106 protein-coding genes and 4 pseudogenes (2 of these 110 running past the window's edge) are annotated in these 115,343 nt (G+C 34.6%); 12 read left to right on the top strand and 98 right to left on the bottom strand.

What is annotated here, in order from left to right; genetic code table 11:
• A protein-coding gene (locus B5P40_RS03705; protein WP_002184639.1) for a DUF3910 family protein crosses the window boundary here: on the top strand, positions 1-248 show its 3' portion. It extends 55 nt beyond the left edge of the window; 248 of the gene's 303 nt are visible here — the last part of the coding sequence; the start codon falls outside the window, past its left edge; its stop codon occupies positions 246-248.
• A 235-nt stretch (positions 249-483) separates the two neighbouring features.
• Here the strand turns inward: B5P40_RS03705 and B5P40_RS03700 are convergent, their stop codons facing one another.
• The 3 genes and pseudogenes from B5P40_RS03700 to B5P40_RS33300 form a co-directional block, all read right to left on the bottom strand.
• Complete coding sequence (locus tag B5P40_RS03700; RefSeq protein WP_113708860.1) at positions 484-1,863, bottom strand: zinc ribbon domain-containing protein; 1,380 nt, start codon at positions 1,861-1,863, stop codon at positions 484-486.
• 12 nt (positions 1,864-1,875) lie between these two features.
• Positions 1,876-2,262: pseudogene (locus B5P40_RS33305) on the bottom strand (zinc ribbon domain-containing protein); the annotation flags it as partial.
• Positions 2,220-2,318, bottom strand: a pseudogene (locus B5P40_RS33300) (zinc ribbon domain-containing protein); the annotation flags it as partial. The pseudogenes B5P40_RS33305 and B5P40_RS33300, both read right to left, overlap by 43 nt.
• 191 nt (positions 2,319-2,509) lie before the next feature.
• Here B5P40_RS33300 and B5P40_RS03695 point away from each other — a divergent pair.
• Positions 2,510-4,129: an SWIM zinc finger family protein gene (locus B5P40_RS03695; protein WP_002068435.1), complete on the top strand. Its 1,620-nt coding sequence runs from the start codon at positions 2,510-2,512 to the stop codon at positions 4,127-4,129.
• The gene (locus B5P40_RS03690; RefSeq protein ID WP_113708859.1) at positions 4,113-6,869 is read left to right on the top strand and encodes a DEAD/DEAH box helicase; all 2,757 of its coding nucleotides are present in this window, start codon (positions 4,113-4,115) and stop codon (positions 6,867-6,869) included. The genes B5P40_RS03695 and B5P40_RS03690 overlap by 17 nt, the downstream gene beginning before the upstream one ends.
• Before the next feature lie 155 nt (positions 6,870-7,024).
• On the opposite strand, the gene B5P40_RS03685 is transcribed toward B5P40_RS03690, so the two are convergent.
• Positions 7,025-7,510, bottom strand: a complete 486-nt coding sequence (locus tag B5P40_RS03685; RefSeq protein ID WP_002184633.1) for a VanZ family protein — start codon at positions 7,508-7,510, stop codon at positions 7,025-7,027.
• Positions 7,511-7,621: 111 nt separating this feature from the next.
• Between B5P40_RS03685 and B5P40_RS03680 the strand changes: the two genes are divergently transcribed.
• The 7 genes and pseudogenes from B5P40_RS03680 (at position 7,622) to B5P40_RS03650 (ending at position 10,534) form a co-directional block, all read left to right on the top strand.
• Complete coding sequence (locus tag B5P40_RS03680; protein ID WP_002016256.1) at positions 7,622-7,846, top strand: DUF1659 domain-containing protein; 225 nt, start codon at positions 7,622-7,624, stop codon at positions 7,844-7,846.
• A 21-nt stretch (positions 7,847-7,867) separates the two neighbouring features.
• Positions 7,868-7,957: pseudogene (locus B5P40_RS33075) on the top strand (DUF2922 family protein); the annotation flags it as partial.
• 137 nt (positions 7,958-8,094) lie between these two features.
• A complete protein-coding gene (locus B5P40_RS03675; protein ID WP_016127662.1) occupies positions 8,095-8,478 on the top strand; it encodes a rep family protein in 384 nt (127 codons plus the stop codon).
• A 34-nt stretch (positions 8,479-8,512) separates the two neighbouring features.
• Entirely contained in the window at positions 8,513-8,746 is a 234-nt protein-coding gene (locus B5P40_RS03670; RefSeq protein ID WP_139211975.1) for a hypothetical protein, read from the top strand.
• On the top strand, positions 8,725-8,997 hold the full coding sequence (locus B5P40_RS03665) for a hypothetical protein (RefSeq protein WP_025148143.1): 273 nt from the start codon (positions 8,725-8,727) through the stop codon (positions 8,995-8,997). The genes B5P40_RS03670 and B5P40_RS03665 overlap by 22 nt, the downstream gene beginning before the upstream one ends.
• Positions 8,998-9,444: 447 nt before the next feature.
• Positions 9,445-10,287, top strand: a complete 843-nt coding sequence (locus B5P40_RS03655) for a hypothetical protein (protein WP_113708858.1) — start codon at positions 9,445-9,447, stop codon at positions 10,285-10,287.
• Entirely contained in the window at positions 10,277-10,534 is a 258-nt protein-coding gene (locus B5P40_RS03650) for a hypothetical protein (RefSeq protein WP_025148140.1), read from the top strand. The genes B5P40_RS03655 and B5P40_RS03650 overlap by 11 nt, the downstream gene beginning before the upstream one ends.
• On the opposite strand, the gene B5P40_RS03645 is transcribed toward B5P40_RS03650, so the two are convergent.
• From B5P40_RS03645 to B5P40_RS03635, 3 genes and pseudogenes are all read right to left on the bottom strand, one after another.
• Positions 10,531-10,716: a hypothetical protein gene (locus tag B5P40_RS03645; RefSeq protein WP_113708857.1), complete on the bottom strand. Its 186-nt coding sequence runs from the start codon at positions 10,714-10,716 to the stop codon at positions 10,531-10,533. The two genes, B5P40_RS03650 and B5P40_RS03645, sit on opposite strands and share 4 nt — an antisense overlap.
• A gap of 481 nt (positions 10,717-11,197) precedes the next feature.
• Positions 11,198-11,332: pseudogene (locus B5P40_RS03640) on the bottom strand (IS6 family transposase); the annotation flags it as partial.
• 147 nt (positions 11,333-11,479) lie between these two features.
• Positions 11,480-11,878: a DUF4359 domain-containing protein gene (locus tag B5P40_RS03635; RefSeq protein WP_003192852.1), complete on the bottom strand. Its 399-nt coding sequence runs from the start codon at positions 11,876-11,878 to the stop codon at positions 11,480-11,482.
• Between the two features lie 193 nt (positions 11,879-12,071).
• Between B5P40_RS03635 and B5P40_RS03630 the strand changes: the two genes are divergently transcribed.
• On the top strand, positions 12,072-12,548 hold the full coding sequence (locus B5P40_RS03630; protein WP_044439437.1) for a competence protein ComK: 477 nt from the start codon (positions 12,072-12,074) through the stop codon (positions 12,546-12,548).
• Between the two features lie 83 nt (positions 12,549-12,631).
• On the opposite strand, the gene B5P40_RS03625 is transcribed toward B5P40_RS03630, so the two are convergent.
• From B5P40_RS03625 to nuoA, 89 genes are all read right to left on the bottom strand, one after another.
• Positions 12,632-13,102, bottom strand: a complete 471-nt coding sequence (locus tag B5P40_RS03625; protein WP_002089676.1) for a sigma-70 family RNA polymerase sigma factor — start codon at positions 13,100-13,102, stop codon at positions 12,632-12,634.
• 217 nt (positions 13,103-13,319) lie between these two features.
• Positions 13,320-14,000, bottom strand: a complete 681-nt coding sequence (gene yknW, locus B5P40_RS03620) for a YknW family membrane protein (RefSeq protein WP_003192860.1) — start codon at positions 13,998-14,000, stop codon at positions 13,320-13,322.
• 124 nt (positions 14,001-14,124) lie between these two features.
• Positions 14,125-15,327: an ABC transporter permease gene (locus B5P40_RS03615; protein ID WP_002089681.1), complete on the bottom strand. Its 1,203-nt coding sequence runs from the start codon at positions 15,325-15,327 to the stop codon at positions 14,125-14,127.
• Positions 15,324-16,004, bottom strand: a complete 681-nt coding sequence (locus B5P40_RS03610) for an ABC transporter ATP-binding protein (protein ID WP_002089682.1) — start codon at positions 16,002-16,004, stop codon at positions 15,324-15,326. Before B5P40_RS03610 ends, B5P40_RS03615 begins: the two co-directional genes overlap by 4 nt.
• Positions 16,001-17,185, bottom strand: coding sequence for an efflux RND transporter periplasmic adaptor subunit (locus B5P40_RS03605; protein ID WP_003192865.1), 1,185 nt, complete (start codon positions 17,183-17,185; stop codon positions 16,001-16,003). Before B5P40_RS03605 ends, B5P40_RS03610 begins: the two co-directional genes overlap by 4 nt.
• Positions 17,186-17,433: 248 nt before the next feature.
• Complete coding sequence (gene pgtP / locus B5P40_RS03600) at positions 17,434-18,768, bottom strand: MFS transporter (protein WP_078176114.1); 1,335 nt, start codon at positions 18,766-18,768, stop codon at positions 17,434-17,436.
• A gap of 19 nt (positions 18,769-18,787) precedes the next feature.
• Positions 18,788-19,822 carry an ABC transporter substrate-binding protein gene (locus B5P40_RS03595; RefSeq protein WP_078176115.1) on the bottom strand — a complete coding sequence of 345 codons (1,035 nt, stop codon included), beginning with the start codon at positions 19,820-19,822 and terminating at the stop codon, positions 18,788-18,790.
• Positions 19,819-20,601, bottom strand: coding sequence for a DUF3919 family protein (locus tag B5P40_RS03590; RefSeq protein ID WP_078176116.1), 783 nt, complete (start codon positions 20,599-20,601; stop codon positions 19,819-19,821). The genes B5P40_RS03595 and B5P40_RS03590 overlap by 4 nt, the downstream gene beginning before the upstream one ends.
• 66 nt (positions 20,602-20,667) lie before the next feature.
• Positions 20,668-22,098 carry a HAMP domain-containing sensor histidine kinase gene (locus B5P40_RS03585; protein ID WP_078176164.1) on the bottom strand — a complete coding sequence of 477 codons (1,431 nt, stop codon included), beginning with the start codon at positions 22,096-22,098 and terminating at the stop codon, positions 20,668-20,670.
• 11 nt (positions 22,099-22,109) lie between these two features.
• Positions 22,110-22,781 carry a response regulator transcription factor gene (locus B5P40_RS03580; RefSeq protein WP_002184613.1) on the bottom strand — a complete coding sequence of 224 codons (672 nt, stop codon included), beginning with the start codon at positions 22,779-22,781 and terminating at the stop codon, positions 22,110-22,112.
• Positions 22,782-22,901: 120 nt separating this feature from the next.
• Entirely contained in the window at positions 22,902-23,894 is a 993-nt protein-coding gene (galE, locus tag B5P40_RS03575) for a UDP-glucose 4-epimerase GalE (protein ID WP_002184612.1), read from the bottom strand.
• 143 nt (positions 23,895-24,037) lie between these two features.
• A complete protein-coding gene (gene tagU, locus B5P40_RS03570; RefSeq protein ID WP_002184611.1) occupies positions 24,038-24,943 on the bottom strand; it encodes a polyisoprenyl-teichoic acid--peptidoglycan teichoic acid transferase TagU in 906 nt (301 codons plus the stop codon).
• 120 nt (positions 24,944-25,063) lie between these two features.
• Positions 25,064-26,089 carry a GDP-mannose 4,6-dehydratase gene (locus B5P40_RS03565; RefSeq protein WP_002184610.1) on the bottom strand — a complete coding sequence of 342 codons (1,026 nt, stop codon included), beginning with the start codon at positions 26,087-26,089 and terminating at the stop codon, positions 25,064-25,066.
• Complete coding sequence (locus B5P40_RS03560) at positions 26,067-27,440, bottom strand: UDP-glucose dehydrogenase family protein (protein WP_002184609.1); 1,374 nt, start codon at positions 27,438-27,440, stop codon at positions 26,067-26,069. The genes B5P40_RS03565 and B5P40_RS03560 overlap by 23 nt, the downstream gene beginning before the upstream one ends.
• A gap of 169 nt (positions 27,441-27,609) precedes the next feature.
• Entirely contained in the window at positions 27,610-28,173 is a 564-nt protein-coding gene (locus tag B5P40_RS03555; RefSeq protein WP_258402106.1) for an acyltransferase, read from the bottom strand.
• A 5-nt stretch (positions 28,174-28,178) separates the two neighbouring features.
• Complete coding sequence (locus B5P40_RS03550; RefSeq protein ID WP_113708855.1) at positions 28,179-29,075, bottom strand: glycosyltransferase family 2 protein; 897 nt, start codon at positions 29,073-29,075, stop codon at positions 28,179-28,181.
• Positions 29,075-30,250 (bottom strand): glycosyltransferase family 4 protein, encoded by a 1,176-nt coding sequence (locus B5P40_RS03545; protein WP_002184606.1) that lies wholly within the window; start codon positions 30,248-30,250, stop codon positions 29,075-29,077. Before B5P40_RS03545 ends, B5P40_RS03550 begins: the two co-directional genes overlap by 1 nt.
• A complete protein-coding gene (locus tag B5P40_RS03540) occupies positions 30,247-31,695 on the bottom strand; it encodes an O-antigen polysaccharide polymerase Wzy (protein WP_113708854.1) in 1,449 nt (482 codons plus the stop codon). Before B5P40_RS03540 ends, B5P40_RS03545 begins: the two co-directional genes overlap by 4 nt.
• The gene (locus B5P40_RS03535) at positions 31,682-32,941 is read right to left on the bottom strand and encodes an oligosaccharide flippase family protein (protein ID WP_002184603.1); all 1,260 of its coding nucleotides are present in this window, start codon (positions 32,939-32,941) and stop codon (positions 31,682-31,684) included. Before B5P40_RS03535 ends, B5P40_RS03540 begins: the two co-directional genes overlap by 14 nt.
• Positions 32,942-32,968: 27 nt before the next feature.
• Positions 32,969-34,060, bottom strand: coding sequence for a glycosyltransferase family 4 protein (locus B5P40_RS03530; RefSeq protein WP_002184602.1), 1,092 nt, complete (start codon positions 34,058-34,060; stop codon positions 32,969-32,971).
• Position 34,061: 1 nt separating this feature from the next.
• Positions 34,062-34,679, bottom strand: a complete 618-nt coding sequence (locus tag B5P40_RS03525) for an acetyltransferase (RefSeq protein ID WP_002184601.1) — start codon at positions 34,677-34,679, stop codon at positions 34,062-34,064.
• Positions 34,676-35,320, bottom strand: coding sequence for a sugar transferase (locus tag B5P40_RS03520; RefSeq protein WP_078176120.1), 645 nt, complete (start codon positions 35,318-35,320; stop codon positions 34,676-34,678). Before B5P40_RS03520 ends, B5P40_RS03525 begins: the two co-directional genes overlap by 4 nt.
• Positions 35,320-36,435 (bottom strand): DegT/DnrJ/EryC1/StrS family aminotransferase, encoded by a 1,116-nt coding sequence (locus B5P40_RS03515; RefSeq protein ID WP_113708853.1) that lies wholly within the window; start codon positions 36,433-36,435, stop codon positions 35,320-35,322. The genes B5P40_RS03520 and B5P40_RS03515 overlap by 1 nt, the downstream gene beginning before the upstream one ends.
• A 23-nt stretch (positions 36,436-36,458) precedes the next feature.
• On the bottom strand, positions 36,459-38,270 hold the full coding sequence (locus B5P40_RS03510; RefSeq protein WP_113708852.1) for a polysaccharide biosynthesis protein: 1,812 nt from the start codon (positions 38,268-38,270) through the stop codon (positions 36,459-36,461).
• A gap of 60 nt (positions 38,271-38,330) precedes the next feature.
• Positions 38,331-39,212 carry a UTP--glucose-1-phosphate uridylyltransferase GalU gene (galU, locus tag B5P40_RS03505; RefSeq protein WP_113708851.1) on the bottom strand — a complete coding sequence of 294 codons (882 nt, stop codon included), beginning with the start codon at positions 39,210-39,212 and terminating at the stop codon, positions 38,331-38,333.
• A 249-nt stretch (positions 39,213-39,461) separates the two neighbouring features.
• Positions 39,462-40,229: a tyrosine-protein phosphatase gene (locus B5P40_RS03500; RefSeq protein ID WP_002184595.1), complete on the bottom strand. Its 768-nt coding sequence runs from the start codon at positions 40,227-40,229 to the stop codon at positions 39,462-39,464.
• Positions 40,230-40,312: 83 nt separating this feature from the next.
• Positions 40,313-41,002: a CpsD/CapB family tyrosine-protein kinase gene (locus B5P40_RS03495; protein WP_002184594.1), complete on the bottom strand. Its 690-nt coding sequence runs from the start codon at positions 41,000-41,002 to the stop codon at positions 40,313-40,315.
• On the bottom strand, positions 40,992-41,729 hold the full coding sequence (locus B5P40_RS03490; protein WP_002184593.1) for a YveK family protein: 738 nt from the start codon (positions 41,727-41,729) through the stop codon (positions 40,992-40,994). The genes B5P40_RS03495 and B5P40_RS03490 overlap by 11 nt, the downstream gene beginning before the upstream one ends.
• Positions 41,730-42,328: 599 nt before the next feature.
• The gene (gene fabZ / locus B5P40_RS03485; RefSeq protein ID WP_002184592.1) at positions 42,329-42,763 is read right to left on the bottom strand and encodes a 3-hydroxyacyl-ACP dehydratase FabZ; all 435 of its coding nucleotides are present in this window, start codon (positions 42,761-42,763) and stop codon (positions 42,329-42,331) included.
• Positions 42,764-43,957: 1,194 nt separating this feature from the next.
• On the bottom strand, positions 43,958-45,760 hold the full coding sequence (locus B5P40_RS03480) for an ABC transporter ATP-binding protein (RefSeq protein WP_078176122.1): 1,803 nt from the start codon (positions 45,758-45,760) through the stop codon (positions 43,958-43,960).
• A gap of 2 nt (positions 45,761-45,762) precedes the next feature.
• The gene (locus B5P40_RS03475; protein WP_078176123.1) at positions 45,763-46,950 is read right to left on the bottom strand and encodes a nucleotidyltransferase domain-containing protein; all 1,188 of its coding nucleotides are present in this window, start codon (positions 46,948-46,950) and stop codon (positions 45,763-45,765) included.
• A 22-nt stretch (positions 46,951-46,972) separates the two neighbouring features.
• Positions 46,973-47,425: a lasso peptide biosynthesis B2 protein gene (locus tag B5P40_RS03470; protein WP_078176124.1), complete on the bottom strand. Its 453-nt coding sequence runs from the start codon at positions 47,423-47,425 to the stop codon at positions 46,973-46,975.
• A 45-nt stretch (positions 47,426-47,470) separates the two neighbouring features.
• The gene (locus B5P40_RS03465) at positions 47,471-47,770 is read right to left on the bottom strand and encodes a lasso peptide biosynthesis PqqD family chaperone (protein WP_000095761.1); all 300 of its coding nucleotides are present in this window, start codon (positions 47,768-47,770) and stop codon (positions 47,471-47,473) included.
• The gene (locus B5P40_RS03460; protein ID WP_002184589.1) at positions 47,770-48,699 is read right to left on the bottom strand and encodes an aldolase; all 930 of its coding nucleotides are present in this window, start codon (positions 48,697-48,699) and stop codon (positions 47,770-47,772) included. Before B5P40_RS03460 ends, B5P40_RS03465 begins: the two co-directional genes overlap by 1 nt.
• A 107-nt stretch (positions 48,700-48,806) precedes the next feature.
• A complete protein-coding gene (locus B5P40_RS03455) occupies positions 48,807-48,938 on the bottom strand; it encodes a paeninodin family lasso peptide (protein WP_000808480.1) in 132 nt (43 codons plus the stop codon).
• A 14-nt stretch (positions 48,939-48,952) separates the two neighbouring features.
• A complete protein-coding gene (locus B5P40_RS03450) occupies positions 48,953-50,890 on the bottom strand; it encodes a lasso peptide isopeptide bond-forming cyclase (RefSeq protein ID WP_113708850.1) in 1,938 nt (645 codons plus the stop codon).
• A gap of 1,031 nt (positions 50,891-51,921) precedes the next feature.
• Positions 51,922-53,091 carry a DegT/DnrJ/EryC1/StrS family aminotransferase gene (locus tag B5P40_RS03445; protein WP_078176126.1) on the bottom strand — a complete coding sequence of 390 codons (1,170 nt, stop codon included), beginning with the start codon at positions 53,089-53,091 and terminating at the stop codon, positions 51,922-51,924.
• 13 nt (positions 53,092-53,104) lie between these two features.
• Positions 53,105-53,737: an acetyltransferase gene (locus B5P40_RS03440; protein WP_078176127.1), complete on the bottom strand. Its 633-nt coding sequence runs from the start codon at positions 53,735-53,737 to the stop codon at positions 53,105-53,107.
• 13 nt (positions 53,738-53,750) lie between these two features.
• Positions 53,751-54,347 (bottom strand): sugar transferase, encoded by a 597-nt coding sequence (locus B5P40_RS03435; RefSeq protein WP_002191254.1) that lies wholly within the window; start codon positions 54,345-54,347, stop codon positions 53,751-53,753.
• A gap of 440 nt (positions 54,348-54,787) precedes the next feature.
• Positions 54,788-56,335, bottom strand: a complete 1,548-nt coding sequence (locus B5P40_RS03430; protein WP_113708849.1) for a lipopolysaccharide biosynthesis protein — start codon at positions 56,333-56,335, stop codon at positions 54,788-54,790.
• A gap of 48 nt (positions 56,336-56,383) precedes the next feature.
• Positions 56,384-57,391 carry a glycosyltransferase gene (locus B5P40_RS03425; protein ID WP_113708848.1) on the bottom strand — a complete coding sequence of 336 codons (1,008 nt, stop codon included), beginning with the start codon at positions 57,389-57,391 and terminating at the stop codon, positions 56,384-56,386.
• A gap of 43 nt (positions 57,392-57,434) precedes the next feature.
• Positions 57,435-58,361 carry an SP_1767 family glycosyltransferase gene (locus B5P40_RS03420; RefSeq protein WP_070146102.1) on the bottom strand — a complete coding sequence of 309 codons (927 nt, stop codon included), beginning with the start codon at positions 58,359-58,361 and terminating at the stop codon, positions 57,435-57,437.
• A gap of 128 nt (positions 58,362-58,489) precedes the next feature.
• Positions 58,490-59,656 carry an acyltransferase family protein gene (locus B5P40_RS03415; protein ID WP_078176130.1) on the bottom strand — a complete coding sequence of 389 codons (1,167 nt, stop codon included), beginning with the start codon at positions 59,654-59,656 and terminating at the stop codon, positions 58,490-58,492.
• 75 nt (positions 59,657-59,731) lie between these two features.
• Positions 59,732-60,913 (bottom strand): glycoside hydrolase family 88 protein, encoded by a 1,182-nt coding sequence (locus tag B5P40_RS03410; protein WP_078176131.1) that lies wholly within the window; start codon positions 60,911-60,913, stop codon positions 59,732-59,734.
• Positions 60,914-60,933: 20 nt separating this feature from the next.
• Positions 60,934-62,115, bottom strand: coding sequence for a glycosyltransferase (locus B5P40_RS03405; protein WP_078176132.1), 1,182 nt, complete (start codon positions 62,113-62,115; stop codon positions 60,934-60,936).
• 12 nt (positions 62,116-62,127) lie between these two features.
• Complete coding sequence (locus B5P40_RS03400) at positions 62,128-63,318, bottom strand: glycosyltransferase (protein ID WP_078176133.1); 1,191 nt, start codon at positions 63,316-63,318, stop codon at positions 62,128-62,130.
• A gap of 13 nt (positions 63,319-63,331) precedes the next feature.
• Positions 63,332-64,492 carry a polysaccharide pyruvyl transferase family protein gene (locus tag B5P40_RS03395; protein ID WP_078176134.1) on the bottom strand — a complete coding sequence of 387 codons (1,161 nt, stop codon included), beginning with the start codon at positions 64,490-64,492 and terminating at the stop codon, positions 63,332-63,334.
• A gap of 17 nt (positions 64,493-64,509) precedes the next feature.
• Entirely contained in the window at positions 64,510-65,541 is a 1,032-nt protein-coding gene (locus B5P40_RS03390; RefSeq protein WP_113708847.1) for a glycosyltransferase, read from the bottom strand.
• Positions 65,542-65,625: 84 nt separating this feature from the next.
• Positions 65,626-66,822 carry a glycosyltransferase gene (locus B5P40_RS03385; protein WP_113708846.1) on the bottom strand — a complete coding sequence of 399 codons (1,197 nt, stop codon included), beginning with the start codon at positions 66,820-66,822 and terminating at the stop codon, positions 65,626-65,628.
• A gap of 9 nt (positions 66,823-66,831) precedes the next feature.
• Entirely contained in the window at positions 66,832-67,572 is a 741-nt protein-coding gene (locus tag B5P40_RS03380) for a glycosyltransferase family 32 protein (RefSeq protein WP_078176137.1), read from the bottom strand.
• 95 nt (positions 67,573-67,667) lie between these two features.
• Positions 67,668-68,741, bottom strand: coding sequence for an EpsG family protein (locus B5P40_RS03375; RefSeq protein WP_016127635.1), 1,074 nt, complete (start codon positions 68,739-68,741; stop codon positions 67,668-67,670).
• A gap of 150 nt (positions 68,742-68,891) precedes the next feature.
• Complete coding sequence (locus tag B5P40_RS03370) at positions 68,892-69,794, bottom strand: glycosyltransferase family A protein (RefSeq protein ID WP_113708845.1); 903 nt, start codon at positions 69,792-69,794, stop codon at positions 68,892-68,894.
• Positions 69,795-69,824: 30 nt separating this feature from the next.
• Positions 69,825-70,916 carry a hypothetical protein gene (locus B5P40_RS03365; RefSeq protein ID WP_070145563.1) on the bottom strand — a complete coding sequence of 364 codons (1,092 nt, stop codon included), beginning with the start codon at positions 70,914-70,916 and terminating at the stop codon, positions 69,825-69,827.
• A gap of 57 nt (positions 70,917-70,973) precedes the next feature.
• The gene (locus tag B5P40_RS03360; protein WP_078176141.1) at positions 70,974-72,074 is read right to left on the bottom strand and encodes a glycosyltransferase family 1 protein; all 1,101 of its coding nucleotides are present in this window, start codon (positions 72,072-72,074) and stop codon (positions 70,974-70,976) included.
• Entirely contained in the window at positions 72,059-73,213 is a 1,155-nt protein-coding gene (locus B5P40_RS03355; RefSeq protein ID WP_113708844.1) for a glycosyltransferase family 4 protein, read from the bottom strand. Before B5P40_RS03355 ends, B5P40_RS03360 begins: the two co-directional genes overlap by 16 nt.
• Before the next feature lie 117 nt (positions 73,214-73,330).
• Complete coding sequence (locus B5P40_RS03350; protein WP_113708843.1) at positions 73,331-75,145, bottom strand: polysaccharide biosynthesis protein; 1,815 nt, start codon at positions 75,143-75,145, stop codon at positions 73,331-73,333.
• 441 nt (positions 75,146-75,586) lie between these two features.
• Positions 75,587-76,246 (bottom strand): CpsD/CapB family tyrosine-protein kinase, encoded by a 660-nt coding sequence (locus tag B5P40_RS03345; protein ID WP_002184562.1) that lies wholly within the window; start codon positions 76,244-76,246, stop codon positions 75,587-75,589.
• Positions 76,236-76,934 carry a YveK family protein gene (locus B5P40_RS03340; protein WP_044439499.1) on the bottom strand — a complete coding sequence of 233 codons (699 nt, stop codon included), beginning with the start codon at positions 76,932-76,934 and terminating at the stop codon, positions 76,236-76,238. The genes B5P40_RS03345 and B5P40_RS03340 overlap by 11 nt, the downstream gene beginning before the upstream one ends.
• A gap of 559 nt (positions 76,935-77,493) precedes the next feature.
• Complete coding sequence (gene galU, locus B5P40_RS03335) at positions 77,494-78,375, bottom strand: UTP--glucose-1-phosphate uridylyltransferase GalU (RefSeq protein ID WP_044439500.1); 882 nt, start codon at positions 78,373-78,375, stop codon at positions 77,494-77,496.
• A gap of 310 nt (positions 78,376-78,685) precedes the next feature.
• A complete protein-coding gene (locus B5P40_RS03330; protein WP_231348244.1) occupies positions 78,686-79,756 on the bottom strand; it encodes a glycosyltransferase in 1,071 nt (356 codons plus the stop codon).
• 152 nt (positions 79,757-79,908) lie between these two features.
• Complete coding sequence (locus B5P40_RS03325; protein ID WP_113708842.1) at positions 79,909-83,157, bottom strand: CDP-glycerol glycerophosphotransferase family protein; 3,249 nt, start codon at positions 83,155-83,157, stop codon at positions 79,909-79,911.
• A 221-nt stretch (positions 83,158-83,378) separates the two neighbouring features.
• On the bottom strand, positions 83,379-84,971 hold the full coding sequence (locus B5P40_RS03320; RefSeq protein ID WP_113708841.1) for a CDP-glycerol glycerophosphotransferase family protein: 1,593 nt from the start codon (positions 84,969-84,971) through the stop codon (positions 83,379-83,381).
• 146 nt (positions 84,972-85,117) lie between these two features.
• A complete protein-coding gene (tagH, locus tag B5P40_RS03315; RefSeq protein WP_113708840.1) occupies positions 85,118-86,746 on the bottom strand; it encodes a teichoic acids export ABC transporter ATP-binding subunit TagH in 1,629 nt (542 codons plus the stop codon).
• Positions 86,747-86,761: 15 nt separating this feature from the next.
• Complete coding sequence (locus B5P40_RS03310) at positions 86,762-87,565, bottom strand: ABC transporter permease (RefSeq protein ID WP_044438318.1); 804 nt, start codon at positions 87,563-87,565, stop codon at positions 86,762-86,764.
• A 1-nt stretch (position 87,566) separates the two neighbouring features.
• Complete coding sequence (locus B5P40_RS03305) at positions 87,567-88,766, bottom strand: CDP-glycerol glycerophosphotransferase family protein (protein WP_113708839.1); 1,200 nt, start codon at positions 88,764-88,766, stop codon at positions 87,567-87,569.
• 176 nt (positions 88,767-88,942) lie between these two features.
• Complete coding sequence (locus tag B5P40_RS03300; RefSeq protein WP_113708838.1) at positions 88,943-90,121, bottom strand: CDP-glycerol glycerophosphotransferase family protein; 1,179 nt, start codon at positions 90,119-90,121, stop codon at positions 88,943-88,945.
• A 6-nt stretch (positions 90,122-90,127) separates the two neighbouring features.
• The gene (gene tagD / locus B5P40_RS03295) at positions 90,128-90,523 is read right to left on the bottom strand and encodes a glycerol-3-phosphate cytidylyltransferase (RefSeq protein ID WP_113708837.1); all 396 of its coding nucleotides are present in this window, start codon (positions 90,521-90,523) and stop codon (positions 90,128-90,130) included.
• A gap of 348 nt (positions 90,524-90,871) precedes the next feature.
• Positions 90,872-91,873, bottom strand: coding sequence for a rod shape-determining protein (gene mreB, locus B5P40_RS03290; RefSeq protein WP_113708836.1), 1,002 nt, complete (start codon positions 91,871-91,873; stop codon positions 90,872-90,874).
• Positions 91,874-92,034: 161 nt separating this feature from the next.
• Positions 92,035-92,307 carry a sporulation transcriptional regulator SpoIIID gene (spoIIID, locus tag B5P40_RS03285; protein WP_002089714.1) on the bottom strand — a complete coding sequence of 91 codons (273 nt, stop codon included), beginning with the start codon at positions 92,305-92,307 and terminating at the stop codon, positions 92,035-92,037.
• A gap of 309 nt (positions 92,308-92,616) precedes the next feature.
• On the bottom strand, positions 92,617-92,751 hold the full coding sequence (locus B5P40_RS03280; protein WP_113708835.1) for an ABC transporter ATP-binding protein: 135 nt from the start codon (positions 92,749-92,751) through the stop codon (positions 92,617-92,619).
• A 141-nt stretch (positions 92,752-92,892) separates the two neighbouring features.
• A complete protein-coding gene (spoIIQ, locus tag B5P40_RS03275; protein WP_113708834.1) occupies positions 92,893-93,831 on the bottom strand; it encodes a stage II sporulation protein SpoIIQ in 939 nt (312 codons plus the stop codon).
• Between the two features lie 160 nt (positions 93,832-93,991).
• The gene (locus B5P40_RS03270; RefSeq protein ID WP_113708833.1) at positions 93,992-94,696 is read right to left on the bottom strand and encodes an ABC transporter permease; all 705 of its coding nucleotides are present in this window, start codon (positions 94,694-94,696) and stop codon (positions 93,992-93,994) included.
• Positions 94,696-95,538, bottom strand: coding sequence for an ABC transporter ATP-binding protein (locus B5P40_RS03265; RefSeq protein WP_113708832.1), 843 nt, complete (start codon positions 95,536-95,538; stop codon positions 94,696-94,698). The genes B5P40_RS03270 and B5P40_RS03265 overlap by 1 nt, the downstream gene beginning before the upstream one ends.
• 179 nt (positions 95,539-95,717) lie before the next feature.
• Positions 95,718-96,716 carry a LytTR family transcriptional regulator DNA-binding domain-containing protein gene (locus tag B5P40_RS03260; RefSeq protein ID WP_113708831.1) on the bottom strand — a complete coding sequence of 333 codons (999 nt, stop codon included), beginning with the start codon at positions 96,714-96,716 and terminating at the stop codon, positions 95,718-95,720.
• 145 nt (positions 96,717-96,861) lie between these two features.
• On the bottom strand, positions 96,862-97,881 hold the full coding sequence (gene spoIID / locus B5P40_RS03255; RefSeq protein WP_113708830.1) for a stage II sporulation protein D: 1,020 nt from the start codon (positions 97,879-97,881) through the stop codon (positions 96,862-96,864).
• Between the two features lie 562 nt (positions 97,882-98,443).
• Positions 98,444-99,748: a UDP-N-acetylglucosamine 1-carboxyvinyltransferase gene (gene murA, locus B5P40_RS03250; protein WP_002068497.1), complete on the bottom strand. Its 1,305-nt coding sequence runs from the start codon at positions 99,746-99,748 to the stop codon at positions 98,444-98,446.
• Positions 99,749-99,787: 39 nt separating this feature from the next.
• Entirely contained in the window at positions 99,788-100,492 is a 705-nt protein-coding gene (locus B5P40_RS03245) for a YwmB family TATA-box binding protein (RefSeq protein ID WP_429683583.1), read from the bottom strand.
• Between the two features lie 51 nt (positions 100,493-100,543).
• Positions 100,544-100,780 (bottom strand): DUF1146 family protein, encoded by a 237-nt coding sequence (locus B5P40_RS03240; protein ID WP_002174331.1) that lies wholly within the window; start codon positions 100,778-100,780, stop codon positions 100,544-100,546.
• A 214-nt stretch (positions 100,781-100,994) separates the two neighbouring features.
• Positions 100,995-102,509, bottom strand: a complete 1,515-nt coding sequence (gene nuoN, locus B5P40_RS03235; protein ID WP_113708903.1) for an NADH-quinone oxidoreductase subunit NuoN — start codon at positions 102,507-102,509, stop codon at positions 100,995-100,997.
• Positions 102,510-102,516: 7 nt separating this feature from the next.
• Complete coding sequence (locus B5P40_RS03230) at positions 102,517-104,019, bottom strand: NADH-quinone oxidoreductase subunit M (RefSeq protein ID WP_113708828.1); 1,503 nt, start codon at positions 104,017-104,019, stop codon at positions 102,517-102,519.
• Positions 104,016-105,878: an NADH-quinone oxidoreductase subunit L gene (gene nuoL, locus B5P40_RS03225; RefSeq protein ID WP_105589842.1), complete on the bottom strand. Its 1,863-nt coding sequence runs from the start codon at positions 105,876-105,878 to the stop codon at positions 104,016-104,018. Before nuoL ends, B5P40_RS03230 begins: the two co-directional genes overlap by 4 nt.
• A gap of 29 nt (positions 105,879-105,907) precedes the next feature.
• Complete coding sequence (gene nuoK, locus B5P40_RS03220; RefSeq protein ID WP_000100081.1) at positions 105,908-106,222, bottom strand: NADH-quinone oxidoreductase subunit NuoK; 315 nt, start codon at positions 106,220-106,222, stop codon at positions 105,908-105,910.
• Positions 106,215-106,739 carry an NADH-quinone oxidoreductase subunit J gene (locus B5P40_RS03215; RefSeq protein WP_001012819.1) on the bottom strand — a complete coding sequence of 175 codons (525 nt, stop codon included), beginning with the start codon at positions 106,737-106,739 and terminating at the stop codon, positions 106,215-106,217. Before B5P40_RS03215 ends, nuoK begins: the two co-directional genes overlap by 8 nt.
• Complete coding sequence (gene nuoI, locus B5P40_RS03210) at positions 106,736-107,155, bottom strand: NADH-quinone oxidoreductase subunit NuoI (RefSeq protein WP_002016193.1); 420 nt, start codon at positions 107,153-107,155, stop codon at positions 106,736-106,738. Before nuoI ends, B5P40_RS03215 begins: the two co-directional genes overlap by 4 nt.
• Positions 107,156-107,180: 25 nt before the next feature.
• The gene (gene nuoH / locus B5P40_RS03205; RefSeq protein ID WP_002068471.1) at positions 107,181-108,182 is read right to left on the bottom strand and encodes an NADH-quinone oxidoreductase subunit NuoH; all 1,002 of its coding nucleotides are present in this window, start codon (positions 108,180-108,182) and stop codon (positions 107,181-107,183) included.
• Positions 108,182-109,282 (bottom strand): NADH-quinone oxidoreductase subunit NuoD, encoded by a 1,101-nt coding sequence (gene nuoD, locus B5P40_RS03200; RefSeq protein WP_113708827.1) that lies wholly within the window; start codon positions 109,280-109,282, stop codon positions 108,182-108,184. The genes nuoH and nuoD overlap by 1 nt, the downstream gene beginning before the upstream one ends.
• Before the next feature lie 3 nt (positions 109,283-109,285).
• On the bottom strand, positions 109,286-110,527 hold the full coding sequence (locus B5P40_RS03195) for an NADH-quinone oxidoreductase subunit C (RefSeq protein WP_113708826.1): 1,242 nt from the start codon (positions 110,525-110,527) through the stop codon (positions 109,286-109,288).
• The gene (nuoB, locus tag B5P40_RS03190; RefSeq protein WP_002089729.1) at positions 110,524-111,042 is read right to left on the bottom strand and encodes an NADH-quinone oxidoreductase subunit NuoB; all 519 of its coding nucleotides are present in this window, start codon (positions 111,040-111,042) and stop codon (positions 110,524-110,526) included. The genes B5P40_RS03195 and nuoB overlap by 4 nt, the downstream gene beginning before the upstream one ends.
• Positions 111,033-111,401: an NADH-quinone oxidoreductase subunit NuoA gene (gene nuoA / locus B5P40_RS03185; RefSeq protein WP_000179270.1), complete on the bottom strand. Its 369-nt coding sequence runs from the start codon at positions 111,399-111,401 to the stop codon at positions 111,033-111,035. The genes nuoB and nuoA overlap by 10 nt, the downstream gene beginning before the upstream one ends.
• 306 nt (positions 111,402-111,707) lie before the next feature.
• Here nuoA and B5P40_RS03180 point away from each other — a divergent pair, with 306 nt between their 5' ends.
• A complete protein-coding gene (locus B5P40_RS03180) occupies positions 111,708-114,437 on the top strand; it encodes a putative bifunctional diguanylate cyclase/phosphodiesterase (protein WP_113708825.1) in 2,730 nt (909 codons plus the stop codon).
• 17 nt (positions 114,438-114,454) lie between these two features.
• Here the strand turns inward: B5P40_RS03180 and B5P40_RS03175 are convergent, their stop codons facing one another.
• Together B5P40_RS03175 and B5P40_RS03165 are read right to left on the bottom strand one after the other, a co-directional pair.
• Positions 114,455-115,108, bottom strand: coding sequence for a DUF975 family protein (locus tag B5P40_RS03175; RefSeq protein WP_002191289.1), 654 nt, complete (start codon positions 115,106-115,108; stop codon positions 114,455-114,457).
• A 156-nt stretch (positions 115,109-115,264) separates the two neighbouring features.
• A protein-coding gene (locus tag B5P40_RS03165) for an RNA-guided endonuclease InsQ/TnpB family protein (RefSeq protein WP_113708824.1) crosses the window boundary here: on the bottom strand, positions 115,265-115,343 show its 3' portion. It continues 1,079 nt past the right edge of the window; the window shows 79 of its 1,158 coding nt (coding positions 1,080-1,158); the start codon falls outside the window, past its right edge; the stop codon is at positions 115,265-115,267.

The following is a 115,343-nucleotide window of genomic DNA, read 5'->3' as shown; positions in this document are numbered from 1 at the left end:
AAGATGATATAACATATGATGCTATCGCAATTGACTTCTCACTCGCAAATGATGACAATCGCTATAAATTAATTGTGCTCAAGTCTGAAGAAAATACACATTACAAAATCGTACAATATGGAATAAAGCCAGGCTCTCAAAAGCCATTTCCTATTGATATTCCATTCGAGCAAGGAATGCTACCATTTATAGAACAAATATTACAGGATCCATATGTACAAGCGATATTAAAGCAAACACGCTCCTAATTGCCAAAAAGGGTATCACCTAGTAGAATTTTCCGACTAAGTGATATCCTTTTTTATTTTCCCTTCATGAATACGAGTAGAGAAAATTATATCAATGATTTTCCGAATACATCTATCATAAATTACAATATATCAACGGTTCGACATGAAATATCGATTTACCGACAAAGATTGAAAATAGCGGTGCTACATAAAAAAAGAAACTGTTCAAAATTGAACAGTCTCTCTCTTAATATTAACGAGTCGGACCAGATACTTCCTCTGACTTCAGCGTATTATTCGCTCCAAGAGAATGGTACAATATCTTTCCATTTCCATTAACAGTAACGATATGGTCATTATTAAAGCTTTTGAATTTTACAGAGCCATCACCATAACGAATATGATATTCTTCATATGTCGTTACTTTATACTTCGTTTCACTTTGACGCTCTACATTACGAATTCCCATTGTTAATAAATCTTCTGTAATTCCTTTTTTGTGTAGATATTGCAAGTAATCACGGTCTTCCTTATACGATTTCCCGCTCTTATCATAATCACTTTCAATTAAGCTAAAATCATTTAATGCAATTGCACGCACGTTATTATAAATATGATTTTGTACAAAGTCACCAACTGCTGAGCTTGAAGCTTCTTTCGGGAACTTTAAATAATATGTGCTTTGGTCTCCAACTTTGATGCTTTCGGATTTAATGACACCAAAGTCAGTGTTTTTCTCTAAATGTACTTCTACCGTTTCATCTGTCGGTACAGGACCAAGTTTATAGCTACCGTAACTTAATTTTCCGCATTTCTTACCATTAACAAAAACAGTTGCGTCGCTTTCATCGGAAGAAATGGTTACATAATTTCCTTCAAGTGACAAATTCACTTCTACTGTCCCATTCTTTTCGTCTGCTAGATCTACTTCTTTTTCTGTCTCTAATTCAGTAACTTCTGTCTTCGCCTTCGCCTTTACAACATAAGCACCTGGGAAGTATGGACCTAATTCTTTTGAGGTTTTATCACTAGAAAGCTCTGTTTCTTTTTTATCATTTACATATATTTCAGCATTCTTTGCAGTTGTGCTAACACTCATGTAATAAGATTTCATGCTGAACTTATACTTCGGATATAAGAACCACTCTTTCCCGTCTTCTATAATTTGCCCATCTTTAAAAGATGCATTATCACTTGCTAACTTTTGATTTACTGTTTCTTTTTGTAAATAAGACAGTAATGCTTTATTGTACGAAGGATTATCCTTTAAATAACGTATGTAAGCTTTAATATCTTCTGTCTTCACTTTTAAGCTTGGATCGTCTACTTTCAAAAACTCATCGATTGCATTCACATCTTTCTTTTGGAATGCTTCGATCATTGCATTTACTTGCTTTTCCTTCGAAAACTTGCTTGCACCGAATTTATATGCGCCAAACAAAATAGCCACAACAATGACAAAACCTATAAGTAAAAACATGTTTTTCTTACTTTTCACTCGCCTTGTTGCTCTACGCATTTCTGAATGAGAAGAAGCTGTTTGATCAGCAATTTCTTCTACTTTACTTCCACACTCAGGACAAAAGTTCAAATGGTCTGCAAGCTGATTTTTACAAGTTCCACAAAACTTCAATATGCTCTCCCCCTATTTCTTAGCTAATTTCATTCCAGCGAAAGCCGCTACATATGTCACAATGAAACTAAACAAAGTTAAATATATAAATGAATTCTGCATAGATAGCACCGTGCCAATTGCCTCGAATAAATTCATTACATTTCCAGATACATCAATTCAAAACTTAGAAATTATGTTCATTACAATCATCATAATTGTGTAAGAGCCACTGCATACCGCTAGTGTAATATACATATTAGTAGTCGGTAATTCTACTAACTTTCTACCTGCGCTAAACATAAGGAATAACGGAATCACAAGTAATAATAAACCATAATGGAAGCCATCATTTACTTCATCAACCTCTGCGATATCTGCATTTGCACTTGCATTCCCTTTTTCAATTGAGCAATTTCTTGTGCAATTTGCAACTTCTGCTTTCCTTGTTCTATTCCCTCTTGTATCTTATTCATTCCACTACCTAATTTCGTCTATAAATCTGACAAGCTAACTCTCTCCCTATAAACATATGGTAATATACAAAATTAACTTCATATATATTACCATGATTTTCTAATTGTGTAATTAGAATTTCATTTTTTCTGTTTTGAGCATTTTTTGTTTATAATGGTAAAGGAAAGAAATCTGTGTACGGAGGAATATTATGCTGCAAGACTCAATTACGAAAGATGAAATTATGATGATTGCGAATGAGTTCGTTCAAGGGCTTGATCCACAGCAAGTTGCTGATCAAGAGCATGTCGCTACAGCTCGGCAACTATATCGTAGTGGTGTTGTCTATAACGTTGACTTTGATGGCTATACGCTATCCGGAACTGTAAATGCTGAAGGCAGTGTATATAGCGTTCACATCCCGATTCGTAATGTCACTGAAAGCTATTGCGATTGCTTCGCGCCAACGCAATGTCAGCATATGCTTGCTGTGTTACTATCTGCAGCTTCTAGTTTTGGGCAAGTAGGAGATGTATTAACTTTATTCAAAAATAATACAAAACCTTCTCTTCCTCCTATTCGAACTGCACGACAAGTATTGCAATCATCAGCTTTTGAAGAAATGGATTATAAAAGTTGGCAAACATACTTTGAAAATGAATATGAATCATTTAAAAAAGAACAAGCGCGGCTCACTTATAAACAAATGTATTTTCTTATGAGTCTTTTTACAGACTTCTATACAAAATTAGAACGGAAAGCTCCGCGCATCGTTGCTATTCATGAATTATTTAAGTTGCACGCGGCACTTTATTGCTTTCAAAAATTATTAGAAGAAATTCAAGAATTTGAAGCAAACAAACTATATTCTTATCACCAACCAGTTAACGTCGTTCGCCTATTCGTTGATAAAGTTGAATCTACCGTTAGGGACCTAAAAACAGAGGCGATTCCAGAAGAATCCAAACCGATTTTAGAAGAAACAGCGCGGCTCATACATGAAGCATTCTTCTCTACCGATGCCTATACACAAGAGCGATTCTTCATTTATCGTCACGTATGGGGTGAACTGTTAAGAACAGAAGAGCAGCTACAAGAAGAAAAAAAACGAATCGATACTAAAATCAATCCACTTTCCAAAGCATTAGCATCTTCTCACCTGCTCTTTTTAAACGGTGAAGATGTATCGGCAATGGAATTACTGGAAAAACAGCCTTCTTCTGTTGTGAGCCTTTACTTCTATTGGTTAGAAGAGTTATTAAGTGCGATGGAGTGGGACCGCGCTAAAGATTGGCTTTCCTTTACTTATAAACAAGTAAAAGAAACGATAACGGAACAAGAAAATACCGTCTTCATACAAGATATCGTTCGATTATTTGTGATGATGTATGAGACATATGCAACGCATACGAATGAACAAGCGGGATTAGAAATGATTTTACAAGAACTATTACCGTATAGTTTCACAAATTATGAACAATATGTACTTGCGAAGAAACAATACCATGCATGGACGGAACTTCAGCTCTTATATGGATTCGAAGTAATCGAACTTTTGAAAGAACCATTGAAAGATATTGAAAAAGAAGCGCCCGAAGCAGCACTTCCTCTTTATCACCATGCCGCAATGGAAGCAATTGAAGAGCGAAATCGCAAATCATATAAACGTGCCGTTCGTTACTTAAAGAAATTACGTATGCTTTATAAACGACTGAAGCGAACTGATGAATGGGATGCTTTCATTATTCATATCGCTAACTTACATTCACGTCTGCGTGCACTACAAGAGGAATTACGGAGAGGAAAATTAATCGATGATCATACAAACTGAAGTAACAATTAGGCTCCAGCACGTTAGTCAAGGTTGGTTCCTTTGGGGAGAAGATGATAGCGGTACGCTCTTATCCGTAGCAACTTGGAAAAAAAATGCATTCGCATGGCACTCTACTTCTTTCTACGGAACGTTTTTAAAAGAAGCAACGTATGAGGGAAAACAAGGCGTTATGTTAACGAATGCACAGGCATTTGAATACATCGCAAATAAACCGATGAATTCATTTGCAAATATGCAAATGAACGGTCCTATTACGGCACTTACAAAGGACGCAAGTGAATTATGGGACGCTTTCGTCAGCGGCAGCTTCGCACCTGACATGAAGCATTGGTCTCAGCAGCCATCTTGGAAAGTTCAGAATACCTCAATTGAAGATGACATGTTAGCATCTCTTTTCTCTGCCGCTGTGAACGAAAGTATTTTGCAAGATGCTCGCTCAAATGACGGATGGGAAGATGCAAAGAGACTATATGAACATTACGACTTTACGAAAAGGCAATTGGAAGCAGCAATACATGAAGAAGATTGGCTTCGAAAAATTGGTTACATTGAAGATGATCTTCCATTTACAGTCGGCTTAAGACTACAAGAACCGCAAGAAGAACTTGAAATGTGGAAGCTTGAAACAATCGTTACACCAAAACGTGGTGCACATCGCATATATGTATATGAAAGTATCGATTCCTTACCAAAACGATGGCACGATTACGAAGAACGTATCCTTGAAACACAAGAAGGATTCAGTAAGCTCGTACCGTGGCTAAAAGAGGACGACAAGTTCCGAGAAGAACTCTTTGAAACGGAAGCTTGGAACTTCTTAACCGAAGCAAGTAATGAATTACTGGCAGCAGGTATTACAATTTTACTACCATCATGGTGGCAAAATTTAAAAGCAACAAAACCGAGGTTGCGTGTACAGCTGAAGCAAAGTACAGCACAAACACAGTCTTTCTTCGGCATGAATACGCTCGTTAATTTCGACTGGCGCATTTCAACGGACGGAATTGATTTATCAGAAAGTGAATTTTTCGAACTCGTTGAACAAAACAAACGTCTTTTCAATTTAAATGGTCAATGGATGAGACTTGATCCTGCCTTTATTGAAGAAGTAAAAAAACTAATGCACCGTGCCGATAAATATGGACTTGAAATGAAGGATGTGTTGCAGCAACATTTATCTAATACGGCAGAAACAGAAATTGTAGAAGACGATAGTCCGTTTACCGATATTGAAATCGAGCTAGATGGATATTACGAAGAGCTTTTCCAAAAACTTCTACACATTGGAGATATTCCAAAAGTAGATGTACCATCTTCGCTACAAGCAACACTCCGCCCATATCAACAACACGGTGTTGAGTGGTTACTATACTTACGAAAGCTTGGATTTGGAGCGTTATTAGCCGATGATATGGGACTCGGAAAAAGTATTCAAACGATAACTTACTTACTATACGCTAAAGAAAACAATCTCCAAACAGGTCCTGCATTAATTGTGGCACCAACATCAGTCCTTGGAAATTGGCAAAAAGAATTTGAGCGTTTCGCACCAAGTTTACGTGTTCAGTTACACTATGGAAGTAACCGATCTAAGGATGAGTCATTTAAAGATTTTCTTCAATCGGCAGATGTTATATTAACTTCTTATGCATTAGCTCAGCTTGATGAAGAAGAACTTAGTACGTTATGCTGGGACGCTGTTATTTTAGACGAAGCACAAAATATAAAAAACCCACATACGAAACAGTCGAAAGCAGTAAGAAACCTACAAGCAAATCACAAAATTGCTTTAACCGGTACACCGATGGAAAACCGACTTGCTGAGCTTTGGTCTATTTTCGACTTTATCAATCATGGGTATCTCGGAAGCTTAGGACAATTCCAGCGCCGCTTCGTCACACCGATTGAAAAGGACCGCGATGAAGGAAAAATCCAGCAAGTTCAGCGGTTTATCTCGCCGTTTTTACTGCGTCGTACGAAGAAAGATCAAACGGTCGCATTAAACTTACCAGATAAACAAGAACAGAAAGCTTATTGTCCACTAACTGGCGAACAAGCTTCCTTATATGAACAACTTGTTCAAGATACATTACAAAATGTAGAAGGATTAAGCGGAATTGAAAGACGCGGATTTATATTACTTATGCTGAACAAGCTAAAACAAATTTGTAATCACCCAGCCCTTTATTTGAAAGAAGAAGAACCACAAAATATCGTCGAGCGCTCTATGAAAACAAAAACGGTAATGGAGCTCATCGAAAATATAAAAGACCAAAATGAAAGTTGCTTAATCTTCACTCAATACATTGGCATGGGGAACATGCTAAAAAGTATGTTAGAAGAAACATTTGGTCAGCGCGTCCTCTTCTTAAACGGGAGCGTACCGAAGAAAGAGCGTGACAAGATGATTGAGCAGTTCCAAAACGGAACGTATGACATCTTCATCTTATCGTTAAAGGCTGGCGGAACAGGATTAAACTTAACTGCCGCCAACCATGTTATTCACTATGACCGTTGGTGGAATCCAGCTGTAGAAAACCAAGCAACAGACCGTGCTTATCGCATCGGTCAAAAACGCTTCGTTCACGTTCATAAGCTTATTACAACGGGAACACTTGAAGAGAAGATTGATGAAATGTTAGAACGAAAACAATCATTAAACAACGCCGTCATTACAAGCGATAGTTGGATGACCGAACTATCAACCGACGAACTAAAAGAATTACTTGGCGTATAAAGTGAAACTTTAATCAATGGGGTTTTGTTCATCCCCCACTGATTATTAGCCTTCACCAATCGGGCTTTTACGGACAGTTAATGCTGGATAAGGTGGATGTTTCTATTCCCACAAATAGCGGGATAAATGAAAAAGGAGCAAATCTCTAACTGAGATTAGCTCCTTTTTCTATGCCAAAACCAATTGCTTATTATAATTCCTGTTAACCCGCCGCACGTATCAAGCAATGAATCTTGCCACATCGGTGTACGGTCTCCTGTAAACCATTGATGAATTTCATCAAATGTTGCATACCCCGCAACGAAAAGGAGGGCGTATGCAAAGCACCTTTTTCTCGAATAACCCGATCGATGAAAAGCATAATACGTCAATGAGCCGAGCATAAAGAACACCATAAAATGAGCACCTTTACGTAGGAAAAACTCAACAAATCCAGCTACACCTTTATTTGCGATACTAACAGGTGTACCTCCGCCATAATCGATAGATACCCATGAAAAATGCTCTTTCACAAACTCAACATTTACATATTGCTCAATATCCGAGCGCATATCCTGTTTTTTATATGGCTGAGCTGAAGAATAGAAAATAATCCCCATCCATAGTAATACAGGAATCCAAAATAACCATTTACGATTCATTCTTCCGAAAACCCCTCTCTTAGTCTTTTAAGAGTACCAAAAAAAAGAAAAAATTTCACGCCAAAACATGACATTTACACCCTATTTATAAAGTGAAAGGGGGTGATAAACATGGCAGTTGAAACAATCGTAATGGATTTAACTTTACGCCTTGTATTAAACGGAGGATTAGACAAAAACGGTAAAACAGTTTTTAAGAACAAGCAATTCAAACGTGTAAAAACAAATGCAGATTTAGGAAAAGTACATGAAGTAGCACGTGCTCTTGCTTCACTACAACAATCATCACTTCACGCTGTACAACTTGTAAGCACGTCAGATCTTTCTAATCTATAATTAAAAAGGAGGGAATAAAGCATGCAAGTACTAGAGTTAATTTTCGTGAAAGAAGATGGAAAAACAGTTGCCTTTTCTATCGAAAATCCCATTACACCAGTAAAAAGGGTGCACGCCTCATAGAAAAAACGCTTCTGTTGCAAGAAAAGCATTACCAAATGAACGGGTTTCTAAGTGTCTTAGATTAGTGAATAATAAAACCAACGTTCAGGTTTGGGAACATAAAAAAACTAAAAGGGCATTTTATAATGGCCTATTGGTTTGTGGAAGTGTTTGAAATTGTCCGGTTTGCGCAGCGAAAATTAGTGAGAGACGACGTAAGGATTTACAGCATGCTTTTAAGTGAAGGTGGTTATATCGCTTTATTAACCCTTACGTTTGGTCATAATAAAGCTGATAGATTAAAAGAAACGTTAGAAAAATTCGGAAATGCTACTCGTAAATTTATGAGTGGACGAGCTTATAACAATATTAGAGATGAGTTAGATTTGATTGGTAGAATTCAAGTTTTTGAGGTTACATATAGTAAGAATGGATTCCACCCACATGTACATATTGCGTTGTTCTATATGAATGATGTTGAATTGAAAATTATAGAGAAAAAATACTTTTTTGTGGGAAAAGGCTTGTGAAAAATTCGGATTAAGTACGAGTTATAAATATGGTTTGGATTTGCAAGATGGAGATGAAGCTCAAAATTATTTAAGTAAACATGGTACTTGGGGTTTGGATCAGGAACTGAGTAAAGCGCATATTAAAAAAGCTAAAAATGATTCGATGACGCCTTTTGATTTTTTACGGAGATATCTTGAGGAAGATGATGAAAAGTATTTAAAATTATTCCTAGAATATGCTGAGTGTTTCAAAGGTAAGCGCAATTGCAATGGTCACAAGGTTTGAAAAAGAGATTCATATTAGAAGATAAGACAGATGAACAAGTTGCTAAAGAGAAGCTAGAAGACGCTGATTTGTTAGGTTTATTAGATTATGATATTTGGAAAAAGATTTTAAAATACGAAAATCGTTCCTACTTCTTGGATTTATGCGAGAAATATGATTTCAAGAAAGCGGTGAATATCGTGTCTAACTATAAGTTTGACAAAAATAAAAAGCCAAGTCCCCAAGAATTAGAACTTGACTTCAAACAATAGCACATTGTTATATTTTAATTCTTTTGGTGTTAGCGCACTAAAAGGATTTTTTATTGTTTTAATGGAATTATTATAACATAAAATCTGAGTCTTGTTCACGGATTTAATTGCTATTTATTAGTTTTGAGTGAATGTATTCTTTCGTAAAATGCCAATTTTTTGCTTAATTCCTCGCACTTTTCCTTTAATACCTCGCACTCCCTATTTTTGTTGTCGAACCGTTTTGATAAACGTTGGATTTCCTTTTGTAATTCTGTTGAATCGTTAAGTATTCGTGATATCCGCCCTGTTAAAGTAGTCTGTTTTACAAGTTCTTTTATCGCCATAAACTCCAACTCCTTTATGTTTTTTAAATAAAATTCTCTATGAGTTATAAGTTTCCCTTCTTTTATATTTTAAAAAAATGATATAATTGTTTTAAATTAAAAATCAAAAGAGGTGCGACTTATGAGTTATAACGGTTCGGATGAAAATTTAAAAGTAAGCCCTAATTTTAATTTTATTGATGATGTAGGGAGTGTAAAACCTTTAGAGCATAACATAGATGGACAAAAAGTAATTGTTCCAGTACGACAATATAGCAAGGAAGGCTTTGTTGAAATGAAAACTAATTCCTTTAGATCCTTGCTCGACTCTTTAAATGACAAAATAAAAAAGAACTGGGATTCATATGAGAAAGAAAAAAGACAAACGCAATTATTAAATACTAAATTACTAAACAAACAAGCGGAAATTGAAATGCTAAAAACAAGATTAAAAGCTTATGAAAAATTTGAAAACCAACAAGGAAAAGGAAGGCCAAAAGTATTAAGCGGTGAAGAATTAGCTATTGCCTATAAACATCTTAAATCTTACAAAGAAAAGACAGGTCGCTATAACTATTCGAGGACTTTTCGTTACATGCAAGAAAATTATGCATATGAAGGCTCTCACGTAACGCTGATAAATAGTTTAAGAGAAAAACATCCAGAAATACTGGATAAGCCTTCACAAATTAATACAGGGCAAAACAAACGGTCTAAACCACTATTAACTGATGAAATGTTAGAAATTGCTTATAAATATCGTATGAAAAATTCAAGAATAGCTGAAGATGGAAAGCGTAAATATCCCAATACTATGAAAATAAACGAATACTTGAAAATAAATCATGGTTACTATGGGGGAGTTGAGCAATTGAAAGAGAGATTATCAGTTAAAATTAGAGAACAAAAAGGTGTTCAGAAAATGGACCCGGCATCGCTAGCTGTTCAAAAGTTGTTTCAAGAAAAATTGAAAGGTGACAAATGATTGGAAAATGGGTAGAAGTCGAGATAAATGGTCAAATATGCTACGAAAAGTTAAAAACAAAGAAGCCTTACCGCCAGTTATCATAAGAGCAATATGGACTCGTTATTCTTGTGGACAAACACCAGAAAAAATATATGAAAAACTAAAAGAAGAACGACAAATAAGTGCTAGTTTGGAAACTATAGAAACTTATATAGAGAAAGTAGTAAAGCCTTATTTCGATAAAAAAGAGAGTGGAGAAGCTTAATTTCTCCACTCTTTTTTACAATCAGGACATTGCCAGTTCAAGATTGTATCGCGTGTGATACTTGAAATCCCGATTTTTCGAGTAAAATGAGTGCAGCCATACCATTTTTGTGATTCTTTAGGAATCGGATCATCTTGCAAATTAGCGTTGCAATGAGGACAAAATTCTTTGCTATCGTTCATGTAATTCACCTCCTTGTTTTTCGGTGTGAGTGTTGTGTCTGAGTATAAATTTGATAAAAATAAAAAAGACAAGTTCCTCCCAAGAACTTGACTTTAAATAATAACTTGTGATTTAAGTATCTAAATTATATGTAGATTAGATTTATTCAATCCTTTTGATGCAACCAACACCGAGAGGAGTTTTTGATTTTTTTGACGGAATTATTGTACCATAAGTTTAGTTTTTTGTTCAATTCAATGTAGTTATAGTTTTGTTTTATCATAAGGTTTTAATTTTTGTCCACAGTTTAACGAAAATCAGCTCAGTTTAGCGAAGTATCAGTTCATTCTCATAAAGTATTAGCTTAGTCTCATTAAGCATCAGCTTAGTCTCATTAAGTATCAGCTTAGTCTCATTAAGTATCAGCTTAGTCTCATTAAGTATCAGCTTAGTCTAGCAAAAGCGTAGTTTCTTTTGACGATAGGTCAAATTGTTTTAAGGAAGGGATAGCCCACGTTCTTCCATCATTTCAACTAAATCACGAAAACTGATGCTATACCGTCGGTACCATCTCACGGTTAATAAAATAATATCCGGTTGAGAATGTTTCCACTTGAATAGATTGTTCTCTTCCATACCAATCACATCCTTTTTTAGAGTACTAATATCAGTATGTCCAAGTTTAGGAGGTCATTTACAAGCGTTTTGGAGTGTTTGCACCAGAACCAAAAAAACTTTATCTGAAGTTCAGATTACTCCGTATATCAAAAAGACGAATCTGCATTATTTTGCAGATTCGTCTTTTTTCTTCGGCATTTCAATCGGGATAAAGATGTTTGAAAAACCAACGCAAACATACTTATAATTCTCTCCGCCTACATCAAACTCTGTCTTATATGTCGAGAAGAAAATATAATCATTTCGCTTTGTATAATGATCGATTAATAATCCAACTTGTGGCTCAACATACTTATTTGCCAATTTCTTTCCCGCCGATGCTAGATCGCCAAGTATACCCTCTTTGTTTTCTTTCTCAACCTCGTCTAGCTTCTTACTCACATCATTACGCTTCATAAATTGTTTTGCTGCCCAATCCGTATATTCTCCCTTACCCGGATTACTGTTTGCTAAATAAACTAAGAGAACAACAGCTAGAGCCATAATAATATACTTTTTCTTCATGCTATATCACCGCCTACTCTTTTCTATTTTCATATATATGTACAAGCGATGCAAATTAGAAAGACTATCATCTATTGATTGTAAACGAACCGTAAAAATTTACAATACGAAACAAAAGATTAATATTGTTTTGCATAATTCGTATATAATTATATTCAGAATAACAATTTTTATAAGGGAGGATTTTAGAATCATGGATAATGAAAATGATATTTTTATTTCTAGTTCTACAATGATGCTCGAACCTTGCAAACACCCTTATTACCGGACAAAAATTATCGACAGTAGCGGAAACCCTCTGTACTCTTGCCAAACAGCTATCCAACTCATAAAGAAATCTTGTCTAACACATGTTCATTCTACTTATCAAGGTAGACGTCATGCAGTCCAAATAAACTTTAAGCTCAAACAAAATGTTCCAATTCCGATTAATCACAAAGAATATATTTGCGTTTTCCCAACAGAATCTCCTTCTTCTCCAAGCTGCATTTGGTTGTTCTATAACCATATAGATGAGATAGAGTTTTCCAAAAAAACTAACAAAGCTAACATTCATTTTTTTAACGGAACTACCATAACAATACAAATAGGTTCTCATAAGTTACAGCAACAATTTTTCAAATCTGGACATGTATTATCCCGAATGAACATGAAAGATTCATTACCTTAAAAAACCTCTTGCCACATTTACTGCCTTAAAGTAAATAGAATGGAACGCAATATTTCCTTTGCCTTCCATTCTACTTATTATTCTTATCCCCTTACACTATCTCTCATTTTCTCAAGTGCTTGTCGATATACCCATCTCACTTGATAGTACGTCATCCCCATTTCAGAAGCTATCTCTCCCATATTTTTCCCTGTAAAAAATCGCTCTGAAATGATATGCTTCTCCCTCTCATCTAACACACTCATAAAATCCTTCGCCCTCGTTCCAGCATCTTCACACTCAAATCGTTCCTCATACTCGTCCGTGCATACATAGCGCTCTTGCACTACGCATTCTTTCTTCAACCTTTCCAATATATAACCACGTACCGTTACAACCGCATAAGCAGGAAAACTCCCTTTCTCCTCCTCATACCTTTCATAAGCATGCCAAAGACCAATTAAACCACATTGATAATACTCTTCATAATCTTGGTAAATATTTAACCTCTTTATTTGATTTACAATCATACCTTCATACAAAACAACCGTATCTGCAAAAGTCGCTGGCTTCACACAGTGCCCGTTTCTAAAAGGTATACCTCTTCAGTATTCCGCGGTACCTCTACAATATAAAATGAGAAAGGAAATTTCATTGTGGGTAATTTCAAATACTGCTGCCGTAATTTGAAATTACACTAGGCAGAATTTGAAATTCTGCTGGGGGTATTTGAAATAGGGGTAAAAATAAAAAAGGTGACTCTAGGAAGAGCCACCTTTTCAAAATAACATATTACTTACCAAAGCCAGAGAACATACCGCCTAACATACTAAATCCAATTGTAAGGATAAAGAATATAGAAATTAAAATTATTGCCTGTTTTTTACTTAAACCGGCAACGATATGCAAGCCTAAACCAGTTAAGATCAAGCTCCAAATGTTAAACACTTCAAACGCAGAACCAATACCATAAGCAATCGTTCCCTGATCAAATAAAGGCGCTAAACTTGTATATTTATCAGTACCAGTTCCACCAAGAATAAAACCTAGCACTGCATTTAGAATACCACCAAGATAATAAACAATATTTGCATATAAGTAAATAGATAATATCTTCATATACGGTGTATCATTACTCATGAACATCATAATAACCTTATAAAATCCAGCTACAATAAACAAACCAACAATTGTTCCAAGGAAACCAAAAATCGCTCCCCCTCCAAGAGTAAACCCTTTAACCATACCTGCTGAATCGCCCTTAAGCTCTTTTGCCAACTCCGGAGTATTAACTAACGCTAAATAAGCCACTACCGCTGCCGTGATTGTCCCAAGTATAGCAAACAGGAAAAATGCCCCCCAAACCGGACTTTTCGTTTTCATTCTCTCAAACTGCACACCTGGAGATGTAATCATTCCAAATAATGATGGCTTTTTCGAACCTACATCTTGCGTATTAATATTCGCTTCCATTATAACGCCTCCCTCTATTTATATAACCCGTTCTAACGGGCGGTTCACATCCTCATGTAGAGGCTACGAACCGCCCACTAGAACGGTAACTTGTAGTAGAGAACTTCTCTACTACACTAATAATCTACTCATAACGAAGTGCTTCGATTGGATCTAATTTCGCAGCTTTGTTTGCTGGAATTAATCCGAAAATAATACCGAGTGTCATAGAGAACAATACGCCTCCAACGACAACTTCCCATGAAACGAGCGGTGGCCATTTCGCAAATGTGGAAACAATATATGCCCCGCCATATCCAAGACCAATTCCGATCAAACCACCTAGAAGCGTTAACATAACCGCTTCAATTAAAAATTGTAATAAAATTTTACTACGCGTTGCCCCAAGCGCTTTGCGTACTCCAATTTCGCGCGTACGCTCTGTTACAGATACGAGCATGATGTTCATTACACCGATACCACCAACGACTAATGAAATACCAGCTATACCACCGATGATCATCGTCATGATATTAGTAACTTTAGAAACATTTTCTTGGAACTCTTTTAAATTCACCAGTTCATATTTACCTGGAATTTCACTTGGCTTACGACTATTTAATACATCAACAGCTTGTTTCCCTGCTGATTCTAAATTGTCTACATTTTTAGATTGAATTGCTATACTTTGAATCTCATCTGTTCCGTATAAAACAGGCCATAAAGTAAGGGGAATTAACGCTTCTTCCATTTCAAATCCCATAAACTCATTGTCAGATGTATACACACCAATAATTTGCATTGGCTGCCCCTTCATCTCAATAATTTGTCCAACTGGGTTTACGTCCTTAAATAACGTCTCTTCTGTTTTTGTACTAATCATCACAACGTTATTTGCATGAGAAATATCGGATTCATTTAAAGTACGTCCCTTTACGACCTTTACTTTATTAACCGCAAAATATTCATTATCAAGACCAATAACATTTAGATTTGCTTTTTTATCATTTACATCAAGTACCTCTGAATTCTGGTTTGTCGTAATAACGTGTGAAACATCTTTCACTTGTTTTACTTCCAAAATATCCTCTTCAGTTAACTTCGGTATTTGAAATCCACCTATAGCAAACTCATCATTAATATCTGGTTTAAATTGAATTGGCATAAGGTTATTACCACCAGAACCTGCGAATTTCGACTTCAGCATCGCTTCCCCGCCTTGCCCAATCGCAACGACAGTAATAATAGAACCAACACCAATAATAATACCGAGCATCGTAAGAGCTGAACGCAGTTTATGAGCTAAAATAGAAGATAGGGCAATTTTTATACTATCTAGTAAACTCATACTGCACACCTTCTATCTTCTGTAATTTTCCCATCTCGCAGTACAATGCGGCGGGAAGAATACGCTGCTACCTCTTCTTCATGCGTAACCATAACAATCGTCGTACCTTCTGCATTTAGCTTCGTGAAAATATCCATAACTTGTGCACCAGACTTCGTATCAAGCGCACCTGTCGGCTCATCGGCCATAATGAACGTTGGATTATTTGCAATCGATCTTGCGATAGCTACACGTTGCTTCTGTCCACCTGATAATTCACTAGGTAAATGGTCTACTCTATCTGATAATCCAACTTTTCCAAGCGCTTCAAGAGCTCTTTGACGACGCTCTGCTTTCTTCACTCCACCGTAGATGAGCGGAAGTTCAACGTTTTCCACTGCGGAAAGACGCGGCAGCAAATTAAAGTGCTGGAACACAAAGCCGATATATTCATTACGAATTAAAGCTAGTTTTGACTCGTCTGCTGTTAAGATATTCACATCATTCAACATATATTCACCTTCTGTTGGACGATCTAAACAACCGATAATATTCATAAGCGTTGATTTACCAGAACCAGACGGTCCCATAATAGAAACGAACTCACCGCTTTGAATTGTTAAACTAATACCATGTAAAATCGGCACCGCAAGTTTCCCTTGATAATACGTCTTAGCAATATTATTTAACGTAATCATTTCTCTTTCACTTCCATTCCGTCATACACGTCGTCGGAAGGATTTTTAACCACCTTTTGCCCCACTGTTGCGCCTTCAACAATCTCTGTCCAGTCTCCATCAGTAGAACCTTTTTTCACATTTTGTTTACGAAGCTTTCCTTTCTCTTCAATATAAACAAATGCATCTTCGCCTTTTTCTACAATGCTCTTACTTGGAACAGCAATCATTGTCTTATTCTCTAAATTTACTTGCAGAGAAACGTGATAACCTGGAGATAAACCATCTTGGCTATCAAGACTTGCTTTATATGTATATTGAGACATATTTTGAGTTCCCTCACCAGCAGCTTGAGCCATCTCTGCACTCGTTGGGAATTCACTTACTTCCGTAATTTTACCTGTCCACTTTTTCTTATTATTTGCTTTCGCAGTTACAGTGAACGTTTGATTTTTTTGAATTTGTGACTTTTGAAGCTCTGTTAAAGTCCCTTGAACTTGGAACGGGTCTTTAGAAGCAACTTGTAAAAATGCTTTCCCTTGACCACCTAACGCTTGAGATGAACTTTGTGCCGCATCTTTGTCTAACTTTTGTACAACACCAGTGAAATTACTATAAATCGTAAGTTCTTTCTGTTTTTTACTTAACTCTTCTTTTTGTAACTTCCCTTTTTCTTTCTCAAGGTCAGTTGTTTTTTGAGCCATTTCTAACTCACTTACTTGCTCTTCCATTGGGTCTGTTACTTCTTTCCCAGCCCCACTATCTTTTACCTTCTTAATTTCTTTCTTCAATGAATCAATCTTCTTTTTCCCTTGATCGTAACGCATATCAGCCATCTTCTGATCAAGATCAGCTTGCTTCATTTGAAGATTAATTTCTTCATTATCATAAGAGAATAGTTTCGTTCCTTTTTCTACCTCTTGTCCTTCTTTCACTGCAATATCTTTCACTTTTCCTTTAGTCGGATCCGCATAGAAACTTTCAATATTTCCTGGCTTCACTTGACCAGAAATTAACTTCGTATTATTAAGCTTTCGCTCTGTCACTTTCTCAAAACTTACAGCATCTGTCTTCGCCGTACCTTTCTTCTTACCTTGCATAACAAAAATATTAACTGCTGCTACAATAACAATTAGTGCAATAACTCCGATGATAATCCATTTCTTCTTCTTGTTTGGAGTACGAACCGTATTTGGTAACATATTCTCTCTCCTTTTATATCTTAATAGTTTAATAGATATTTAATTGTATAAAACTTTCGGAAAATTGCATCCCCACTTACATTGTTACACTCATTTTACAAAGTTTTACACAATCATTTATATTGTAACAAAAATACCAATGATTAGAAATATGACATTCTATCTTTTAAGATAGTTTTAAGGAAAGGTTTCCTTATATAAAAAAAGCGATCCAAAATAATGATTGGATCGCTTTTCTGAATAAACTATTACGCCACTTTAGGACCTTTTCTTTCATGCCCACGTTGCACGATAAATAAGAATACTGTTGATAAAATACCGCCTGCTAATAGTAAGATGAAGCAGCCATCCCAGCCAGAACGATCAACAATAACACCAATTGCTGCGTTTGCTACAAGACTTCCGCCTACATAACCGAACAGACCACACATACCAACTGTTGTACCTACTGCAAATTTCGGTACTAATTCCATCGCACTTAAACCGATTAAAAACTGTGGTACGTAAATTAAACAACCGATAATAGAAACTGCAATACTTACAACAAGTACGCTAGATGCTTGCCAATATACAACCGTACCAACAACAACTCCGGCCATACTCATAATACATAATGGCATACGTTTTCCTTTAAATAACTTATCACTTAAAAGACCAACGATTAATGAACTTGGAATTGCCATACCTTCAAAAATCGCGTATGCAGCATGCGCTTCTGTTTTTGAAAAACCTTTAACTGTTGTTAAATACAGTGGAACCCAGTTAATAACACCGAAACGAATTAAGTAAACGAATGCATTCGCAATACATAAATACCAAACGAACTTATTTTTCACTACATATTTCATTAAAATGTCTTTTGGTGACATCTTGTTAGCATTATCTGCTTTTTCAAGATTTTCATAGTCATTGCGATACTCATCAATTGGAGGAAGACCTTCAGATTCTGGTGTATCCTTCGCATTAATCCAAACAAGAACTGCAATTACCATTGCGATAATCGCTGGGAAAATAAACACGCCGCCTTGCCAATGACTTTCACCGAAAATACCTACACCGATTCCGACAAGTGGTGGCACAAGCATTCCGCCAACGTTATGTGAAATATTCCAAATGCCTGTTTTCGTACCACGTTCTTTCTTCGAGAACCATTTCGTCATAACGATACTACAAGGTGGTGCTCCCATGCCTTGTACAATACCGTTTAGGACAAGTAATGTAACGATCATTCCAAATGAAGATGCAAACCCGAAACAAATATTTACAAGCCCTGATAAGAATAATCCAACTGCGATAAAGCGCTGTGCAAAAGCTTTATCGGATAAATTCCCCATAAAGAACTTACTAAATCCATAAACAATCGCCATTACTGAACCTAGTAGTCCAATTTCAGCTGTACTAAAACCATATTCTTGTACTAAATACGTACTTGATAACGTAAAGTTACTACGAACTAAATAATAAGCAGCATACCCAACTGAAATTCCCATTAGCACACGAATACGCAGTAATGTATATACTTTAGCGATCATATCCGCTGGTAATCTCTCAATTGCAGGTGCTGGCTTAAGCCATTTAAACATATACTCTCGTCTCCTTTTCTCACTTTTGAGAGAGACGCTGTCTATTCCATATCTCGATTATTCCACTATTTGATATATTTTTGTTCGTCCTTCTAACCGGCTGACCTTCTATCTCTTTTTGGTTCTTCGCAAACATCGTTGGTACGCCAAACGAAACTTTTTCTAAAATGTGCCCCGCTTCTTCTGATAAACAATAATCAATAAATAAGTCCGCAATAAAACCACTCGGTGCACGCTTCAGTTTCGAAATCGCATTAACAGATAACCCTGTTTGCTCAGGTTCCTTACTTAAAATAGGAAAGCCTTGTTTCTGAAGCATTCTCTGATCTCCCGCAAAATTGATGCCTATCATATATTCACCACTTGCCACAAGTTCTGCTGGTATGTAACCATTCACTGTTACTTCTCCAACCTGTCCTGCAAGATGCTTCACATACGCCTTCGCTTCCTCTTCACCTAAAGTATCAATAAGTGATTGAAAAAACGTATATGCAGTACCCGAAACATTTGGATCTGGCATAACAATCTTTCCAGTGTACGCAGAGTTTAATAAATCTTGCCACCTGGATGGATACGGTAGACCGAGCGGTGCTATTTCTTCGTTCCACCGCTCTTTATTAATTGCGATTGCCAATTTCTCTACTTCGTAACCGTACCAATAACCATCTTTATCTTTAACAGTTTTTGAAATACGATTCGCATGCTGGCTCGTCACAGGAATAGACAGATCTTTTTGCTTCATCATTTGATGTGCATCTACTGTACCGCCAATAATAATATCCGCTTTCGGATTTCCAGATTCTTCTTCCACTCTTCGAAGAAGTTCTTCTGTCGAAAGACGAATAAATTCATATGTACATCCCCGCGGTTTACAAAATGATGAAAGCAATGCCTCACCAACTTCCTCGCGGGCCGCTACATATGCAACAAGATGACGATCATCCAAAATAGGGAGACCACTTTTATTATATTTAATAGAGGTTGTATCTCGAGAGCAACTAGACATCGCTCCTCCGATTACTAGCAAAAAGAAGAAAAAGGCTATCTTTCTCATGACACATTCTCCTTTACAAGGAATTCTGCTAGGGAGCCCTTCATATACATGACATTCCCGTTATTATCACCGAGATATTGCACAACAAAATACGATGGATACACAGAAATAGTTAGAATATCCTCTCGCTCATTCTTTACACTCTTGCCTGTTTTATAGGCAGTAATATAAGCAATCGGCTCATTCTGTGATTGTAATAATTTCTGAATTTCTCCGTAATCTGTAATTTGCTTTGCGTATCGAATAGAGTCAAATATTTGCGTAAGATCTATAGTACGTATTACATCCCCTTGCCTCACTACAACTTCCTTTGCCTCCGCAAAGAAATTACTAATGCGCTCTGGTGTATAATACAGACTTAACAAATACGTTTGCAATGCTGAGATCATCGGATCCGTACCATTCTTTCCGTATACATTAGCCTCATACTGGAACAAGTCACCTACTGCAAAAGTACGTTTATGTCCATTCAAGTACGTTACTTCTCCAGTAAATACTTGTTCTTGATTCCTCGCTTCTCTCGGTTCTACTCGAATTCGGTCAAAGAATGAAACAATCGTATGCAAACGAACTTCATCCGTTACAACAATTTCTCCCCACTTCTCATGCCTTACTTTCACTTCAGTAGGAAGGGATTCATTCACTCTTTGTAAAACGGCTTGTTTGTCATCCACAATCGTGATTCGATTATATATTTGCTTCTCAATAACATAAAACAAAATAAGAGAAACGATCATACAAAAGACAAACACAAGAATTTGAAATGATAGCCTTTTCATTTCTGCCTACCTCCAAGATAAAAAAACGTTGTTTCGAAAATACCGCATAATTGTTTCATAAATGTATCATTTAACCGCTTTCAAGTTTTTTATGTCTTCCATCCGTCTTGGGAGTAAAAATGTCATACATATTGTAGTTCCCATTTCTTCACTACTCTCAATTCGCATACTCCCGCCTTGCTTCTTCATAATCTCCTGACAAATGTATAAACCATAGCCATTCCCGTAACTAGAAGGAAGCACCTTACCTTCCGGAGACTCATTCCACTCTGCAAGCACACCTTCATCCATACCAATACCATCATCATGAACAAAAACCTTTGCTTCCTGCTCATTTATAATTACATTCATACGAACTCGCGTAGCATCACTATATTTAATCGCATTATCAAGTACATTCAAGAAAATTTGCTTCGTCTTATCAAAATCCGCAACGACGTGTACTTCCATTAACTCATTCATAACTTCAATTTCAAACTGCTGCAACCTGAGTTTCACAATCGAAACTGCCTCTTCTGCCAATTCTTTTATATTCACGACTGTAGGTGACACTTCAAACGTACTCTTCCCGTACTTTGAAGACTTAAGTAATTCCTCTACAAGTGATAATAGACGTTCACTTTCTACAGCCACATAACGGAGACTCTCCTGCACATCCTCCTTCGATTGTAACTTCGGAATTAAATCAACATAACCAATAATTGCCGTAAGCGGTGTTTTCAGCTCATGTGTAATGCGGTCTAAGAAATCTTTCTGTTTCTCTTTCTCTTCCTTCAGCTGCTTAATATGCAGTTCAATTCCATCAGCCATCGCATTAAAGGATGCTGAAAGCTGTGCAATCTCCACATACTCATTCAGCTCAATCTTACTTTCATAATCCCCATTCGCGAGCCGATGCGCCATTTGCCTTAACTGATCAATTGGTTTATGAAGAGACTTCGCCAAACGAATCGCAAAGAAAATACCAGCAGCTACTAAACAAAGCGACGTCATCAAAAACGTCCAACTCACATTTGTTAAAACTTCCTTCTCATCCGTTAACTCATTTATAAAACGAATACTCCCAATGACATCGTTTCCATAATAAACTGGACTTGAAAACAAAAGAATTGGAGCTGGGTCTCCCTCCTCGAAAACATAAGATTTCTTTCCCTTCAAAGAACTCTCAATATCAATATTCCGATGAAGTAATGCCCCTTTTTGTGTATCTGCAACAACATCTCCATTCTTCCCAATCATCTGCACCCGGACATCCATTCGCTTCGCTAAATACGAAGCAATTAAAAGCGAATTAGGACCTAACGTCTCTACTTCTGCTTCCTTCTCTAAATAATTCATCGTATAAATTTGCGCTTCCACACTTAACTTTTCTAAGGAATCCGCCGCATTATGATACACATTCTTCTCCAGTGCAATATAAACAACCGCGTATAAAAGAACAAGAATTGGAATCAACAATCCAACTATTCCAAACACCATATTTCGTTTTAAAGACATATCATCACCTTTTAGCAATCAAGCTTATATCCAACACCATAAATCGTCTTAATATGCTCCCCACTATTCCCGAGTTTCTTTCGAAGTCTTTGCACCATAATATCAACCGCTCTCGTATTTCCGATATACTCAAATCCCCATACTTTCTCAAGCAACTCATCTCTCATGAACACACGCTGAGGATTCGAAACAAACAACTGACATAAATTAAACTCTCGATACGTTAACTGAATTTCTTGCCCACTCACATGTACCTTTCTTTCCTTTGGACAAATTACCAATTCCCCTGCTCGGATCACCTCATGAGTAGAAGACACTTCCTCCTTCCTCACACGCCGACTCATATTTTTCACACGAAGAATAAGCTCCGCATAATTAAAAGGCTTCGTCACATAATCATCCGCACCAAGCTGCAAGCCAAGCAATTTATCATTCATCTGACTCTTTGCTGTCAGCATAAGCACTGGGATATCACGATCCTTCTCTCGGAATAAACGTAATAACTCATACCCATCCGTATCAGGAAGCATCACATCTAAAATGAGTACATCCGGCTGCTCATTCCATCTCTCTAAAGCTTCTCTCCCATCAGCTGCCGTCAATACTTCATATCCTTCCATCTCTAACTGCATCCGAATTAAATTGCGGATACTCGATTCATCATCAACTACAAGTATTTTCATCATCATCCTCCTTCCATCCCGTATTATAGTACAGTTTAGTATAGCAAAAATCATACAAAAAAAGAGAGGGTATTGTCGAACATATGTTGAACGACGATACCCTCTCTTTTCCATTTCTACTTACTTCTCATAGCCATGAGGTTTCTTCTGATGCCAATTCCAAGCATGTTCAATAATTATTTTAACCTCTACATACTGTGGATTCCATCCTAATTTCTCTTTCGCCTTTTGTGAAGAAGCAACTAGACGTGCTGGATCTCCCGCTCTCCTTGGTGCTACTTCTGCTGGGATTTCATGATTCGTAACTTCACGAACAGCTTCAACGATTTCTTTAACGCTAAACCCATTTCCATTTCCTAAGTTGTAGAAATCACTTTCCCCGCCGTTTTGTAAGTCTTTAAGACCAAGAAAATGAGCTGCTACTAAATCTTCGACATGAATATAATCGCGAATACAAGTACCATCTGGTGTATTATAGTCTTCGCCAAACATCATAATCTTCTCACGTTGTCCTAAAGCTACTTGTAAAACTAAAGGAATAAGATGCGTCTCGGGACGGTGATCTTCACCAATAATACCGTTTGGCGTTGCACCAGCTACATTAAAGTATCTGAAAATCTTATACTTTAAATTAGAAGCTTGGCTATACCAATGAAGCATCTTTTCAATCGCTAACTTCGTCTCTCCATACGTATTCGTTGGATTTGTTACCGTCTCTTCATTAATAAGATCAACATCTACCTCACCGTAAGTTGCTGCAGTAGAAGAGAAGATAAACTTATCTACTTTGAACTCATCCATTACTTCTAGCAAGCAAAGTGCACCATACACATTATTATTATAATATTGAAGAGGTTTCTCCATACTAACGCCAACTAAAGAATCAGCTGCAAAATGCATAACCGCCTCAATATTTTCTTGTTTAAAAACATCTCTTAGAAAACCTTTATCACGAAGGTCTCCTTTATAAAACTTTGCACCCTCTGTAATCGCATCTTCATGCCCAGTTTGTAAATTATCAACTACTACTACAGATAGGCCTTCATCTATTAATTTTTTTACAGCGTGAGAACCGATGTAACCAGCTCCACCGCATACTAAAATTGAACTCATGTTCTTCCTCCTGCTCATATGTTAGAATCTTATAGTTACTTCCCTTCACCTCTTCTAATAGTCTTACATTATATAATACTAATATAAAAACAAAAAATAAACCCAACTCTTTCCAAAAGAGTTGGGTTTATCCGTATTATTACTTATTTTAGCTCAAGATTTGCTTTTAATTTATTTGTTAAATCTTGCTTCGCTGCGTCCGGAACATAGTAATACCAAATACCGTCAGCTGCTTTATGTCCGTCACCTGGGATTTGAATATCTTCACTATTTTGCAAGCAATTCTTATAATTCTTTTGCATATCAAACATTTGATCTTGTGTTAAGTTTGTTTTCACGTTCTTTTGGATTGCTGTAAGTACATCTCCATAATTTGCTAAAGAAGATAAGTTTGCACCTTTTTTAATAACTGCTTGCATCACTTGGCGTTGACGCATTTGACGACCGAAGTCACCACGTGGATCTTCTTTACGCATACGAGTATACGCTAAAGCTTGATCACCTGTTAAATGAATATTCCCTTTTTGGAAGTGCTTTCCTTCAAGAGAGAATTCTAAATCATTATTTACATCAACACCGCCCACAGCATCAACAATATCCTTAAATCCTTCCATATTAACTTCTATGTAGTAATTAATAGGCACACCTAAGAATTTTTCGACTGTTGCGACAGACATATCCACGCCACCAAATGCGTAAGCATGATTAATTTTATCACTTTTTCCTTTACCTACAATTTCCGTATACGTATCACGAGGGATACTTAACGTCTTCATAGAATTGTTTTTCGGATTTAAAGTAATGACCATTAAAGAATCAGAACGCCCTTTATCTTCACCGCGTTCATCTGCACCTAGCAACAGGATTGAAACAGGTTCAGATTTATTAATTTTTTCTTCTTGTTTGTTACCTTGATCACGCTTTAAAGGTTTATGAACTTCATTTAATGTACTTGAGACTTTAGAATATACATTATAAGCGTATACTCCTCCACCTATAATTAGTACTCCTATGATTCCTAATATCCAAAATAGAATTTTCTTTTTCATTATTATAGACCTCATCTTTCAATCATTCTGAATAAATCTCCAGATAATACAAACATTAATTTAGTATATTATATCTTAAGTATTCTAAGCCGCTAGTGGCCTTTTCAAAAAGAATCACGATTATTTTACTGTATAGTATTTTACATACCAATTAGCAAACTCCTGTAAGCCTTTTTCTATAGAAGTTTCAGGTTTAAAATCTACAGCCTTCTGTAATAAATCAGTTGATGCATAAGTAGCCGGTACATCTCCTGGTTTGATAGGCTCAAATACCTTTTCAAATGTCACTTCTCTTCCTAAAGCTTTACCTAGTACTTTCTCTAATGTTTCGATAAATACCATTAGTTTTTCAGGATTATTATTTCCAATATTGAATACTTTATGTTCAACATCGCCTTTAGGTGGATTACTTAAAAGACGTTGGATCCCCTCAACAATATCATCTATATAAGTAAAATCACGATATAGATCATTTTCAAAATCACCATTATTAAATATTTTGATTGAATCACCAGCAAAATACTTATCAGTAAAACCAAAGTAAGCCATATCTGGACGTCCCATTGGACCATACACCGTAAAGAAGCGAAGCCCAGTAGCAGGAATTTTATACAAGTGACTATACGTATGAGCCATTAGTTCATTTGATTTCTTAGTAGATGCATAAAGTGATACTGGATTATCTACAAAATCTGTTTCCTCGAAAGGAACCTTTTTATTTGCTCCATAAACAGAACTCGATGATGCATATACAAGATGATCAACCGGGAAATGTCTACATGCTTCAAGAATATTATAGAAACCAATAACATTACTTTGAATGTATACATCCGGATTTTCAATTGAATATCTCACACCAGCTTGCGCAGCCAAATTCACTACAATATTTGGTTTGTACTCTTCAAAAAGCTTAGTAATCATATCCTTATCAGAAATATCACCTTTAATAAAAGTAAATTTCTCATACGGTTTCAGTTGCTCTAAACGAGCATATTTAAGATTTACATCATAATAATCATTTATATTATCGATACCTATTACTTGGCAACCTTGTTCTAATAATTTCTTAGATAAGAAATATCCAACAAAACCTGCCGCTCCAGTAACAAGGTATACTTTACTATTATCTAGAGGCTTGTAATTCAATATAATCCGACTCCCTCATACATTCTCTACTTGTAGCTTTTCTTCCGATAGAATGATACTCTATCCCAGCTTCTTGCATCGCTGAAACATCATAAATATTTCTTCCATCATATACTAGGGGCGTTCTCATTAACTTCTTATAATTTTCTGGAGCTAATTCTTTCACTTCTCCCCATTCTGTAAAAATAAAGCAGACGTTTGCACCTTCTAAAGCTTGTTCAACATTAGCAACATATGTAATATTACCATTTTTATTTTTACCTTCTGGATATACCTTAGCAAAGTTGCTTGCACCTACTGGATCAAACGCATAAATATCTGCACCTTGTTCTAATAGTAAAGGGATATTTTCAAGAGACGCAGCTTCTCTTAAATCATCTGTTCCAGGTTTAAACGTCAGTCCTAGTACCGCTACTTTTAAACCACTAAAAGTAATTAACCTTTGGCTAGCTTTTTTATATAATAAAGTCTTTTGATCTTTATTCACATCAATTGTAGCCTTTACTATTCTTAATTCGTAACCATGTTGTCTCGCTAAATATTCTAATGCTTTTGTATCTTTAGGGAAACATGATCCCCCAAAACCGATGCCCGCATTTAAAAACTTACTTCCAATACGCTCATCAAAACTCATACCTTTTGCAACATCTTGGATATCCGCACCAACTAATTCACAAAGATTTGCAATATCATTCATATAAGAAATTTTGAGGGCAAGAAAATCATTAGAAGCGTATTTAATCATTTCAGCTGATCGTCTATTTACTGAAACGATAGGTAAATGAAACGGTTTATAAAGATTCATTAATACTCCTTCAGCCCATTTACTTTCTGTACCAATGACAATTCTTTCTGCATATAACGTATCATGAACAGCAGAACCTTGAGCTAAAAATTCTGGATTCGATGCAACTTCTACTTTCACATCATTAACTAAAAAGTCCTGAATAAACTGCTCTACTTTATCGTTCGTTCCAATCGGAACAGTTGACTTTACAACAACAAGGCAATCTTTTTCTATACTTTCAGCAATTTGCTTTGCAACAGTTGCAATATATAAAAGATTTGCAGAACCGTCAGCTTGTTCTGGAGTTCCTACACCAATAAAAATCGCATCTGCATCTTTATATACTGATTTATAATTAGTTGTATAATTAATTCTGCCAGCAGCATAATTTTTTTGCATTAATTCCTCTAAACCAGCTTCATAGATTGGTGAAACACCTGATTTCATTAAATCTACTTTCTTTTCATCAATATCAACACAAGTTACTTGATGCCCAACTTCAGCAAAACATACACCTGCCACTAGACCAACATAACCTGTTCCTGCTACCGCTATCTTGTACATATTTACCTTCCTCTTCATATGTTAATTAACAATTCTATATTCCTCAATAATATAGAAGCGACAAGCATTATACTATTTTATATTATTGCCCCAATATTCATTTCATAAAAAATAAATAGGGGTACTTCATAAATAAAATCTCATAATTTAGTATCCCACTAAAATAAAACTAAATCTCTTTTATCTTTTTAGCTGGTACCCCAACATATAATGAATCTTTATTGATCTTTCCCTTAACAATCGAACCAGCACCAATAACAACATTATTTTCAATAATCGTTCCTGATAAAACCCTTACCCCTGCCCCTAACCAAACATTAGAGCCTATACTAATGGGATTAGAGATTACTGGATTATCTCTGTATATAGTTCCAGATGTATAATCATGTTCAAAGGAAACAATCGTACAATTATGTGCAATCGAAACATCTTTTTGTATTTCTACTCCACCAGTAGCGTCAATATAACATAAAGGGTGAAAACTAACATTATCTCCTACTACTAAATTTTCTAGCTTAAAGAAATATACTCCAGGTCCAATTAAAACATTCTCCCCACAAGATTTACATAAAACCTTAAATATAGTATATCTTATGCCTAATCCTAAATATCCTGGCAAGTTTCGATTTAAAACTAATAAAGAATACAATACTTTCCTTGGAAACAAATTCCAAATTCCTATCACTATTCTTAAAAAAAATTGGAATTTCTTTGCTTTTTCTCTTCCTCTCAACTTTTTCAAGCCCTTCCCGTTAAATAATTAATAATATCCCGTTTTACTTTATTTTTGTTTGCACCATACCTAAATCTCCAAATAAACAAAGCAAGCATTCTACAAGGGACTGGATAAACCCTATATTTATTAATAATTTTTGGTATTGGATGATTATTTTCTTTTAAAATATTGAACAATATAATTCTTGTCAAATCCTTATTTAAAATTTTCCCCATCCTTTTTTTCATAGATACCTTTTGTATAGACGAACTTGTATTATTCTGATGTCTCCTATAACACATTAAAGGTTCCTTAAAAGCATAACCTTTATTATAAGCCAATAATAATTGTATTAAGGCAAAATCTTCTCCCTGAATTAAGGTAGGAAATCCACCCACCTTAATAAAATCATCTTTCCTTACAATAAGGCTACTAGTAGGCACTGAATGAATACGAAAATTCCAATCAAAATCTATTATTTTTGGCGGTAAAGTGTATAAATCAAATACTTTTTCATGATTCTCCAAAATTATACTATCTACTTCAATATCATCATGTATTATTAAGCCGTTTGAAAATACAAAAGAAATATCCTGTTCCTCTTTAAAAATTCCCATTTGTTTTTCAAGTTTATTAGGAAACCAAATATCATCAGCATCAAGAAAAGCAATAAAATCTCCGGTAGCAATATTTACACCTTTATTTCTTGCACTAGAAGCTCCACTATTTTTTTGAGTAACATATTTAAATCTTTCCTTATTATTTTCTAACCACTCTAGCGTCCCATCCGTTGAACCATCATCTATAATGATAATTTCTTTGTTTGTATATGTTTGGTTTTCTACACTTTTCACCGCAAATTCTATTAATCGTCCTGGATTATAACTTGGTATTATAATACTAACCAATGGCTCTTTCATCAATCTCCATCCACCTTAAAAGCTTCTTTAAATTCATTAAAGTAGTTTATTTTTTTCTCTTTTAAAATGTCCTCTCTATAATTCTTAATCTCATTAATTCCTAAATTAGAAAGTTCACTTAGTAAAGAAGGAGATTCCATTAATCTTCTAATTGCTTGAGCTAATGTCTTATAGTCACCAACAGGAGCTATACACTCTTTAGGCAAAATTTCAATTGATCCAGAAACCTCTGTTGATACTACCGGTAATCCCCTTGCTAACGATTCAAGTACTACCCTTGGCATACCTTCTGTAAGAGAAGATAGAACAAATAAATCATTTTGATCATATAAACTAAAAAGTTCCTCCCCCCATGGTACAAAACCATGGAATTTTACATATTGTTCTAGTTCCAACTCTTTTACAAACTGTTTTAATTCTGATTCAAGGGGACCCTTCCCCACCATATTTAATTGAATATTATAATTAAAGTTTTTTATAATAAAATGAAGCGCCTTTATTAAAGTTCTTTGATCCTTATAAGGACTTAAATTACCTACATTAATTATTTTAAAAGGTTCTGAAGTTTGCTCCCAAACCCTTGGTGTTTTAATAAAGGAATCTGGTAATCTTAAATCACTTATTACTGCTGCTTTAATTATATTTTTTGGCGCATATCTTTCTTTTAAAGTATCAGAAACATAAATACATCCGTATGCCCCTTCAAGATGTCTCATATGCATTTTTAGAAAAATTTGCTTTACAAACTTGGCAAAAGGAATACCTCTAGCTTTTAAAAAGCCTTCGTGCATTGATTGCTCGCCTCTACTTTCAACAACATAAGGCTTTTTATATTTTTTTAAAGCACTAAACGCTAACTCCGCTTCAAATGATGGGCTATGCAATATCCCACCATCTAATGATTTAACTAATAAATTAATCTTATTTCTCACCTTTATTATACCAATTGCATCCTTTTTCTTAATAGCAGATGAGTCAATAAACTTGACATTCTTATTATCAGCTCTTTTACATCCAGTTGGAAGCTCATTTACTTTTTTTAATGGAGCTAAGACAAAAATTTCATCAAAACTTTTAAGATATTCATCCCACATCGTATTATTATATGATGTCGTTGTCCAAACCCCATCTTCACTTTCATAGTATTGTGAACTTATAGCAAAAATTATTTTCATGTATTAAACCTCTTTTTCTTAAATTTCACATATATTATTAATGGAAAGATTAAAAACAAATCCTTTGCAACATGCCATAATATTAACCTTGAATCGTGCAGTAAAAATTCCGCACCAAATGTAACTAACAAACCTGCTACAACCGGTGTAATACTCCCAAATTTATTTCTATTTATTACTTCATTTATAACTTCTAGGAAATAGCCAAATATAATTGCTAAAGTCCATATCCCTAAAAATCCAAAGTTCACATAACTTTCTGCCCAGAATCCTCCTATTTTTGCTGTAGTAGGCCTATATTGTTCATAAAATCCTCTACCAGATTCTGCATCATGAGACAAAGCAATCATACCCGGGGGCTTATTAGGTACAATCCAACTAGGTAACATAGTTAAAGCAGCATCAACATAAGTCTTTCCATGCTGGTAATCAATATTACCATTGGGTTGCAATTCCTTATAATATAACATCCAAATGTAATAGCGCCCTAAATCTGTAGCAATTGTGTAACCAGGTGTCAATTGTTCATATTGGTTTTGAATAGACTTTCGGTAATTACTATCTACCAAATAATCGGTATTATATTCCGCATACTTGAATAACTTATATTGTGTAAGTAATGGTATTAATATAATTGTAATTATTATTAACTTTGTAATATTAAATTTTTTATTTAAATAATTTACATAGATATATAATCCCCAAAATGCATAAACTAGAATGAAGAACCTGCTACCTCTATCTAAGTTAAATAAAGAAATTAAGACCAAAATAACTAGTAAATATATTAGCCCCAGAAACTTTACGTTTTTATCTTTCTTAGCAACTTTACTAGCCCAGTTAAAATATAAAAATATTAACCCTACACTAAAAAAATCATTTAAAACATAAAGGGTACCCGTTAATACACCTAAGCCTATCCCTGACTCTATAATCATATTTGCACTAAAACCAACCAGTATATAAACAAAAGCGATGAAAGAAATATTAGGTACTTTTATTTCTTCATTCTTAAAAGCTTCTTTTTTTATTCTCCATTTAATATTTTTTCTAATATAGCTCCCAAAATAAAACAATGGTATCACCGGTAATGAAGTCCAAGCAATAATAGCTATTAGGTTTGTAAAATCAGATGGTAAATTATTCGCAATCGGCTGATGCGTTATTAGATGGTACAATGGAGAATAGATAAAAATTAGTATCGAAGTATACGTAAAAATAGCCCAAATATCCAAAGTGGGTACCTTATGAAAAATTATTAATATTATTCTTCGAATGATAAATAAAGCTGTAATTGCAATCGGGATTAAAGTAACTACTTCATTGGTGCTAAAAAACAAAAGTGATATTGAACTAAGTATTACAAGTAGAGCTACGAGTAATACATTAATTAATAGTGGAAATGAAATTACATTCCCACTATTTCTCATTTTACTGTGTTTCATAACTTACTTTCCTTTCACTTTCTTTATTCACTCTTAAAATTATTACAAATCTTCCAATCGCAGTAATACAAGAGCCTACAAGTAATGTAACAGCAGCACCGTATAATCCCCATATCGGGATTAACAAAAATGCACAAATACATGTTGCAATTAACATGAAAATAAGTTGAGGTAACTCATTCTTATAAGTTTTAGTAGCAATAGTTGCGTATCCCATAAACTCAGCAGGATATCTAAAAATAGTCGCTGCCATTAAAAGAGTTAAAAGCGAAGAATATTCGATATAATCTGATCCAAAAAGAATATACAATAAGAACTCTCCAAGATAAAAGGTCAATAATGTACTTACCAGGCCTAACATCAAGCCAAAGACAACTAGTTTATTAAATAATTTATTAAAATCACTTTTTGACTCCCGATCACTATAACGAGATAATTTATTGCAAAACGACTGCCCTATCGCCCCAACGAGGGTATTTCCCGCTATCATTAGATACGAGAGGGCTGTAAAATAACCTAATTGTTCTGTATCAGTATAATAAGTAATAAAATATCTAGTTATATTTGTATTTAATGAATATAGAAGTGAGATAATCCCCAAAGGTAACAGAGCCCTATATAAATAACTAACCTTTTTCATATCATCAGGTAGTTTCAAGTAATCTTTAATATTTCTCTTCTTATTCATATTAATTTTAGAAATATCATATATTAAAAGCGTTACTAACCATGATAATCCTATACTAAGAGTGGCCAATAAAATATCTCTTGTGAAATAATAAAAAATAAAAAACAAAAAAGTTGATGAAATACCTTTTATAAAATTTGAAAATCCTACTTCATGAAGTTTTTCTTGTTGTTGCAAAATACCATAAACTAATTCGGAAACTAATTGAACATTTTTTGCTAACAAGTAGATAAATACTAATTGTGTTACGTCAGAACTAGCTTTTGTAATAAAACAAATACCTAAGGATATTATAGTTGCTAATATTACATTTAAAATTACAATTTCAATATACGCAGATGAGTTACTTTCTTCACTAGTAACTTTATTTCTAATTTGCATCGTAAAAAACATGTATACAGGACCTGTAATCGCTAGCATTAACCCAAACTCTCCTACAACTTCAGCATTACCTAGTCTCGCCAATATTATTATTATTAAAAATTGTGATGCCATAAAAAATGCTGATCCCATAAAAACCGATATAACCTTAAGTAACATAGACTTAGAATTAATCATAATATCATATAACCCTCTTACTTATAATTATTTCTGTACACTGTTTATTACGTCTAGATAAGCATTCAGAACAATATTTCTATCAAATTCCTTTTCAACTTTCTTTCTACCCGCTAAGCCCATGTTCTTTTTATCCTGCCAATCCATACTTAAAAAGCGCTCTATTTTTTCTATTAAGTCCTGACTATTCTTTTGTTTGACAATTAAACCATTTTCTCCATGTTCCACAATTTCCCGACAGCCACTTCTATCAGTGGTAATAATAGGCCTTCCACAAGCAGCACTTTCGAGTAATACATTAGACATACCTTCTGGATAATATGTAGGATGAATAGTACAATGAGAAATTTTATGGAACTCTCTTATATCACTTTGCATTCCATGATACTGAATTATCCCTTTTTCCTGCATTATCTTTAATTTTTCTTCATATTCACCTTCACAAAATCCTAAAATATGAAATATAGTATTTGGGTATTTCTCTCTTATGTATTTAGCAGCATCTAAATATTGATCAATACCTTTTTCCCTCATTACACGAGCAATAAATAAAAAATTAACCTCTTTATCCAATGGATATTCCAGTATGGGATAATAATTAAGATTAACACCAGATCCTGGTATTAATCTTGATTTCCCCTTAACAACCTTTTTTGTACTAAAAAAGGTTTTATTTGATTCATTTTGAAAGAATACACATGTCGCGTCTTTTAGGGCATTTTTATATAGAAATAAAGTGACTTTCTGTAATATCCCATCATTTTCTACCGCTGTTCCAAGACCAGTAATATTACATACATAAGGAATACCTGCCATCCTACAAGCTAGACCGCCATATACGTTAGGCTTTATTGTGTAGGTTAACACCACATCAGGTTTTACCTCTTTAATAATCTTTTTATAGTTCATAAATAATTTTACGTCGGTTATTGGATTAGTACCCCTTCTACTGATTGGTGTATTAATGAACTCACATCCTATTTCCTTTAATTGATGTATAAATTCACCATCTGGGAGTGAAATATAAACTTTATATTCTTTCACTAATTCTTGCATAAGCTCTTTTCTAAATTTATATAAACCGACATCGTTATTTGCTAATATTAAAACCTTTTTCATTCTATAATCTCCTAGATGGAACCCCAACATAAGTTCCTAATTCAGTTATATCCTTAACAACAATAGTTCCTGCACCAATTCTACAACCACCAGTAACATTAATATTATTACTTATAATACTACCAATTCCCAACCAAGTACCTCGCCCAATATTGACCGTACCCGCCAAATGTGCCCCCGGTGATATATGAACATAATCCTCAATTATATTGTCATGATCCACCGTAGAAGTAGTATTAATAATGCATCCTTTCCCGATCTTAGTACAGCAATTAATCACAGCTCCTGCCATAACCACAGTTCCTGCTTCCAAATAGACTTGTTCTCCGATAATTGCACTCGGATGGATCAATACCGGAATGCTCGCCCCTTCGGTCTCAAGTTGCCTCTGAATCTTCTCTCGTATGACATTATTACCAATTCCAACAAAAAAATCGTAATCATCTATATACTTTGAGATACTTGCTGATTTATCAATAATTTCTATTCCCATTGAAGATTTTAGAGTTTCGTTATCATCTAAAAAGGAAATACTCTGCCATTTATTCATTTTCAGTGCGATATCAGCTATGACTTTTCCGTGGCCACTAGCTCCTATTATAAGAAGTTTTTCTTTCATAACTTTATACTTCCTTTTCCATTCCCTTTAAATGGCTCCATTGTAGCAGCAGTTTCTGAATTAATTCCTTCTCTAATAAAAACTTTCTTAATCGTTAAAAGAATGATTTTCCAATCTGTAATGAAACTTACACTCTCAACATACTCTACATCATAATTAAACTTTTCTTCCCATCTAATAGCGTTCCTACCATTAACTTGCGCTAATCCCGATAATCCTGGTCTAACTTCATGACGTCGTTTTTGATGTTCGTTATATAACGGTAAATATTGAACTAATAAAGGCCTAGGTCCTATAATTGACATATTACCTTTAAAAATATTAAACAAGCCTGGCAACTCATCAAGTGATGTTGAGCGTAAAAATTTACCGAACTTAGTAAGTCTTACACTATCAGGTAACAATTCACCATCTTCGTTTTTTTCATCAGTCATTGTTCTAAATTTATACATTTTAAAAATGTTCCCATGTAATCCCGGTCGCTCTTGCTTAAACAACACTGGGCTACCTAATTTTATTTTTACAAGAAAAGCAACTATAAGAAATACTGGACTAAGCACTATAATAGCACTTACAGACAGTATAAAATCCATCGGTCTTTTTATAAGTCTTCTATAGATGCCACCTCTAGAATTCCTCATTACGCTAACCACAATCCTTTAATAATTTTCACAACTCTTTCTAAATCTGCGTCTATCATCTTCGTATCGCTTGGTAAACAAACACCATTCTCAAAAAGTTTCTCTGATACATCTGTACCAACAAAATCATATTTCCCAAAGAACGGCTGCATGTGCATTGGCTTCCAAACTGGTCTAGATTCAATATTTTCTTTTTCAAGAGCTACCATAACATCAATTGGTCGAATTTCACCATTTAAAGTCATGCAACTTAGCCAATAGTTTGGTTCATTCCATTCATTACTAGGCATAAATTCAATACCTTCAAGATTTTCTAATTCTCTCTTATAAAAATCGAATATGTATCTTTTCTTTTGAACCCTTTGATCTAATACCTTAAGTTGTCCTCTACCAATGCCAGCAACTACATTACTCATACGATAGTTAAAACCTAATTCACTATGTTGATAATGTCTTGCTTGATCTCTACTTTGAGTGGCCCAAAATCTTGCTTTTGAAATTCGTTCTTCATTATCAGAAACAAGCATTCCGCCACCAGAGGTAGTGATGATTTTGTTACCGTTAAAAGAGAAAATACCATAATCTCCAAAAATACCAGTATGCTTACCTTTATAGTAAGTCCCTAAAGACTCTGCTGCATCTTCAATTAAAGGAACATCATATTTCTTACAAAGTTCAACAATCTTATCCATATCTGCAGAAAGCCCATAAAGGTGAACTACTATAACTGCCTTTACATCTGGATATTTTTTAAAAGCCTCTTCTAATGCTTTAGGGCACATATTCCAAGTTTCATAATCGCTATCTATAAAAACAGGCGTACCATTTTGATAGATAATAGGGTTTGCAGTAGCTGAGAATGTAAGCGTTTGGCAAAAAACAACATCTTCCTCCCCTACTCCAGCTGCTTTTAGAGCCAGATGAATTGCAGCTGTCCCAGAAGATAGCGCTGCGGCTGCTTTAGAGCCAACTTTCGTTGCTAGTTCTCTTTCAAATCCATTCACATTTTCCCCAAGTGGTGCAATCCAATTTGTATCAAATGCTTCCTTAACATACTGCATTTCATAACCTTCATCACTCATATGTGGTGATGAAAGAAATATTCTATCTCCCATTTAAAAAACTCCCTTCCCCTAAATTAATTTTTAAGATTAATTTTATTATTTGCAATATCTAATAATCGTTCTCTTATTTCCTCGTTACTAATTTCCTCAAAATCATTCATAAACTGTCTTAAAATCTCTTGATCCATTAGAACAGCTTTTCCTATATGAATTTTAGGGAATATTTGCTCCGGATGAATTTCACCTTCATTTAATAACTCTTCATACATTTTTTCGCCTGGTCTTAATCCAGTAAATTCAATTCCAATTTCTTCAATAGAATACCCCGAAAAAGTAATTAAATTTTTAGCTAAATCAACAATCCTTACTGGATCCCCCATATCTAGTACGAACAATTCTCCACCCCTAGCTAGCGTTCCAGCCTGAATAACTAATCTTGAAGCTTCTGGTATTGTCATAAAGTAACGAATCATATCAGGGTGAGTAACTGTTACAGGTCCACCTTTTTGAATTTGTTTCTTGAATAATGGGATTACACTTCCTCTACTTCCAAGAACATTACCGAATCTAACTGCAACAAAACGTGTACCAGTACTAATGGATGCCATATGTTGGACAATCATTTCCGCAAATCGTTTTGTAGCTCCCATTACATTCGTCGGATTTACCGCTTTATCTGTAGAAACCATTACGAACGTATTTACTTTAAATGTATCAGCCGCTTCTGCTACATTTTTCGTACCAAAAATATTATTTTTTACAGCCTCTTCAGGATTACGTTCCATTAAAGGTACATGCTTATGTGCAGCTGCATGATATACGATATATGGTTGATGCTTGTTCATTATTTCAAAGATTTTATGTCGATCTTGAATATCAGCAATTTCTGTCGTAATTTCCACTGCATCTTTATAAGTAACTCGCATTTCCATTTCAATAGTATAAATGCTATTTTCACCATGTCCTAAAAGAACAATTTTTGCAGGATTATACTTCATCACCTGACGACAAATTTCTGATCCAATTGATCCGCCCGCACCCGTTACTAAAATCGTTTTACCTGCAATCTTTTCCCCGATGCCCGCGTCATCTAATTGAATTGGCTCCCTACCTAATAAATCTTCCACTTGTACATCTCGAAATTCATTAACAGAAACTTTGCCATCTAAAAGATCTTCAAGCATTGGTACAATTTGCGTTTTTGCTTTCGTTTTTGTACACTTCTCAAAAATTTCGTTTATTTGATTTCTATTTAAAGATGGAATAGCAATAATGATATGCTCTATATCATTATCTTCCACAATCTCTTGAATATGATTTGTTGTACCAACAACCGGCACATTATAAATCTCCAATTTTTGTTTATTTCTATCATCATCAACAAACGCAATTGGATATAGATCCGCTTCTTTATTATGTTGCAATTGTCTTACTACCATAGTTCCCGCTGAACCAGCACCGATAATCAATGTTCGTTTTTTATCTGTAGCTTTCGTAATATATGTATCGCGAAACATACGCCATACAAAGCGAGAACCACCAATTAATAATAAATGTAACATCCATGCGATTGCTAAAATTCGAACATAAATATCATGATTTATAATTTGTTGAACAATTGCTGTTACAATAATAGAAAGTGTAATTGCTTTAAATATTTGTATTAATTCTCCAACACTTGCATATTCCCACGCCTTGTTATAAAGCTTATAAATAGCCGCAAAAATATGATGACTACACAATAATGTAATAGAGCTAATAATTACTGTCGCAGGGATTTTGTTTAATACATTCGGATGTATGAACCAATAACTTAAATATACGGCGGTTAATACAATAAATGAATCTAATAAAATTAATAATGAGAGCCGTTTTCGATAACTCAATATACCTGTTCCCTTCTTTATATAATTCGCATCTTATTGATAATAAAAAAGGACATTCTCTTATGAATGTACCTCTTCTTTTTTTACAAGTTCTTTTATATACTTCATCAAGTCTAATTTCAATTCTTCGTTTTGAAGTGCCATCTCAATCGTTGTTTTAATAAATCCGAATTTTTCCCCAACATCATATCGAGTACCTTCAAAATCATATGCAAACACATGTTGAATTTCATTTAAACGTTGAATCGCATCTGTTAATTGAATTTCTCCACCTGCACCTGTTTGTTGGTCTTCAAGGAACATGAAGATTTCTGGTGTTAATACGTAACGCCCCATAATTGCTAAATTAGATGGTGCTGTTCCCTGTGCTGGTTTTTCAACAAATCGGTGCACCTGATATTGACGACCATTTTGCGTGATTGGATCAATAATTCCATAACGATGCGTTTCATTTTCCGGTACTGTTTGCACACCAATTACAGACGAATGTGTTGCCTCGTACTCATTCATCAACTGACGTAAACATGGCGTATCAGCTTGTACGATATCATCACCAAGTAATACTGCAAATGGCTCATTCCCAATAAATTTACGAGCACACCATACTGCGTGACCTAATCCTTTTGGTTCTTTTTGTCTTATGTAATGAATATTAATCTTTGAAGATGCTTGTACTTTTTCAAGCATTTCATATTTACCTTTTTCTAAAAGGTTTTGTTCCAGTTCAAAAGAATGATCAAAATGATCTTCAATTGCACGTTTTCCTTTTCCAGTTACAATAATAATATCTTCAATGCCAGATTCAATTGCTTCTTCTACAATGTACTGAATCGTCGGTTTATCAACGATAGGTAACATTTCTTTCAGCATCGCTTTCGTCGCTGGTAAAAATCTTGTTCCCAGTCCAGCAACTGGAATAATTGCCTTCCTTACTTTTTTCAAATCAATACCCCCAAAAATTTATATATACATATGTATATAACAATAATAAAAAAACCTACCTATAGAGTCATATTTATAACTCCATAGGTAGAGTTTCTATCATAAATAAACTATGGGCATCTAACCCTACCTCACATCATGCTCCCGACGACAAGCGTCTAAGGTAGGTTGAAATATAATTTCTACCCACAGCACGACCGAGTGCCCCCATTGATAACGGTTAGGAGGCATCACCAAGTGGTTTTCTCTTTAAAAGAGACCGAATATTTTTCTTTGTCTTATTTTCTCGGGCTCTTCTCGATAAATCATTTTTCCACTTATTAGTTCATATGTATTTTCCTTGAAGTCGTACAATGTAGAACTCCCAAATGTTTTCTCTACTGTTTCATACGCAGCTTGCAAGTGAAAGGAGCGCGTTGTTGTGTTATGAGCATCTGATGATATGACATGTGTTAAATGATGCTCAATAAGTTGCAATGAAAACTTCTTGATTTTCTTTCCGAACTTTCCTGTGACGCTTCCTGCGGTAATTTGTGTTAGTGCCCCTTGATTGACGAGCTTATACAACACATCGGGGCGTTCAATAATTTCCATATTCCGTTCTGGATGAACAATAACCGGCGTGATCCCTTTCACACGTAATTCATATAACATTTTTTCTGCATAGCGCGGGACATGGTTTGTTGGAAATTCAATTAATATATATTTATCCGTACGATTCAATGTAACAATACGCCTCGAATCATAGTCTTCTAATAACTCTCCGTACAACCTGATTTCTTGACCAGGTAAAATGGTTAAATTGATATCCTCTTCTTTTAATCTTTCATTTAACTGCTTTACCTGATGAAGAATGCTTTCTGCTAGATTCATATAAACCCCATTTTGGTGATGAGGAGTAGCAACGATTGTATGAATTCCTTCTTCGCATGCTGCCTTTGCCATTGCAATGCTGTCTTCGATTGATTGTGCTCCATCATCGACATTAGGCAAGATATGACAATGTAAATCAATCATTCTATTTCATCCTCTCTCCACATATTCTTCACATACTGAATATAAGAAGAAAAGATGAATGTTCACCTTTCCTTCTTTTGCATTTAGTTAGAACCGTAATAGTAATATTCGGATCCATTTTGTTCTTTATCGTTTAAGACAACGCCAAGTAATGTACCTTTTGCGCTATCTAATGATTGTTTTGCTTTAAGTGCCGCCTCTTTTTCTGTTACACCACTTCGAATAACAAGTACAGAAGCATCACATTGATTTGCCATAATTTGTGCATCTGTAACTGGTAAGATTGGTGATGTGTCAAAAATGACAAGGTCATACGTGCCAAAAGCTTCTGAAAGTAAATCTTTCATCGAGCTTGCACCCAGTAATTCCGCTGGATTTGGTGGGATTGGACCACATGGTAAAAATGTTAAATTACCGATTTTCGTTTGTGTCACACATGTTTCTAGTGTATTACTACGTGTTAATACACTTGTTAAGCCAAATATATTATCCACTTGCATCATTTGATGTAATGCTGGTTTACGTAAGTCTGCATCGATAAGTAATACTTTCTTACCTTGTTGTGCGAAAACAACTGCAATATTAGCAGCCGTTGTTGTCTTTCCTTCACTTTGATTCGCAGATGTTACGATAAGAGAACGAATCTTCTTATCAACAGATGCAAATTCAATATTTGTTCGTATATTTCGGTATTGCTCTGACACAGATGATTTTGGTTGTTCATATGCAATCAGCTGACGGCGAGCACGTAATATTTTTTTCTTAAGAACCAATTGTATGCCCCCCTACTCTCTTCGTTGCTGATAAACTACCGCTCTTTGTGCCATCTTCCTCCATATGAGAAACGACGCCAAGAACTGGTACACCAAGTTGTTTTTCAATATCTTCTTCTTTTTTCATCGTGTTATCTAAGTACTCTAGTAAGAATGCAATTCCAACAGAAGCCATTAATCCAACAACAAATGCAATTGCTACGTTCAGCATCTTATTTGGTTTAATTGGTGACTGTCCTTCTGTTACTTCTGCTTTTGATAAGATTGTTACGTTATCAACACTCATGATTTTTGCAATTTCACTCTTGAATACTTCCGCTGTTGTGTTTGCGATATCACGAGCTAGCTTTGCATCTTTATCTTGTACAGTAACAGCGATCACTTGTGAATCTTTCTCGTTTGCGACGTTAATTTTGCTATTTAAAGCCCCAGTTGACATGTTAAGCTTTAACTTTTCTTTCACTTGATCTAAAATAACTGGGCTTTTCACAATAACTTTATATGTATTTGTTAATTGAAGACTTGTTTGTACTTCACCAGGTTGAAAAACACCTTCTTGCTTCTTTTGATTAACAAGAATTTGCGTCGAAGTCTGATAAATCGGCGTTATAAAGTAGAAACTTACGATCGCACTTACAAGTGCTGCACCAATCGTAATTACAAGGATCATAACTAATCGTTTCCTTAAAATAGCAAATAACTCTTTCAAACTTATTGTTTCTTCCATGCCTTCCTCCAGCTTTCAATAATTTGTCATAAAAACTTCTAAAAAAAAATAAATTGTTGGATTTTAATCTGACAACAAAAATCTGTTATCTAGTCCTAAAGTTGTTTAGTAATAGATAACTATTTAATATATTACAGAACTTATATTAGTATAGCAAGAATGGTTGAGAAAATTGTTGGAGGAATTGACAAATACTATACTACCGAATCTGACGAATTTCGACACAGTTTTTAATGTATAGATTTTCATTTGCTATATACTGTCGATATATGGGTATTATTAGTATTACTAGTGAATATATCATTGATTGATCTGTGCATTTATACTATCCTGTTTATAACAAATATTACCATTGTTGATTTTTATTTTGTTTTTTCTTAATCTTTCGATATCTTTTTCAGACTTTAGTTGATAAACTTTTTTCGAAAGTCCCCTATTTTTTTAATCAAACGTTTGTTTAAAAGTAAGAGAACTTACCTATCGACAAATCCTCTTACCTTTCGTCCATTTCTTCATAATTCGCTTCAATAACAATAAAAAAGATGAATGACCATACTCTCTTCATTCATCTTCCAACGTAAAGTTATGTTAACAAATCTTTATTCTTTCTTATCACCAATTGCAAATGTGATTTCAGCTTCACAAGCGATTTCACCATTTACAGTTGCTACTGCTTTTCCTTTTCCAATCGGTCCACGGACACGTGTCATTTCGACTTCTAGGCGAAGTTGATCACCTGGGCGAACTTGACGTTTGAAGCGGCAGTTATCAATGCCAGCAAAGAATGCAAGGCGACCGCGATTTTCTTCCTTCTTCAGTACCGCAACAGCACCCACCTGCGCTAATGCTTCTACAATTAGAACACCTGGCATCACAGGATAATCTGGAAAGTGTCCATTAAAGTATTCCTCATTTGCCGTTACATTTTTAATCCCAACCGCACGCTTTCCTTCTTCTACTTCTAAAATTTGATCGACTAGTAGAAATGGATAACGATGTGGAATAATTTCTTTAATCTGTTGAATATCTAGCATATCATTCTCTCCTTATATACCAAATTGGTCATACCACCAACGCACTGTCCTTATTATCCCATTCTCCATTGTTTTTGTCACGAAAAACAAGAAATGCTTTCTACCCAAAATATCTATTAGGACTATTCATACAAAAAAGATACACCCTTTTCCCTTCGCTAATCGGTATAACAAAATAATAGCAATTAACACGGAGGTTGGAAAAAGGTGTATATCAAAGTTAGGGAGAGGAAATATACATCATTTTCCTCATATGTCGTATTCATAGCTCATTATAAAGGACAAAAATAAGAAAGAAAAATTTAATATTTACTCCTTTTTACCATCATACCCTTAATTTTCTACAAATTTCTACAAATTTCTTCATTTTTCTTATATTATCTTAAATAGCATATCTAGAAATTAAGATTCGTAATCCAGAACACTATGCTTTATAAAAAAATAAATCTTCGTGGATTAGCCTTTAATAAAAATCCTATAAAATATCATCACAAAAGATACATTTATATTTTACAGAAATATCCAACATTACATATAAAATCTTTTAAATCTATTTAACAATACATAAAAATAAAGTATAACTAATAAGAAATTGTTGCTTTTCCTTGTTTATCTGTTAAATAAGGCATTCGGAGTATTTGAGAGAAAAACTCAAATGAAATAAAAAGAAATACTTATATAATATTCTTCACTATCTCTCTTTCATCTCCTCAAATCATTTCCCTTCTTAATTACTTATATAAAATTAGTAGCAATTCAAAATACCAACAATTCATTAGGCACTACCTCTCATTAATCACTGACCATAAAAATGTCTACAAGGTGCTTCAAAATATATTATCACAACTACACTAATAAACCTTTATATACAAAAAGCAGCGAGACCTCTAGTCCTAAAGACGAGGGGTCTCGCTGCTTTTTGTTATATGGTATAAATAAAATCAGGTTCCGTGTTAAATTATAACACGGATATTTATACATGTATATAGATGGTATATTAATAAGTCACAAAAAGTATTTCTAGTTTTTTTACTGGTCACACATTTAAATTAAGCTCATATTTCCATAAAAAGACCAGTACACAAATACCAATTATCCCCCAAACCATAAATAATCAAATTGTGTTACCGGCCCGAAAGAAATAAAGGCAGTGTATTCCTTAAATTTATAAAAAATAATTGTGACTAGTCATATTTAAATGTTTACCTTAGCCTGTTGTCCAAGTAGACTACTAAATAAACCACTTTCATCTTTTGCCAGTTGTGCGAAACTACCGTGTTGAATAATTTGTCCTTGATCCATTACAATTACTTGGTCAGCTTTACGTATAGTAGATAGTCTATGTGCAATGACAATAATTGTCATGCTTCCTTTCAATCTTTCCAATGCTTCTTGTATTTTCGCTTCATTTTCAGCATCTAATGCACTTGTTGCCTCATCTAATACTAAAATAGAAGGCTTTCGAAGTATCGCTCTAGCCAGAACAAGACGTTGTCGTTCTCCTCCTGAAAGCTTGACTCCCCTATCGCCAATCATTGTATCCAATCCTTGCGAGAGCCTGCTAACAAACTCAGCAGAAGCAGAAAATTCCAAAGCTTCCCAAAGCTGCTCCTCACTTGCATTTGGTTCAACCATTCTCAAATTGTCTCTTATACTGGCATTGAATAGAAATGGATCTTGAGGAACATAGCTAATAGATTTCCTCAATGATAATAGGTCCTTACTTGTCAACGGTTTGTTATCTATTAATAACTGACCGCTCTCCGGCTGCATAAGTCCCATTATGATATCAATTAATGTACTCTTTCCAGCACCGGAACGCCCTGAGATAGCTGTCATACAATTTGCAGGAATACGCAAATTAATATCTTTAAGTGAGTACACAGCATTTTCTTTATTGTAGCGGAAAGAGATATTTTGACACTCAATAGATTGTTCTATCTGCATAGGATTTATACAATCATAATCCTGCTCTATATCTTGCAATTCTATACTTTTCTTACACTCTTCCTGTAATTGCAGCAAATCTTTAAAAGCGGGAAGATTCGCTGCAATTTGTTCCATGTTTGATTGTATACCTGCAAATCGTGGCCACAAACGAGAAAATATAAGAATAATTAATAATAATTGCTCCGTTTTCGTCTGAAACAGCTTAACAGATAGAAAGATAAGAATAGCAATGAAAACAGCTGATGCAATTTTATAAAAGAGTTGAGAATTATTTCTCACCTTAATATATGCAAACTGTTCACGTTCCACATCTTCTACCCAATTACGTAACCACATATAACGAGATCGTTCTAGTGTATTACTCTTAATATCCTTAATTCCATTAAAATGATCAGTTATACCTGCAAGATACGCTTTTGAATTCTCTGAGGTTCGACCACCTAATCTTTTTGATTTTTTAATAAATCTTCGTGAAAGAAAGGCAAGTACCACAGCGCAACATAGTACAAAAATTGTTATATCTGCCGCTAACCAAAAAGCGAAACCAATCTGTATAAATGTAAACATTAAAGAAGTGAGCAACTGTAAAAATAAATTAGTGCCTGCGCTAACACGCCCTAATTCCGTTGTCAAAGAATTGATAAGATCTGATTTTCTCTTTTTCACAAAAAAACTCCAGTTGGCCTGCAACAATCCACGATAAGTTTCCAATCTCAAATGATTAATAAAACGTATCTGGATTTTCGCATTACGAACTGTTATATTCCTTTGTAAAAGCGCTTGTCCCACGACCAATATAATATATATTCCTAATACAAGTGGTAATCCTAAAGTAGTTGGAAACTCACCTAGGAATCCAAGAACCCCTGAAAGAGGACTTGTCTGTTCATTCATCTTCGCAATACCGCTAATACTTATCATAGGAATTAATAATAAAATGCCGATTCCTTCTACAAGACTGACCAATACCATTCCCATGAGATTAACAATGAGAATGTTTCCAGTAAAAGAGTATAACCGCTTTGTAAAATATAAAATATTTCTCATTTTCACTTCTCCTTACGGTACCTCATTTCCCTCCAAATCCATAAAACCGGCCGCAAAGGGAAATATAAAACATGCAGCTGTTTTGGCAGTGGTAAAGTTTCCACATCCTGAGGATAAGGATACAACCAACTAAGATGAAACAGTAGCTTTTGAGAGCTTGTCTTTAACAAATATAAATATCGCTCATGATATTTTGAAACTTCTTCTGGGACAGGATCTGTATGCAAGTTAATCATATTTTCCAAGTAATATATAGCAAGCTGCGCTAATTGCGTTACCCTTCTCCCTGACATTAATACTTTTGTCTCTTCTTCTATTATAAGAGTATCTAAAAGCTTAGAAGATAAAATAAGGGCCTGACCTACCAGTTGTTTACACCCATATTTTTCCAACATAACAATGAGTTCTTTCCAATCTATTTCTTGCCTTACCATACGGTCAATGTCTGTTAACCATCGAAGCCTGGACCAACCATGCCTAGTCCCATGAGTCACAAGAAACATAAATAAATCCTCTCTACCTAAAAAATAGACAGGATAATTTGTGACAGGACTCGTCCTCTTTCGCTCCCATAACTCATCAAAGCGTGGTTCCTTTCCCGGCCCTGGGTGTAGTCGCCAATGAATCTCCAATTTCACCTTACTTATCGGATGCATGTAAGTTGTATGGTGGCGTCTCCACTTCCATTCATTCATAACCGTCGGAAAATCATCCTCTTTGACATAACCATTCTTTACAAGTAATTCGTTCACTTTTCCAAGATCATCTATAGGAACAAGGGCATCCAAATCCCCTGATGTTCGAAGGGAAATATCTCCATATAGATCCGCACCAAGAATAGGGCCCTTCAAAAATAGAAGTCGAAGTTGGTTTTCAGCAAATAATTTACTTACCTTTCCCATTTCTCCACTTAAATGAAGCATATGGAATGTATTCCTTTTAAAATATGTACTTAATACTTGCATAACATTTGATGGAACTAACTGTTTATCAATAGATTTCATTTTTGGATAAATGAACGCATACATACGATGATGCAGCGCCAGTTTCAAAAATTTGTTCCAATCAATATTTATGAACCAGTCTCCCGGGATTTCTTGTATCTCTTTATCTTCCTTCTTTATAATTTCAAGTAACAATTTTAGTTCTTTAGGTAAATGACTCAAATCAAGATTACAACCGGTATACATCTCATTCTCCTTCAAGATTTTTTTACCCTATCCTTTTTGAAAATTTACCAACAACGGTAAATCTCTTCATTTCTTCTACGCCAGTAATATAAAAGGGCCCGCTACGTAACCACGCATGGGCAATCATATTTCCTGTCTCATCTTTCGTGGTCCCTAAGTAAAGGGTACTTTCAATTTGACGCTTCTCCAACATTTTCATTGCAGCGATAGCTTTAACGAGACACTGGCTTTCCCAAAATGTATAACGGCTCATCATATGCACTGCTTGAGAAATTTCCCTTAACGTAATCTTTTCCGATTCATCATAGCTTAAAGACGTTTCTGCCATATGAATTCCTAATATAGGAGCAGCTTTAGAAAACGGTATACTTTTAAGAATACGAGCCCAGCCTAAATAAAAGAAAGCTTCTATAAGTAATAATTTTGTTCCCATATCGAACGACAAGAAAGCTTTGGCTTTATTTATGATATTCATCGATCCTACTCCTAATCTATTAAATCTGGAACGTTCAATTAAAAATCAAAGTTTTTCATCAACCGAGATTAACCCTTCTGCATACAAATGATTTAAGAAAGAGAGTACTTGTTCCTTACATTCTGCCTCTTCAATCATATATCGAGACAATAATATATCAATCACTTGATTGACAGATATTAATTCATTAATTAAACTCCAAATTTCACCACCTATACCTCCTAAGTTATAGTATTTCCCATTATGGATGCTCATCATCACTTTCTCCCCATCCATATCGCTCACTACATTTTCCTGACCTTGTACAACAAAACTGTGTAATGAAATTGTTTGTTTACTACTCATTATTTTTCCTCCTCTTTTAAAGACTCTAGAATTTTGGATACTAAATCATGTGCCGTAAACTTTGAAATAGGACGTCTCAATTGAAACATATCTATTTTGTTTACAATATTTGTAGAATGCATAAAATGCCATTCCATCATCCCCAATCGTGGGATTAATGAATTCCTATATGTATGACGCAGCAATGTGCGTAGTCTCTCCAGTCCTTCAATCTGCTGAAGTTCAACATCCCCATTTTCTACTTTCACTAATTCGAATACACCTGCCAATGGTAATGGTTCCTCGAAAAAGTTAGCTGTAACGGGGACAGCATATTTAGTTTCCCTTTCAAATAATGGCTGATAATGCGCTGTCTCCATTCCAAACTGATCAAGACTCTCTTTCCATAACTTTTGTTGCGGGTAAGATGGTGTAACAAAAGGAGTATTATCCTCAGAAAGAGACACAGCAATTACATCATCGCTTAAAAGCTTATAGCCTTTGCTTAAAAGGGCTGATGCAAGAGTTGATTTTCCAGCTCCTGATCTTCCTACAAAAGCATACGCCTTTCCATTGATGGCTATTACACTTCCATGCAGAGGGAGTATTTTTCTCTGCATCAACAATGCCCCCATACAAGTCCCAAGAATATAAAGCCGAATCTTATCTTGATCAGACCCTTTCATAGGTGAAACAATGATTTTTTCTCCATTTTGAATACAAAACGTAGCAGTTTCGGGGATTTGAAACATAATTAATTCTTCTTCAACTACAAACACTGACTTTGGAGAAGATAACTCTCCCCATAATTGGGACAAATCTGCAGTTTCTATTTTTACGTCTACTTCATTTTCGTAATTACTTACTTGAGGCAATTCCGGCAGGGGAATCTCACTTAATAGGGCTAATCCGAAGGCTTTGTAAATCTCTTTCTTTACAGTATGTATCATCTTTCTCACTCCAAATAGTTGAAAAATTGATTAAAAAAAACCCTTATACCGTAATTAAACTATATAAGGGCTGTAAAGCATATAAATCTCATTTAAATATTAGTGCATTAGCTGTGGTGAAGAGCGCCTTGCTCATCCTCATCTTCGAAAACTTGGTCAACAAGTCTCTTTCCAGGTCCAGCCATTGTCATGTTGATATCAAGTACTTCTAATACTGGTGATTGCCATTCTTGTTTCATAATTTCACCCCCTTTCAAATATATTTTTTGATAAATCGATAGACAATAAGACTACGCATTAAAATTCTAAAATCTGGATCAAACACGTATTCTACTCGTGGTTCTCCTTGAATTTTCAAAATCGCGCACTTAATAATCTCCATATTAAAAAAGTTAGAGGCCACTGGGTCTTTACTAAGCTGCTGAAGTTCCTCGATAAACATTTTCCATGAAGGAATCATGCGATGAACCACATCAGCTGCCTGTATTCCCCGCACACGCTGATTTAATCTTACTTTGTCAGGAAGAAATCCTTTTGTGGACCTCCGGACAAGTGCACGATTTAAGCCATTTTGAACAAATTGTTCGAGTGGTAACGATAAACAGAATCGAATTACCCGTAAGTCATTCGTTGGATCATGCCCTTGTAAACCATAACGCAAGGAGAGCTTTGTTCCACTTGTACCCGTTGTATTCCACAAGTTTAGCTGTTCAAAATGTTTCTGCCTTATTTCATATATATTTGGGATAGAGGCCCCTGTTACTTTCACACCATATTCTTCAAGCTTTCTAAATACATCAGTACGTTTTGCAAGTTCTGGACTAACTAACGTTGGCAGTTCGTATTGCTGTTCTGAGGAAAACATGTTTTTTATCGATGGAAATGCTTTCTCCCCTACAACTTTCAGTATTCTCGATTTTTTGACCCCAACGTTCTTACCATACAAATCAATTTCACGATAAAGCTGCAACCAGTTGAACTTTTTAAGTAAAATCGCATAATAATCTAAAGCTGGCCCCCAAGAGATTGTGAAATTTCCTCTCGCTCCATTTAAGAGCACCCCAATCCCTTGTTGTTGGGCTTTTTCATAAATTCCTTTCACCCAGACGGAATTTTCGAAAAATTTATATGGCATCTCCATAATCTCAAGCCAATCATCAATTTCTGAGAAAGAATTTTCTCCCGGAAAATTCAAATAATTCCCTTTAATATTCCCTACATGTTTTACTGTAGTTTGAATAAATGGCTTTTCATCAGCAATCGTATGACCACGAGTCCAATCAGTAAACCCTTCCGCAGGTACTGAGCTGAATGTATATAATTTTTTGTTCTCTTTTTGCAGGGCTCTCGCAGCAAAGCTAGCAACAGCTCCTGAATCTAATCCCCCACTTAAATGAGAACCAACATTACGATGAGTACGTAACCTTGATGTTACTGCGCTTTCAAATACGTCCCTGAACGCCTCTTCATAATCTTCATTTGATTTGAGTTGCAACTGCTCCTCTACAAATAACGTGTCGTATTTCGCAATACTAACTCTTCCCTTAACTACGGAGATAGTATGAGAAGGCGGGACTTGCTCTATATTTTTATGCACTGTTGAAAATGCATCTATTGTATCAAGCATATTAGGTATCGCTAAATATTCAGCTAACCATTGCTCATTCAATTCCTTCCCTACGTACGGTAAAGAAAACAGCGGTTGTATGCTAGTACAAAAAGCAAATTGATTTTGATTGCGGTAAAAGTAAAAAGTCCGACTTCCTGAAAAATCACGTGCACCAAAGAGCAATTGCTTTCTCTCATCCCAAATCATAAAAGCAAAATCACCAATTAGATACTTTGGTACATGCTCTCCCCACTTTTGATAAGCGAGTAAAATCAACTTACTATCAGGCATCTCTCTTCTATGTACCTTTTCTACTTGCAATCTATCGAATAATTCATTGCGATTATCAATAATAGCATCAGCAGTTATAACCAACTGTGTTTCATAATCATAGTAAGGTAATTGTTCATTAATAGATTCAGATGTTATCCATTTTGCATGGGAGCCCAAAAAAATATTTTCCTTGTGCCATATATCGGTATTGTCACCTGGATAACGAGATAAATCCTTCATGATTCCAATCCTATGTTCAGGCGGTATCGGTTCTCCATTTAAATGATAAATTCCGGTTATTGCACTCATTTTTTTCCTCCCACTACGAGACAATTAAGGGAAAACCCGATGGATAAGCAAATTACCAGATATATCAAAAAAATATTATTAATATACCAGAAAACTCTTTCCTCAAACTACCTCGTTTACGCATAACAAATTTTAAAACCTGATTTTATAGCCTTAAATCTTTTTTCAGTTGAAGTATTCAAACCTTCAGGCTACCTATCCTATTGTAAACCCTTGCATTTTGATTTTCTCAAAAAATGAACAAAGGTGTGATTCTCTTAATTCGAATCAAGATATTACCATCTGAATTTTATATGAATAAAAATCCTTGAATTTAATATATCAATAAAACGTTTATATTCTTTATAAAGAATATAAACTCAGATTACCATTTCACTATTGCATTGTCAAGCATCTATATACTTAAAAAAATGAATATTTATATATCTTTTTTAGTAACTGTAAAAACAAATAATACAGTAAAACTTTAATCGGTAGGAGGCTTTACATCCCTACCGACTATTAATCTCACCAATCGAGCTTTTACGAACATTCCATCTATTTTCTTAGTTTCCCTAAAATCTTAAGGTAGTGCTCTTAATGCTCATAAATAGCAGGATAAACGTTATATCTTACAAATACACAGGAGAATTTTCATCTTTTTATATTTTAAAAATTTCTGTGCTATGATATTTTATATAATTTATTATTAACCCACTAATTAAAGTTGATTTTTCACGTGTTATGTTCTCTATTACTTTATTCTCCTGCTTCTTTAATCGAAACAGGAGAATAATCTTTTTATATTTATACCATTTTCACAAAGGGGATGATATAATATGCGTTTACCACTAATAAAAAATACCATTCGAATTTACCACAAGATTATGTACGCTTACTATTTCACTCTTTATAGGGATTGCCGTGACTTTCATTCAAAGAAAATTTTTTTCCGTAAAATGAGATTTCACAAAAACAGCACTGAATGAGATATTAAATCCTCCTAGTTCATTAACACCTTTCTTAATTAAAGCTGTTTCTATTTTTTATCTTTACATGCCAGCACTTACCATCAATATATTCTTAATACATGTAATAACTCTTGTCTGATCTTTTTCTGTCATACCTGATCCAGACGGAAGGCATACGCCTGTTTCAAATAATTTTCTAGAAACATCCTCACTCTCACTATGCGGATAATACATTACATCTTCAAATAAAGGTTGCATATGAAGAGGCTTCCAAACAGGACGCGCCTCAATGTTTTCATTTTCCAGTTGTTTCAGTAATGCCTGAATCGGTACTCCTGTTTTTTCTTCATCTACAGTAAGAACTGTAAGCCACCGGTTTGAATAAGTATCCTCTAACTCAGGCATAAACTGTATCCCTGGAATATGAGATAATTCTTGATAATATCTATCAAATATTCGTCTTCTTGCATGTACTCTCTCTTGTAAGACCTGCAGCTGTGCTCTACCTACACCTGCTAAAATATTACTCATACGATAATTATATCCAACCTCACTATGTTGGTAGTGTGGAGCCGGATCTCTTGCTTGAGTAGCTAAAAATCTTGCTTTTCTCAATGCTTCGACATCATTCGAAACAAGCATCCCTCCACCTGAAGTTGTAATGATTTTATTGCCGTTGAACGAATAAATACCAAATTTTCCGAATGCCCCGCTTGCTTTACCTTTATAGGAAGAACCGAGCGATTCTGCTGCATCTTCTATCACTGGGATATCATATTCATTACATAACGAAAGAATTTCATCCATTTTAGCGCTTTGTCCATATAAATTTACAACAATGACAGCTTTCGGAAGTATTCCTTTCTCATTTGCATCACGTAATGCACGTTCTAAAGCTTGTGGCGACATATTCCACGTTTCAAGCTCAGAATCAATAAATACTGGTTTAGCCCCTAAATATAAAATTGGATTTGCGCTCGCTATAAAAGTAAGACTTGAACAAAACACCTTATCTCCATCTTTTACATCCAGTAAGCGAAGTGCCAAATGGATAGCAGAGGTTCCTGAACTAACTGCAGCCGCATCAAGAACTCCAACATGGGATGAAAGTTCACCTTCAAACGCATCTACATTTGGACCAAGTGGAGCAATCCAATTCATATCAAATGCTTCCCCTATATATTTTTGTTCATTACCGCTCATATGTGGAGCGGAGAGATAGATTCTTGTTTTTTCCTGTGAGTATACCACTTTAAACACTCTCCTATAATTCTTTTTTTATTACTCTAGCTGGAATACCAACTGCCTTACAATTCGCTACAATGTCACGGATCACTGTTGCTCCGGCACCGATAACGGACCAATCGCCAATTGTAATATTTGGAATCACATTAACTCCTGCTCCTATATGTACTCCTGTTCCTACAGTAACGGATCCTGTAAGCACTGCATTTGGGGAAATATGTGCAAAATCATTTATCTTATTATCATGTTCAATAATAGCGCCTGAATTGACAATAACGTGATTCCCAATTTCAACATCTGCATTAACAATTGCACCTGGCATAATAACCGTACCAGCTCCAATCTTTGCACTTAAACTAACAATAGATTGTTTATGTATAAGCGTCGCATAGCGATGACTGGGAATCTCTAACTGCTCCATAATTATCTTTCTTGTTCTGTTATTCCCTATAGCTATCACGAACTTTGTATCTACATGCTCATCCATTAACTTTACAGCTGCAGAAATAGGTCCAAAATAGACACCATCCTCAATTTTCAACTCTTTATACACATCATCTAATTGCGCAATGATTTCATAATTTCCATACGATAGGATAATATCTCGGATTACTTTACTATGACCACCTGCCCCAATCATAATTATTTGCATCCATCTCACCTCCTCAAGAATTCTTTGTACCATTAAATTTTTCCACAGTTACATGCCCAATCTGATTGATTCCTTCTGACTTAAATACTTTCTTTACCGTTAACAACAAAATTTTCATATCAAGCCAAAAAGTCCGTTTTTTTGCATACCATACATCAAAATCAAATTTTTCCTCCCAAGAAATCGCGTTTCTGCCATTTACTTGGGCCCATCCCGTAATCCCTGGTCTGACATTATGTCGCTTGGCCTGCTCTTCTGTGTATAGTTCCAAATACTCCATCAATAATGGTCTTGGACCTACCAAACTTAGGTCCCCTTTTATAACATTAAACAACTGTGGCAATTCATCTAAACTATATTTTCTCAGAAACCCTCCGAAACGGGTAAACCTTACATCATCAGGCAACGCATTCCCCTCACTATCCTTCTCGTCAGTCATAGTTCTAAACTTATAAAGAAAAAAAGGGACACCATGCAATCCCGGGCGTTGCTGCTTAAATATGATAGGGGAACCCAACTTAATTCTAACTAAAACAGCCACTATTATAATAAGAGGTAAAAGAAACACCAATAATGACAAAGAAACGAACAAATCGAAAAGTCTTTTCATATATAATCATACTCCTAATTTGGTTTATGTATTAACCTCTACTCCATAACTGCCTAAAACTTCTATCTTCATAAAAAGCAGCCCCATTCATAGTTAAAAAATAACGAATTGATTTACTTTTTTATTTAAGGACATGTCATGCAAAATATTTAATTAAAATACTCAGTAATAAGAACACCACCATATTCAACAGAACATAGTGGTGTTTCATTTCTAAAAGATTCTTAATACTTTCCTTTTATTTACTTGCTCTTACTTTAAATCATTATAATTTTGAGTCAATTCATTAGGCGCTGGCGCTCGATTATAATAAGCAAGTTTCTTAAATACTATTTTTTTTGCGCTTGTTCCTAATGAATTGGTAAAGTTGTTTCGTTAATGGCTTTATCGCGCCCGATGGATTGGGTTAGCAACGAGATTATAGAAATGTACATTTCAAATTAAAAAGTGCCCTTTTTATTTGACTGAATTTTCACCCTCAGGTTTCCCATTATACTTTTAACAATTCCAAATAAATACTTAAATTCATCTGTCTTATAAAAAACAAATACATAAATAACATTTGGAATTATTAAACAAATCATCCCTCTTAATATTAATTCTAGTAATCCATTATACGGAATAAGACCACATATCAAACTTGTGATAACACAAGCTCCTAGCCCTATCATCACATAGTAAGTATATTTTAAAAAATAATCCCTAACCGGTTTACGAAATACTTTCTTATATACTAAATAAGGAGCAATCCAAAATGGAACCACTAGTGTACTTATAAGTGTTCCAATAAAAACACCTGTTATACCCATATATTGCACCAAGACAATAGAAGCCACCAGATTCACGGCAGCCTCTAAAAAGGGAGCATACCTATCTTCATGAAAAATCCCTGATGTTGTTTTGACCATAGATATAGAACGTCTCATTCCTGATACATAAAAATTTATCATTAATATAATTAATACACTTATATCCATAATAAATTTCGAACCAATCCATAAAGTAATAAAGGGTTGCATTATAATATATAAAAATATGGAAAAAAATGAGTATATCCAAAAATTACAAAGCATAGTAATCTTAAATATGCTATAAATTTTTTCATCGCTTTCTTTTGCAACCAAATTCCCTACACTATGATTAATATTATCAAAGATTTGATTTATAAAGGTTCTACAAATGTTAATTAACATATAATAATTTGAATACAATCCAACAGCTGTAACGCTGACAAAAGACGCAATTAACATGTTATCAGTACCAAAGACAATATATCCACCTATATTATGTAGCACTAAAGCCTTTACATTTTTAACAATATTACTTTTGGTTTCACTATCTAATTTGCTTGCTGCTTTATTTTTTAAAAATGGGTACATCTTATCTACCAATATAGCCAAGAACGCAGAGGTGCTAATTGTTATAATAATATCGATTATTAGATATAAAATATAACTATGCGTAAAGTATAAAATTCCTATTTTAACGCAAGTAGATATAATAGATGAGATAGAATAAATCCCTGTAACAATATATCCCTTTTGACATACATTTAAAAATGAAGTTTTATAAGAAAACAGATAAGATGAAGCTGTATTAATTAAAAATATAATATAAATAAAATGAATATTGTCTATCTTTGCATCTTTAGCGATATATCCAAGAAAAGGTAATAAAAGTAATCCTAGTAACAATACTATTAAAGCTATTGCCATATATGCCTTTCTATAAAAATTCATAAGCATATTGATTCTATCCTGATTATTTTCTGCCACTGGTTTATATAGATTATATATGATAGCGGATCCTATTCCTGCTTCAGCTAAGGATAACATTCCTAATATATTAGTAAATAATCCATTTACCCCCAGGTACTCAACACCTAAATAAGTAATAAATATAGTTCTGGAAGCAAAACTTAGTAATGTAATAATAACTTGACTACCTATACCGGCTGATATATTAATTATTGAATTTTTAACTCTCATTTTTCCTCCCACTTCAGAAAGTATGAAAACACTTTCAATCCAAGAGTATTACCTGATTTCTCTTTTATATGCTGCAACTATTAAAGGGTACACTTTAAACTTTATTGCTAAATAATATATATACTCCTTAAAGTTATTGCATCGATATGAAAAACCAATTCCTTTTACACTATCTGAGAACATTTCATAATTCACTATTCTACGAAAAGCATTATTAACATCCACATTAGGATCGCTTTTAAAATTATTAACCAACAGTCTATATATGTGATTTATATAATAATTAGCCATATCTTTTTTAAATTGCTTATCGTGCAGTAAACCAAATTCTTGTGAAAGTTGTCTTCTCATTTGATATTGTAAAACTAAACTGTTCTCTAAATTTGGTTTATACGGAACCCTCATTAAGCTATTTGGATTATTAATAGTATAAAAATAAAGAACTTCTGAGATTGCACATACCCTTTGTGAGTGCAATAAAAACTCTAAATTAAAAATAACATCTTCTCCAATAAACACTTGTTCATTAAATCTGATGTTTTTTTCTTTTATAATGCTTAAATTGTATATATACCTCCATGCAAAGCATAGATCATTCTTGGAATGAACATTCGGAGAGCTCAGTACAAAATCTCTCCCGTTCATAACAGTATCTAATTTGAAGTTAGGAATAATACTATTATTATTTGGAACAGTTTTGTATCCGCATATTACAGCATCACACTTTTTATCTTCCGCAATACCATATAACCTAGTAAAATAGTTTTCGCTTACCTCATCATCGGGATCTATAAACACTATATACTTCCCTGTAGCAGCTTCGATCCCTGCATTCCTTGCGCTACTCACTCCTCCATTTTCTTTATAGATTACTTTAATTCTATTATCCTTTTCTAAATATCCTTCACATATTTCACCACATTTATCTGTTGAACCATCATTGACTAGAACTAATTCAATATTGACGAAAGGCTGTTTTAAAACACTTTCAATACATCTAGCTAACCATTTTTCCACATTATATATGGGAACAATAACACTTATTAATTCATGCAATCCTTTCACCTCTACATTACTTACATAAGTTAAACCCTCATGCCTATCTTATTACAGCTTTAATTTCGCTTAAATATTTTTCATCTTGAATATCGCCCACATTTTGTCCAGCACCTGCTTCACATACGTACTTATTTTCAATTTTGATTTTAGTTTTTGCTTGTCTTAAAAACCATTCGTATTCAATATCCACATGCCCTATATCAATTGCTTGATATCCCTCTTTATACAAATCATATGCTAATATAGTAGCAGTAGGCCCTATTGCTAATAGAATCAATTTAGATTTATTATTTTTTTTTGCTGCTGTTAAGATTTTATTGTAATGTAAGAATGCGTGCTCCTCTGGTACTAAAATCCTTTCAATTGATTTAGCATTGTCAAACAGATCATTTCCAATACCTAATCTACTCTTACTGCCCTCTATTAAAACTATATCCCTATCTTTCCATATTAATTTTAATAATATAAACCATTCTTTACATTTTGACTTATCTCGAAAGGGATAATAGAATCTCGATATAAAGGAATTATAATATACTTTCCCCTTCTTCAAGTCTTTATACCACTTTAATCTATATTTTGCAGTATGAAGACTCCAATAACCCTTTGGTTCATCTGCATATTTTGATAAATCTTGAAAAACATCCGGTAAACAAACTAAGAACTTCTCATCTTCACTTAGCAATATTTCTTTTAATCTTTTTGATAACAAATGATCCGCCCGTTGAAATGTTATATCTAGATTATGAATTAATTTAAATTCACCATCACCATACCTGGCTACGGAAGCTTTATCATGAATAATTTTTTTTAAAGTTTCATCTATAGATTGAATTCTAGGAGGCTTGAAAAAGCACTTCGTGAATCGATCTTTTATGATAGTTAATCGATTCAAACTCTGAATTTTCACATCAACTAATTTATTCCAAATAAAAACTAACATACTTTTTATTTTTATTTGTACCATACCAAGCTCCTTTCTAATACTTTTCTCGATAGAGCATTAGATTATCTTTCCTCTTTTTCTTAAGAAAATTACTCTTATCCCTCTATTCACATCTTACATAATATTTATTCTTATTATTTCCCAATTTTTCAACTAGCCTTTTTTCTCAATGAAATATCGCCTCTAGAATTTTCAGCGGCAAGTTTCCGGCCTATTTTTATTGATGGAATTTCAATAAATTTATAACATAAGACCGACACAACCATAGTAAATATGAAAGAAATTAATAAAATTAAAGGCACTGATATCTTTCCATAGAAAATATGAACTGTTGTTAATAGAACAATTGGATGTACTAAATAAAGACTATATGATATTTCCCCTATAAATTGTACTGGTTTAATCAGTAATAATTTAGAAAATAGTTTTGAACTTAGGGCGGATAGAATAATTAAAACTGCGCCAAAACATATATACCAATCGATGATGATAAGATACAACTCATAATCAATTTCACCAATTAGTTTGGAAAGTAACATAAATGGGATACGTGGATAGCTAAAAAATAAAAGACCTAAAGGCAATAATAGATATTTTACTTTTAAATTAATAATTTTACTCACTAAATATTCTCTGTTTTTAGCTAGTAGTGCACCAATAATAAACATTGAGCTATAATGTAATGTGATAAAGTAATTGGTGGATACTGGAATATTAAATTCGCTTGGAATGTTTTTCATTAATAAATAACCAATAACTGATAAAAACATCGCTATCCCAATACTTACTTTCCAGTTTACTCTAAGTAAAAGAAAAATAATTAAAGGAAACACTATGGAAATTCGCATCTCGTGAACTAATGACCAAATCACCATAATAAACGCATCAGAATTAAATTCTCTCAAGAATAAAATATGATCCATTACTCTATTAAAAGAAATTTCTATGTTCCATGAACCCCATTGTACCAAACCGGGAATGGTACCAATTTTAGAATGAATCCCCAATTTAATTCCTATTGCAATAAAAAGAATCACAATATAAGGAATATAAATCCTACAAACTCTTTTAATAAGATACTTTAAATAATTAAATTTCGTCCCTTTATAAAAAGGCAAGGATAGAACAAATCCACTTAACACAAAAAATATAATAACAGCCGAATGACCTTGCCATAATATAGAAAAACAGGCCCCAAATGTTGAATACATTACCTTTTTACCTAATATCGGAAATAATGCTAAGAAGTGTCCTAATAGAACAATGATTGCAGCAATACCCCGAAGGGAATCCAATTCTTTATAACGTCTCGTCATAATTCTTCCCTCTGTTCTAAAATAAAATTTATTAATCTAACTATTAAAATTTAGTCATCCTCCTTATAAGGATGACTAAATTTTATAATTATTACGTGAATTAATTAATCTAATACAAAACCCTTGTGTGAATGGCAATATATCGAATAACGTAGAATATACACCTATATCCTTCGTATCACCTTGAGAGAAGTCAACCGCTCCGTTTCTTCTTGTCACTCCCATCAAATAACCGATAGCTTTATCTGCACTTTCCAAACATTCCTTTGAAATATCCTCTATCTTTGCTGCATTCAACATAAACCACCCCAGTGTGGATGTAGCGGAGGAATCTGGTCCGCATTCGTTCCTGGTTACAGTCCAATTCCAATTGCCTTGTTGTTGAAATTTCATCGTAGCTTTTGCAAATTTACGTACACTTTCTTCTAATACAGGTTTATAGCTGTTGTTTTCCGGTAATTCATTCCACGTATCTATAAGACCTATAGCAAACCATCCAAGACCTCTTCCCCAGCCATATAAACCTAGAGGAACTTTATCTTCTAATCTATAAGCATGGCATGGTATATGACTTAAGTTTAACATTCCATATGTTTCATATTCTTTAATCTGCTTTACAGCCAAATCTATACACTCACTTTTGTTATACCTAATGCCGTAAGTCACTAAGAATGGACATATGAAACCAATGGTATCTACGTATCGATACCCCTTCATAAACTTTCTATATTCTATCGTACCATCCTCACCTATATGCTCTTGTATCATTTCCCAAGTAGCATCCAAGGCTTTTTTATATTTATCTATATCCTCAAAATCCAGCTTCATGATCGCATAAGCAAGTATTGCTCCATCTACATACTGAGGTTTGTGCACCCACTGACCATTATGATCAAATTTAGAGTTCAAAAACTTCGTAATTTCATGTTTCACTGCTTTGTCATCGTTATATTTCAGGTATTCAGATAACCCTAATAGTAAAGATGCTTCTTGCCAATGCTGTATAGCACTTTTCGTATAATTTCCTTTCAACATATCAATTGCTATTAATCTTGTGTTATCAGTTACCTTAATCTTTGGTGTTTTATTTAGCCACTTAACACCTATATGAGTGATTGACTGATTCCATAAGCTTTTATCCGTATATCTCCCTATTTTTATTCTTCCCAACCAATTCTTTCCTATAGGAATGAAATCAATCACTACAATAATTGCGATTACAGCAAGTAACACAAGGCACGCTGCCTGTATAACCATATAATTATGTCCTTTCTATACTACTTAAATAATGTATATAATTTTTTTATCTCCGACTCGGTTCCTAGCTCTTCATCTGATAAGTTCTTTATTAACTTATTTCTTAATTCTTCATTATGTATTAATTTCTTAATTCCCTCCGAAAGTGAGTGAGCATCCATGTCTATAATCAGCCCATTTTCTTCATTTTTAATTTGATCTTTAGCTGTACTGAAATTTGTTACCATTATTGGTTTATGCAGTATTTTTGCTTCGTCTATTGCGATAGATTTTCCTTCGAACCTGGATGGTTGTACATATATATCTGCTTCTCTTATATACGGATAGGGATTTTCTTTCAGTCCTAACAGTAAAAAATAATCTTGAAGGTGATTTTCTTCTATCATTTTTTCTAACTTACCTCGCCCTTCCCCTTCTCCAATGATATACCACTTTATTTCATATCCATCTCCAACCAGATTCTTACATGCTTCTATAGCCAAATCAAATCCCTTTTCATGACTTAGCCTTCCTACAGAAACAAGCTTTACCCCTTTACGCTCTAGATCTACCTTTTCCTGTGACATTTTATTTATCGTACTTGGAGATACGATGTTATGAATAACACCTATTTTGTCGTTATATATAGAAAATCTTTGTTTTAAAACATTGGCACATTCCTCAGACACCGTCACTATATGATCCAATGAACGAAAATAACCCATATCAATGTTAGGATCCATTCCTAATTTGTCATAATCAGTGTGTATAAAACCAATTTTCTTATTCGCATTTACTTTGTCTATACAAAAGTAAACTGGGTTCTTTTCTAAGTACCCAATCGCTACATCATACTTTTTACTTATATTCTGTAAAGATTTTGATAGATATCGCCATACTCTCTGTTCACAACGGGCTTTGTTTTTTTCACTTTTAAATATGTAACCTGCACAAACCCTTGATAAGGCTATATCTAGTCTTCCTTGTCGCAAGCATTTCATGACAGCTGCTTTTATCGGCATATCAAACAACTGATACTCAGAAGGTTCTTCCAATACATTCACTTGTTTAGGGATTTTATTAAGGAATAAACCTTCATGCTTAAATAAAAATAAATCCACATTATAGCGAGAGTAATCCATCGTATTCAACAGAGAGATTAATGACTTCTCAGCCCCACCGCAGTTCAAATTATTGATAACAAATAATACGTCTTTTTTCATAATAATCACCTTTTAAAGAATTCCGTAGAGCTTATTTATTTCTTTTTCGGTTCCTAACTTTTCTGTAGATAAATTATTTACGATTCTTTCCCTTAATTCTATATCTTTGATAAGCCTTTCAATTTCAGTTGCTATTCCTTCTTCAGACATCTCAGTAATAATTCCGTTTATTCCATGATTTATTTGATCTTTTGCAGTTTCAAAGTTGGTCACCACTATCGGTTTATGCAATATTTTTGCTTCATCAATTGCTATAGACTTACCTTCATATCTAGATGGTTGCACATATATATCTGCTTTTCGTATATAAGGATAGGGATTTTCTCGAACCCCCAAAATTGTAAAATGGTTTGATAGATGATGATCTTCTATTAAACGTTCTAATACATCTTTTTCATTTCCATCCCCTAATACGTACCACTTTATCTTGTATCCTTTTTCAAGAAGTAACTTGCAAGATTTCACCGCTAAATCTAAACCCTTTTCATGACTTAATCTGGCGACAGTAATAATATTGGTATAATGTCTATCAAACAAACTGTCATCTTCTATATCTTCTTTAGATAAATCATATATAATGCTAGGAGCTACTATATTATATATAATCGTAACTTTATTTTTTAGTTGTGGAAAATTTTCTTGTAACGATTTTGCACACTCTTCTGAAACCGTTATTAGATTATCTAGTTGTTCAAAATATGAGTTATCGAACTGGCAATCCATACCTGAATTCGAGTAATTTGTATGTATCCATCCAGCCTTTTTTTTGGCATTGACTTTATCAACTACGAAGTATATTGAAGACTTTTCAAGATAGCCTATCGCTGCATCATACTCTTTTTCTAACACTTCAAATGACTTACTTTGATATTCCCATGTATACTGTTCTGAAATTGCAGCTTCCCTTATCAATCTATTTTTAATAGTGAACATCAATCTTGAATATGCTAAATCAATTTGTCTATTCTTTAAAAAGCCCATTATTGAATTTTTAAGGCTAGATGCAAATATTTTATAATCACTTGGCAGATCTAATATATTTACCTCTCTTGGTATCGAATTTATGAATATTCCTGTTTTATTAAACAAAAATAAATCTACATCATATAAACTGTAATCTATCTGAGATAGTAAATTTATCAAGCTTTTTTCTCCACCACCAGCAGATAAACTAGGCATAACAAATAGTAGTTTTTTTTTCATAATGTACCCCAAATTACTTAGACAATTCTTTCAAATATTCTACTGCTTTGTAAGACATTTTCTTTATATTAGGTATAGATTGTTGTAACTTTTGTTTTATTTCCTCTTCCTCTCGTACCATCTCATCAAATCTTGCTTTTAATTTATTACTATCAGATATCTCCTCTATATCTAAAACTAATTTTTCTTCCCCAAATATATCTTTAGATATCCCTTTGGACTTTACACTATATCCCAATACCATAGTCGGAATAAAACTAGAGTAAGCAGCTATAGTTGCATGCGTTCGAGCTCCTATAAAGAAACGCATTCTAGCTATATACCCCTTATACTGTATTGCATTTAAGTTATCTGGTAACAGAATCACTCTGCCTGTGTCCTTAAATTCTTGGTAATATTTGTAGAGAACTTCGTAATCATTGTTCCCATCTTCAATAACGTGAGGTGTAAGAGCAATCGTCATATCTGTAGTATTTAATATATGATTAACTAACTCTCTTACCGCGACTTGAGAATTCTCATTTCTATTCCATACAAGCGGGCTAAAATTAAGACCCATTGTATTTCCTTCCTGCCATCCATTAGGCAACTCCAATTCTTCTTTTTCCATTGTAAACGCAGCATCAGCACACAATTGAACATTATTTAATCCTTGTTTTTTTAACATATTATAGGTAAGACTTTCGCGTGCTAATATTAAATCAAAGAGCTTTAGATCTTCCAACTTTCTTTCAGACATATCCTCTTCTCCTATAGAACATCCCCATAGTACTAGCTTTTTCCCCTGCATTTTTACTCTTCTATCAATCTCATACCACCCAGGTTGCTCTCCATAGCAATAATTATCCCCTCCGATAGATAAACATACATCGGAACTTTTTATATGCTTTATTATGTTATGATGAATTTTCCCTAATGCATAAGACTCATCGTTAAAGAGTTTTACTTTAACTGAGGACAATAACCAATCATATGAATATTTTTTCAGACTGCGGCTAGAACCATCATATATATAATCTAACTTATTGATTACCTTATCTGTTTCAGGTCTATCTGATGCCAAACATACTTTTGCTCCATCTATTTTTTCTTTTATAATATTTGTAGAAGCTCGAACTATCGCTTCGCACCCTCTATTCAAACTGCCCCCATGGGCAAACATCATAAACTTCACACTAAATTCCTCCAGTTTTATTTATTTCTAAGCCTGCTGTAAGAGACTGCGAAGTATAACCCCACAGTAGATTTTCTTTTAATCATATTTATTAAAAATTTCTCATATCTACCAAGCTTGCTATAAGTTACTTCACAATATAGTGGCAATGCCTCTCTAACATATTTATTACATATCATTTTTTTTATGTATTCATATCTCTCACTAAACCGTATTTCCTTAGACGGTTCAAAATAAATATATACGTAGGAAATTACACTATTTATAAACTTTCTTGATTTCAATTCACGTATCTTTGCCTTATCGACCTTTTCGATGTAAATTTTCGGTAGTTCCATGTTATATACTTCCACAGCTCGCTTGAAATAATCTTTTTTTGAGATATCCCGAGTTGCGCTACCCGCTACATCCCTATAATAATATCCCGTATAATCTATATATTTCATATTAGTTGCATTACTAAAAAATTGAATATTAAACATTCCATCTTCTCCTAATGCAACCTTCTCTGGAAACTTCACATTATTTTTCGTTATTATGCTATTTTTATAAATTTTGTTTACAGCAGTATTTAAATTATCGCTTTTAAGAAAATAGGGTAATATCTCTTTATTTATATATTCTTTTTCCAGAACAATATTAATTGGAAATGGATATTCAATTGTTACCTTATGCCCTTCAATCTCACTTCTTAAATTTGATATAATTACATCACAATTGCTTTGTTTTGCTGAATTATACAGAGTTTCATACATATCCGCTTCTACATAATCATCTGCATCAACAAATCCAATATATTCACCTTTAGCTATAAGAATTCCTTGATTCCTTGCAATACTCACACCTTGATTTTTTTGATTTATAAGTATAATCCTGTCATCTAGTGCCCTATACTTTTCAATAATCTCTACACTATTGTCCGTTGAACCATCATTGATAAAGATAAATTCGCAGTTATGAAGCACCTGATTTAACAGTGATTCTATACACCGAGTAATATATTTACCAGCATTATAAACCGGTATAATTACACTGACATTTCTATTCATGAGCAAATCACCCCTTTGCTTCGAATCTCTTATACTTTCATTTTTAAAAATTTTTGTAGTTGTACCAGTACAATTAATAAACTTTTAAGCCTCCATAATTTCATACAACTTATTTAATTCATACTTATTACTATAATCAGTATTACTACAATTGTTAGCTAACTGCTTTCTTACGGTAGCATCCCTATACAATTTTTCTATTCCATCTGCTATTCCTTCAACGGATAATTCCGTAATATATCCGTCAACCCCATTTTCCACTTGACTGTTTGCGGTTGTATAATTTGTAATTAGGACTGGTTTTGCAAGTATCTGAGCCTCTCCTACTGTAACAGCTTTTCCCTCATATCTAGATGGTTGGACATATAAATCCGCTTCTTTTATATATGGATATGGATTAATTTGCTTTCCTAACAACACAAAGCTATTTTCTAATTTCAAATCCCTTATTAGACTTTTAATCATTGTTTCGTCTCCACCATATCCAACTACATACCAGGCTATATTCTCATAGCCTTTATCTTTCAATATCCTTAAAGCCCTAACAGCATTATCGATTCCTTTTGCATGAGATAGTCTAGCCACAGTTATAATTTTAAAACGGTTATCAAGAAGCATAGGGGTATCTATCTCTTCATTCGCCATGTCTCTAATAAACTGCGGGGAGGTTATATTTTCCATTACTATAACCTTATTTTTTAATGCACTATATTTTTTTAAAAATGAATTTTTGCATGCTTCTGATACGGCTACAATATAATCAAATTTATTCCATACTTTTAAATCCATCTCTATATCTGTCTCAATTGTAGAATAATCTGTATGGATCCATGCTATTTTTTTCTTAGCCTTAACCTTATCTGCTACAAAATAATGCGGCCACAAATAACTAATTGCAACATCATACTCTTTATCTAGTTTAGGTAAAAATGGAATAGCATATTTCCACATTAATTGCATTTGATAATATCCTGTCTCTACTATTCCTTTAGCTTTTCCTGCAAAACGAGTATTTATCTTAGATAAAATTCTAGAAAATCCAATGCCATACTCTTTATCCTTTAAAGTTTCTCCGATTGACTTCCTAAAGGTGGTGTATTGTGGAACTTCTTCTAATAGATTTACCTTGTTACAAACTAATTCCAAAAAATCCCCTTGATGCCTATACAGCATTAAATCAACAGCGTATTTTTTGTAATCAAAACCCTCAAGCATACTTATAAGGCTTCTTTCTACTCCTCCAACTTCCATATCAAATGAGGCCACCAGTATATCCTTCATATATGCCTCCTAATTTTTTGTAACAAATTTTCTTATCCGCGCTATATTTTCTCCACCTATAACCTTAGATGCTAACAGTTTTAAACCACTCTTCAATCTCGCTTTAGGTGGTAACCAACTTTTATAAAAATGATGCATTGCATATGTATTTGGAGTAATAAATTTTCTACAGTTAATATAATCATATGGAGAAAAATATGTTTGAGGATAGAAGGCTCCTATCCCACTTATTTCTTGATATTTTCCATTCAACTGTAATCCTTTATTTTTTAGTATCTCGCTTATAATGGCCACATTGGTTAAACTGTCATACTTTCCATCCTCTTTAATAAAACTTTTTTCTTCGTATGAATCTAGAAACATTTTTATTAATACATTTCCTTTAGTGGCTCCTATTGTACTTGTAGCTATATAGTTCTCTTGTTCAAATCCCCAAAATGAATCATGATGTAGCATATCATCAAAAGATTTGAATACCTCCACATCCGTATCTAAGTAAATTCCTCCAAATTTATAAAGAGCGTATACTCTTACATAATCACTTACAAATGCAAATTTTTTGTATTCATAGGCTTCCTTGACATATAAATTACAATTTATATCAAAATTATCTTCATTCCACTCAATTATTTCATAACCAGCCAAATTCTCTTTCCAGCTATCTATACATTTTTTTACTATTATTGGTTTTTCTCCTTTACCAAACCAACAATAGTGAATGATGCGTGGAATCTTTTCTGTAAATGCCAACTCAGTATCCCCTTTCTAAACTATATAGAATAATACACCTAAATTTCCATATTTCATTGATCAACTAGTCATTAACATATTTCACCTTAAAAAACTTAGAAATTTAAAAAATTACTTTTATAAATAATGTTTAATGTTATTACATTCTCGTATGCATAGAAAATAAAATAAAATATTAATATTGCATAATAAACTAGTTTTTGGTCTTTATCAGTAAATAATTTTATAATCCATGAAATTAAAATTAATTGGTATAATCCAAAATATATAGAAAATCTTGCAAAAATCCAATTTTGTGTTGAAATTATCATGAATACAAGTCCTAATATAGACATATTTACTACATAGTCACTTTTAGGAAATATTTCCCTGAGTTTCTCTCTTCCAATGTAAGCAATAATAATTGGAGGAATATTAACTCCAACTCTAAGTATATTTGCTCCGCCCTCAGAAAAGTTCTTGTAATCTCCATACTGACTATCTCCTATGACTGAGAATAACGTATCTAAAAATTGATTAAACCCTATAACTATGAATACAGAGCAAAAAAGGGTTACATACGTTTCCCATGACCATGCTTTTCTCCTAATCATAAAATATATTGGAATAAGGATAAGTGCAGTTTGATGTATTGTTGATGCAAATAGAATAATTAGAATATACTTTTTCCAGTTACCTTCAAATATATATTTTGTTGCAGCAAAAATAATTGCTGCTGCAAGAAATTGCCTTATCCCATTCATTGATATTAAATACATTCCACCTGTTATATATACATATAAACTTAATTCGAACATTCTTGTATATTTATATAAAACCAACACAATAAGTACATTTGTTATTAGTGCCGTTACAAAAATCAATATTTGAGGGTCATTAGAGAACTGTTTTAAAATCATCTGAAGCACATTAAAACCCATATCTTTTCCTTCTTTTATATGTTCCCAATCAAACGTATCTTTTTTATAAGAATACATATAAAAAAAAGTATCCCCGATATTATTACGGAGACCAGACACCATTACAAGAATAACTATTGTTAAAAATACTAACAGCTTATTTGGCTTTGATTGAACAATGTGTGGTCCCATTATTACAGGAGTAGAAAAATATCTTGCTAAAAAAGAAAGAATATAAACTAAGACCAGCGTAACCCAAAATATAAACATTTTTAAATTCCTTTCATATTATAGATTGTAAATATAGAACTCTTTGCTATTCTTTAACCAAATAATTCAATAATATAGCCTATCAGTCCTATATTTCTCTTACAATCTAAATACATGTGACAATAAAATACATAGTTAATTAAAGACCTACTATTTATTTTTCAAAACAGTAGCTTTACTCGTCTTTTGAATATAAAAATAAAGCATAATCCCAAAAGGTGTAGCCACCAAAGTAATAAGCTTACATGGGGACTCAATAAGAAATTTATAGTTTTTGATCATCAAGTTGCTAGATACATAATGTATAGATTCTCGAAATTTTTCTTTTAATGTAGGAGCATATTTCATAGCAACTTTTCTAAAGAATGAGAACCCTTGGGGGTTTTTTCTATATTGCTTAATAATGTTCATGCTAGATCCATCTGCTAAATACTCAACATGACAAAGAACTTTATTCATGATGAGTAAAGGCTGCTCTTGATCAATAAGAATATATTTATAACTTAAAGGACAGTACTTTTCGCCCGGAAATATTGGATATGGTGGGGTTTTTCGTGTTAACTCTGATCGATAAACTAACTTTTTATCACCTGTGACTTTATATTTCGCATGCAAATCTGTCAGTTTAGATTCCTTCACATGTTCCGGCATCATCGTTCCAATAACTTTTCCATTTGGATTAGCGTCTAATCCTATTATGCCAGCGTAATCATTACTTCCATACTCCTTCCAAAAACGAGTGATATTTTCAACGGCATCATCCGCCATATAATCATCAGAATCAATACAAACATTAAGTTCCGTATCAATTAATTCGTAAGCAGTATTATGTGCCCCGTGCATTCCCTGATTCTCTTGATAATGATACTGAATTGAGATACTGCCTTGGGAAATCCAATTTTCTATTAACTCTCTTGTGTCATCTGTAGATCCATCATCAATAATTAACCAAACAAAATCCTTACTTGTCTGTCGCTTTAAACTTTCATAACATAAATGCAGCGTGTAAGCACGGTTAAATGTAGGTGTAAAAATTGTAAGAGTAGGTTTCAATTTACATCTCTCCATCAATCATCTAATCTATTAAAATTCATCCCCTAATATTGTTAATATACTATTTAATACTAATCTATCAGGTCTTACATATTCATGGTAATATCTATAATTGTTAATCATCATTTGATATCTATAATTTTCATCATTTGATAAAGTATATATTTGATTTATACATTCTTCTGGTGTTTTAAAAACAAGATAATTTTGACCATCACGAAAATCACCTGGGACTTCATAATGTAATTCTTCTGTTACTATAGCCTTGCTTGCTGCAACATACTCTGCAAATTTCCAACCAATAGATTGATGTAATCCCATAGTTGCAATACAAATTGCAGATTCTTTTACCTTTCTTAGGTAATTATTCCGTTCAGTAGCTTTTCCGTCTTCTATAACAATATCTGCATAATTTTTATATGCAAATTCTGATGGTGCTACTCCTCCATAAAATTTATCTCCAAACTCTTTTCGACAAAGTCTAATGCATGTTGCTCGAAAATCATTAATATATGCACGTTCTTCCTTTTTATTCGAAGAAATTTGCCCTTCATAATCTCCATTTACATCCCATAGCCTAGCCATAAAAAGAATTTTTGAATCTATTTCTTTATGAGGTATATCTTCAAAAGAATTAATACGATATAAACCATTGTAATATTGAGACAACGGAACCTTCCGTATTATTTTCTTAATTTTCTCCCTAAGTGGATCTTGAGGCATCGGTGAATGCGCGATATTTCCAGGTATTGTAACCATATAATTTAATCCAAGAGGATAAATTTTTTCCTTATGCCTTAACTTTGAATTATAAAAACTATTAAAACTTCGCTTAAAGTAAAAGTCGTATTTTTCTAACAACACATTCATAAACTCAACATAATCCTGATTTTGCTTAAGCAAATTATCATAACCATCATTAACATCATATAAAACTCGAGTTTTCCCGTTGATTATAACTTCCATCATATTATAAGGTAATTGATCTTGATGATTCTTACTAAGTTTCTCTATCCTCAAGTCTATTACTCCTTGTTGAGCAAGTAGAACAAAACCTGCAGTTATATTATAGAGATGCAGCGGAACTTCTCCTAGCCTAAGACAACATGAAACTCTTGACATCATTGTGCTCCTTTTTAATCCTTTAGACATTATTTAAAATATAGAAGTTACTATTAATTAAAGCGCTTGAAGATAAAAATTCTCAAGCCAAGTAGCCGATTCACTTATATCATATCCTTCTTTCTTGATATATCCTTCTACATCTTGCATACGTTTATTGACATCCAATATATCCTGCGCCCATATTTCGGGGGAGGTATTTATGCTTTCAAAACTCACTAGACCTGCTCCCATGTCTACTTCTTTAGTTATCGCATCCGAGATTACACAAGATAACCCAGCTCCTTGCGCTTCTATAAGAGTAACAGGCAATCCTTCATGAATGGATGGGAATGCAAATACATCAAAAGCTTGAAGTAAATGGTCGATATCGCTCCTTATGCCAAGAAACTTTACATTAGCCCCTAAATTTAATTCTTCCACTTTTTGTTCAATCTTTACCCGTAACGGACCATCCCCCACCAAAACAAGAACGGAATCTCTTCTAAGTTTAACTAACTGAGCAAACACTTCTATAAGGAATCCATGATTTTTTTGATGCGCAAACCTTCCTACATGCCCTACTACAAAGTTATCAACTGTAAGATTTAGTTCCTCTCTTATCTGTTTTCTAATTTCGGGGGAAAATGAAAACTTTTCAGGCTCAATTCCATTTTTTAAAATCGTGGCAGTATCTGTTTTACCTGCAAATAACCAGCGAGATGCTGCATCCGAGCATGCTAGAAGATGTGTCGCACTTCTTAATATATACTTCCCTGCATACCACTTATATACTTTCGCAGCAACTCCACCTTCACTGCTAGTATTGTGACTATGTGCGATACGAACTGGTATACCGGCTTTCTTAGCTGCACGTAACACAAATCCACTCATCTTATCCATGTGTGAGTGTACAATCTTATATTCTTGATGAGATTCAAAAAAATTATCTAAAGACTTTATGTATTCGTTATGACCACCATCAGTAATATATGGAATCCTGTGCACTTTCCCACCTAATTCTGATATTTCTGTATCGAAAACACCTTCCTTACAAGTAAGAAAATCAAACTGCACTTTATTTCGATCTATATTCCGGTACAAGTTCATAATAAGGGTTTCTGCACCACCACGGTTCATATTGACTACAACATGTAAGATTCTTAATGGACAATCCAATCTAACGCCTCCGTTCCACTCATAAACATGGTGTAAATATAGCTCTTTTCTTCTAATACTTTATTGACGGCATAATTATTTTTAATAATCTCACGACCAGACTCTCCGAATATGCCTTGTAAGCTACTATTTTCAGCAAGATATTTTATCTTTTCTGCCATTGCCTGTATGTCTTCACGACCTACTGTCCAACCATTTACACCATTTTGAATTAACTCTTTATGGCCCCTGTTCTCACTAGCTATAACAGGCAATCCACAAGCCATCGCTTCCATAATATTAACCGGTAACCCCTCACGTAGACTGGATGCAACAGAAATATCACAAATAGGTAAAATTTTTGCAATATCATTCCTATAACCAAGGAAATCTATCATTTCAAATACGCCCATTTGTTTAGCTAAATTTTTGCAATCATTTATCAAAGGACCATTCCCAGCCAATAGAAGCCTCGCATTGGGAACATGATCTTTTATTAAGGCCAATGAACGAATCAAAAACTGCTGATTTTTATTTTTATTAAACTCAGCCGCATAAAACATTAAAAAATCATCCGGTTTATAACCCATCTCAATCCTTAGACAATTCTTTTGAGCCTCACTAACTGGTTTAAAATATTCTGTGTCCACTCCCACCCCATGAATTTGTTCAATTTTAGGTACTTTAAACTTTCGCTGAACAGCCAAGTTATAATCTTCTTGGTTAATTGTAATGAGGCAATCTGTATAATTTGCTAGCATTTTTTCAATTGGATAATATAACAGCCAATTTGCAAGCGGGGCACCTTTACAAAAATGAAATCCATGCGCAGTATATAAAACTTTTGTTCCATGCTTTCTAGATTTTCTTGCTGCCAAACGTGCAACGGCTCCCCCCATCGGGGTATGACAATGAATAATTTTATATTGATTTTCATCAATAATATCTTTCAGCTCTTTATAAGCCTTAATATTCTTAAATTGCAAAGGTGACCTTTGAATAGAAATGTCATACTTCTTATCCACATATGGGAGTTCTATGTTGCCAGCAGCAGCAACATGGACTTCCCAGCCTTGTTCTTTAAACCATTTCATATACGGCAAATGAAATGCTTTAAAGTGAAAGTCTACCGTCGCACAAAATAATACTTTATTTTCCATATATATATCACCCTACAATTGTTATATTGTAACTAACCACCTGTGCATACTTCATTCTCATTTCTCTACATAGTAAAACATAAGTCTAAGCATATATATGCAGATCAAAATCCATATTTATATCATATTTCGTGGAGTTATATGACTATTTGCCAATGTCAATACACGTTTTCTTAATTCCGTCTTCTCGAGATTCTTATAAGTTTGGAGAACTGCTTCAATTTCGTTTATACAAAGGTTCGATGTTTTACCTATATAAATTTTAGGATGAATTTGTTGTTCATGTATTTCTTCTTTTTTCAATAGTTCTTCAAAGAGCTTCTCTCCAGGTCTTATTCCAGTGAACTCTATTTGTATTTCTTCTAGCGAATTTCCTGATAATGTAATTAAATTTTTCGCAAGATCTACTATTTTCACAGGATCTCCCATATCTAACACAAATATTTCTCCACCTTTAGCTAATGCACCAGCCTGTATTACAAGCTTGGACGCCTCTGGAATTGTCATAAAGTAACGAATCATATCTGGATGTGTAACCGTAACTGGACCACCTTGCTTAATTTGTTTTTTAAACAACGGTATAACACTACCGCGGCTTCCTAATACATTACCAAATCTTACAGCCACAAACTTTGTATTACTTGTTTTGTCCAAGTTTTGAATTACCATTTCAGCAAGCCTTTTTGTTGCTCCCATTACACTTGTCGGATTCACAGCTTTATCTGTAGAAATCATTACAAACGTCTCGACCCCATTCCAGCTTGCCGCTTTTGCCACGTTTGTTGTCCCAACTAAATTGTTTTTGATAGCTTCTTCGGGGTTACGTTCCATCAATGGTACATGCTTATGTGCAGCAGCATGATAAACAACTTGAGGCTGATATTGACTCATTACTGACATCATTTTCAGATCATCCTGTACATCAGCAATTTCTGTGGTAACGACAATATCTGTGTCACCGTATAGCTCTTTCAATTCCATTTCGATAGAATAAATACTATTTTCACCATGACCTAATAAAATCAATTGTTTTGGGTTGAATTTTGCAATTTGACGACAAATTTCAGATCCAATTGAACCACCAGCACCAGTTACTAAAATAATTTTATTAGTAATAAATTCTGAAATACTTTCAATATCCAATTCAACAGGATCACGTCCTAATAAATCGTCTACTTGGACATCACGAAATTCATTCACTGAAACTTTTCCAGTCACTAAATCCTCTAGCATTGGAAGAATTTGTGTTTTTATTTTTATCTTGGAACATTCTTGAAAAATCATATTTAATGCTTTCTTGCTAAGTGAAGGAATTGCTATTATGATGCTATCGATATCTAATTGCTGAACAGCAAATTCAATACGGTCAATCCCTCCAATTACCGGTATTCCAAGAATATCCAACCCTTGTTTCTTTATATTATCATCTATAAATGCCACAGGCAGTAATTCAGTATCATTACTATTCAAAAGTTGCCTTACAACCATTGTACCTGCAGAACCCGCACCAATAATTAGTGTTCTTTTTTTGTCCTCCCCTTTTTGAATATAAGCATCTCTGAACATCCGCCATAGAAAACGTGATCCTCCAATCAGTAAAATATGAATCATCCACGTTACAACAAGAAGACGGAAATAAATATCTTGAACCAATATTTGTTGTACTACTGCTGTTGTGATAACAGAAAGTGTGATTGCTTTTAAAATAATTAGCAATTCTCCTACACTTGCATACTCCCATGCTTTTTTATAAAGCTTATAAATAAAAGAAAAAATATGATGGCTAAATAGCAGCGTCATTGCACTCACTACGATGGGAAATGTTATGACATTGAAATCAGCACTTACTAAGAAGCGACTAAAGAAAACCGTAGTTAATACGATTAAGGAATCAATTAAAATTAATAAGGATAATCTCTGGCGATACGTCATAATAGGCCCCCCTCTCTAAATTTTTTATATATAACAAAAGGAAATCCTCATAATTGTTATCTTAGAATTAAAAGATTTATATATTGAATATGTCTAGCTAAACATATAGACAAGGAAAATAATCAATAACCAACTAATACAAAGTTCCTATCTACAAAATCCTTTAGAAAGACTTTCTAGACAAGAACTTCAAATAAGTTTGGGCATCCAACCCTCCCTCACACCACACTCTTGACGACTAACGTCTAAGGTTCTTCAACCCACAGTATGATCGAGTGTCTCCATTGATAGTGGTAAGGAGACATCACCGTACCCTATAATTTTCTATAGGTGGTCTTTCATTCTCTACTATAAAATATATGAAAAGCTTCTCATCCTTACGTCACCCATTAGGAAAGCGCTGTATTATTATTTTATGTATAATCAATTCTAATAAATCTCTTATACTTTTTTATTTAGAATAGCCCCTACAAGCTTTCCTTTTGTTAAATCTAAGGCCCTATTCGCTTCAACAACTGCTTCACTAGCAGTTTGATAGCAACTTAACACCAATAATACCCCATCACATTGACTAGCTAGTATATTTGTATCTATAACCTCAAGAAGGGGCGGAGAATCAAATAAAATAATGTCATACTGCTCTATTGCTTTGCTAATTAAATTTTGCATAGATGGTAAACTAAGCATCTCAGCTGGATTATTAATTTCGGGACCACTTGTCAATATATGTACATTTTTGATTTCTGTCTGCATTACCACTTTTTCTAATGCTGCTTTTCCCTCCAAAACATTTGTTAATCCAGATTTATTTTCCATTCCAAAAATCGCATGTAGTTCCGGAGTTCGCAAATCCGCATCAACAACTAAGACTTTTTCATCTCGCTGAGCCATAGAAACCGCCAAATTTGCCACAGTGGTGGTTTTACCTTCTCCATATCCAGGAGAAGTAATAATTATAGTTCTTGTTTTGTCCGTGCCAATTGCAAATTGAAGGTTAGTACGAATTGTTCGATATTCCTCAGCCATCTTCGATTTCGGAGCGATATGAGCAATTAAATGACTATTATCAAGGATACGGCTTTGCTTTTTATTATGAATCAAATGTTTTCCCCTCCACTATTACACTTTCTCTCTTACTTGTTTTATCTACTATATTATTTTTCTTCATTTGAGAAACACTTCCTAAAACGGGAACCGGTAATAATTTTTCAATGTTACGTTCCGATTTAATTGTTTCATCAAGAGAATCCAATACAAAGACTACTCCGATACTCAGTATAAGACCGGCAGCCAAGGCCATCTCAATCGCTTTTGCATGATTCAAGTTTATCGGTAAAGGATGCTCTTGTACTTTTGCTTCTGTTAAGATGCGGACATTCGAAAAATTTAGGATAGCATTGGCTTCTTCTTTATAAACATTTGCTGTAGCATTGGCAATTTTGACTGCCTGGGCTGGATTAGTATCCACAGCCGTAATAACAAAAACCTGTGACTCTTCAATCTTTCCAACACTAACCTGTCCATTCAATGCATCTGCTGATTTTTGCGAATTTAATTGCTGGGCCACTTTCTCTAAAACAATAGGTTCCTTTATCATCACTTTAAGTGTAGCTATAGCATCAGCATTAGCTGGAATGAGGATTCTTGCAGAAGACGCATATAAAGGCGTTTTCATGAAAATGCTATATATACCACCAATACATGCCGCTAATATCGTAATTACTGCAATAATCCAAAATTTTCTTTTTATAACATTAAATAAATTTTTTAAGTTTATTTCCTTTTCCATGTTTCCCCTCCATTACTGTCTATTTAACTAATAAAAAAGCTAATCGCTGGTAAATCAAATCGTATAACCTAAGTTAATTTTGATTATATCGAACATAATTTACTAAATCATAAGTAGAATGAATTTTCCGAGTATACATTCCATTCGGAAAATTCATACCTTGTTTCTTTAATCTTAATATACTCATTTAATATTCATTTTAGTTCTTGATAATGAACCCGTCAATATAAATTTATACATCAAATCCAACAATTACCTTAGTATATTTAATTCAATTATCCTTATATAAATTCAAAAATAACTTCATAAATAATTATTTCAAATGAATTAATTTATTCATATATTGATACATTATAAAAACTATTTAAAACTGAATTAAACAATATCCTACAAGTCTGACGACTGAAAAAAAGAAGTATTATTAAAAAGCTAATTCCAAAAACAGATTCACCTTAACTGTTTACCCAACATATTGATTCTGATCCATAAAAATTTTAGCATCCTTTTCTACAAAAAAAGACTTCATTTCTAATGAAGTCTTTTTTTGTATCGTTAAAGCTTAGTTACAAACCATTGCGCTTTCCACTAACTTTTTCATATAATCTAATAGCTCTTTTTTTAACTCTTCGTGTTGCAGTGCCATTTCAATTGTTGTTTGAATAAACCCTAGTTTTTCTCCGACATCATAGCGTTTTCCTTCGAAATCATATGCAAATACACGTTGAATTTCATTTAAACGCTGAATCGCATCTGTTAACTGAATTTCTCCGCCTGCCCCTGTTTGTTGATCTTCTAAGAACATAAAGATTTCTGGAGTTAACACGTAACGCCCCATAATCGCTAAGTTAGATGGTGCTGTTCCTTTAGCAGGTTTTTCAACAAATTTACTCACTTGATAACTGCGATCCTTTTGCTCTAGCGGATCAATAATACCATAGCGATGCGTTTCATTCTCTGGAACAGTTTGAACACCAATTACTGATGATTGTGTATTCTCATATTGATTCATTAATTGGCGTAAGCACGGCGTATCCGCTTGAACAATATCATCACCAAGTAGTACCGCAAATGGCTCATTTCCAATAAATTTACGAGCACACCAAACAGCATGTCCTAAACCTTTAGGCTCTTTTTGGCGAATATAATGAATATTGATCTTTGAAGATTCTTGTACTTTTTCAAGAGTTTCATACTTTCCTTTTGATAGTAAGTTTTGTTCTAATTCAAAGGAATGATCGAAATGATCTTCAATTGCACGTTTTCCTTTTCCTGTTACGATAATAATATCTTCAATTCCAGACGCAATTGCCTCTTCCACGATATATTGAATTGTTGGTTTATCAACAATTGGTAACATTTCTTTTGGCATTGCTTTTGTTGCTGGTAGGAAGCGAGTCCCTAATCCAGCTGCTGGAATAATAGCTTTTCTTACTTTTTTCAATGATATTCCTCCTAGTAATAATTCTAAGGATAATTATATTAAGTCTTAAAATCTAACTGCTAATAAAAAATACCTTATAAGCTAACTAATGATTACAGTATTAAATACATTCGTTGCCCCTATATATAAAGTAAATTAATATATGAGAATAATCCCAATCCACTCTTCACAGTCCCGTAAATCCCTCACCAACAGAAGCCTCACTTTATGCAAAAAGCCTATCACAATTATTATAATTTTTATCTTGAAACAAAAAATCTCCTATATATCTACATATTTACTTGGAGTTCCCTCCTGCAAAATAATTAATTTATATTGATACCTCAGCTAATGCTTTTTTATCTTGTTTTATTGTTTTTTGTGCTTGATCCTCTAAAACGTTTTCCCATTTATCCCCAACGACATTGAAAGTATATCTTTCAACATTCTTTTTAGCATTCCGACCATACTCTTTTCTTAATTCTTCAGACTCAATTAGCATCATTAATGAATTAGCTAATTCCTCTACATTTCCTTCTTCTACTAGAATACCATCTTCTTTATGTGTAATAACTTCTCTAGGACCCGTACATGCAAAACCTACACAAGGAACTCCAACAGACATTGCTTCAATAATTACCATTCCAAAGGATTCATACCTAGAACTTAAAGCATATATAGAAGCATTACGCATTTCACCTATAATATTATTTGTCTTTTGCATAAGGAAAATATTATTATACGCTTTTTCCTCAAAGATTTTTTCGCGAAGTGCCTCTTCCTCTACTCCAGATCCAAAAATCTTCAGCTTCCAATCAGGATGTTTTTTGATAACTTTAGAAAAAGCCGGAATTAAGAGATCGAATCCCTTTTCAGGAGCATAACGCCCAGCCGCAATAACCACTTTTTTATCTAAATCCGCTGTTTCTTCCGGAATATCTGTGGCATTTTCTACTTTGTATAAATCTACCTTACTTCCTATTAATAACTGCTCATAGTCATTAATTTCGGAGTCTGTTAAGCATGTTAGAGCATCTAGCTTTTTATAATATTTCTTTATTTTATTTTGTAATCCTGGTGCATGACCGGCAAAATACAGATGTTCTTGCCCAATTTTTATTACATCTTTCTTTACAAACTTTGTAGCTAAAATATTAAAAGAAGGTATCGTCGTAATTAAAATTCCTTTGTTTATCTTTTTAAGTGCTGCAATAATTTTAAAATCTACAAATAGATTAAACATATGATATAAATCTTCGCTTTTATCTATAAAGAAACTAGGGAATTTCATTAGTATTTTTTTAATGATTTTTTGATATAGCGGTGTGTTTTTACCAAATAACTTTCCTCTTCTTGCATCAAAAATTGGAGTAATCTTTACTTTTTTATCAATATCAAACATCGGCTTAGCACTTGTTCTTCTCACACTAATAATTTCTACATCATGATTTTTAGAGGCAAAGTAATTGGCTGTATTTATAACCGTTCTCACCGTTCCACCCATTCCATAAATATTGTATACAAGAAACGTAATTTTCATTTTTCTTCACCTCACTATTTAGGTGTTTTTTTATTAGATAACTTCTTAATTTCGTTATAAATTCTTTCAAAGTTGTTCTTATCATGATAAGCATAATATTTTTTAGAATTTATATTATATTTAGGTTTATACTTAAAGTCATTTTCAACATAATCGCTTACGTATTTAATAACTTCTTCTTTTGTATGTGCAATATCCCCAACTAAATCTTTTCTTAAATCTACATAGGAACCTCTATGTTTCAAATAATCATTTACATCAAAATGATAGAAGATTGTTGGCTTTTTCAAATGGTTAAAATCAAATACAACGCTTGAATAGTCCGTAATCATTAAAGAACTGTTTTGCATCAATTCTTTTACACTTTCTTCGCCCAATTTAACAATTTGTATTCTTTCATTTAAAGATGCAAATTCATCCTTATATTTTTTTTGGATTTCAATGTGTGGGAAGAACTTAAGCACTAAATCATGTTTTTCAAGCAAATCGTGCAATTTCTTATCTTTTAATAACCCATGGTAATGCACAAAGAAATCAGATGCTAAAAATTCTTCTCTCGAACCAATAATCCATTCTCTCCATGTAGGCATAAGAAGAATTTCTCTTGTTTTCCTAGCCTTGCTTTTATCTTCTAAAGAATCAAACCTAGCTAGTCCAGTAACCATGACTTGCTTCTCTTTAAATTTCATTTCATTGATCATAATATTTTTTTCATGTTCTGAAGAAACAACAAATTTTTTAATCATCCCATTGTATGAGTTTCTATTAAACTGCAGTTTTTTCATCGCAATAATACCATGTTGTAAATAGATAACTTTCTTTGTATTACTTGCCATCTTATTATGAACAATACTTGGAATAACATCTCTAATTCCATGACTTACAATTGTATATTCACTTAAGTAGTATAAAACAAGATGTTTAAAGCTATCGTATCGTAGAACTTTATCTTTATATGGTAAGAGATTATCCATATTTTTATTATTTTTCTTACTCACATAATACGTCTCTTCTTGGATATTTTTCTTAACACAAGATTCAAAAAAGGCAAATCCGTTATCTTGTGCAACTTCTCCTAGATTTTCACCAATAAGCCATACCGGTTTTTTTCTAAACTTTCTCCATACTTTAGCAACACATCTTGCTGCTAAAAGTCTTATCTTTTCACTTGACTTCTCATGTGCTCGTAAATTTCGCGATTCAAGTGACATTAATCTACTCTTTTTATCAAAGAAAATTGACAGATATAAATCACCCACTACTTTTATCGCATTTGATTTAAAGGTCGAATTCTTATTAATAACATCTAAATTCTTACCAAATAATTTTGCTTGGACGATATTATTATTTACACGTGCAGAAAAATAAATTTCCCATCTACCTTGTTCATAAGACCCAATAGATTTGATAAATGCTAGGTCCATATTACATACATATTCATTTATACTTTTTGACTTAAGCTGCTGTTTTATAATTTCTTTTGTTTGACTATGCCTCAAAACTAATTCTGCATCTTGCAATACAAACTGGTCTTGTATTGTTAGCTGAATTGTAAATTTCACGTGCTTTTTCTTTGCATCCATCGTGATACAATGTGCTTGAAGAGAGTTCCGTATTGAAACAGACAGTTCATTTTCATTTGTATAGTAAGGTCGAATTTGTATCGGATATCCATTAGCATCTTTATTTAATGGTGGATATATCATGACCTTTGCTTTATTTTGGATATCATCTAAATTAGAGGCTAATCTAAACACAATGTTATTTCCATTACCCTCAATATAAATCATAAACTGTAAGTTTACTTCACCAATTGTTTCTATATCAAATGAATCCCAATCATATGAGCTATTAAAATAATAGCCTCCGTCTCCTTCTGAAAATTCATTTATACAATCAATTTTTAAATCCATAGATTCCTCATGAAGATACACATCTTTTAAAACATAGTTAACATCCGGAATGCTTACAAAGCCTTTTACGATTAGCTTACTCGCTTCATAATCAACTCTAATAACATCACAGTATACTCCTTCATCTCTAACCAATACTGCTAAATTATTATCTAAAGTAACATACGGTCGAATTCTTTTTATAGTACCGGATCGGGTATAAATTGTTTTAGGTATAACTACAAAGTCCATTTTAGATTCTAGGGTAGAATCTAGATTTAATGGAACTCTATCTTTAACCCCGCTCACTTTAAAACTTAAGAACACATCCCAAATTCCCTTTTCTTCAAAGAAATCACCTTCTTCAAACGCTATTGTCTTTGTAAAAGAATGGTTTATTATCCTAATAGGATGTGATTGGTGTCTTTTCGTATCTCGATGGACAAACAATAACTCTACCATCTGATTTTCCGCATCCACCATATAATTAAATTGCACGAATCCTTCGATAGTGAGCTTGTTTTGTCCTAAATTTACAGTTTTAATTTTAGTAGAAACCATTCTCTCTTCATTTTTTTCAATTTTAAGAATTAATTCCTGTTTATTATTACGAGAAAACACGTGATAATACAATTGATCATTATAACGAAAATAATTTCCGACTACTTTTCTTTCTTGTTTATTTTCAACCTTTATTAATACAGACTTGCCATTAAGCTCCCCTTCGCAATACAATTCCCAGTTACCTTCATATAAAGGATTTCCCTTTAAATTCAGCGTTACTTGATATTCATTTGTACTGTCATTCACTTTTAAATCTGTTAAGTTTTTCACTTCTTTTGTAAGGCCGTTTTTCAAAAAGAACTCTTTTAAACAAACCTCTCTACGCTTAGACTTCGGAGAGAAATCCCCCAGTATTACAAAATCTTTTTCTTCATTTTCAAAAATTTCATTTGCAGAGACAACAATACCTACAGAGTCTTTTCTACTAAATTCAACAAACTGTTCAGCTGAATTAATCGCATTCACTTGAAAAATTGTGTTATCAGGACATATAAAGAATTCCTTCTCCAAATTGTTATATACATGAAGAACAACAATGTCTTTATCTAGTTGTAAATAAACTTTTAATTTTCCATTATTCGTTATTTCGGAAAGTCCTGAAATTGGTAGAACACATATAATTCTATCTTTATGGATTTTCATACTAGATAGTGATAACTGTCTTTTAGAATCTCCTTTATGAATAAATAATCCCTTTACTCTCTCATAAATATCTTGCATATTTCCATCTGTTTGTATAGAGATTTCAAGTTCGATGCTTTTATTTTGCGTAATTTTCATTTCTTCCAATAACACTTTTACTTTCAATTCAATCTCACCTTTCATCTGCTAACAGTTAAATCCACTATCCGACTACTTTGTGTCCATTCCTCTATTTACAATTTATGTTCTATAACTTATATAAAAAATTATCCTAACTACTATCATTAGTAAGAGTGGTATTAATATATTTAAATAAATAAAACATAGTATACTTATTTATTTAATTAACAATATAACGAAACAATTCTAACGAAAAAAGGGCGGATTTAGTTTTTCAGTTGATCTCTCTTTGCAAGGATCTCCAGGACAATTCTCTTTGAGTTGTTTTGATCGATATATGAGAATAAATGATTTCTAAGCAATTTATACCTTTCTTTCTCCTTAAATCCATTGTGCATATAGAAAGTTAAGAGTTGAACTAGTTCATCCACATGCACACATCTATCTCCAAATAATTCATGTTCTACGTTTAAATAACCATTCATTATATGATCGAACTGAAAGAAAATAATTGGTTTTTTTAAATAATACATATCCCAAGAAACACTAGAATAATCTGTTATAAGCAGTGAAGATTCCATTATCAACTCATTAATTTTTATATCTTTGTATTTTACAAATTGTACATTTGAAGTATTACACTCAAAATAACGAATAGAACTATGAATTCTTGGATGCATACAAAATTTTAAAATAACGTTATGTTTCTCTAGTTGTTCAACAAGAGTTGTATCATTTAGCAGCCTTTCATATTGCCTATAAAATTGACTATCTAAAAACCCTTCCTCTGATACCTCATCTAGCCACTCTCGCCATGTCGGTAGCAATAGAATTTGTTTTTGCTCCCCACTCTTATCTTGCAAATAATCCCACCTTGCTAATCCACTCACAATGATTTCATCTTCTGTATAATTAAAAAATTGTTTTACAATTTCTTTTTCATATTCCGAAGATACACAAAATAAATTCGTTCCATTCGGACTACCTTTTTTAAAAATTGAATCCACCTTTTTCAAACCTAGCACACCGTGTTGTAGAAAAACGTGCTTTTTAGTATGAATAACTTTCTTTAACGTTCCCCTGTTTTCTTTCCATATATAACAATGTGCCTTTGACTCAGAAGATATCATAAGTGTACTAGCAAGGAGATAAATCATATACTTGATGCTCATAAAGTCGATAACTTTATCCTCATATTGATCAAGCGTCTTATAGTCATTAGACTTTTTGTTAATCACATAATATAGATTAGGAATTTGCTTATGATCATAGCAATACTTAAAGAAATAATAAGAATTATCTTGTGCGGTATGGCTAAATTTCTCATATACTAATACAATGCCTTTTCGATCCCAATGCCATTTAAATGTATAATATATGATTAATGCCAGCTTTTCTTTCAAAGCATATTTTAACTGATCATAGGTTCCCTTCCTTCGATAATGTAAGCTGAGTCCACCTTTAACAGTCACATATGGATATACTACATATCCATCTTCACCATGGTCACGCTGTAATCGATTGTTTAGCTTTCTATTAACAATATAGCTGGGATGTTTAATTCGATAACTTTTAAGTTCATCGGATTTCAAATGTACATAAAAATCCCAAAAAAACGGGCCTAGCTCAAGTTGATCCAGCTCTATTTCAAAGATAACCTTTTTTTCAAATTCATTTACGCTACTTTCCTGATACGGGAGTTGATAAACTTTATCTCCGTTCCTTTTTTTTAAAGTTATAGCCTCGACCGTACATTTATCTCTACATTTTACTCTAATAGCAAACTGCCATTTTCCTTTTTTCTTCTTAAATGACGTTATTCGTATTTTAGAAATTAACTTTCCGGAGGATTTGACCATTCGCTTCACTCTTTCTTTAGCACTTCAACGAATCAAATTCATATAGTTAAATATATGATTTTCAAGAAATTTGTATGTTATAACTCAACTATGAGCGATATACGAAGGTTTTAATCCCACCGTAATCATGTAAACACTTCATCAATTTAATTAGCATGTAAAAATATAGATATTTGATCAACAGTTACACCATCTGCGGATGAAAATTTAAAATCATATTTATCAGAGCGGTATATAAATGATGCTCCGTCTTCACTTACTAACTGCGCTTGACCTAACTTCTCTAACATCGCCACCTTAGGGATAGACATATTCTGTATTGTAACCTGTTTTACAGTGAACTGATGGTTATATAGAACATTGATATTTTCATAACTATTTAATGTACCCTCTAATAGTTCTTCGGTGTTTTTTGGCTTCCCTATCACACCTTGTACATCTTGTTGATTTTTTCCTAATAAAGATATACCACTTTCAAAGTTTTGATTTGAGCCCGATAGCCCCTTTAACTTGTTGGAGATAACCTCATACTGTAAAGCTGAGCTAAAAGGAATCGTACTTGACACACCCTCACTAATCCATCCTTCTGTTCCATCTTCATATACAATTTCCAACCAGTTTATATCGTTTTTTTCATCTTTTTGCTGTGTCTTTACCACAAACGGTGTACCAAATTCCATCATAGCTACTTGTTTACCATTTAGATTTGGCATACTTCTGATCTTTGCCTTTGCCATTTTCACATATCGAATATCTAAATCCGCCAATGGATTTTTTTTCTTTTCATTAGACACTTGTTTCTTTTTACTTTCAGCTTCCGCCTGGGGAGGCTGGACAAACAGATCCTTTTTCAAATAAGCAGTACTTCCAACTCCGATACATAAGACCAATCCTGCCAATGGAATCATATATTTTTTCTTCCGTTTCCTTGGATTTAATCCAGTATGTGCAATATCTAAAGCCTTAGCGTCCTCCTGCTTCATTTCCTGACCGGCTTGTTTTCTCTGTGCTTCTTCTTTAAATTTTTGTTGCTCCTCTTTACTCATAGCACGGTATTCTTTTAAAAACTGTTCGTATTTAGGCATTACGTCTTGCATAAGCCCATAATCCTTAATTTCACCATATTCAATCCATAACGCTTTTGTACAAAATTGCTTTACTTGTCCTAATGAATGACTCACAAAAAAGATCGTTTTCCCTTGTTCTTTAAATTCATTCATTCGTTTTAAACACTTATCTGTAAATGTTTGGTCACCTACGGACAAGGCTTCATCAATAACTAAAACATCTGGATTAATATTCACAGAAATTGCAAAACCAAGGCGAGATTTCATACCGCTAGAATATTTTTTTACAGGCATATCAATAAACTTACCAATATCGGCAAACTCGATAATTTCTGGTGTTAATGTTTGAATCTCATCCTTACTTAGCCCCATCATCAAACATTTCAATTCAATATTTTCTCGACCTGTTAATTGGTTATTAAGTCCGACAGCTATAGCAATAAGTGATATTTTACCCTTTATATCAATAGTTCCTGCCGTAGGTGGTGTAATGCCAGCAATTAAATTAGACATTGTTGATTTACCAGATCCATTTACGCCAATAATACCAATTACATCACCTTTTTGGGCTTCAAAACTTAAATTTCTTAACGCGTAAAAATCTTCACCAAACCCGCCCGGATATATAATATCCTTTAACTTATCAGAACTTTTACTATGCATTTTATATTTTTTTGTTACATTATGAAACTTCACTGAATAGTTCATTTTTTACAATCCTCATTATAGATAGTCTACAAAATGTTTTCTAAATTTCACATGTACTGCTGTACCAATCAATAGCATAAAGAACACAATTCCCCAGAAATACAGTGTATACATTATATCTTCATAAAACCAACCCGTTCCTAAAAAAGCATTTCGATAGCCTTGGACTATGTAGCATAATGGATTCAGCTGCATAATCTTTTGTAAAACAAGTGGTAACTTCTCAGGGGTCCATAAAATGGGAGTTAAATAGAGTAGCATCCGCATTAAAGATTGCACTATCATTTGTACATCACGTACGATCGTAGATAAAGTAGAAGTAATTAAAGAAAACGCAAAAACAAGCATAACTGTGGCAAACATATAATAGGTCAATTGAATATAATAGATTGAAATCCCTTGACCCGATACTAAAAATATAAAGGTAACAATGCCTATTAATACTAGATGTTGATAAAAGTTAGACATAATTACATAACTAGGAATAACACTCATTGGAAAGCTCATCCTTGAGATCATATTTAACCTTGTATAAATAGATTTAGAAGCTTGCATAGTTGCAGGATTAATAAAGAACCATACCGATATGCCAGAAATCAACCAATATATAAATGGAACACCATTTACCCCTGAACCACCTCTTATTGCAGTTCCAAAAACAAACCAATAAATGCCCATTTGGATTAGAGGGTTTAACATTTCCCAAACGATGCCTAGATAGTTATCTTTATTTGTACTTTTAACTTGATAAATAGATAGGCGTTTAATTAAATAGAGACTATTTATCTGTTCTTTTAATACCATAATCATTGCATTCATTTTATTGTGCCTCTCCAAAAAACACTTTCTCTACTACACGTTTAGATGCAAGACCATCTTCCAAATAACAGTAGTTATTATAGAAAGTATCATATTTTTTTTCAAATTCGCCCAATCCATCCCTTGTGAATTTCATAATCTCTTCCAATACACCTTCAGTTGTTGAAACAACTGGTCCAGGAGCTTCCTTTTCTAAATCAAAATAAAAGCCTCTTAGCTTATCACGATATAAATCAATATCATACGTATAAAAAATAATAGGTCTTTTCAAATTTGCATAATCAAAAAAGACAGAAGAATAATCTGTAATTAGCACATCTGATAATACGTACAATTCATTAATATCGACATGATGGGAAAAGTCATAAACAAACCCTTTATACGGAACTAAATCAAACTGTTCTGCTACTAAATAATGCATCCTTAACACAATGATATAATCAGAACTTAACTTTTGCTGTAAAAGGTTTAAATCCAGTTGTAAGTCTAATTTATAACGCCCTTGGCTATAAAATTGATCATCTCTCCACGTTGGAGCATATAAAATGATTTTTTTATCTACAGGTAAACCGTTTTTTTTCTTCAGCTCTTCAATCTTCTTACAATTATTGTTTACATATAAAAAGTCATTTCTAGGATATCCAACTTCAACTACATCTTTTTTAAATTGAAATGCGCTTCGGAAAATCTTTGTTGAATACGCATTCGGTGACAATAAATAATCCCAATTTTGCGCTTCTCTCTTAAAGTTTTCCTTATATTTTTCTGTAGTTGTGCCTGGCATATGAACTTCCTTCATATCCATAGCTAATTTTTTTAGTGGTGTACCGTGCCAAGTTTGTACATAAGTAGTATGCTTAGGCTTTGGAAGCCACAATGGCATCCGACTATTTGTAACCCAATATTGCGCACGTGCCATTAAAATAAACCAACGGATTGAAAAGCGCTTAACATATGGAATATTCGCCTCTTTAAACTGTTCTATATAGTTTTTATTCACACTCCACACCATTTGGAATCCTAAATGTTGCTGTTCCATATACTCGTATATCGCACGTGGATTACAACTATACTGTTTGCCAGAAAAACTTTCAAAAACAACTAATTTCTTTTGAGCAGGTAAGTGACTGCATAGTACAAATATCGTTTTACAAGCAACCTTTACTATTCGATGATTTTTTATTTTTTTGATTACACTCATATTATCCATGCACCTTCTAACTACAATTAGCCTTTTTATAAATTATCACGATAACCATTTACATTCTTACATTCAATGCCCCTGATTCAAAGACCGTAAGAAAAATTAAACACCCACGAAAAAAAGCTAAGTATTTTCCTTGGATCTTACTTAGCCCCTTTACCTTACAACTTAACTTAAAGCTCAACCTCTTTTTGATCAAATAAGCAATTGACCAACTTCTTACTTGAATTCCCATCCGAATATTGATTCCAACGTGCATTGAATTGCTTCAACTTATTACTATCAAACGAATAGTTTCGCACTGTTTCAATAATTTCAGCTGAGTTATACACAACAGGTCCAGGGACATCAGCAATAAAGTCTCCAATGATTCCTCTTTTCTTCACATATTTCTTTAGATCATATGCAAAAAATATCATTGGTTTATTTAACAAACAAAATTCAAAAGGGACAGAAGAATAATCTGTTATTAAAATATCTGTTACTAAAAACAAATCATTTATATTCGGGTATAGAGAATAGTCGTATAAGAAATCTTTATACGATTCCTTATATTCCAGATTATTTCTAATAGCTGGATGTAGTTTGATCACAAGAATATATTCATCTTCTAAAGCCTCATACATTGCATCAATATTTAAATGTAAATCAAAATCTTCCAGTTCTTTATCTCTAAAAGTTGGAGCATATAAAATGACCTTTTTCCTTTGTAGATCAGGAAGACCACATAGGAGGCTATTAACAATATGCTTTTGATGATTTTTATTAAAAAAAACATCTGTACGAGGGATGCCCGTTTTTAATATATTTTCCTCTTCTATTCCAAAGGCATCCATATAGATATTTGCCAAAGCATCAGAGCCTACTACAACTTTATGAAAATTGTTGTAAACCTTTAAAAACCTTTTTTGTGCGTATTTACTTCGCCTTTTAAAAGAAGGGGCCAATAATCCGAATTTTTTAATGGCACCCGCCGCATGCCAAATTTGGATACATTGTACCCCGCTTTTAAACCGGATCGTTGACAACGATCCAAAATAATTATCGATAATAACATGTTGAGATGTCGCTAAATGATACGCTGCTTGTATAGTTTGTACTATACTTTTTGTTTCAAATGCGAATGATTTTACATCCGGATAACTTTTCACTTCATACTTACAAGTTGATTTATACAAAAAAACAACTTCACAATTTACATGTTGTTTCTGCATTTCTTCATAAATAAAGATAAGATTTTCCCCATAAGACATAATAAAGGTTACCTTATTTTTAAGAGGAAATACTTTTGCTATGTTGAATAGGATTTTGAACACAATTAGATATACTGTTACAATCAGTTCTCGAAACATAATACACTATCTAGCAACTAACACTAGCTCCTGTTTAATTTTAGTAGTAGAAATCCCAATTGTTCTTGGTAAATAAACAACCTCACAGTATTCTTTCAAAAAATCAAATTCTCCTCCCCAATCATCACCCATAACAAAAATATCTACGTCATGATTAACAACATCTTTTACTTTCTGCTCCCAACTATGCTCAGGAATCACCTCATCCACATAACGAACCGCTTCTAGAATCATTTTACGATTCTCATAGCTATGATAAGATTTTTTATTTTTTAATTTGTTAAATTCATCTGAAGAAACAGCAACAATTAAATAATCCCCTAAATCTTTCGCTCTCTTCAATAAGTTAATGTGTCCCCAGTGCAATAAATCGAAAGTCCCATATGTAATAACCTTTTTCATAATCGCGCCCCCTGTGAAATGTTCTTTTTTATAATTATTTACTTTAGAAATATATTAAAATTAGAGCTTCCCTTGCGCCTATGCACGATAAGAAGGACTCAAATTCCCCTATGTAAATCCAAAACAAATTTACATAGATTTTACATCAAGTTCACACGAAATTCACAAGGATGATTATAACATAATTTCCATTTACAAACCATGACAATAACCTAACAACTATTGTCACACCTCGTTTAAGAAAGCGCTTTCTTTTCTGGCATTACAAATCTCCTCTTACTTTCTTTTATTTACAAAAAAAGTGCGAAGGAACTATTTCCTTCGCACTTTTTACTACCCTTTATATAACTATTTCAACATACGATGTGGCAATTTATCAATGTTCTCTAACATAATACCGGTACCAACTGCAACACAGTGCATTGGGTTTTCAGCAATTAATACTGGTAACTTCAATTCTTCTGCTAGAAGCATGTCGATACCATGTAATAACGCTCCACCGCCTGTTAGAATAACACCGCGGTCGATAATGTCCGCAGATAGTTCTGGTGGTGTGCGCTCTAGTACGCCTTTTGCAGCTTGTACAATGATATTCGCGTCTTCTTTTAGTGCGTCTGTAATTTCTTCAGAGCATACTGTAATTGTACGTGGTAAACCAGTTACCATGTCACGTCCGCGAATTTCAAGCTCTTCACTGCGTGCACCTGGGAATACTGTACCAACTTTAATTTTAATATTTTCTGAAGTACGTTCTCCAATTAATAGCTTATACTTACGTTTAACGTAGTTTAAGATCTCCATATCAAACTTATCGCCAGCCATTTTGATAGAGGAAGAGGTAACAATATCACCCATAGAAAGTACGGCAATATCTGTTGTACCTCCACCAATATCAACAACCATGTTTCCGCTTGGTTGGAAGATTTCCATACCAGCACCAACTGCGGCTACTTTTGGTTCTTCTTCTAAAAATACTGTTTTACCACCTGAACGCTCAGCAGCTTCACGAATTGCTTTTTGTTCTACAGATGTGATATTTGTTGGACAACAAATTAAAATGCGGGGCTTTGAAAAGAAGCTCTTTACGTCCAATTTGTTAATGAAATACTTTAACATCGCTTCTGTAATTTCGAAATCTGCGATTACACCATCTTTAAGCGGACGAATTGCCACAATATTACCAGGTGTACGTCCCACCATACTTCTTGCTTCTTCACCTACTGCTAATACTTTTCCACTATTACGATCAATTGCCACAACAGATGGCTCATTTAATACAATACCCTTACCTTTAACATGAATTAATACGTTAGCCGTACCTAGGTCAATTCCGATATCACGCGCAAACATTCCCGTCTTTTCCTCCTCGATATTCAAAATCAGGTTACACCCGAATTCTTTTACACCTAATTCCTGATTTTATCATAAATTTAACAGAAACGTAATATTCGCAAAAAGAATTTTTCTGAAAAATATTACCGAATGAATAAGGAATGTTTGCTATTTTAGATTTATTGGCGCACAGGGTTTTCAGTATCTTCTTTTCTATACTTCTGCTTTGTTGCTTCTCCCCCTCTTAAATGACGAATAGACTTATGATAATCAAGAATTTCTTTCACTTCATTTGCGAGCTCTGGATTAATTTCTGGCAAACGTTCTGTTAAATCTTTATGGACTGTACTCTTTGATACCCCAAACTCCTTTGCGATTACACGCACTGTCTTTCTTGTCTCCACGATATACTTGCCAATCTTGATAGTTCTCTCTTTGATGTAATCGTGCACACCACTCGCCTCCCTAAATTGGATGTGAGAAGTGTGAAATGAGACTCGCTGCATACGACTATGAAGTAAATGTGAGTGCTGTTTGTAAGCGTTAAACATTCTTGGATTTATAATGAAATGATTCACGATTTCTCACCTCAAACACTCTCTTTGCATTGGTTTATAACATTGTATTGCCCGCACTACTGATATATGCTACATGTTCACTATTTTTGCGGACTAAGTTAAGAAAAATTACTTTTTTTTGTGAGAAATACGTTAACAATGACAATTATGGCGAAAAAAAGTGACACCTCTTTATAAAAGGTGTCACTCTTCTCTTTCATACTCTTCTTCTAACAACTGATGGTGGGGACCTTCTTTCTTACCGGCAATATAATAATATAAAGCGAATAAAACAAACAATAAAATGATAGCAATCGACAGAACAGATAAAAATGACACAGTATCCCCTCCCTTTTGTAATATATATTCGAGAATCTCGTCATTTTTCCTTGTTATTGCAACTTTTTTCTCGAAATTGATTATTTTTATATAAAAATAAAAAAATCAGCTCTCCTAATGAGAACTGATTTTTTTACTTTATTATTCTTGTGAAGAAGAACCGTTAGATGATTCTGTAGAACCATTCGTTGATTTTTCTTCTTTTTGAGATTTGTCATCTTGTTTGCCGTTCGTCTCTTTATCACTAGTCGAACCGCTTGTTGATTTTTCTTCTTTTTGAGATTTCTCATCTTGTTTGCCGTTCGTCTCTTTATCACTAGTCGAACCACTTGTTGATTTCTCTTCTTTTTGAGATTTCTCATCAGCTTTTTTGCCAGAAGCATTTGTCGCCTTTGCAGCACCTGCATCAGCTTTAATTTCTGCTACTGATTTATTTAAGTAACGCTCAGGGTTCACAGCCACATTGTCTTTACGTACTTCAAAGTGAACGTAAGAACCTGCCTCTTTATTCATTGCATTTAGACCTGATTTTCCTAACACTTCACCTTGTGTAACTCTTGCACCTTTTTCTACTTTCACACTGCCTAAGCTTTGATAAGATGCTGCTACACCATTTCCACTATCTACTGTTACAACATAACCAAGAAGTGAATCTTTTTCAGCTTTCGTTACTGTACCACTTAAAGCAGCTGTAACATCAAATTCTTTTCCATTTTTCGCAGCAATGTCGATTCCTTTATTTGGGGAATATGTGTTGTTATAAAAGACAAGTGCTTTTTCTTGTTCCGCCTCTGATGCTGCATCTTCATAGAATTTCTTCTGTACTACTACTGCTGCATTTGCTGCAGCTGGCATTTTCACTACTTCTGAAGATTTTGTTACCGGTACTGCTGGATCTTCCGTTTGTGTATACGGTGTTGCTTGATCTTGGTTCGGAGCTTTCTTTGGATTAGCTCCCTGGAACCATAGCGCAACCATTAAGATTACCGCTGCACAAGCAATGTATAGTGCCGGAAACACCCATCTTTTTTGAAATAAATGTACTACTTTTTGCGACTTTTTACTATTTCTTCCTCGCATTCCATCATCACCTCAGCAATCATTTTGAACAATATTAACTCATCCTATACAACCTATAACTAATTACTTTTCGACAAAATTTGTAAAAATATGTATAAGAATTGCAGGATTTCCGAGGAAATGATGAAAAAAGAAAAAACTGAGCGTTTGAGCTCAGTTTTTAGTCCATTTGTTTCTTTTTATATACAATCAAACATGCAATAAGCGAAAGAATGAACCAAACTGTAACGTTCAACACATGACCACCCATACTACTAAAACTAGCTCCATCTACTAAACTGCTCATCGCTTTTGTAATATGAGATGTTGGAAGATATTCAATCATCGTCTTAATTGTTTTATTTTCGACAAATGGCTCAAATTGTACAGCTAAATACATTGTCATTAAAATAGGCATTCCGATTAATGATGTTTGCGGTACAGAAGATGCAAGTAATCCAATCATTGTTCCCATCGCGATAAATAAAATAGTTCCACATAAGAATATCAATCCTACCAATGGAAGATTTATATTTAATTGATCTAAAATGAATAAATTCGCAACACAAATGACCATCGTCAGGCCCGCTGTTAATAAACTCTTTCCAAGAAGAACTTCAACAGAAGATGCTGGGGATAACATTAACACACGTAGTGTATGTTTTTCTTTTTCTTCTGCAATTACCATAGATTGAACAAAACCTGCGACAAACAGGAAGGACATTATAGTAGTAGTACCCAACACTTCCTTGCCCACTCCAAATTTACTATATATAACCGAAAATATAAGTGGTAAAGATGCCATTAACAACACTTGTGAATTTGTTTTAAAATCTTGTACTTCTTTCCTAAAAATAGCTGATACACGTCTCATTGAAAATGTCATTATAGTCCCCTCCCAGTAACTTCAATAAAGATATCGCCTAACGTTGGCTCGTGTGAATGAATAGATAGTAATTCACCTTTTTTCATCCATTCTGAAATGCGTTTTGCTCCTAATTCATCTTTTTGTACCGTTTCTTTTTTCTTATCTTTTAACACAACTTGTATTTGGTCTTTCGCATATTGCAAGCGAAGGTTTTCAGGTGTATCAAGCGCTACTATTTCTCCTCCGCACAGAAAGGCAATGCGGTTACAAAGCGTTTCTGCTTCATCCATATTGTGAGTCGTTAAGAAAATCGTTGTTCCCTCTTTATTTAAGTCTTTTAAGATTTTATGAATGTTTTGTACGTTTACTGGATCAAGTGCGGATGTTGGTTCATCTAAGAAGAGGATATCTGGTTTATGAAGAATTGCTCTCGCTAATGTGACGCGCTGCTTCATTCCTTTTGATAATTTTTTCACCTGTGTTTTTTTATCATCTAGTAAGTTCACTTGTGCTAGCACTTCATCGATTCGTTCTTTTTTACAATCGTATAAGTCACAAAATAATAGTAAATTATCATAAATGCTAAGTCTTTCGTATAAGCCGCTATTGTCTGTTAAAATACCAATTCGTTTGTAATCGATGCTACTTGGCCCTGTAATATCTTTTCCTAATACTCTTACCGTTCCAACACTATGAAGCAATTGAGAAGTTAAAATTTTCACTGTTGTTGTTTTACCAGATCCACTCGGTCCGAGGAATCCAAAGATTTCTCCTTGCTTCACCTCAATATTTACATTTCGAAGTGCTGTTTTTTTGTTGAAAGTTTTCATTACATCTTTCATTTCAATTGCCAATGTCATTTCGTCATCCCCTTTGTTTTTCTTTTTATAGATGAAAGTCGCTTTATCGCTTTTCGTTTGTTTGTTTCGCTTTTCTTGACTCAATCATATGAAAAACAAAGGGGTTACGCAGTAAAATACCGGTAAAAGGAGTATTTTTACCGGTGAATGAATCCTATTTTGAGCTTATTGGAGCATTTTTATAGTCCAATTACACCTTTTAATTCATCCATTCGTCCTTTCGAAAGCGGGATTGAACTTTTTCTTTCGTCATCCAAAATTAAACTAAAACTATTACGTGTCCACGTAATGACTTCTCGTACTCTTTGTAAATTAACGAGGTACGAGCGATGACATCTAAAGAATCCGAATCCTGTTAATCTCGTTTCTAGTTCACTTAATGTTAATGCGCATACGAAGTCACCTTCGCGCACATGAACATGTGTCACTCCATTCTGCGTTTCAATGAAATGAATTTCCATCGGATCCAGTAAAATAATTTTATCGTTCACTTTCGCTGGAATTCTTTCAAGTTTCATTTGCGGAATCATTTGAACTACTTTTTCTTCATCTACTTCTTCTTGCTCTATTTCTATCTTTTTCACACCATCGTTGTTTAATATGTATACATCTTCTGTCAGCGAAAGGGCATCTGATAAAAAGGAGGACGTAATAAAGATTGCCTTTCCTTGTTCTTTCATTTTCATAATCGATTTTCGAATAATAATCGTACTCTCTGTATCTACATTTTGCTCTGGCTCTTCTAAAATGACTAAATCCGGATTGTGAATCATAATCCTCCCAATATGAAGACGGCGTTTCTCTGAAAATGATAATTTTTCTATTTTAACGTTTAACTTATCTAGGAGACCGACATATTGTACTACTCCTTCTATACTCATATTTGATTCATAAAGCCCTAATAAAAACTTGAAGTACTCTTTCACCTTCAAACGGTCGTATGCTTCATCTTTCAAAAAACAAAAACCGATGCGTGAATACATCTTCTTTCCAATCGATTCACCTTCAAATAACACACTGCCCGAGGAAGCCTCTTCTTCTCCGATAATAATACGGTGCAACACTTTAGCTGTATGATTGTTGCATTGCAAAACAACACATTTCCCTTTTTCAACCTTCAGTTCAACTGCTGGTAACTGGTTCGTCTTCCCTAACTGTTTCAACTCCAATAACGCCATTCTGTCTCCCCCAAATGTTTTTTAGTTCATTATACCAAACAAATAATGGAAAATTACGATATTTTAAGCAGAACAAAAAGGAGCTATTTTAAATTAGCTCCTTTTTTACTATGTCGAAAAATCACTATACGTCCAATCCTACAGCCTATTTTTTCACCATCAATTTCCCTTCATACTCGTTCATCGTCTTTATTTCAACACCTTTATAGTAATGAGCGACTATATCTGTATATTTCTTACCTTCCGCTGCCATACCATTCGCACCGTACTGGCTCATACCGACGCCGTGACCGAACCCTTTCGTTGTAACGGTGATGTTATCTCCTTCTTGTTTCCACGTAAAATCTGAGGAGCGTAAGTCTAACTTTTCACGAACTTGTTTTCCTGTTAATGTTTTTCCTTGAAACGCTACATCCTTTACTCGCTTTCCTTCCGTAAGGTCTTTAATATTACCAACCTTTCCGTCCGCTAGTACTTTCACACCGAGGCGTTTTTGAAAATCAGCTACTGTGAATTTTTGCTCACTCGTAAATTTTGGAGAGGCTTGATCCCACGGACTATCTACACTCTTTAAGTACGGATAATCATTTCCCCAATAATCAGCTGCATTTTCTGTTCGGCCGTTACTCGTTGAGAAGAAGGATGCTGAAATTGGTTTTCCATCATACGTTAAAACTTGTCCTGCTGTTTTCGAAACGGCTTCCTCAATTTTCTTTAAATTACTTTCGTAGTTATTACCCCATTGTTTCTTCAATTCCTCTTTGCTTTTGTACACTTGATCTTTCACCGTATCTGTCACGTCCGCATTGTTTTTCTTACCACCGCTTAGCATGCGCTGCACTACAAATGTTCTTGCTGCTAATGCCTGCGCCTTTAGCGCCTCTATTTCAAAGCTGGCATTCATCTCAGAAGCTACTACACCGGCCACATACTCCTCCATAGGTAATGTTTCTACCTTCTTCTGCTGATCACGATATACAGCAACTTGAACCGCTGTATCCACTTTCCCTGGAGCTGGTATACTTTCTATCGCTGGAGGAGTTTTAGAAGCTGCTTCTTCCCCTACTTTTGCTTTCGCAAACGGAATAACAAGAGCAGCAGGTACAATGATAACGAGCGCTATTAGGAGCGCTACTGTAATGAAAAGTGGCTTTGAAAATTTCATCCTATTCCCCCAATATAAAGTGAAACTTTAATCAGTGGGGGGGTTTGTTCATCCCCCACTGATTATTAGTTGAACCAATCGGGCTTTTACGGGCAGCCCGACTCCCACCTAACTTCTTTGCTTCAGCCGAATTTTGAGGTGGGAGTTTTATTGACCGCAAATAGCGGGATAAAGTTGGATTCCTTTCATTCTTATGGAAATACGGGATCTTTTAGAACATACTTGGGGGTATCGATATAAAGTGAAACTATAATCAGTGGGGGTTTTGTTCATCCCCCACTGATTATTAGCCCTCACCAATTGGGCTTTTATGGGCAGCCCGACTCCCACCTAACTTCTTTGCTCCAGCCGAATTTTGAGGTGGGAGTTTTACTGATCGTTAATGCGGGATAAAACGAAAATTTAATGCGGTGGGCGTCTTACTGACCGCAAATAACGAAATAAAACGAAAATTCTCTAAATATTTTCACTGAGACGTGCATAAGTATAGAATTTATTGACTATAACAGTAATAACCCAAAAAAAATAGCCCCTACGTCAAAAGACATAGAGACTATTTTAATTAAGCGTGAAGATCAGAAACTTCTTGTTCTTTCACTTCTTCTACTTTTTCGTTTACACGTTCAATAGTTGCACCTAATGCAGCTAATTTCTTATGGAAATCTACATAACCACGGTCAAGATGTTTTAACTCTGTTACACGAGTATAACCTTCTGATACTAAACCAGCTAAAATTAATGCTGCTGCAGCACGCAAATCAGTTGCGCCTACTTCAGCACCTTGCAAGCTACTTGGACCGTTCATAATTACAGAACGACCTTCGATTTTAATATCAGCATTCATACGACGGAATTCTTCAACGTGCATAAAGCGGTTTTCGAATACCGTTTCTGTAATCATACTTGTTCCATCAGCATGTAGTAATAATGCCATCATTTGTGATTGCATGTCTGTTGGGAAACCTGGATGAGGCATAGTTTTAATATCAACCGCTTTTAACTTATCTGGGCCGATAACACGTACACCTTCATTTTCCTCAATAATTTTAACACCCATTTCTTCCATTTTCGCTGTAATTGAGCGTAAATGTTCAGGCACAGCATTTTCAATTAAGATGTCTCCACCTGTAATTGCCGCTGCAACCATGAATGTTCCTGCTTCAATACGGTCAGGAATAATAGGGTGGTTTGCACCATATAATTTCTCAACGCCTTCAATACGAATCGTTCCAGTTCCAGCTCCGCGTACTTTCGCTCCCATTGCATTTAAGAAGTTAGCTAAGTCAACGATTTCTGGCTCTTTCGCTGCGTTTTCAAGGACTGTTGTCCCTTTTGCTAATGTAGCTGCAGACATAATGTTTTCTGTTGCGCCTACGCTTGGGAAGTCTAAATAAATTTTAGCTCCTTTTAGTTCTCCCTCTACGTGTGCCTCAACAAATCCATTACCAACTTTTACTTTCGCTCCCATTGCTTCGAAGCCTTTTAAATGTTGGTCAATTGGACGTGAACCAATTGCACATCCACCAGGAAGTGCAATACGAGCACGACCGTTACGTGCTAATAATGGTCCCATTACTTGAACAGATGCACGCATCTTACGTACATACTCAAATGGTGCTTCAATGTTTAATTCTTTAGAAGAATCGATTGTTACTTGGTTATTTTCAAATACGACTTCAGCATTTAAATGACGTAATACCTCGTTAATTGTGTATACATCAGATAATACTGGTACTTCAGATAGTACATTCTTTCCGTCACTCGCTAATAGGGCTGCAGCGATTATAGGTAATACAGCATTTTTTGCGCCCTCAACACGCACTGTGCCGCTTAACCGCTTTCCGCCACGGACGATGATCTTTTCCAAATTATTCCCCTCCGTGTCCTTTTTTCAGTATCTATTCACTCAATACTCAGAAGTTATGATCGGTGTGCCAACCACAATTGTATCTTTGTTGTTTGTAGAACGTATTGCTATTTGCACATTTATTTTCTCTCTATTTGTTGAAAGAGCGTCATTCCACTTTTTATTATATGCGGAGACTGATACAAATGCTCTTTCTTCTATCTGCTCGATCGCTCTTGCTGAAAGATCTTTCAAAACCTGATTGGTTTTATTTTGCAAAACACCTTCAATCTTATCATTCAATACACCTTGAACACAAGTGTAAATTATAGGTTTTTCGCTAAAAATTTTATTCATTCTCTGAACATACTTTGGGTCCCATTTCGCCCCGCTTACTTCAAATATAATGAAAGTGTTTTCTTTAGTATTTTCCTTACTCCAAGTTACTACTACTCGTTCTTCATATGAAGGAGATTTTTTATAGGATGTAGCTTTATATCCATCTGGAGATTGTTCTAATTCCCACTCTTGGATATTTGCCTTTTCCTTCACATCGTTTAACAAACTTTGAAACGTATGTATATTAGAAATTGTTTTCGTTTCTCGCGCTAACCATGACCACCGCTCTACTTTTGCATCATTTTTCTCTAAAGCTGCAATCATGCTCTCCATTTTCTGTTCATCGCTTATAGGTTTCATCTCTCTATATCCAACCAAAAATAAAACAACACTTACGATAACGATAAGAATGGCTTTAAGCTTCAACTTCATCCCCTCCTATCCCCATTGTTAACGGAGATATGAGGTTCTATACACTTACTTTACTAAATACGTTAAACTCTTTGAATAGCCTAAATAATCAAGGAAAAAGTTACTTACAGATGTCCCAATTGCAATTGTAATTAGGATAAGTAATACTCTCGTCTGCATCACTTTCCCAGACTTCATTAAGCGCTCAATGTGAATACCTTGTAAGGCCCACCACGTAATGGTAATAAACAATAAATGCGAAACAATGGCAATCAGTGCTTGTTGCCCTAAAAGTTGTGCCAAAAAATCGACCCCTTTTTTGCTTAGCTACTACTTATGCAAAATGTAAAAAACGATACCATAAATAAGTAGGAGCCACACTTTTTCACACACAAATAAGCATCTTACATTTTACATCGTAATTTTCTGTTAAAAAACATATACCTATAGGTGTTTTCGTTTGCTGTTACTCCAAAATAAAAAGCGTAGAGTATGGACTCTACACCTTTTATTTTTACTATTGTACCACGTTCCCTAAGAAGAAGAAATCTTTCATTAATGGAAAATATTCATAGAAGAAATTGTAACCAATCATCGGCATAATCCCTAGTATTACAATCGAAATTGCGCAAAGACTCATGACAATCTTTATATTTAACGGTAATCGAAGCTTTTCTTCTGTTTCTCCCGTGCGGAAAAACATTTGCTGTAATATCCGGAAGTAATATACGAATGAAACAACTGTTGTCCCCATCATAATAGAAGCTAATACGTAATGAGCAGGTTCAACATGAAGTGCCCCTAAAAAGATGTTAATTTTTCCGATGAAACCTGCTGTCCCCGGTATTCCAGCTAATGATAAAATAAAGACCGTCATCACTATAGCTGTAAATGGGGATCGCTTATATAACCCTGTAAAAATCGTCATATTTTCCTTATCATTTTGTAAGATTAATCCGTGGATGATTGCAAATGCTCCTATATTCATAAGCATATATGCAAGCATATAAAACCACATACTATCCATCGTAAACTGTGATAGCGCTACAAGGGGGACTAGCAAATACCCAGCATGCGCGATACCTGAATAGGCAAATAGACGTTTTACGTTGTATTGCTTTAATGCTACTACATTCCCAATAATCATCGTAATACTAGCTAGTACCGCAATGTATATACTCATACGCCCGTACAAAGATTGTGCGTCTCCTTGGATTGCCACGCCTGCAAACACCATAAGAAACAAACGCGTAATGAGTAGAAAACCAGCAATTTTAGAAATCGTTCCGAGAAAAGCAGTGACAGGTGTAGCCGCTCCCTCATACACATCTGGTGCCCACATATGAAATGGCACTGTTGCAATTTTGAATGAGAGTCCAACGAGCAAAAGTAGAAATGCGAGAGCTAACAATAATTGAATGCCACCAGCCAACCCTTGCGTAAATGCCTTTTGCATTTCCACTATGTTGGTCGACCCTGTAATACCGTATAAGTAACTCATTCCAAAGAGCGTAATTGCTGTTCCAATGCCTCCGTTAATGACATATTTCATCGCTGCCTCATTTGATGCGCGGTTTCTCTTTCGGATTCCTACTAGAATGTATGAAGAAAGCGAAAGCAACTCTAAACCGACGAATAGTGTGATGAAATCAACGCTAGAAGCCATGAACATCGCTCCAAGAAGCGCCATTAAAAACAAATAATAATATTCTCCTTTATCTTGAATAGGCTCCTTCTTGTCATCGCTTATTGCCATACATAAAACGAGAGCTGCTCCGCCTAATAACAACGTTTTAAATCCTTTTGAAAATCCATCTAGTACAAACGATCCATTTAAAATATCTCCTGCCGGTTCGCTATATAGCGTCATTAATGACACTATCGCTAACAAGGCAGCGGCAATTGCACCAATCGCAACGTACCTATGGTTCAGCTTAAAAAACAAATCACATATGGAAAGAAGGATGGCTGCCCCGAGAATAATGAATTCTGGTACCATGAGATGCCATGATAAGCTAAGTAACGTGTTCATATCCATCCTACTTCACCCCCAATGTTTTCAATGTAGTTTGAAGTGGATCCCCTAGTAGTTCTGGCATTACCCCAATTGCAATAATACAAACGATAAGCACTATAACAGGAACGTACTCCCATCCGTGTATATCAAATTTCGCTTCCCATTCTTTCTTACCAAATATCACTTGAAGTGTCGCTCTTAATACGTATACAGCGGTTAAAATAATTCCAATTACACCGACGGCGGCGATAACAGGTTTCCCTTGGAATAAACCGAGAAAGGCAAGGAATTCGCTAATAAATCCGGACATCCCTGGCATTCCAAGCGATGCCATACCGCCCGCTAGGAAGAAACCGCTAAGCACCGGAACACTTTTTGCAAGTCCACCAAGTGCTGTAATATCCGAAGTCCCGAAACGCTCTTCAATAATGCCAAGCAAGAAGAAGAGTAAGGCCGCAATTAAACCGTGAGACACAACTTGGAACAATGCCCCTTGTGTACCTGGTGCATTTAACGCCGCAAGCCCCATTAATACAATGCCCATATGCGAAATACTAGAGTAAGCAAGTACCTTTCTAAAGTCCGTTTGGATGAGTGCTAGAAAGGCCCCATACAATAAATTAATTACCCCTAAAATCGCAATTAGCGTTGCAAAATCACGAAAATATTCTGGGAATAATCCTTTCCCGAAGCGAACAATACCGTACGCGCCAATCTTCAGCAAAACCCCCGCGTGAAGCATAACTACAGCAGGATGCGCTTCTATGTGTACATTGACCATCCAGCGATGCAAAGGGAAAACAGGGAGTTTAATCGCAAAAGCAATCATTATGGCAAGAAACAAGCCGAACTGTACGCTACTTGAGACGGCCATTCCTCCCCCAGCACCTACACTCGTTAATATTTCTTTAAGCTCCGCAATATTTGTTGTACCTGTTTTCGCAAATAAAACCGAGAAAACGATAAGTAAAATAGCTGATCCAATACCGTTATATATTAAATAACTATATGCAGCCTTTTCACTCGACAATTTCCCCCACTTGCCAATTAATAAAAACATTGGTGGCAACGTAATCTCAAAGAACATGAAGAACAACATTAAATTTTGAGCAGCGAAGACACCGAGCATACCTATTTCTAACATGAGTAACAGCATGTAGAATGCTTTCAAATTTCTTTTAATAGAAAATGCCGCAATAGCTGCAAGCATCGCTAGAAGGGCTGTGAGCACCATCATTATAAGCGATAAACCATCAATGCCGAGCTCGTAATAAATTGAAAACCACCTTTTGTCCACTGCTGTGAAATCCCCAAATTTAATCCATTTCACTTTTTCATCAAATATCGATAAGCTCTTTCCTGAAGCGTATGTACAAGCAAGGACGATAGTAATTCCAAATGGAAGCGCCGTTCCGAATAAACCAAGCGCCTGCACTGTACGCGATTCTCGTTTCGGCGTTAATAAAAGCAAGAGAATTCCTAAAAGCGGGGAAAAAATGAAGAACGTTAATAGCAATCCATTCACCGTAAATCCCCTCCCGTATATAACAAAATAATTAGGAGCACTGCGAGCGAAACTGCTGTTACAGTTCCATACACTTGTACATTCCCGTTTTGAAGCCGCGATCCTAGTCCACTCATACCTTTAACGAGTCCAGCAATTAAAACTGCGATTCCTTCTACAACGTATACTTCAAATAAGCGAAGCACATGAGCGATTCCTTTCGTAATAGGAAGAACCGTCGCATTGTATAGTTCATCCACATAATATTTTTCTTTCAAAAGGTTATAAAAAGACGTCGCTTCTCCGCCGGCCCAATCTCTAGAGATAGATTTCTTGCCATATATGAAATATGCGAGGGCAATTCCCGCAAATGAAACGAGCGTCGCAACAACCATAATCCAAACAGGTCCATGCACTTCCTTCACCTGGAATCCTATATCTTTCGTAAGCCAATCCCCAAGAAACGTTCCGAACCACGGTGTATTTATATAACCTGCCACTACCGCAAGAACACCAAGGACAATCATCGGATACGTCATGGTGCGAGGTGATTCATGCACCTCTTCCTTCGTCTTCGTTTCCCCCGTAAAGACAAGAAAATATAGACGGAACATATAAAATGCTGTTAGAAATGCCGCAATTACTGCTAAAACGAATAGAAAGTAATTGCCATTCATCCAAGCCGCCGCTAAAATTTCATCTTTACTAAAAAATCCGGAAAGCAGAGGAACACCACTAATTGCAAGTGTGCCTATTAAAAATAGTGCACCGGTTAATTTCATCTTTTTCTGTAAACCGCCCATTTTATTAATGTTTTGCGTATGGACTGCATGAATTACACTTCCTGCTGCCAGGAACAATAATGCTTTAAAAAAGGCGTGTGTCGTTAAGTGAAAGATACCAGCTACATAACCAGCCGAGCCTAGCGCAAGCATCATATACCCGAGCTGACTAACTGTAGAGTAAGCAAGAACCCTCTTAATATCAGTTTGCACTAGACCGATAGAGGCCGCAAAGATTGCGGTGAAAGCCCCAACGATTGCCACAGTTTGCATCGCTACCGCACTTGCTGAAAATAGCGGGAACATCGTCGCTACTAAATATACGCCGGCTGCAACCATCGTTGCCGCATGAATAAGCGCCGAAACAGGCGTCGGTCCTTCCATTGCATCTGGCAACCATGTATGAAGCGGGAACTGACCCGATTTCCCCATCGCACCGATAAAAATTAATATCGCCGTTATTGTAATCATAGAAGGAGAGAGGTCACCCGTATGAATCGCTTTAAAAATCGCGTCATATTCAAAACTACCTGCGTGCCAAAAAATTAATATCATCCCAATAAATAGCCCAACATCCCCAATGCGTGTCATAATAAAAGCCTTTTTCGCAGCAGCCTTCGCTTCTTCTTTAAAGAAATAAAAACCGATAAGTAAAAACGAACCAAGGCCGACTAACTCCCAAAATATATAAAGCTGTAATAAATTCGTCGATATAACTAGCCCAAGCATCGCAAAGGTAAAGAGCCCTAAATATGCATAAAAGGTTGGTAATCTGGTGTCACCTTTCATATAACCTTTTGAGTACACATGTACAAGAAAACTCACAAGCGTAACGATAAACAACATTAAAGCCCCTAATGCGGTAACTTCAAAACCAAATGATATATCTATATCTCCTACCCTAAGCCATACCCACTTATGCTTCACTGCCTCGGATGAAAACCGTTCTATTAGTACCACTACCGCGGATATAAAGGAGAGAAAGGTAAAGAAAATACCTAGTACACTACTTCCCTCTCTAATTTTCTTCCCGAACACAATAAGTAACAAAAACGAAACAAGCGGGAAAAGCGGTATGAGCCATGCATAATCGATCATTGTTTCCTTCCCCCTTTTCGGTCACAATGCTATCCTTTGAGCGTATCCATCTCATCTACATGAACTGTCGGGCGATTACGGTACAAAGCAATCAAAATTGCAAGACCTACCGCTGCCTCCGCTGCCGCTACAGACATCGTAAACAGCGAAAAAATTTGTCCTGTTAAATTCGGAAACAAGCCTAATTTACTAAACGCTACTAGATTTAAATTGGCGGCGTTTAACATCAATTCGATACAAACTAGTACAATTACTGTATTTCGCTTTGTTAAAGCTCCAAATAAGCCGATGCAAAACAAAATAATCGCAAGTGTTAAATACGCAGAAGCCGGAACGCTACTCATGGGAATCCTCCTCTCCCTCATCCTTCTTCGCAAGGATAATCGCTCCTACAAGTGCTACAAGTAAAATAACTGAGGTTAATTCGAATGGAATAATATATTTTGAATAGAGAAGTGTACCGATTTGAAGTGTGTTATTTTCATGGAGAGGTAAACTTCCTTGTGTGCTTTGATTTGAAAAATCGATACTATTAACAGCGAAATACATAACTGCTCCAAATGCTACAACCGCAAAGAAGATAATCCATTTTCGAAGAGTAAGGCGCGATTCATTTTCCGCGTTATGTTTCGTTAACATAATGCCAAAAATCATAATAATAGTGATTGCACCAGAGTAAAGTAAAATTTGTGCCACTCCGATAAATTCGGCTGATAAGAGAAAGTACAAACCCGCAATGCTAAGGAACGTAAGCACAAGGGCCAGCATCATATGCATTACTTTCGTTAAATTCAGCATAAGAACGCCGCCGATAATCGCAGACAAGGATAATATAAAGAAAGCTACAAACTCGCCGTTCATGCTTTATTCTCCTTCCTGATGTTCTCGTCGTTCTCGTCAAGCCACTGCAAATTTTTAAATAAATCATCACGTGAATACTCTGCAAGTTCAAAGTTATTTGTCATTACGATCGCCTCTGTCGGGCAAACTTCTGTACATAAATCGCAAAGAATACAAATTTCAAAATTAATATCATACGTGTCGATAATTTTCCCTTTTTTCGTAGGATCAGGATGTTTTTTTCCTGTTAATTGAATGCAATCTGTCGGACAAATATTGGAACACTGATTACAAACAATACATTTCTCTGGATAAAACTTTTGAATACCTCGAAATCGGTCTGGTAATGGCAACGGTTGATTTGGATAATCATACGTTACCTTTTTCTTACTCAAATTACTAAGCGTATATTTTAACCCTTTAAATAGTCCTTTCATCTCTTACTGGCACCCCCTTTATAGATTAGAAGAATAGCTCCTTAATCAATGCCGTTAAGAAAATATTTGCAAGTGCGATTGGTAATAATACTTTCCAACCAAACTCCATTAACTGGTCACCTCTTATGCGCGGGAACGTAACGCGGAACCAAATCAATAGAAAGACCACACTGCTGAATTTCAAAGCAAACCATACGGCTCCTGGAATAAACCCAAGGAACATAACTGGATTCCAGCCTCCTAAAAAGAGTACTGTAATTAAAGATGACATCCCGAAGAAATACACATACTCTGAAAGCATGAAAAACGCCCAGCGAAAACCTGAGTATTCCGTATGGTATCCTGAAACAAGTTCTGACTCCGCTTCGGGTAAATCAAACGGTGTCCTATTTAACTCTGCAACTGCCGCGATTAAGAAAATGACGAAACCGATTGGCTGTGCGAAAATGTACCATACCTTTTCCTGCGCCGCTACAATTTCATTCAAGTTAAGACTACCAGCTAACAAAACGACGCCAATTACACTCATCACAAGTGGAATCTCATAAGAAATCATTTGCGCTGCTGCGCGCATCCCTCCTAAAAGGGAATATTTATTATTTGATGCCCATCCCCCAGTTACAACTCCAATCGTCGTAATCCCAGAGACAGCAATGTAATACAGTAACCCTACGCCAATATCCGCAAACTGAAATTTATCAGTAAACGGGATAACCGCAAGCACCATAAATGCTGGTGCGAATGCAATAACAGGAGCTAATATAAACAACGGTTTATCTGCAGCTTTCGGAATACTATCTTCTTTTAATAATAATTTCAAAACATCAGCTACCGTTTGGAGTAAACCGAACCGGCCCCCAACTTGGTTTGGTCCAATCCGTCCTTGCATAAATCCCATCACTTTCCGTTCTGCCAAAATACCGTATGTAACGAAGCCAAGGACTGCAAATAATAGAAGCACCGCTAATCCGAAAAAAATGAAGAAATTCGTCCAGCTTGAAGGTGATTGTAAGAGCGTCTCAATCATTAGCCGTCAACCTCCCCAAGTACAATATCAACCCCACCTAAAATCGTAATTAAATTGGCGATGTTTTCACCTTTCAATAACTTCGGTAAGATTTGCAAATTATAAAAAGACGGTCTGCGAAATTTCAAGCGGTACGGCTCTTTCTTTCCATCACTAGCAATATAACAGCCAATCTCTCCCCGCGGTGACTCTATACGGACGAACGCTTCTCCCTTAGGTGCTTTAATAATTTTCGGCACTTTCGCTATAACAGCTCCATCTTTTGGGAACTGCTCGGCTGCTTGCTCAATAATTTTTAATGACTCCTCAATTTCCTTCATCCGGCAAACGTATCGGTCCCAAGCATCTCCCGTGCTCCCAACAGGGATATCAAAATCAAAACGATCATAAATAGAATACGGCTCATCTTTACGAAGATCCCAGTGGACTCCCGTGCACCGTAAATTTGCGCCGCTTAAAGAATACGAGATCGCCTCTTCCGCGCTATATACGCCAACGCCTTTCACACGATTTAAGAAAATTTCATTTCCGCTAACAAGGTCGTGATACCCTTCCAACTGCTCTCTCATATACGGAACAAACTCTTTCACCTTTTCAATCCAGCCGTCTGGCGCATCCCACTTCACGCCGCCGACTCTCATATAGTTGAAAGTAAGCCTTGCACCGCACAATTCACTTAATAAATTTATAATCATCTCTCGTTCACGAAAGGCATATAAAAATGGACTAACCGCTCCTATATCAAGCAGGTTCGTTCCCCACCAGACGAGATGGCTCGCAACTCTCCCAAGCTCCATCGCAAGCACCCGTAAATATTCAGCACGCTCTGGAATCTCAAGATCCATCATCGTCTCTACAGCGTGGCAAAGGACGTAATTATTCGTCATTGCTGATAAATAGTCCATTCGATCTGTATACGGAATAATTTGTGTATATTGCAAGCTCTCAGCGATCTTTTCTGTTCCGCGATGTAAATATCCGATAACCGGTGTAGCCTCTTTAATAATTTCCCCGTCAATCTTAATTACAAGCCGAAACACACCATGTGTACTCGGATGCTGCGGCCCTACATTTAAGAGCATCTCTTCCGTACGGATCACAAGCTACACCTCCACATCATACGGTTCATAATCCTTTCTAAGCGGATACCCCACCCAATCATCAGGCATTAAAATGCGAGATAAATTAGGATGACCTTTAAACACAATACCGAGCAAATCATACACTTCGCGCTCCGGCCAATCTGCCCCTTTCCAAAGCGGCGTCACCGATTCTACTTGCGGCGCTTCCCTATCCAGCTTTACCTTCACTGCTACTGACTGTTTCTTTCCATATGAAAATAAATGAACGTATACTTCCATATGTGTCACAAAATCCGTCGCATGTAGCTCTGACATATAATCAAAAGCAAGTCCCTCATGGAATCTTAGCAATTCCATCACTTCATAATATTTCGAAGGCTCCGCCACAAGCGTTGGAACATCTTTTGAAAGCTTATTAATATAGGAATCTACTAATGCATATTCTCCTACCCTCTCCTTAACAACCTCCACATAGCGATTTAAATATGGTTGGTTAACTGATGGTTCTTCCTGCTGCAGTTCGTCTTCTATCTTATTTACAGATCCCTTTGCCCTTGCCGCAGCAGCGGCTTTCGCTTTCGCGGCTGCAATTGCCTTTGCTTTCTCATCTCCAGAATCCCCCTCACCTTGTGAGGCTTTCTGCTTCGCTAACGCTGCTGCTTTTGCTTTTGCAGCTGCTTTCGCCTTTGCTTTAACTTTTTCTTCGTCCGTTACTTCTTCTGATCCTTCTCGCTTCTGCTTCGCTAATACCGCTGCTTTTGCGGCTGCTGCGGCTTTCGCCTTCGCTTTGGCTTTTTCTTCGTCCGTTACTTCTTCTGATCCTTCTCGCTTTTGCTTCGCTAATACCGCTGCTTTTGCGGCTGCTGCGGCTTTCGCCTTTGCTTTAACTTTTTCCTCGTCCGTTACTTCTTCTGATCCTTCTCGCTTTTGCTTCGCTAATGCCGCCGCTTTTGCTTTTGCAGCTGCTGCGGCCTTTGCCTTCGCTTTAACTTTTTCCTCGTCCGTTACTTCTTCTGATCCTTCTCGCTTTTGCTTCGCTAATGCCGCCGCTTTTGCTTTTGCAGCTGCTGCGGCCTTTGCCTTCGCTTCTTCTACATTAATCCCCTTATCTTTTGGTAGCGCTTTCTCTTTTTCTCGATGTTCTCCTTCAAGTTTAGACATTTCCGCCCCATGTTTCGCAGCAAGACGTTTTCGCGCTTCCTCTTTCGCATGACGGGCTGCTTCTCTTTTCATACTTTCTAAGTCTTTATTTGGATCACTCATTTATTCGTCACCTGCTTCCCGGTCCTCGCCTCGTAACGAATTTTTTCTTTTAATTTATTAATTCCATAAATTAAAGCAGCAGGATTTGGAGGGCATCCAGGAATATACACATCAACTGGTACAATTTGATCTACACCTTTCACAACAGCATACGAATTCACATACGGACCACCGGCCGTTGCACAAGATCCCATCGCAATTACCCACTTCGGTTCAGGCATTTGATCATATAGGCGCCGAACAATAGGTGCCATTTTCTTCGTTACCGTTCCTGACACAATCATGACGTCCGATTGTCTTGGTGAAGTCCGAAAAAATGACCCAAATCGATCTAAATCGTAGTGTGATGAGCCTACTCCCATCATTTCAATCGCACAGCATGCCAGTCCAAATGTCATCGGCCATAAAGAGTTGCTCCGCGCCCATCCCTTCAACTGTTCCAATGTAGAAAAAAAGATATTTCTTTCTAATTCCGCTCGCTCCTGTGGGTGTAATTCCTCAAAATTTATAACCATTGTAACACCTTCTTTTTCCAAGCATACGCTAATCCAACTAGCAACATCACAACAAAAATGAGCATTTCAATCAGTGCAAATAAACCAAGCTTGTCATATGCAACAGCCCATGGGTATAAAAATAAAGTTTCTACATCAAAGATGACGAACAATAAAGCGAAAATGTAATAACGAGCATGAAACCGAATATTTGCATCATGAAAAGGCTCAATTCCACTCTCATACGTCGTCGCTTTCGCTGCACTCGGTTTGTTTGGACGCAGCATTTTCCCTAATGTAAGAGCCACTACCGGCAGCAATATACCTAATAGCAAGAAAATCAAAACGATCATATAACTATTTTCATATACACTTGCCATTGTGAAACCCTCCCCCCTGAATTAAGAACAAGTTCACATAGTAAACAATATGTCTTACTTGCATTATTTATTATTTTTAATTTTTTCTAAATAATGCAACTATTTAATTCATTATAGCAAACTTCAAATTCCTATGTCGATATATTGGGAACAGAAACAACAATTAATACTTGCTGAGCAAATCTATTTTTACAACTCATTATAAATGTGTAAAATAAATATAGAAATTCTATATGTTTTCAAGCAATCATAAAAAACATAAACTACAAAAAGGTGGTTCTTATGTATATACAGTGGATGATATAAATGAAAAAACAAACACATGTAAGTATTCTTATAAGCATTTCATTGTTGTATATAACTATTCATTACGTATCAATGCCCTTTTTATATGAATACGCACTTCCATTTCAAATTTTGACTGGAATAAGTACCATATTAATTGATATTACAATTTGCAGTTATATATTTTACTTTTCAAATGTAAAACAAGGATTAGCACGTTTATTTTGGATAATATTAACTATTGGAACCTTCTCTTATTTCATCGGTGACATAATAGTTGCTTATCAACGCTTAATTTTGCATGACTACTATACATTCGTTGATCCATCAGACTTTTTTTACTTATTATTTTTAGTTAGCTTTGCATTTGCCTTTCTATATGAAATTATTTATGGCCGAAACTTATTGGAACAGCTTTTTACGATATGTGATATTTGTATTATTGTTACGGCTCAATTTACTTTAAGCTACTATTTGCTTATTGAAAGAACCATTCATATTTTTACAACATCATATATCGACATGTTTGTTCAACTCACGTATCCAATGGCTGATTTACTCTTTCTTTTAATAGGAATCAACCTTTTATTCAGACCATTATTCTTACTACCAAAACAAGTTGGCGCTCTTCTTGGCAGTGCTTTAATTTTGTATGCTACTACGGATGCTATTTATGCTTATATAAAATATTTCCAGCCCGAGCACTCTATGTTCACAGTTGCTCCATTATATCAAGTAACCTTAGTATTAGTAGCAATCGCTTGTATACTTCACACAAAAGAGCCTGAAAAACAAGAACAAGTATTACTAACACCTCGATTGGGTGAATCAATCCGATTATCATTACCGTATATTTCTGTAGTGATGCTTATTGTTTTTATATTGGTCGAAAATGTTTTTGCACCTATCGTAATAATTGGGCTTATGGTAACCTTCGCCTTCGTTCTCATACGCCATATGTTAGTTCGAAGACAAAATAAAATATTATTGCTAGCACAAATGCAATTCAGCTTAGAACTCGAGAAACAAATCGAACTACGTACAGAAGATTTAGTAGAACAAAAAAATGAGTTATATCATAACCAACAAATGTTTAAATCTTTATACGAGCATCATCCAGATCCAATTTTCACATTAGATTTGTACGGTAATTTTCTCAATGTGAACAACGCTGGAACTACTTTACTCGGTTATCAAACGAATGAATTATTAAACCAACCATACTATTCACTTATGTATGAAGAAGATTTAGAAGAAATCATTACTGCCTTTCATCACGTGAAAAAAGGGAAATCTATTTCTTTAGAAATACGGGCATATCATAAAAATAGAGATATTTACTACTTGCATGTTACAGCCGTTCCCATCTTTTTAAAGGAACATATTTCTGGGGCCTATTTAATGATTAAAGATATTACAGAAAGCAAGCAGCAACAAGAGCAAATTAATTTCCTAGCATATCATGATACTTTAACGGAACTTGCAAATCGCCGTTCATTTCATCAACAGTTAGAAAAGGCAATTGCACGAGCAAAACTATCGAAAAAACCTTTTGCTGTTATGTTTCTAGACCTAGATCGCTTTAAAGTTATTAACGATACACTCGGTCATCGGGTAGGGGATCTTCTATTAATTGCAGTAGCAAAAAGACTAGAACGAATATCGACGTCAAATATGAAACTTGCTCGGTTAGCTGGGGATGAATTCACAATTCTTATAGAAGGTTATAAAGAAGATAGAGATGTACAAAAAATAGCTGATATGATTGTACTATCTATGAATGAGCCATTCGAAATTGAAAATCAACATTTACAAATCTCGCCAAGTATCGGGATTGCAATATACCCAGAAGCAGGCGAAGATCCGTTATCTATTTTACAACATGCTGATATGGCCATGTACGAAACCAAAAATAAAGGAAAGAATGGTAGCTCACTTTATACGAAAGAGTTATATAAAAAAATGGAGCGAAAAGCTCGAATTGAAAAAGATTTACCACTTGCTTTAGTAAATAAAGAATTCTTTCTCGTCTATCAACCACAAGTTGACATTTCAACGAATAAAATCATCGGTGCTGAAGCATTAATACGTTGGAAACACCCGCTCCTAGGTGACATTTCACCATGTGAGTTCATTCCAATTGTGGAAGAGACTCCGCAGGTCATCCCACTTGGACATTGGGTGCTACGAGAATCTTGTCTTCAACTAAAAATATGGCAAAGTTTTGGATACACAAACTTAAAAATGAGTGTCAATTTATCAGCGAAAGAATTTCAACAAAATCAATTAATCGAAAATATTTCACGAATACTAAAGGACGTTAAGATTGACCCGAAAGATGTAACACTTGAACTAACAGAACGAATTGCGATGATTGATGAAAAAGAAACATTATCGAGACTAAAGCAATTAAAAGAATATGGTATTCAAACGTCCATTGATGACTTCGGTACCGGCTACTCTTCTCTTGCTTATTTATCAATTTTCCCTATCGATACATTAAAAGTACCAAAAGAATTTACACAACTAGCCGATCATCGGCCTGAAGAAAGAGCCATCGTTTCCACTATCTTTTCCCTTGCAAACACTTTAAATCTCTCTGTCGTTGCTGAAGGAATTGAAACAGAAAAACAGCTTAAGTTTCTGCAAAAAAACAACTGTAAATACATGCAAGGTTACTATTTCAGTAAACCTCTAACAAGTAAACAGTTTATAAAATTCCTACAAAAAACACCCAGTATGAACCAATAGTTCACACTGGGTGTTTTTTAAAGTGTCGGAATTCTTTTTTCGTAATATTCTTCTGCAATCTCTTCGTAAAAAGCTGCTTTTGTTGTATAAAAATATGGAGTTAACCATAAGAATCCAATTCCTAATGTAATCACGCTTAATATAAACCAACCAATAAAACTTAAACATAAAATGAAATACTCCATTTTATGTCCAGCCATCATATGACGGCTTTCTGTAATAGCTTGGTTCAATGAGTACTCAGGATGATCATTTAAAACATAATACGTCATCGCATAAGAAAATGATTTAATAATGCCTGGAATAATAAAAAGCAAGAACCATAAAAAAATATAAACATTTACTAGTATATATACTAAAAATGACTTTAGAAACTTTGTACCTTCTGTAAACCAGCTGAATAGATGCCCAATACGAACTTCTTTTTCCCGAATTATATGTAGCGCTAAACAATAGCCACCTAGCGTTAATGGACCCACTATAAAAATTGTAATAATCTCTATCGAAAGCGAACTATTCCATTCTCCCCAGTTCCATACTTGCGAAAAAATAAATTTAATACTAACACTAAAAGCTGACGTAAGAATCCAAATAAGTAATGTAGCCCCTACACCTAATCCCCATTTCCCTTCCAGTGAATCTAGCGCTTCTCCTTTTAAATCACTAATCATACTTAACCTGCTACTAAAAATATAGATAAATGTATATTCTTAGAGTATTCCTGCTTCTACGTGTCCTGTCTCGCCAATCACTCGCTACTACAGTTTGCTATAACACTCCACAGGCGTAAATTCCGATGTAGCCCACCGTACATACATACAATCTATTTACGTTAGTATTGTATATTCTTTCGCTTGTAAAAGGTTGATTGATGCGTTCAAATCTCTATCCATTACATTTCCACAT

The organism is Bacillus sp. SRB_8 (assembly GCF_003264205.1).
In the GTDB taxonomy this organism is placed as follows: Bacteria; Bacillota; Bacilli; order Bacillales; family Bacillaceae_G; genus Bacillus_A; species Bacillus_A mycoides.
This window is presented reverse-complemented; position numbering and strand designations above follow the sequence as displayed.

Bases quoted from the DNA above. Each gene is read 5' to 3' on its own strand.
- B5P40_RS03695 (WP_002068435.1), top strand. From the start codon at position 2,510: ATGCTGCAAGACTCAATTACGAAAGATGAAATTATGATGATTGCGAAT.
- B5P40_RS03690 (WP_113708859.1), top strand. From the start codon at position 4,113: ATGATCATACAAACTGAAGTAACAATTAGGCTCCAGCACGTTAGTCAA.
- B5P40_RS03685 (WP_002184633.1), bottom strand. From the start codon at position 7,510: ATGAATCGTAAATGGTTATTTTGGATTCCTGTATTACTATGGATGGGG.
- B5P40_RS03680 (WP_002016256.1), top strand. From the start codon at position 7,622: ATGGCAGTTGAAACAATCGTAATGGATTTAACTTTACGCCTTGTATTA.
- B5P40_RS03675 (WP_016127662.1), top strand. From the start codon at position 8,095: ATGGCCTATTGGTTTGTGGAAGTGTTTGAAATTGTCCGGTTTGCGCAG.
- B5P40_RS03655 (WP_113708858.1), top strand. From the start codon at position 9,445: ATGAGTTATAACGGTTCGGATGAAAATTTAAAAGTAAGCCCTAATTTT.
- B5P40_RS03645 (WP_113708857.1), bottom strand. From the start codon at position 10,716: ATGAACGATAGCAAAGAATTTTGTCCTCATTGCAACGCTAATTTGCAA.
- B5P40_RS03635 (WP_003192852.1), bottom strand. From the start codon at position 11,878: ATGAAGAAAAAGTATATTATTATGGCTCTAGCTGTTGTTCTCTTAGTT.
- B5P40_RS03630 (WP_044439437.1), top strand. From the start codon at position 12,072: ATGGATAATGAAAATGATATTTTTATTTCTAGTTCTACAATGATGCTC.
- yknW (WP_003192860.1), bottom strand. From the start codon at position 14,000: ATGGAAGCGAATATTAATACGCAAGATGTAGGTTCGAAAAAGCCATCA.
- B5P40_RS03615 (WP_002089681.1), bottom strand. From the start codon at position 15,327: ATGAGTTTACTAGATAGTATAAAAATTGCCCTATCTTCTATTTTAGCT.
- B5P40_RS03610 (WP_002089682.1), bottom strand. From the start codon at position 16,004: ATGATTACGTTAAATAATATTGCTAAGACGTATTATCAAGGGAAACTT.
- B5P40_RS03605 (WP_003192865.1), bottom strand. From the start codon at position 17,185: ATGTTACCAAATACGGTTCGTACTCCAAACAAGAAGAAGAAATGGATT.
- pgtP (WP_078176114.1), bottom strand. From the start codon at position 18,768: ATGTTTAAATGGCTTAAGCCAGCACCTGCAATTGAGAGATTACCAGCG.
- B5P40_RS03595 (WP_078176115.1), bottom strand. From the start codon at position 19,822: ATGAGAAAGATAGCCTTTTTCTTCTTTTTGCTAGTAATCGGAGGAGCG.
- B5P40_RS03590 (WP_078176116.1), bottom strand. From the start codon at position 20,601: ATGAAAAGGCTATCATTTCAAATTCTTGTGTTTGTCTTTTGTATGATC.
- B5P40_RS03585 (WP_078176164.1), bottom strand. From the start codon at position 22,098: ATGTCTTTAAAACGAAATATGGTGTTTGGAATAGTTGGATTGTTGATT.
- B5P40_RS03580 (WP_002184613.1), bottom strand. From the start codon at position 22,781: ATGAAAATACTTGTAGTTGATGATGAATCGAGTATCCGCAATTTAATT.
- galE (WP_002184612.1), bottom strand. From the start codon at position 23,894: ATGAGTTCAATTTTAGTATGCGGTGGAGCTGGTTACATCGGTTCTCAC.
- tagU (WP_002184611.1), bottom strand. From the start codon at position 24,943: ATGAAAAAGAAAATTCTATTTTGGATATTAGGAATCATAGGAGTACTA.
- B5P40_RS03560 (WP_002184609.1), bottom strand. From the start codon at position 27,440: ATGTACAAGATAGCGGTAGCAGGAACAGGTTATGTTGGTCTAGTGGCA.
- B5P40_RS03550 (WP_113708855.1), bottom strand. From the start codon at position 29,075: ATGAAAGAGCCATTGGTTAGTATTATAATACCAAGTTATAATCCAGGA.
- B5P40_RS03545 (WP_002184606.1), bottom strand. From the start codon at position 30,250: ATGAAAATAATTTTTGCTATAAGTTCACAATACTATGAAAGTGAAGAT.
- B5P40_RS03540 (WP_113708854.1), bottom strand. From the start codon at position 31,695: ATGAAACACAGTAAAATGAGAAATAGTGGGAATGTAATTTCATTTCCA.
- B5P40_RS03535 (WP_002184603.1), bottom strand. From the start codon at position 32,941: ATGATTAATTCTAAGTCTATGTTACTTAAGGTTATATCGGTTTTTATG.
- B5P40_RS03530 (WP_002184602.1), bottom strand. From the start codon at position 34,060: ATGAAAAAGGTTTTAATATTAGCAAATAACGATGTCGGTTTATATAAA.
- B5P40_RS03525 (WP_002184601.1), bottom strand. From the start codon at position 34,679: ATGAAAGAAAAACTTCTTATAATAGGAGCTAGTGGCCACGGAAAAGTC.
- B5P40_RS03520 (WP_078176120.1), bottom strand. From the start codon at position 35,320: ATGAGGAATTCTAGAGGTGGCATCTATAGAAGACTTATAAAAAGACCG.
- B5P40_RS03515 (WP_113708853.1), bottom strand. From the start codon at position 36,435: ATGGGAGATAGAATATTTCTTTCATCACCACATATGAGTGATGAAGGT.
- B5P40_RS03500 (WP_002184595.1), bottom strand. From the start codon at position 40,229: ATGATTGATTTACATTGTCATATCTTGCCTAATGTCGATGATGGAGCA.
- B5P40_RS03490 (WP_002184593.1), bottom strand. From the start codon at position 41,729: ATGGAAGAAACAATAAGTTTGAAAGAGTTATTTGCTATTTTAAGGAAA.
- fabZ (WP_002184592.1), bottom strand. From the start codon at position 42,763: ATGCTAGATATTCAACAGATTAAAGAAATTATTCCACATCGTTATCCA.
- B5P40_RS03480 (WP_078176122.1), bottom strand. From the start codon at position 45,760: ATGAGAAATATTTTATATTTTACAAAGCGGTTATACTCTTTTACTGGA.
- B5P40_RS03475 (WP_078176123.1), bottom strand. From the start codon at position 46,950: ATGTATACCGGTTGTAATCTTGATTTGAGTCATTTACCTAAAGAACTA.
- B5P40_RS03470 (WP_078176124.1), bottom strand. From the start codon at position 47,425: ATGAATATCATAAATAAAGCCAAAGCTTTCTTGTCGTTCGATATGGGA.
- B5P40_RS03465 (WP_000095761.1), bottom strand. From the start codon at position 47,770: ATGAGTAGTAAACAAACAATTTCATTACACAGTTTTGTTGTACAAGGT.
- B5P40_RS03460 (WP_002184589.1), bottom strand. From the start codon at position 48,699: ATGATACATACTGTAAAGAAAGAGATTTACAAAGCCTTCGGATTAGCC.
- B5P40_RS03455 (WP_000808480.1), bottom strand. From the start codon at position 48,938: ATGAAACAAGAATGGCAATCACCAGTATTAGAAGTACTTGATATCAAC.
- B5P40_RS03450 (WP_113708850.1), bottom strand. From the start codon at position 50,890: ATGAGTGCAATAACCGGAATTTATCATTTAAATGGAGAACCGATACCG.
- B5P40_RS03440 (WP_078176127.1), bottom strand. From the start codon at position 53,737: ATGCAAATAATTATGATTGGGGCAGGTGGTCATAGTAAAGTAATCCGA.
- B5P40_RS03435 (WP_002191254.1), bottom strand. From the start codon at position 54,347: ATGAAAAGACTTTTCGATTTGTTCGTTTCTTTGTCATTATTGGTGTTT.
- B5P40_RS03430 (WP_113708849.1), bottom strand. From the start codon at position 56,335: ATGAGAGTTAAAAATTCAATAATTAATATATCAGCCGGTATAGGTAGT.
- B5P40_RS03420 (WP_070146102.1), bottom strand. From the start codon at position 58,361: ATGGTACAAATAAAAATAAAAAGTATGTTAGTTTTTATTTGGAATAAA.
- B5P40_RS03415 (WP_078176130.1), bottom strand. From the start codon at position 59,656: ATGACGAGACGTTATAAAGAATTGGATTCCCTTCGGGGTATTGCTGCA.
- B5P40_RS03410 (WP_078176131.1), bottom strand. From the start codon at position 60,913: ATGGTTATACAGGCAGCGTGCCTTGTGTTACTTGCTGTAATCGCAATT.
- B5P40_RS03405 (WP_078176132.1), bottom strand. From the start codon at position 62,115: ATGAAAAAAGACGTATTATTTGTTATCAATAATTTGAACTGCGGTGGG.
- B5P40_RS03400 (WP_078176133.1), bottom strand. From the start codon at position 63,318: ATGAAAAAAAAACTACTATTTGTTATGCCTAGTTTATCTGCTGGTGGT.
- B5P40_RS03390 (WP_113708847.1), bottom strand. From the start codon at position 65,541: ATGAATAGAAATGTCAGTGTAATTATACCGGTTTATAATGCTGGTAAA.
- B5P40_RS03385 (WP_113708846.1), bottom strand. From the start codon at position 66,822: ATGAAGGATATACTGGTGGCCTCATTTGATATGGAAGTTGGAGGAGTA.
- B5P40_RS03375 (WP_016127635.1), bottom strand. From the start codon at position 68,741: ATGTTTATATTTTGGGTTACGCTGGTCTTAGTTTATATTCTTTCTTTT.
- B5P40_RS03365 (WP_070145563.1), bottom strand. From the start codon at position 70,916: ATGTCAAGAGTTTCATGTTGTCTTAGGCTAGGAGAAGTTCCGCTGCAT.
- B5P40_RS03355 (WP_113708844.1), bottom strand. From the start codon at position 73,213: ATGGAAAATAAAGTATTATTTTGTGCGACGGTAGACTTTCACTTTAAA.
- B5P40_RS03350 (WP_113708843.1), bottom strand. From the start codon at position 75,145: ATGACGTATCGCCAGAGATTATCCTTATTAATTTTAATTGATTCCTTA.
- B5P40_RS03340 (WP_044439499.1), bottom strand. From the start codon at position 76,934: ATGGAAAAGGAAATAAACTTAAAAAATTTATTTAATGTTATAAAAAGA.
- B5P40_RS03330 (WP_231348244.1), bottom strand. From the start codon at position 79,756: ATGTTTGATATTGATAAAAAAGTAAAGATTACTCCAATTTTTGATGCA.
- B5P40_RS03320 (WP_113708841.1), bottom strand. From the start codon at position 84,971: ATGGTCAAATCCTCCGGAAAGTTAATTTCTAAAATACGAATAACGTCA.
- tagH (WP_113708840.1), bottom strand. From the start codon at position 86,746: ATGAACTATTCAGTGAAGTTTCATAATGTAACAAAAAAATATAAAATG.
- B5P40_RS03310 (WP_044438318.1), bottom strand. From the start codon at position 87,565: ATGAATGCAATGATTATGGTATTAAAAGAACAGATAAATAGTCTCTAT.
- B5P40_RS03305 (WP_113708839.1), bottom strand. From the start codon at position 88,766: ATGAGTGTAATCAAAAAAATAAAAAATCATCGAATAGTAAAGGTTGCT.
- B5P40_RS03300 (WP_113708838.1), bottom strand. From the start codon at position 90,121: ATGTTTCGAGAACTGATTGTAACAGTATATCTAATTGTGTTCAAAATC.
- tagD (WP_113708837.1), bottom strand. From the start codon at position 90,523: ATGAAAAAGGTTATTACATATGGGACTTTCGATTTATTGCACTGGGGA.
- mreB (WP_113708836.1), bottom strand. From the start codon at position 91,873: ATGTTTGCGCGTGATATCGGAATTGACCTAGGTACGGCTAACGTATTA.
- spoIIQ (WP_113708834.1), bottom strand. From the start codon at position 93,831: ATGCGAGGAAGAAATAGTAAAAAGTCGCAAAAAGTAGTACATTTATTT.
- B5P40_RS03270 (WP_113708833.1), bottom strand. From the start codon at position 94,696: ATGACATTTTCAATGAGACGTGTATCAGCTATTTTTAGGAAAGAAGTA.
- B5P40_RS03265 (WP_113708832.1), bottom strand. From the start codon at position 95,538: ATGACATTGGCAATTGAAATGAAAGATGTAATGAAAACTTTCAACAAA.
- B5P40_RS03260 (WP_113708831.1), bottom strand. From the start codon at position 96,716: ATGGCGTTATTGGAGTTGAAACAGTTAGGGAAGACGAACCAGTTACCA.
- spoIID (WP_113708830.1), bottom strand. From the start codon at position 97,881: ATGAAATTTTCAAAGCCACTTTTCATTACAGTAGCGCTCCTAATAGCG.
- nuoN (WP_113708903.1), bottom strand. From the start codon at position 102,509: ATGAACACGTTACTTAGCTTATCATGGCATCTCATGGTACCAGAATTC.
- nuoL (WP_105589842.1), bottom strand. From the start codon at position 105,878: ATGATCGATTATGCATGGCTCATACCGCTTTTCCCGCTTGTTTCGTTT.
- nuoK (WP_000100081.1), bottom strand. From the start codon at position 106,222: ATGAGTAGCGTTCCGGCTTCTGCGTATTTAACACTTGCGATTATTTTG.
- B5P40_RS03215 (WP_001012819.1), bottom strand. From the start codon at position 106,739: ATGAACGGCGAGTTTGTAGCTTTCTTTATATTATCCTTGTCTGCGATT.
- nuoI (WP_002016193.1), bottom strand. From the start codon at position 107,155: ATGAAAGGACTATTTAAAGGGTTAAAATATACGCTTAGTAATTTGAGT.
- nuoH (WP_002068471.1), bottom strand. From the start codon at position 108,182: ATGATTGAGACGCTCTTACAATCACCTTCAAGCTGGACGAATTTCTTC.
- B5P40_RS03195 (WP_113708826.1), bottom strand. From the start codon at position 110,527: ATGAGTGATCCAAATAAAGACTTAGAAAGTATGAAAAGAGAAGCAGCC.
- nuoB (WP_002089729.1), bottom strand. From the start codon at position 111,042: ATGGTTATAAATTTTGAGGAATTACACCCACAGGAGCGAGCGGAATTA.
- nuoA (WP_000179270.1), bottom strand. From the start codon at position 111,401: ATGGCAAGTGTATATGAAAATAGTTATATGATCGTTTTGATTTTCTTG.
- B5P40_RS03180 (WP_113708825.1), top strand. From the start codon at position 111,708: ATGAAAAAACAAACACATGTAAGTATTCTTATAAGCATTTCATTGTTG.
- B5P40_RS03175 (WP_002191289.1), bottom strand. From the start codon at position 115,108: ATGATTAGTGATTTAAAAGGAGAAGCGCTAGATTCACTGGAAGGGAAA.